At 39.7% G+C, this 97,130-nt stretch carries 85 protein-coding genes, 2 pseudogenes, 1 riboswitch and 1 other annotated feature; of the genes and pseudogenes, 74 read left to right on the top strand and 13 right to left on the bottom strand.

What is annotated here, in order from left to right:
- The first annotated feature begins 248 nt into the window (after nt 1-248).
- The 12 genes from A5849_RS00560 to A5849_RS00505 all read left to right on the top strand — a co-directional run bounded on the left by A5849_RS00560 (nt 249) and on the right by A5849_RS00505 (nt 14,344).
- Entirely contained in the window at nt 249-542 is a 294-nt protein-coding gene (locus tag A5849_RS00560) for a WXG100 family type VII secretion target (RefSeq protein ID WP_002310516.1), read from the top strand.
- A gap of 179 nt (nt 543-721) precedes the next feature.
- Nucleotides 722-4,120 carry a type VII secretion protein EsaA gene (esaA, locus tag A5849_RS00555; protein WP_086309882.1) on the top strand — a complete coding sequence of 1,133 codons (3,399 nt, stop codon included), beginning with the start codon at nt 722-724 and terminating at the stop codon, nt 4,118-4,120.
- Nucleotides 4,117-4,626 carry a hypothetical protein gene (locus A5849_RS00550; protein WP_086309881.1) on the top strand — a complete coding sequence of 170 codons (510 nt, stop codon included), beginning with the start codon at nt 4,117-4,119 and terminating at the stop codon, nt 4,624-4,626. Before esaA ends, A5849_RS00550 begins: the two co-directional genes overlap by 4 nt.
- 1 nt (nt 4,627) lies before the next feature.
- Nucleotides 4,628-4,906, top strand: coding sequence for an EsaB/YukD family protein (locus A5849_RS00545; RefSeq protein WP_086309880.1), 279 nt, complete (start codon nt 4,628-4,630; stop codon nt 4,904-4,906).
- Nucleotides 4,903-6,072, top strand: a complete 1,170-nt coding sequence (gene essB / locus A5849_RS00540) for a type VII secretion protein EssB (RefSeq protein ID WP_086309879.1) — start codon at nt 4,903-4,905, stop codon at nt 6,070-6,072. The genes A5849_RS00545 and essB overlap by 4 nt, the downstream gene beginning before the upstream one ends.
- Entirely contained in the window at nt 6,053-10,483 is a 4,431-nt protein-coding gene (gene essC / locus A5849_RS00535) for a type VII secretion protein EssC (RefSeq protein WP_174132334.1), read from the top strand. The genes essB and essC overlap by 20 nt, the downstream gene beginning before the upstream one ends.
- Entirely contained in the window at nt 10,483-10,905 is a 423-nt protein-coding gene (locus A5849_RS00530; RefSeq protein WP_002310506.1) for a DUF4176 domain-containing protein, read from the top strand. Before essC ends, A5849_RS00530 begins: the two co-directional genes overlap by 1 nt.
- A 3-nt stretch (nt 10,906-10,908) precedes the next feature.
- Complete coding sequence (locus tag A5849_RS00525; RefSeq protein WP_002310505.1) at nt 10,909-11,163, top strand: hypothetical protein; 255 nt, start codon at nt 10,909-10,911, stop codon at nt 11,161-11,163.
- Between the two features lie 12 nt (nt 11,164-11,175).
- Nucleotides 11,176-11,538, top strand: a complete 363-nt coding sequence (locus A5849_RS00520; RefSeq protein ID WP_002310504.1) for a hypothetical protein — start codon at nt 11,176-11,178, stop codon at nt 11,536-11,538.
- Nucleotides 11,529-13,118, top strand: a complete 1,590-nt coding sequence (locus tag A5849_RS00515; protein WP_065763745.1) for a T7SS effector LXG polymorphic toxin — start codon at nt 11,529-11,531, stop codon at nt 13,116-13,118. Before A5849_RS00520 ends, A5849_RS00515 begins: the two co-directional genes overlap by 10 nt.
- Nucleotides 13,119-13,122: 4 nt before the next feature.
- Nucleotides 13,123-14,019, top strand: a complete 897-nt coding sequence (locus A5849_RS00510) for a hypothetical protein (protein WP_002345645.1) — start codon at nt 13,123-13,125, stop codon at nt 14,017-14,019.
- Nucleotides 14,012-14,344 (top strand): DUF4176 domain-containing protein, encoded by a 333-nt coding sequence (locus A5849_RS00505; protein WP_002345646.1) that lies wholly within the window; start codon nt 14,012-14,014, stop codon nt 14,342-14,344. The genes A5849_RS00510 and A5849_RS00505 overlap by 8 nt, the downstream gene beginning before the upstream one ends.
- Before the next feature lie 295 nt (nt 14,345-14,639).
- Here A5849_RS00505 and A5849_RS00500 read toward each other — a convergent pair whose 3' ends face one another.
- Entirely contained in the window at nt 14,640-15,800 is a 1,161-nt protein-coding gene (locus A5849_RS00500) for an ROK family transcriptional regulator (RefSeq protein WP_002310498.1), read from the bottom strand.
- Between the two features lie 221 nt (nt 15,801-16,021).
- Between A5849_RS00500 and xylA the strand changes: the two genes are divergently transcribed.
- From xylA to xylB, 6 genes are all read left to right on the top strand, one after another.
- Nucleotides 16,022-17,329: a xylose isomerase gene (gene xylA, locus A5849_RS00495; protein ID WP_002347834.1), complete on the top strand. Its 1,308-nt coding sequence runs from the start codon at nt 16,022-16,024 to the stop codon at nt 17,327-17,329.
- Nucleotides 17,330-17,342: 13 nt separating this feature from the next.
- Entirely contained in the window at nt 17,343-18,953 is a 1,611-nt protein-coding gene (locus tag A5849_RS00490) for a glycoside hydrolase family 43 protein (RefSeq protein ID WP_086309878.1), read from the top strand.
- Nucleotides 18,950-20,248: an ABC transporter substrate-binding protein gene (locus tag A5849_RS00485; protein WP_002320454.1), complete on the top strand. Its 1,299-nt coding sequence runs from the start codon at nt 18,950-18,952 to the stop codon at nt 20,246-20,248. The genes A5849_RS00490 and A5849_RS00485 overlap by 4 nt, the downstream gene beginning before the upstream one ends.
- A gap of 40 nt (nt 20,249-20,288) precedes the next feature.
- Complete coding sequence (locus A5849_RS00480) at nt 20,289-21,203, top strand: carbohydrate ABC transporter permease (RefSeq protein WP_002335286.1); 915 nt, start codon at nt 20,289-20,291, stop codon at nt 21,201-21,203.
- Entirely contained in the window at nt 21,196-22,029 is an 834-nt protein-coding gene (locus A5849_RS00475) for a carbohydrate ABC transporter permease (protein WP_002320451.1), read from the top strand. The genes A5849_RS00480 and A5849_RS00475 overlap by 8 nt, the downstream gene beginning before the upstream one ends.
- 63 nt (nt 22,030-22,092) lie before the next feature.
- Nucleotides 22,093-23,574: a xylulokinase gene (xylB, locus tag A5849_RS00470; protein ID WP_086309877.1), complete on the top strand. Its 1,482-nt coding sequence runs from the start codon at nt 22,093-22,095 to the stop codon at nt 23,572-23,574.
- A 688-nt stretch (nt 23,575-24,262) separates the two neighbouring features.
- Here the strand turns inward: xylB and A5849_RS15080 are convergent.
- A pseudogene (locus A5849_RS15080) lies at nt 24,263-25,105 on the bottom strand (SWIM zinc finger domain-containing protein); the annotation flags it as partial.
- Between the two features lie 599 nt (nt 25,106-25,704).
- Between A5849_RS15080 and A5849_RS00450 the strand changes: the two are divergent.
- Nucleotides 25,705-26,564 (top strand): annotated as a pseudogene (locus tag A5849_RS00450) (GyrI-like domain-containing protein).
- Between the two features lie 98 nt (nt 26,565-26,662).
- Nucleotides 26,663-27,145: a GyrI-like domain-containing protein gene (locus A5849_RS00445; protein WP_086309875.1), complete on the top strand. Its 483-nt coding sequence runs from the start codon at nt 26,663-26,665 to the stop codon at nt 27,143-27,145.
- 261 nt (nt 27,146-27,406) lie between these two features.
- On the opposite strand, the gene A5849_RS00440 is transcribed toward A5849_RS00445, so the two are convergent.
- Nucleotides 27,407-27,874: an Rrf2 family transcriptional regulator gene (locus A5849_RS00440; protein WP_002314309.1), complete on the bottom strand. Its 468-nt coding sequence runs from the start codon at nt 27,872-27,874 to the stop codon at nt 27,407-27,409.
- 122 nt (nt 27,875-27,996) lie between these two features.
- Here A5849_RS00440 and A5849_RS00435 point away from each other — a divergent pair, with 122 nt between their 5' ends.
- Entirely contained in the window at nt 27,997-28,848 is an 852-nt protein-coding gene (locus tag A5849_RS00435; protein WP_002335293.1) for an SDR family oxidoreductase, read from the top strand.
- 213 nt (nt 28,849-29,061) lie between these two features.
- Here the strand turns inward: A5849_RS00435 and nagE are convergent, their stop codons facing one another.
- Both nagE and A5849_RS00420 read right to left on the bottom strand, forming a co-directional pair.
- Nucleotides 29,062-31,020 carry an N-acetylglucosamine-specific PTS transporter subunit IIBC gene (gene nagE, locus A5849_RS00425; RefSeq protein ID WP_002335294.1) on the bottom strand — a complete coding sequence of 653 codons (1,959 nt, stop codon included), beginning with the start codon at nt 31,018-31,020 and terminating at the stop codon, nt 29,062-29,064.
- Nucleotides 31,017-31,889, bottom strand: coding sequence for a PRD domain-containing protein (locus tag A5849_RS00420; protein WP_002310480.1), 873 nt, complete (start codon nt 31,887-31,889; stop codon nt 31,017-31,019). The genes nagE and A5849_RS00420 overlap by 4 nt, the downstream gene beginning before the upstream one ends.
- A gap of 353 nt (nt 31,890-32,242) precedes the next feature.
- On the opposite strand from A5849_RS00420, the gene A5849_RS00415 reads away from it, so the two are divergent.
- On the top strand, nt 32,243-33,511 hold the full coding sequence (locus tag A5849_RS00415; protein WP_002335295.1) for a glycoside hydrolase family 73 protein: 1,269 nt from the start codon (nt 32,243-32,245) through the stop codon (nt 33,509-33,511).
- A gap of 130 nt (nt 33,512-33,641) precedes the next feature.
- Here the strand turns inward: A5849_RS00415 and A5849_RS00410 are convergent, their stop codons facing one another.
- Nucleotides 33,642-36,770 (bottom strand): glucosaminidase domain-containing protein, encoded by a 3,129-nt coding sequence (locus A5849_RS00410; protein WP_002347844.1) that lies wholly within the window; start codon nt 36,768-36,770, stop codon nt 33,642-33,644.
- Between the two features lie 148 nt (nt 36,771-36,918).
- On the opposite strand from A5849_RS00410, the gene A5849_RS00405 reads away from it, so the two are divergent.
- The 4 genes from A5849_RS00405 to A5849_RS00390 all read left to right on the top strand — a co-directional run bounded on the left by A5849_RS00405 (nt 36,919) and on the right by A5849_RS00390 (nt 40,320).
- Nucleotides 36,919-37,383, top strand: a complete 465-nt coding sequence (locus tag A5849_RS00405; protein ID WP_002310476.1) for a MarR family winged helix-turn-helix transcriptional regulator — start codon at nt 36,919-36,921, stop codon at nt 37,381-37,383.
- Nucleotides 37,367-37,996 (top strand): nitroreductase family protein, encoded by a 630-nt coding sequence (locus A5849_RS00400; protein ID WP_002310475.1) that lies wholly within the window; start codon nt 37,367-37,369, stop codon nt 37,994-37,996. The genes A5849_RS00405 and A5849_RS00400 overlap by 17 nt, the downstream gene beginning before the upstream one ends.
- A gap of 352 nt (nt 37,997-38,348) precedes the next feature.
- A complete protein-coding gene (msr(C), locus tag A5849_RS00395; RefSeq protein ID WP_002314314.1) occupies nt 38,349-39,827 on the top strand; it encodes an ABC-F type ribosomal protection protein Msr(C) in 1,479 nt (492 codons plus the stop codon).
- A 46-nt stretch (nt 39,828-39,873) separates the two neighbouring features.
- The gene (locus A5849_RS00390) at nt 39,874-40,320 is read left to right on the top strand and encodes a DUF2798 domain-containing protein (RefSeq protein ID WP_002310470.1); all 447 of its coding nucleotides are present in this window, start codon (nt 39,874-39,876) and stop codon (nt 40,318-40,320) included.
- A 200-nt stretch (nt 40,321-40,520) separates the two neighbouring features.
- Here A5849_RS00390 and A5849_RS00385 read toward each other — a convergent pair whose 3' ends face one another.
- Nucleotides 40,521-41,036 carry a PadR family transcriptional regulator gene (locus A5849_RS00385; RefSeq protein WP_002310468.1) on the bottom strand — a complete coding sequence of 172 codons (516 nt, stop codon included), beginning with the start codon at nt 41,034-41,036 and terminating at the stop codon, nt 40,521-40,523.
- 116 nt (nt 41,037-41,152) lie between these two features.
- On the opposite strand from A5849_RS00385, the gene A5849_RS00380 reads away from it, so the two are divergent.
- On the top strand, nt 41,153-42,355 hold the full coding sequence (locus A5849_RS00380; protein ID WP_002320448.1) for an MFS transporter: 1,203 nt from the start codon (nt 41,153-41,155) through the stop codon (nt 42,353-42,355).
- A gap of 250 nt (nt 42,356-42,605) precedes the next feature.
- A complete protein-coding gene (locus A5849_RS00370; protein ID WP_002310464.1) occupies nt 42,606-42,932 on the top strand; it encodes a hypothetical protein in 327 nt (108 codons plus the stop codon).
- A gap of 116 nt (nt 42,933-43,048) precedes the next feature.
- Here A5849_RS00370 and A5849_RS00365 read toward each other — a convergent pair whose 3' ends face one another.
- From A5849_RS00365 to proB, 3 genes are all read right to left on the bottom strand, one after another.
- Nucleotides 43,049-43,393, bottom strand: coding sequence for a hypothetical protein (locus A5849_RS00365; protein WP_002310463.1), 345 nt, complete (start codon nt 43,391-43,393; stop codon nt 43,049-43,051).
- Nucleotides 43,394-43,468: 75 nt separating this feature from the next.
- The gene (locus A5849_RS00360) at nt 43,469-44,716 is read right to left on the bottom strand and encodes a glutamate-5-semialdehyde dehydrogenase (RefSeq protein ID WP_002310461.1); all 1,248 of its coding nucleotides are present in this window, start codon (nt 44,714-44,716) and stop codon (nt 43,469-43,471) included.
- A complete protein-coding gene (gene proB / locus A5849_RS00355) occupies nt 44,713-45,519 on the bottom strand; it encodes a glutamate 5-kinase (protein ID WP_002344833.1) in 807 nt (268 codons plus the stop codon). Before proB ends, A5849_RS00360 begins: the two co-directional genes overlap by 4 nt.
- A 229-nt stretch (nt 45,520-45,748) precedes the next feature.
- Between proB and A5849_RS00350 the strand changes: the two genes are divergently transcribed.
- The 12 genes from A5849_RS00350 to A5849_RS00295 all read left to right on the top strand — a co-directional run bounded on the left by A5849_RS00350 (nt 45,749) and on the right by A5849_RS00295 (nt 56,128).
- Nucleotides 45,749-46,276, top strand: coding sequence for a dUTP diphosphatase (locus A5849_RS00350; protein WP_002310457.1), 528 nt, complete (start codon nt 45,749-45,751; stop codon nt 46,274-46,276).
- 62 nt (nt 46,277-46,338) lie between these two features.
- Nucleotides 46,339-47,709 carry a DNA repair protein RadA gene (radA, locus tag A5849_RS00345; RefSeq protein WP_002310456.1) on the top strand — a complete coding sequence of 457 codons (1,371 nt, stop codon included), beginning with the start codon at nt 46,339-46,341 and terminating at the stop codon, nt 47,707-47,709.
- Nucleotides 47,710-47,742: 33 nt separating this feature from the next.
- Nucleotides 47,743-48,900, top strand: a complete 1,158-nt coding sequence (locus tag A5849_RS00340; RefSeq protein ID WP_002287448.1) for a PIN/TRAM domain-containing protein — start codon at nt 47,743-47,745, stop codon at nt 48,898-48,900.
- A 169-nt stretch (nt 48,901-49,069) separates the two neighbouring features.
- Nucleotides 49,070-50,530: a glutamate--tRNA ligase gene (gene gltX / locus A5849_RS00335; protein ID WP_002293095.1), complete on the top strand. Its 1,461-nt coding sequence runs from the start codon at nt 49,070-49,072 to the stop codon at nt 50,528-50,530.
- Nucleotides 50,527-50,767: a binding site (T-box leader), on the top strand. It overlaps the preceding gene by 4 nt.
- Nucleotides 50,768-50,849: 82 nt before the next feature.
- Nucleotides 50,850-51,386 carry a serine O-acetyltransferase EpsC gene (gene epsC / locus A5849_RS00330; protein ID WP_002293094.1) on the top strand — a complete coding sequence of 179 codons (537 nt, stop codon included), beginning with the start codon at nt 50,850-50,852 and terminating at the stop codon, nt 51,384-51,386.
- Nucleotides 51,383-52,795, top strand: a complete 1,413-nt coding sequence (cysS, locus tag A5849_RS00325) for a cysteine--tRNA ligase (protein ID WP_002310455.1) — start codon at nt 51,383-51,385, stop codon at nt 52,793-52,795. The genes epsC and cysS overlap by 4 nt, the downstream gene beginning before the upstream one ends.
- Nucleotides 52,792-53,187: a Mini-ribonuclease 3 gene (locus tag A5849_RS00320; RefSeq protein ID WP_002316867.1), complete on the top strand. Its 396-nt coding sequence runs from the start codon at nt 52,792-52,794 to the stop codon at nt 53,185-53,187. The genes cysS and A5849_RS00320 overlap by 4 nt, the downstream gene beginning before the upstream one ends.
- Nucleotides 53,180-54,040, top strand: a complete 861-nt coding sequence (rlmB, locus tag A5849_RS00315) for a 23S rRNA (guanosine(2251)-2'-O)-methyltransferase RlmB (protein ID WP_086309874.1) — start codon at nt 53,180-53,182, stop codon at nt 54,038-54,040. Before A5849_RS00320 ends, rlmB begins: the two co-directional genes overlap by 8 nt.
- A 3-nt stretch (nt 54,041-54,043) precedes the next feature.
- Nucleotides 54,044-54,574 (top strand): NYN domain-containing protein, encoded by a 531-nt coding sequence (locus tag A5849_RS00310; RefSeq protein WP_002293089.1) that lies wholly within the window; start codon nt 54,044-54,046, stop codon nt 54,572-54,574.
- 76 nt (nt 54,575-54,650) lie between these two features.
- On the top strand, nt 54,651-55,229 hold the full coding sequence (locus A5849_RS00305) for a sigma-70 family RNA polymerase sigma factor (RefSeq protein ID WP_002310450.1): 579 nt from the start codon (nt 54,651-54,653) through the stop codon (nt 55,227-55,229).
- Nucleotides 55,230-55,343: 114 nt separating this feature from the next.
- Nucleotides 55,344-55,589: a Veg family protein gene (locus tag A5849_RS00300; RefSeq protein WP_002287434.1), complete on the top strand. Its 246-nt coding sequence runs from the start codon at nt 55,344-55,346 to the stop codon at nt 55,587-55,589.
- 92 nt (nt 55,590-55,681) lie between these two features.
- Complete coding sequence (locus tag A5849_RS00295; protein WP_002310449.1) at nt 55,682-56,128, top strand: GNAT family N-acetyltransferase; 447 nt, start codon at nt 55,682-55,684, stop codon at nt 56,126-56,128.
- Between the two features lie 57 nt (nt 56,129-56,185).
- On the opposite strand, the gene mscL is transcribed toward A5849_RS00295, so the two are convergent.
- Nucleotides 56,186-56,647 carry a large conductance mechanosensitive channel protein MscL gene (gene mscL / locus A5849_RS00290; protein WP_002310448.1) on the bottom strand — a complete coding sequence of 154 codons (462 nt, stop codon included), beginning with the start codon at nt 56,645-56,647 and terminating at the stop codon, nt 56,186-56,188.
- 252 nt (nt 56,648-56,899) lie between these two features.
- Here mscL and yfmF point away from each other — a divergent pair, with 252 nt between their 5' ends.
- The 7 genes from yfmF (at nt 56,900) to rny (ending at nt 66,066) form a co-directional block, all read left to right on the top strand.
- Nucleotides 56,900-58,168, top strand: a complete 1,269-nt coding sequence (yfmF, locus tag A5849_RS00285) for an EF-P 5-aminopentanol modification-associated protein YfmF (protein ID WP_002310447.1) — start codon at nt 56,900-56,902, stop codon at nt 58,166-58,168.
- A complete protein-coding gene (gene yfmH / locus A5849_RS00280) occupies nt 58,161-59,447 on the top strand; it encodes an EF-P 5-aminopentanol modification-associated protein YfmH (protein WP_002320446.1) in 1,287 nt (428 codons plus the stop codon). The genes yfmF and yfmH overlap by 8 nt, the downstream gene beginning before the upstream one ends.
- A 367-nt stretch (nt 59,448-59,814) precedes the next feature.
- Complete coding sequence (locus A5849_RS00275) at nt 59,815-60,738, top strand: RodZ domain-containing protein (RefSeq protein ID WP_002310444.1); 924 nt, start codon at nt 59,815-59,817, stop codon at nt 60,736-60,738.
- A 207-nt stretch (nt 60,739-60,945) separates the two neighbouring features.
- Nucleotides 60,946-61,524 (top strand): CDP-diacylglycerol--glycerol-3-phosphate 3-phosphatidyltransferase, encoded by a 579-nt coding sequence (pgsA, locus tag A5849_RS00270; RefSeq protein WP_002310442.1) that lies wholly within the window; start codon nt 60,946-60,948, stop codon nt 61,522-61,524.
- Between the two features lie 170 nt (nt 61,525-61,694).
- Entirely contained in the window at nt 61,695-62,936 is a 1,242-nt protein-coding gene (locus tag A5849_RS00265) for a competence/damage-inducible protein A (protein ID WP_002310441.1), read from the top strand.
- 108 nt (nt 62,937-63,044) lie between these two features.
- On the top strand, nt 63,045-64,091 hold the full coding sequence (gene recA, locus A5849_RS00260) for a recombinase RecA (RefSeq protein ID WP_002310440.1): 1,047 nt from the start codon (nt 63,045-63,047) through the stop codon (nt 64,089-64,091).
- A 418-nt stretch (nt 64,092-64,509) separates the two neighbouring features.
- Entirely contained in the window at nt 64,510-66,066 is a 1,557-nt protein-coding gene (rny, locus tag A5849_RS00255) for a ribonuclease Y (RefSeq protein WP_002287336.1), read from the top strand.
- A 78-nt stretch (nt 66,067-66,144) separates the two neighbouring features.
- Here rny and proC read toward each other — a convergent pair whose 3' ends face one another.
- A complete protein-coding gene (gene proC, locus A5849_RS00250; RefSeq protein WP_002310439.1) occupies nt 66,145-66,951 on the bottom strand; it encodes a pyrroline-5-carboxylate reductase in 807 nt (268 codons plus the stop codon).
- A gap of 140 nt (nt 66,952-67,091) precedes the next feature.
- On the opposite strand from proC, the gene mprF reads away from it, so the two are divergent.
- The 9 genes from mprF (at nt 67,092) to thiT (ending at nt 78,022) form a co-directional block, all read left to right on the top strand.
- Nucleotides 67,092-69,665 (top strand): bifunctional lysylphosphatidylglycerol flippase/synthetase MprF, encoded by a 2,574-nt coding sequence (gene mprF, locus A5849_RS00245; RefSeq protein ID WP_002310438.1) that lies wholly within the window; start codon nt 67,092-67,094, stop codon nt 69,663-69,665.
- Nucleotides 69,666-69,818: 153 nt separating this feature from the next.
- Nucleotides 69,819-70,670: a 4-(cytidine 5'-diphospho)-2-C-methyl-D-erythritol kinase gene (gene ispE / locus A5849_RS00240; protein WP_002307715.1), complete on the top strand. Its 852-nt coding sequence runs from the start codon at nt 69,819-69,821 to the stop codon at nt 70,668-70,670.
- Between the two features lie 244 nt (nt 70,671-70,914).
- On the top strand, nt 70,915-71,853 hold the full coding sequence (locus A5849_RS00235; RefSeq protein WP_002335300.1) for a metal ABC transporter substrate-binding protein: 939 nt from the start codon (nt 70,915-70,917) through the stop codon (nt 71,851-71,853).
- Between the two features lie 22 nt (nt 71,854-71,875).
- Complete coding sequence (locus A5849_RS00230; protein ID WP_002287343.1) at nt 71,876-72,556, top strand: metal ABC transporter ATP-binding protein; 681 nt, start codon at nt 71,876-71,878, stop codon at nt 72,554-72,556.
- Complete coding sequence (locus A5849_RS00225) at nt 72,529-73,353, top strand: metal ABC transporter permease (RefSeq protein ID WP_002287344.1); 825 nt, start codon at nt 72,529-72,531, stop codon at nt 73,351-73,353. The genes A5849_RS00230 and A5849_RS00225 overlap by 28 nt, the downstream gene beginning before the upstream one ends.
- Nucleotides 73,354-73,519: 166 nt before the next feature.
- On the top strand, nt 73,520-74,338 hold the full coding sequence (purR, locus tag A5849_RS00220; protein WP_002287345.1) for a pur operon repressor: 819 nt from the start codon (nt 73,520-73,522) through the stop codon (nt 74,336-74,338).
- Between the two features lie 502 nt (nt 74,339-74,840).
- On the top strand, nt 74,841-76,214 hold the full coding sequence (glmU, locus tag A5849_RS00215; RefSeq protein WP_002298200.1) for a bifunctional UDP-N-acetylglucosamine diphosphorylase/glucosamine-1-phosphate N-acetyltransferase GlmU: 1,374 nt from the start codon (nt 74,841-74,843) through the stop codon (nt 76,212-76,214).
- 93 nt (nt 76,215-76,307) lie between these two features.
- Nucleotides 76,308-77,279 (top strand): ribose-phosphate diphosphokinase, encoded by a 972-nt coding sequence (locus A5849_RS00210; RefSeq protein ID WP_002287347.1) that lies wholly within the window; start codon nt 76,308-76,310, stop codon nt 77,277-77,279.
- Between the two features lie 5 nt (nt 77,280-77,284).
- Nucleotides 77,285-77,387: riboswitch (TPP riboswitch) on the top strand.
- Nucleotides 77,388-77,452: 65 nt separating this feature from the next.
- Entirely contained in the window at nt 77,453-78,022 is a 570-nt protein-coding gene (gene thiT / locus A5849_RS00205; protein WP_002293068.1) for an energy-coupled thiamine transporter ThiT, read from the top strand.
- 80 nt (nt 78,023-78,102) lie between these two features.
- On the opposite strand, the gene A5849_RS00200 is transcribed toward thiT, so the two are convergent.
- Entirely contained in the window at nt 78,103-78,876 is a 774-nt protein-coding gene (locus A5849_RS00200) for a hypothetical protein (RefSeq protein ID WP_002293067.1), read from the bottom strand.
- A 256-nt stretch (nt 78,877-79,132) separates the two neighbouring features.
- On the opposite strand from A5849_RS00200, the gene A5849_RS00195 reads away from it, so the two are divergent.
- The 18 genes from A5849_RS00195 to A5849_RS00110 form a co-directional block, all read left to right on the top strand.
- Complete coding sequence (locus tag A5849_RS00195; protein ID WP_002345656.1) at nt 79,133-80,833, top strand: patatin-like phospholipase family protein; 1,701 nt, start codon at nt 79,133-79,135, stop codon at nt 80,831-80,833.
- Nucleotides 80,803-81,021 carry a YdbC family protein gene (locus tag A5849_RS00190; protein ID WP_002293064.1) on the top strand — a complete coding sequence of 73 codons (219 nt, stop codon included), beginning with the start codon at nt 80,803-80,805 and terminating at the stop codon, nt 81,019-81,021. Before A5849_RS00195 ends, A5849_RS00190 begins: the two co-directional genes overlap by 31 nt.
- A gap of 19 nt (nt 81,022-81,040) precedes the next feature.
- Nucleotides 81,041-81,931, top strand: a complete 891-nt coding sequence (locus A5849_RS00185; protein ID WP_002293063.1) for a YicC/YloC family endoribonuclease — start codon at nt 81,041-81,043, stop codon at nt 81,929-81,931.
- 17 nt (nt 81,932-81,948) lie between these two features.
- On the top strand, nt 81,949-82,233 hold the full coding sequence (locus A5849_RS00180; protein ID WP_002287356.1) for a hypothetical protein: 285 nt from the start codon (nt 81,949-81,951) through the stop codon (nt 82,231-82,233).
- A 486-nt stretch (nt 82,234-82,719) separates the two neighbouring features.
- Entirely contained in the window at nt 82,720-83,334 is a 615-nt protein-coding gene (gmk, locus tag A5849_RS00175) for a guanylate kinase (protein WP_002293062.1), read from the top strand.
- Between the two features lie 4 nt (nt 83,335-83,338).
- Nucleotides 83,339-83,644, top strand: a complete 306-nt coding sequence (rpoZ, locus tag A5849_RS00170) for a DNA-directed RNA polymerase subunit omega (RefSeq protein ID WP_002287365.1) — start codon at nt 83,339-83,341, stop codon at nt 83,642-83,644.
- A gap of 252 nt (nt 83,645-83,896) precedes the next feature.
- On the top strand, nt 83,897-86,305 hold the full coding sequence (priA, locus tag A5849_RS00165; RefSeq protein ID WP_002310430.1) for a primosomal protein N': 2,409 nt from the start codon (nt 83,897-83,899) through the stop codon (nt 86,303-86,305).
- Nucleotides 86,306-86,319: 14 nt separating this feature from the next.
- Nucleotides 86,320-86,811, top strand: a complete 492-nt coding sequence (gene def / locus A5849_RS00160; protein ID WP_002310429.1) for a peptide deformylase — start codon at nt 86,320-86,322, stop codon at nt 86,809-86,811.
- Nucleotides 86,804-87,742 (top strand): methionyl-tRNA formyltransferase, encoded by a 939-nt coding sequence (gene fmt, locus A5849_RS00155; protein WP_002344841.1) that lies wholly within the window; start codon nt 86,804-86,806, stop codon nt 87,740-87,742. The genes def and fmt overlap by 8 nt, the downstream gene beginning before the upstream one ends.
- Nucleotides 87,742-89,100, top strand: coding sequence for a 16S rRNA (cytosine(967)-C(5))-methyltransferase RsmB (rsmB, locus tag A5849_RS00150; protein WP_002314334.1), 1,359 nt, complete (start codon nt 87,742-87,744; stop codon nt 89,098-89,100). The genes fmt and rsmB overlap by 1 nt, the downstream gene beginning before the upstream one ends.
- A 12-nt stretch (nt 89,101-89,112) precedes the next feature.
- Nucleotides 89,113-89,853 carry a Stp1/IreP family PP2C-type Ser/Thr phosphatase gene (locus A5849_RS00145; protein WP_002310425.1) on the top strand — a complete coding sequence of 247 codons (741 nt, stop codon included), beginning with the start codon at nt 89,113-89,115 and terminating at the stop codon, nt 89,851-89,853.
- Complete coding sequence (pknB, locus tag A5849_RS00140) at nt 89,850-91,919, top strand: Stk1 family PASTA domain-containing Ser/Thr kinase (protein WP_002310423.1); 2,070 nt, start codon at nt 89,850-89,852, stop codon at nt 91,917-91,919. The genes A5849_RS00145 and pknB overlap by 4 nt, the downstream gene beginning before the upstream one ends.
- A 283-nt stretch (nt 91,920-92,202) precedes the next feature.
- The gene (gene rsgA / locus A5849_RS00135; RefSeq protein ID WP_002310421.1) at nt 92,203-93,102 is read left to right on the top strand and encodes a ribosome small subunit-dependent GTPase A; all 900 of its coding nucleotides are present in this window, start codon (nt 92,203-92,205) and stop codon (nt 93,100-93,102) included.
- A gap of 12 nt (nt 93,103-93,114) precedes the next feature.
- Complete coding sequence (gene rpe, locus A5849_RS00130; RefSeq protein WP_002310420.1) at nt 93,115-93,765, top strand: ribulose-phosphate 3-epimerase; 651 nt, start codon at nt 93,115-93,117, stop codon at nt 93,763-93,765.
- Nucleotides 93,766-94,404 carry a thiamine diphosphokinase gene (locus A5849_RS00125; RefSeq protein WP_002335302.1) on the top strand — a complete coding sequence of 213 codons (639 nt, stop codon included), beginning with the start codon at nt 93,766-93,768 and terminating at the stop codon, nt 94,402-94,404.
- A gap of 155 nt (nt 94,405-94,559) precedes the next feature.
- Entirely contained in the window at nt 94,560-95,414 is an 855-nt protein-coding gene (gene mreC / locus A5849_RS00120; protein ID WP_002316855.1) for a rod shape-determining protein MreC, read from the top strand.
- Between the two features lie 3 nt (nt 95,415-95,417).
- The gene (mreD, locus tag A5849_RS00115; RefSeq protein WP_002310417.1) at nt 95,418-95,927 is read left to right on the top strand and encodes a rod shape-determining protein MreD; all 510 of its coding nucleotides are present in this window, start codon (nt 95,418-95,420) and stop codon (nt 95,925-95,927) included.
- A gap of 254 nt (nt 95,928-96,181) precedes the next feature.
- Nucleotides 96,182-97,130 (top strand): coiled-coil domain-containing protein (locus A5849_RS00110; protein ID WP_373404762.1); only part of this gene is annotated, 949 nt, incomplete at its 3' end.

The following is a 97,130-nucleotide window of genomic DNA, read 5'->3' as shown; positions in this document are numbered from 1 at the left end:
ATTATTTCAAAGTGATTTGTAATAAATTTAAAAAGGTCATACTTAGAAAAATATGTGTGATTAGAAATGACTTGTATAGTTATTTTTCTTGGATTTTTGACCAGTCAAAAAAGGAGGGAGAAAGAGGTAAAATAACACATCGTATACGACACATGATGTGCGTGAATGCTACATTTTGACCACATAGACAAAAAATAGTTTATGATGTACGCGTAACAAAAAATAACTTTTTATTAGGAGGAACAAACATGGCAGGAGCAATTGCAGTCACACCCGAACAGCTTAAATCACAGGCAAAGGTCTACCAACAGGCAGCATCTCAAATCCAAGATGCGATCAGAAAGGTCAATTCCATGAACCAACAAATCGCTCAACAATGGAAAGGGCAAGCCTTCCAAGCATATTTAGAGCAATACAATCAGCTGGAAGGAAATGTCAAACAGATGGAGCAGTTATTGGAAAGCATCAATCAACAGTTGAACAAGTATGCTGACACTGTGGCAGAGCGGGATCGTCAAGACGCTGGCTCATTTGGATTTTAAGCAAATGGAAGAGGCAGTGAGAACCCTCATCGCCTCTTCCTTTCAATAGGGGCTTGTTCAACACAGGTATTAGGACCAATTTTTGTACAAATTTTTCAATAAGTTTTCACAAAAATTTGCCCTATTACTTGAAGCAAAAAAGTTTCGTCATTCATTGGGAAGGAGTGGACGTTTTTGATATGAAAATAAATTTAAAAAGAAAGGTTTCTTTATTCCTGACAATCATTGCCAGTCTATGTCTATTGCTTTTCTTCATCTATCTAGGTTTCAAAGATGAGAACGTCACGATCAGTACAACTGATCCTACAGGGAAAATGCAATATGCACTAGTCAACGAAGATAAAGGAGCAGTATTTGAAGGCAAAAATTATTCATTAGGTTCGGATTTTGTGACATTGATCAATAAAGACAGTAAAAATCGCTGGGAAACCACCACTCGAAACATCGCTACAGCTGGTGTAGAAAGCGGGCAATTTGATGCGCAAATCATCATTCCCCAAGATTTTTCTGAAAAATTGCTATCGCTGCAAAGTATCAATCCGGAAAAAGCATTGATCGAATATCAAGTTCGAGATGGACAAAATGAAATCACGAATCAAATGATTCAAGACAATGTCAACATGATCTTAACGGACTTCAATCAGCGGATTATCCAAATGTATTTTTCCAGTATCGTCGGGAATTTATTTGAAGCACAGCAAAACGTGAATCAAATCTCCGGAACACAAGTAAACTATCAGACGAATTTGGAATCATCTATTTACAGTCCATTCAAAGAAATCCCAGGCAATTATACGAATGTGCTGGAAACAGCCAGTATTTTAGACACAGACAATCAGTCTTTTAGTGCCCAGCAGCAAGCCTTTGTCCAGTCGGTCAAAGAGTTGCTAGACAGAAACAACCAAGGATTAGAAGGAGGCAGCCAATCGATTGAAACAGTCAAAGAATCGGTCGAGGGCTACACGAAGCAGGCAAATGAAAAACTGAAAGAATCGATCAGACAATTCAATGATCAAGTAGCGATGCAAAAAAAGCAGCTCAACGAACAATGGGAAACAGATACGGCAGACTATAAAAAGCAGCATGATCAATTGAATGAAACAATCTTGTCCCAGTTGGGTGATTTTTATACCAACAATGAACAAGAAAGCACAGGTGTGTACGCCGGTTTTTTATCAGAATCGGTTCTTTTCCAAGTGACACAAATAAAAAGAATCACGGAACTTCAGGCAGAAATCGCTGAGCTACAAGCCCAGACAGAACAGTTGACCCAGTTGAAAAGCCAGATTGCAGCGACTTATTACAATGATCCTGCAGCTACTCCTGATACAGCAACCACCGAGCAAGTGAAAACAGCTATCCTCCAACTGATTTCCGATTTGGGAGGGAACACACCCAAATTGAACGCTGAGTATCAAGGAACACTAGAGACCTCATTGGCTCAGATCCCAGACAAGAGCTTGGAACAGTTAGTGGACGAATTAGCAAAACAGCAAGTGATCACACCTGATCAAGCTTCCCTTTACTTGGATGAACTGGCAATCGTCCGAAAATACGCCCATGATTTGAACAAGCCATTGGGAAAAGAGGTCCATTTCACGTATTTAGATCCTAGACAAGGACATCCTGAAATGATCACCATTCCGCAGCAAACAGTCACGCTTTCCATGGACCCGACAAAAGAGAATACTTATTCGATCCAATTACCAGCTGATTCGCAAGAACAAGTCAGTGTGATGCTAGATGATCCCAAGCTGCAAGAAATCGAACAGTTAGTGAATGATGAACTGCATCCTTATCGCTATCAAACTACGATCATCGACCATTCAGATCATCAATTTACATTCGCAGCACCTGAAAAAATCGAAGAAACGGAAGAAAGTACGCAAGATTCAACAGATGACCTGCAAGAAAAAGAATTGCCGAAACAGGTGACATTCACGGTCAACCTGCCGATCATCTGGCATTTGAACTCAATAGAACAAGCGACATCTTATAATGAACTTCACTATTCATGGTGCAGGAACGAAACGGTCCAAAGCGATCATCACTATGCCGTCTATCTCCCGGTGGATCAGCCGCTGATCGATGATGTGCCTAAAATTCTGACACATTTACAAGCACTGGATACTGCTGCGCAGCAAATCGCGACTCTTTTCGGTAATCCGAACCAGTCGTTATCAGTCCAGTCTTATGCTGCCATGATCCGTGCGTCAGAAAATCAAGGGAAAACAGTTCTGGAATTAGCTAAAGACCAATCGATTTATCGTCGGTATGACAATATTACGAATGCTGAGAAACAAACGGTCATTACCGATAAATTATATGAAGAATACAAGAAATCAGGAGACAGGATCTACAAGGACACCGAGACTCAGATCAATCGACTGCAAGCGGTCATTGGGCATGAAACAGATCAGAATAAAGAAGAAGTCAGCCCTACGCTTTACGGCACATTGAATCTGATGACCATCCCAGAAAAACTGCTACAGGAAGCAGATAAATTGAATCAATGGTTCACAGATGCCAACCGGCAAATCAAGGATTCATACAATGCATGGGGCGAAACAGCAAAAATCGAAGCCACATCAGTGATCAATGAAGAAAATCCGCATCCTGAAGAAAACGAGACGAAACAAATTGCTAACCAAACAGAGTCTTTAGTCCAAACGATGCAGGAACTGATGCGATCATCCAAAGAAACGGCTGCTAGCACCGAGAAATCTGCTGCAGAAGTCAAAGATATCGCGCCGGTAATCGAAGAATTAAAAACAACGACAGCTGATGTTCAGTCAAATGCGACAACGATCCTCACCAATCTGGATCAATCGATTCAACAATCGAAGCAAATAACGAAAGAAAACGAAGAATATGCAAAGACCTTTGAAAAAGTGTTGTCCAACACGAAAAACGGCGGAGCAGACAATACACAAGTTTTTCATTTTTTGTCACGGCCGATCCAAGGAAAAGGCATATTCGGACAAACAAGACAAATCTCATTAGTTCCTTATTACGCAACATTAACTGGCGCGATTCTGCTTATGGTCGCAGGGCTTTCATTACTAGGATTTATGAAAAAACGTAAAGTGACAGAAGCCAATCTGCTGGTTCAGCCGACAAGGATATGGCTGAACGTTCCTAATGTCTTCCTTCTTTCGTTTGTGACGATCTTACTTGCCGGTTTTTATGCTGGTGCTACCAGTGCAAGTGCTGGCACAGCGAATCGCTTGTTGTGGTTCAGCTATGCCTTTTTGACCTTTGCCAGCATGCAGCTGCTTGTCACAGGCTGTTTACGGCAATTCAAGAAACTTACCTTATATGGTTACGGCAGCGTTCTAGGATTGTATTTCATACTCACACCATTATTAGGAGTGACGGTCAAAATAGGTTCATTCACCGAGTTTCTCTATCGGCTGTCACCGCTCCAAAATATCCAAAATGGTTTTACAGTCCTGCTGAATGGCGGACGTATCAGTTGGATCAGTTATCTTGTGATCGTCATTCTTCTTGTTTTAGGACTGTTTCTGAATCTCATTGTTCTTCCTGAAGAACAAGATAGAAAAGAGCGTGAATCATGAATAAAAAAAGGAAAATCTGTTGGATCATCGGTATTTTGAGTGTTCTTTTTCCTATTAGCTTCGACGGAACACGTGTGCATGCTGAACAAGGGTCTCTTATAATCAACAATCAGGTAATCTATGAGGATCAGCAAACGGAAGCAGGCGGAAACGAGGTCTCATTTGCCATCAACGACTTGTTTTTGGCGGAGAAAGAAGCGAAAGATCAGCAATTGAAAGCAAAACAAAAAGAACTGGTCTCAACTGCACAGAAAAAAATATTTTTTGAGGAAACGACTGAGCCAGAAGCTCTTGACCAAAAAGTAATGCCTTATCTCTTCAAAGAAGGAGACACTGTTGCTTCAGTCCAAAGTACTTCTTCTTCGACTATGCAGCAAAGGAAAGTAAATCAGCTGGTTACCTTTAGCGGTTATGTTCTTGGCGGAAGCCTATGCATAGGAATCGGTCTATTTTTAGGGAAACAATTAGCTTATCACAAAAATAAAAAGAGCAGGAGTGGCGTGTAGCATGGAAAAAGGTACAACAATCAGTATCAGTCTGCATACAGCTGATCGGATCATCGATCTGAAAGTCCCAAGCCAAGTCACTGTGGCACGACTGAAAACAATTTTACAAGAGTCGTTTCCAATCATTCATATCCGACTTCCCGAAAATTTTGAATTGGCTCTTTTGAATAAACGCATCCATTTGAGAAATGAGGCCATCTTAGCTGATTATTCTTTAGGCAATGGCGATCAGTTACAAGTGATCGAAAGACAAAAAAACAGAGAGGAAAACCCACTGTGAGAGAAATACAGAATATCGACCAAACCATTGGATTTATGAACGAGACTAACGCTATAGAGGTGACTCTGCAGGCCAATCAGCATAGATTGGACAAACTGACACAGTATCAGCACTTTTTAGCACCTGGTGTCCGAATGCTGTCAGGAGAGATTACAGAAGCAACAGAAGAAAAGCTGGTTATTCGCTATAAAAAAGAATCGGATACCTTGCCGCTTGAGCAAGTCGTCAAAAAGGAAGAGCTCTTCCACCGTTTGCTGTTGGCACAAAAAATCCATTTCTTAACGGATTTTCTACACCGTCCAGCTCAGCCTTTCCTCCATCCTGCTAATCTATTCGTTCGTGGAGAAGAACTAGTTATCGGGCACCGAGGATTTATGGAAACAATCGTCCCTTATATCAATGAAGAAGATGATTTTATCAAGCAATATCGGGCATTGGTCCTTTATATCCTGCATCCTAGATTAAACTATGAACTGCTGATTGAAGGCAGCGGTACGCTGAAAGATGCCTTTACAAAAAAAATAAACGAAGCAGATACGATCGAAATCATCGATCAGTTGCTGGCAACGGAGATTCTGAAGCAAAAGCAAAAGCGAGCCAAAGAAACACAAGTGGTCAGTAAAAGAAATCATCAGATTTTTAAGTGGAGCAGCTTGGTATTGGGGGTATCGACAATCGGATTTGCTGTTGCGACAGGGATCTATGCTCTGGATAAACTCCCGGCACAAGAGCGTATCAGTTCCGCTGAGACACAATATATCGCCAATGATTATGCTGGTGTTTTGAATACGTTGAAAGAAGACGAACCTGAAAAACTGCCCACTGGTGCTAAATATGTTGCCGCAGTCAGTGCCGTACAACTGGACAATTTGTCCAATGAACAAAAGGCAGCTATTTTAAATAACTTGTCCCTGAAATCGAGCGACAACACATTGCTTTACTGGATCTATGCCGGAAAAGGGAACTTCGATAAGGCACTGGATGTCGCTAAGAATCTTGGTGACAATCAATATATCTTACACGCCTATACCAAGTTATACGATGCAACAAAGACCAACAACAAGATGAAAGGTGAGAAAAAACAAGAATTGCTCACAAAGTATGAAGAAGAGATCAATAAATACATGAAGTTGTTAGGAGGAGAAGATGGAAATGAAGCCAACTGATCGGTTCGTCCCATTAAGTGATCAAATCCGGACATCTGTAAAGATCCTCTTTGATATTTTTTATTTTGGTGAAACGTTCGTCCATGAACAACTCACCGAGAAACAGCGTCAAGTCGTACTTAACGGTCAAAGCTTCACTTATGAAGACCAGAAGTTATTGTGTGACGGAAAACCAATCAAGTCAGATGAACACTTGCTGATTTTAAGACATGAAGAGCTGGAAACTGTTTTTACGAATAAACCCAAAAAAGATTTTCTGATCTCCGGAGCGAAAAAATCGGCAGTTTTTTTAGAAACAGATGCATTGATCTCAATTCCTATCGATCCTAAAACCAAAGAATATCAGCTGAAGATCTATCCGAGTAAGGAACGTGTTTACTACAACGATCAGCTTATACAAGAAGGTACATTTTCCTTTGGCGTAGGAGATCGGTTGATGGTCGATCGTTTAGTGATCGAAGTTCGGGAAAAGCAGCTGCGTTTCACCAGTCTGGGCACAAATTATCAGCTGGATCCATGGAAACTAGTAGAAGAAACATTTCTTCCCGAATATCCGGATGATTTCCCATTTTTTAGAAGAAGCCCGCGTATCCATTTGAAAGAACCAGCGAATGAAATCGAGATCCTTGCACCGAAACCAAAAGAAACAGAAGGCAGGAATGACTTATTGAAAACAATCGTGCCACCACTTGGTATGGTCGTTTTAAGCGGTGCCACAAGTTTTCTTAGCGGAGGAAACCCGATCATGATGCTGAGCATGGGTGGTGCGAGTCTATTGACAGCTGGTTTTTCAGTTTCCAGTTATCTGACCAATAAAAAAGAAACGAAACGAACAAACGAGGAACGGGAAACCACCTACCGCCAGTATATGCTTCAAAAAAAATCAGAACTGAACAAGCTGCAGCAAAAACAAAAAGAAGCGTTAGCGTATATGAATCCTTCTATAGATGATTTGGCTGTGATGGCTAAAGAATATCATGCGCGGATCTATGAGCGTATGAGCCGCAATGAAGATTTTTTGAATATTCGAGTGGGCACAGGAGAAATTATCTCCAGTTTCAAGACGAACTACCAGCCAGCAGAAGAAGATGATTTGAGCAAAGAAGCAGAAGAACAGCTCGTCTGGCCTTATAAACAGTTGGACGAAGCGCCAATCGTCGTTCCGCTAAAGGATCAGACGCTAGGATTAGCAGGACCATCTGCTGTACTGCGAACCGCCGTCCAAACCATCCTTTTCCAATTATCGGTTCTTCATTCGTACCGAGATGTCGAATTCATCACATTGGTTCCGGAAGCGGATTATCAAAAGGAGTGGAGTGCCTGGCGCTGGCTACCCCATACGAAGATCCGACATTTGAATCTTCGGGGAATCGTCCATCACGCACAGTCACGGGACATGGTCCTGAATTCCTTTTATCAAATGCTGACAAAGCGACGCCAGCAAGTCAAAGAAGCCGGAAATGAAACAGTTGTTTTTCAGCCGCATTACATTTTTTCGATCCTTGATGAAAGCTGGCTTTCAGGTCATGGATTGAATGAATTTCTGGCTGAAGACATGAGTCCGTACGGTGTGACAGTCATTTGGGGAAAAGAAGCCTTGAACATGCTACCGGAGACAACGACAACGCTCATCGAATATCAAAGTAGTGAATCTGCTACCCTGATCAATCAAAACAGCGAATACATCAATCAGACCTTCTTGCCAAACCATCTGCCAACTAGCTATCCACTGGAGCAAGCCATCCAGCGTTTAGCGAACTTGCAGCACGTGGAAGTGGAGAAGAATGCGGTGCCGGAAAGTCTTAGTTTATTAGATCAATACGAAGTGAAAAAAATAGAAGAACTTTCTATTCGGACTCGCTGGTTGAAAGCTGAACCAAACAAATCAATTCGTTCTTTGATTGGCTGGAGAGGAAAATCGGAGTATGTCTATTGGGATCTGCATGAGCGGGTTCATGGTCCACATGCACTCGTTGGAGGAACGACTGGTTCAGGAAAATCGGAGTTTTTGACCACCTATTTGCTAGGTTTGGCGATTAATTTTTCTCCAGAAGATATCGGAATGTTGATTATTGATTGGAAAGGTGGAGGAATTGCAAATACATTAGAAAAATTACCTCATTTCATGGGGGCAATTACTAATCTAGATGGTGCAGGGACGGCTCGTGCATTGGCAAGTATCAAAGCAGAACTGAACAAAAGACAAAGAGAGTTTGCTAAATATGGAGTAAACAATATCAATGGATACATGAGTTTATATAAACAACGTCTAAACCCTAATCCAGCTATCACTTATCCTAGTAAACCATTACCACATTTGATTTTAGTTTCAGATGAATTTGCTGAATTAAAAGCAAATGTTCCTGAATTCTTAGAAGAATTGACCTCAGTAGCACGAATCGGCCGATCGCTAGGAGTCCATTTGATTCTAGCCACACAAAAGCCATCTGGTGTGGTAAATGATCAGATTGAAGCAAATAGTACAAGTAAAATCACACTTAAAATGGCTAGTGTCCAAGATTCGAATGAATTACTAAAAACCCCAGATGCTGCTCAAATCATAAATCCTGGTCGTGGTTATCTTAAAGTTGGCGAAAATGAAGTATATGAATTATTCCAAAGCGGTTATGCCGGTGTTTCATATGATCCAGACAAAATAATCGAAGAGAATGTGGACGAACGGATTTTTATGATCAATGATTTAGGGCAATCAGAGGTGCTCTATGATCCTGGTGAGGAAGTGATTCAAGGAAAAGATACTAGCGAATTACCAACGCAACTAGAGGCAGTGATTGACAAGATCGATCAAATTTTTCAACAGTCGGATTATATCCTCCCCGAGAAGCCTTGGTTACCCAATCTGGAAGACCAGATCGTGACGCCGTCTGTGAAAGAAACGAAAGAAAGAAAAATGGATATCCCGCTTGGAGTAGTAGACATACCGTCCAGACAAACGCAAGAAATCTATAACTATGATTTGGTAAAAGCTAGCCACACTGCTATATTTGCAAGTCCGGGGTACGGAAAATCAACAATATTACAAACGATTACGATGAATCTTTCACGTCAGAACACGCCGGAACAGATTCACTTTCATTTATTGGACTTTGGGAATAATGGTCTATTGCCATTAAAAAATTTGCCTCACACAGCAGACATTGTCACTTTGGAGGAAGACGAAAAGCTGCAAAAAATGTTGGATAGGATTTCTCTTGTATTAATAGAAAGAAAACAGTTATTCAAAGAATGCGGCGTAGCAAATCTTGAACAATATGAAACAAAAAGGCAAATAACATTACCAATCGTTGTTACAGTTCTTGATAGCTATGATGGTCTAAGCACGGATGATACGCGTAAGGAAAAAATCGATGGACTACTCCTACAGCTGCTTCGTGATGGTGCGAGTTTAGGATGCTATCTTATTTTTACTGCCAATCGAGTAGGTAGCATTCGTACGAATATGCTGAGTAATATTTCTACCAAAATAGCTCTATATTTGAATGATGAAACGGAAACCACCAGCTTAGTAGGTCGTGCAAGCCTTGTTCCTCAATCAATTAATGGGCGTGGCCAAGTTGTACTCGATGAACCCGCAGCTATCCAAATTTATTTACCAGTGGCAGGAGAAAATAATGCAGCAATTCTTGAACATTTAGAAAAAGAAGTATCTTCGATGGAACAAGCATGGAATGGCGTAAGACCAGAAAAAATTCCGATGGTTCCAAGTGAATTGACGTATGAAACATTTAATGGATTTGTACCGAAAAAAGAAAGAGATGCGTTTTATTTAGGATTGAATAAGTTATCATCAATACCTGAGTCTTTCCATTTATTTCAAGGAAAAACATTGGGGATTTTCACAGAATCCAATAGACAATTCCAACTATTGACTCCTTGGTTTATCCAACAAGTCACAGGGTTTCAATCAGAAGCAGATATTGTCATCATTGATGTTTCAGGTACTTTAGAGAAAATAGCTGACAAGGTAGCAGTTTACATTGATCGAACACAAATCAGTCATCAAAATGTCGAATTGAAAGAAGCGATAGACGCTATGTTAGAAAGTAACGTGAAGAAGCGCTTGGTGGTTGTGAATGGGTTAGTGAATTTTACAGATAAATTATCTTTGGACGCTGAAGAAGTTGCGCAGGTATTAGCCATCGGGAAAGAGCAGTTACAAGTAATCGTTTTTGATAATTTAACAAAAATCGATGCAACTTATGGTAGTTTTGTCACCTTACTCAAAGAAAATATATCTCAAATACTTTTTGGAGGTATTTTGCAAAAGCAGTCTTTTGTGGGAAACATCCCGTATAACCAACAAAATTTACCTGTACCAATAAATGTTTTACATCGTTTAGAAGAAGATAGTTTAGCACAAATTGTGATTCCAACGGAGGTAAAAGATTGATGGAACAATTAAGTACAGCATTTTTACCATTAGGGAGTATGGTACGTTTAGACAACGAAGAAATATACGGAACAAGGCTTTATCTAGTTGTGGCACGAGCTATTGCTAAAAATGAACAGGGAAAGATCATCTCAAGATACAAAGTAGCACCACATCCTTTTGGAGATATACCCAGTGAGGAGATCTTTTCTATTGAATTTGGAGATATTTTAGACGTTGTTTTTGAAGGGTATTCAAATGAAACAGATTCTCAGTTTTTAGAAGAGTTGATTAGGCGAATGACTAACGCAATGGCAAATCAAGCTTCTTCTGTAGAGAAGATGACTCCAGAACCTCAAAAAGCAGAAGAAATCCAAGATGAGTATGAAGATGAGAAGCTAAAAGAAGATCCATTCTACAAATTTAGAAAGCAAGAGGGATAGTTTATGGTAAAAATCGCTTCAAACCAAGGAGCAGCTCAAGCAGCAGCTTCGGGGATAAATAAAGTATCTGTTAGCAGTGGGTACCAATGCACATTAGAAAAAAGTAATCTTTCTGGAATGAAAAAAGGAGCGCAAGTGAGCAACCAGATGCTAACGAATTTATCGAAACTTGTCGACTGTATCAATATACAAGCAAATAAATTTCCGAAATTAGCAGCTGCTATTGCATCACGAGATAGCCAGACAAAATTTAAATAAGAGGTTATTAATATGGAACAAACAAATAATTCTAAGTTAAGAACCGAATATAATCAAAAAATTATAGAAACAGAACAACAAATAGACGTATTGACCCATACAAAAAGACAATTACAAGATTTATCTGAGTTGCTAGAAGGTGACTTAGTGCGAGACTTGCGTAACTTACAAAACTTGAATCAAGAACTAGTTAGCGGTGGCAATAGAGAAGCTAGCTGGTTTCAAGAAGATTTGACTGATAGGCAAAGGAAATTGAAACAATATTTACAACAAAAGAATCAAGAGTTCAACCAAGAATGCTTTAATATGATAGAACAGTTAAACGAAGAACGAATACAATTTCAAGAGGAAAGGAATAAGCTTCCATGGGATTAATCTACTCCAGCAAAGACGCTTCAACTTTAAAAAGTTCGCTGTCTGCCAACCTATCCATCGCTCGAACGACTATCAGGCAACTGAATGTAGGAAGCCAACAACTGATCGCTGCCATTGATGGTCATACCTTGTCCGGAGCTGCCTACAATGCAGGAAAAGGGCTGTTTTCAGACTTGATTCTGCCAACCATCAAACGTGTGTCTAGTGCCATCGTCACGATCCAACAAGAGCTGAACCAATTTTCAGCAGCCAACAGTTTCATTGCTAGTGAAGGCTATTTGGATGAAGAGAATCTGAAACAACAATTGACCATCTTACAACGTTCGAAAGCTTCACTGGAAAACGCAGCTCACACAGCAGGAGCCTTGGCCAATATCCCGCTCCCGACAATTGCGGAAATGTTAAGAAACCAGCAACAAGATTTCTTGAGAAGAGCCGAAAGCTATCAGCGAGATATCGTACGGATACAAAAGAAATTGAACCAGTTAAAAGAATTCGATGCAAAAACGAAGCATTTGTTTACAAGCAGCTTAGAAGAATTTGAACTTGCGATGCAAGCGGTATTGGTGTTGAACAACACCACAGTCAATCGTGATGGTTCGTATGTATTGCCGAAAGGGTTTGATAGAAGTTGGTTTGAGCAAATAAAACCAAATGCAAAAGAACAGATCGATGCATACAGCAGTAATACTTTCCTGGAATTATATCAGCAAGTAGAAGAACTAATGAATCCATTGAAAAGTGGAAAAACAGAAAATATGAAACGATTAGATCAATTATTAGCACTATATCCAAAGGCATTGGTAGATAAGTTAATGAAAAATGACGAATTTTGGATGCTTGCGGATAAGTTGCCTTCGAAAGCACAAACCAAGTTAATCAATGGATTAGCTAAATATGAATCATTTGGACAAGCTATAACCCAAGGAAAATGGATTCCTAAAATAGACACCCTTGGTAAAGGGTATCAATGGTTCAACAAAATGACGAATCCTATAAAAACTTATGTCAATGAAAGTTTGAAAAATTCTCAATTTATACAAGGAGCCAAAAATTGGGGAGTGGCGAAAGGATTAGGTTCAGCAGCCCAAATAGCGACCTATGCACAACTAGGGGTGACATTTGTCTCGAGTGGTGTCAATGAATATGGAAAAACAGGTAGTATCGGCAAAGGAGTGATTGGCGGGGCGATTGACACAGTGAAAAGTATCGGACCGCTGGAAGGGATGACGATAGGAGCCCAGATAGGTGGAGTTATTGGTAGCGCTATACCTATTCCTTTAGTAGGTACAGTTTCAGGTGCTGTAGGAGGCGCTATAGTAGGTGGAGTTATAGGAGGTTCCAATAAACTTGTCCAATTTTTTAAACCAGATTTATATGGCAATATAAAAGATGGGGCTTATAAGTTATATGATGAAACAACGGAAACTATAGGGAATATATCAAAAAAAATAGGAAAAGCTGTTGGACAAAACACTGATACGGTAAAAAATGTATATGAAAATGTGCAACAGACAGGTAAAGCAATTGGAAAGGCGCTATCTTTGGTAGAAATACTAAAGATTAATTTTGAATGGTAAAAATATGAAAAAATTATTTGCTGTATCATTTGAACAAAGTTTGAATTTATTAGATGATCCTTTTGTTACTTTTATGAATAAAGATGTCAATAGATTACCTGATCCTCAAGGCGGAAGAAAGATATTTGCTAGAGGGATAGGTACTCTACTCATTTTATTTTTAGTAGGAATTAATTTTTTAATCGCATTTATATCTACAAAAGGTAGCGAAGGAGAATTAGGGGAGAGTACAGTCCCAAAGCCAGATATTAATTTTTTACCAATAGAACTATTCTATGTATTATTTCTTCTATGGATTATTTTAGTAATAATTTTTAGAGATAAAGGAGAATATTATCTTTCAAGAATAAAAGGACAGTTTAATATAAACTTATATATAGTTTGGCTACTGTTAGAAGTGAACTTGTTATTCATAACATTCTTCTTAAAACCATTGACGTTAATAGGCATGAGCTTGTTAATAAGTATATTAGTATTAGTAGGTTATATAGTATTTAGGACTAAAAAAAGATCATTAGAAAATGTGCTATACGAAACAGAAAAAGAGAAAGATAAAATAGATAAATTGGTAGAAAAAGTATTAAAACTAGTGATGAAATATGGCTGGCTAGTTGTAATTATAGTTGCGCTATGGAAGCTGATTTTCCCAAGCAGTAATGAAGTTCGAACAGATCTTGTAGGATTTATAGGTATTTTAGGAATGTGGCTAGCGATGGATATTGCAGTGATTATCGTAGAAGCTTATTTATTCTTTCCCTATCTTTTACACGGTTATTACAAATATAAATATCCTGAAGAATATCGTGAATGGGAAGGCAAAACACAATTGGAATGGTACGGAGAGAAGTATTTTAATAAGCATATAAAAGGTACAGAAAAAGAGGAGAAAATAAATGACTGAAAAACAAGAATTATTACCATTAGGAAGTATCGTGTTATTGGAAGAAGGATTACAGAAATTAGTAGTAGTAGGGCGAGGTGTGGTATACACAGATCAAGTGACTGGAAAAGATACCTTTGCAGATTATATGGCTGCCTTATATCCAACGGGCTTGAATCCAGAAACGACTATTTTCTTTAATCATGAAAACATCGATAAAGTAATATTCAAAGGATATTCGGATGAAGAAGAGGAACGATTTTTAGAGATATACCAAGAATGGAAAAACGACCTTGATTCTTCTGCAAAAAAAGAAAGCCAAGCGACTGAAACATTTGGTTTCTAATTGTTTTGCAAAATGTTTTAAAGAAAACAGTACTGCAATTCTTTCTAAAAAGAGGAAGGTTTCCTCTTTTTAGAAGTACATAGTAGGACTTCAAACATTAGAACAAATTACTAGCTGTTCAAATGAAAAACAATTATACCGCGAGAACATCCATTATGATCATTTGGTACGTAAAATAATGCCATTCGATGAGGAATTAGGAGATAGCTAATTGGTTAATAGAAAAATAATATTCAATCAAAAAAAGGTCAGTACTTATTAAAGCAAGACTGCCCTTTTTTTGATTATAGAAAAGTTATTTTTCTTTTCCCAACTTCAACTTCCGTATATTCAAGAAGTGCTGAGCAGTGACTGCCAAGGCACCGTATAAAATCGCATTGCCTTTCAAACGGGTGTTGCGTACCAAAATGTCTTTCGTAAACTGGCTTGTCAAGTTCGCATGGATTTGTTCGATCATTTGCGGATTTTTTTCGTAAAGCTTACTATTGATGACGATCACATCTGGGTCATACATCATGATGATATTATTGATCCCAATGCTTAACAGGGCAGCATTTTTTTTGAGTAGAGCTGTGGCATCTGTGTCTCCCTTTTTGACATAATCAGTCAAGATATCTGAGTTGACATAGTCTAACCCTTTTAACCGGGCAAATTCTTCATAAACAGCTTTGCTGGAAGCATATTGTTCCAAGCATCCTGAATTCCCACAAGGACAAGGTCGACCATCAGGGTATAAAATCGAGTGACCAAGTTCCCCAGCCTTTCCATGTTTGCCGACTTGCAATTTCCCAGATGCTACAATCCCGCAACCAATACCACTGTGTATACTAATACTTACAAGGTTTTGATAATGGGAAGAGAAGGTATATTCTCCCAAAGCCGCCAAGTTTGCTTCGTTATGTAGGTAAATAGGAAAGTCATAATGATCAGCTAATTCTTTTTGTAAATCGATTTTGTGCAGATCATAATAGGGCGTAAAAATTGGGTGGTCTTCGAAAACTACGCCGTGTATACCAATCGTCATCCCGACAATTCCATGTGGCGTTTCTGGCAAGTCTCTTATCAATTGATGGATTGACTCTTGAATGTGATCAAACACGTTTGTGGCATCAATCGAGATCCGACGCTTAGAGATCGAAGATAGGACAGTGCCGTCAATATAAGAAAGCATTCCTTCTAAATAATTATAGCCAATATCAAAAGAAAGAGCTGTGGCAGATTGGGGATTGAAAGTCAACATGATCGGCTTTCTTCCTCCTGCAGTGGAGGCATCTCCGACACGGGTTTCAACAATCAGCTGATCATCTAGAAGTTTTTTAGTGATGTCTGACACAGATGCTTTGTTCAACCCTGTTGCAGCGGCTAATTCTGCGCGAAATACTTCTTTTTTTTCAATAATCGTTTTTAAAAGTGTTGCTTGGTTCAATTCGCGAATCGTGTATTTACTTGAGATCATAGAAGTTCCTTTCTTGGTCCTCTGCTAGTAAAACCAACGTTATATGTTAAAGTATAGCGTGTCTTATTCCATTCGACAATGAAACATTTGTTATAAAATTAGAATCAATTAAATGACAAATGAATTTTTTGAAAGCGCTTGACAAAGATAAAGAAAGTCGCTTATGATGCAATTGTAAATTAGTTTAGTGTACTAATCAACTAAAAACAAGGAGGAACAAGATGAGTTATTTTCCGATGATCAAAGAAGTAAAGTATGAAGGGCCAAGAACAGAAAATCCATTTGCTTATCGACATTATGAGCCTGAACAAGAAATCTTGGGGAAACCAATGAAAGAACATTTACGATTTGCAGCTGCTTACTGGCACACGATGACGCAAGACGGATCTGATCCATTCGGCAACCCTGTGAATATTCGCTCTTGGGAAGGCGAAAATCCATTAGAAACAGCGAAGAACCGAGTAGAAGCATTTTTTGAACTTCTTGAAAAATTGCATATCGAATATTTCTGTTTCCATGATGTAGACATTGCTCCAGCTGGGGATTCTTTAGAAGAATTTTTCCAAAACATAGATACCATCACAGATTTGATCAAAGAAAAAATGGAACAGACTGGGATCAAGTTGCTTTGGAATACCGCCAATTTATTTTCTCATCCGCGTTTTGTCCATGGAGCAGCTTCGTCAAGCAACGCAGAAGTTTTTGCCTACGCTGCAGCTCAAGTAAAGAAAGGATTAGATGTCAGTAAAAAGCTAAATGGAAAGAACTACGTCTTCTGGGGCGGACGAGAAGGTTATGAGTCTTTGCTGAACACGGATATGAGATTCGAACAGGACAATATTGCGCGGTTATTCAAAATGGCGGTGGCATATGGTGAAAAAATCGAACATAAACCGCAATTTTTGATCGAACCTAAGCCCAAAGAACCTTCGAAACATCAATATGACTTTGACGCTGCTACGACAATGGCATTTATCCAGAAATATGATTTATCAGGAGACTTCAAACTCAATCTTGAAGCAAATCATGCGACTTTGGCAGGCCACACCTTTGAACATGAATTGACTGTTGCCCGATGCTATGATGCTTTGGGATCAGTCGATGCCAATCAAGGAGATCTTCTTCTAGGGTGGGATACAGATGAATTTCCAACCAATATTTATGACACGACGCTAGCCATGTACGAAATTTTGAAAAATGGCGGGATCGCACCAGGAGGAATCAACTTCGATTCGAAAGTACGACGTTCTTCCTTTGAGATGGAAGATCTATTACTTGCGCATATTGCTGGAATGGATACCTTTGCACGAGGGTTGAAAGCTGCCGCCCGATTGATAGAAGAGGAGTTTTTCGAAACAATCAAAGAAAAACGTTATGCAAGCTATAAATCAGGTGTGGGAGAACGGATCGTCATGGATCAGGAAGATCTTGAAACACTGACGGAGTATGCTTTAGCACATGACCAAATAAAGAATGAATCAAGTCACTTAGAATGGATCAAGTCGCGTTTGAACGATTACCTAGTATAGAAAGGAATTCTTTATGATAAATAACCCGATTTTAACTGGATTCCATCCAGATCCTAGTGTTTGTCGTGTTGGGAAAGATTATTATATCGCTGTTTCTACTTTTGAATGGTTCCCAGGTGTCATGATCTATCATTCAAAGGATTTAAAACATTGGCACTTGGTAAGTACGCCTGTCAACCGAACAAGTCAGCTGAATATGTTAGGGAACCCGGATTCTGGAGGTGTCTGGGCTCCTGCTTTGAGTTATCACGATGGGAAATTCTGGCTGATCTATTCCGATGTCAAGGAATTGAGTGGTAGTTGGAAAGACGTGAACAATTATTTGATTACATGTGATACCATCGACGGAAAATGGACAGATCCAATCTATTTGAATAGCTCAGGATTCGATCCTTCCTTGTTCCATGAGGAAGATGGGAAAAAGTACTTGGTCAATATGGTTTGGGATTATCGTCCTACTCGTCATTCTTTTTATGGAATCGCCCTTCAAGAATATTCACCCGAAGAAAGAAAATTGATTGGTCCATCAAAGATCATCTTTAAAGGGACGAATCGAAAATTGACAGAAGCACCTCATCTTTATAAAATCAACGGCTATTACTATTTGCTGACTGCAGAAGGTGGCACGAAGTATGAACATGCGGCAACCATTGCCCGATCAAAGAAAATCGAGGGTCCGTACGAGATCCATCCAGAGAATCCGTTGATTACTTCTTGGTCATCTCCCGAACTGCCTTTGCAAAAAGCAGGTCATGGGTCGTTCGTTCAGACACATACAGATGAATGGTATTTTGTCCATTTGACAGCTAGACCACTAAAATACAAAGAAACACCGCTTTTAGAAAACAGAGGGTATTGCCCCTTAGGAAGGGAAACTGCGATCCAAAAAATAGAGTGGAAAGGGGGATGGCCGTATATAACTGGAGGGAATTTTCCAAAAAATACAGTGGAAAGCCCGTCCATACCAGAACAGATGTGGGAAAAAACTCCTATCAAAGAATCATTCGATCAAGAACAGCTCCCTCTGCATTTTCAAACATTAAGGATTCCCTTTACTGAAGAAATCGGTAGTTTGACTGAGCGAAAAGGTTATTTGAGACTGTTTGGTCGAGAATCATTCCATTCGCTGTTCACCAAATCTTTAGTTGCTAGACGATGGCAGCATTTTTCATTTGAAGCCGTGACGAAAGTAGAATGTTCACCTGAGAATTTTATGCAACTAGCAGGAATGACGAATTATTACAATACTAAGAACTGGTCAAGCATCCATCTTACACATGATGAAGAGAAGGGACGGGTCATCGCTCTTTTAGATTGTGACAACGGACAATTATGTGAACCAGTCGGAATTATCCCCACACCCGATAATGTAAGCGCTGTATATTTAAAAACTATTGTTTCTTATGAGACATATCATTATTCTTATTCATTCGACGGGAAAGTATGGATAGACGTTGGTCATACTTTTGATAGCTTAAAACTTTCCGATGATTATACTGCTGAAACCCAAGAAGGATTTTTCACGGGAGCATTTGTCGGTATGTTTGCCATCGATACTTCCGGCACAAGACTGGCTGCAGATTTTGATTTCTTTTCGTATGAAGAAAAAGGAGGGAAGCCATGAAACAATGGAAGAAGCTGAGTGTCGCTCTATTAGGAGTCAGTCTGATAGGCGTACTAACTGCTTGTGGAACGGGATCTGAACGTTCTTCAGAAGACAATTTAGAATTGACTGTGTGGACGTTCACAGACGAACTTTCGACGATGATCAATGAGTATTATTTGCCAGCTCATGAATCTTTGGATTACGAGATAAAGATCGTAGAGATTCCTTCTGATCAGTTTGAGACAAAATTAGATCCAGTGTTAGGAACAAGAAATGCACCTGATGTCATTGCCTTAGAATCTGCGTTCGTAAAAAAATATGTCGAATCAGGATTGATGGCTGATCTAGGAGAATACGGTCTGGAAGAAGCAGCAAGTGATACCTACTTATATGTCAAGGATGTCGGAACTAGCAGAGAAGGGACTTTACATGCTTTAGCTTGGCAAGCAGCGCCTGGCGGATTTTATTATCGTGCTTCTCTAGCAGAATCACTTTTAGGGATTACAGATGCAGACCAGATGCAAGAGCAAATAGCTGATTACGAGAAATTTTATGAAGTGGCAAAAGAAGTCAAAGAAAACAGTGGTGGGACTGTCCAGATGATCTCCAGTGTCCAAGACTTAGCAAAACCATTTTTTGGTATGCGGGAATCAGGATGGGTGGAAGATGAAAAGCTAATCATCGATGATAAACTTCATGAATTAATGGATATTTCACGGCGATTTGTTGAAGAAGATTTGACGAAAGATACAGAAGGTCAATCAGAAGCATGGTTTGCTGGAATGAATGGCGAGACAGACTTTGGATATAGTCTGCCTACATGGGGATTACATTATTGGTTGAAACAAAATGCTACTTCTGCAGACGGCTCTAGAACAACAGAAGGGGATTGGCGGATGATCCAAGGACCTTCTTCTTGGTTTTGGGGTGGTACATGGATCGGTGCCACGGACACCTCAGAAATGAAAGAAGAAGCGGCAGCGCTGATCCAATATCTAACTACTGATCCAGAATTTTTGGAACAATGGGCAAAAGATACGGGAGACTTCGTATCGAATGAACGGGTAGTAGAAGCAATCAAATCGTCTTACCAAGAAGACTTTCTGGGCGGGCAAAACCATTATGATGAGTTTTCTGAAATGGTCCAATCAATCAATGCAAAAATTCTGACTGAATATGATCAAACAATCGAAACGTTGTTTATCGACCATTGCTTGACACCTTATTCTAAAGGAGAGACGGACAAAGAATCGGCTATCCAAAATTTCAAAGATGCCGTAGCAAATGCTTATCCTGATTTAGAAATCGATTAGTTGGGACAGTTGTCTAAAAGGTACAAGAAAGGAGATTCGAGTGAAAAAAGCTAGATTTGAGCGCTACAATCGTTATGGTTTATTATTCATTGCCCCATTTTTCTTAGCATTTCTAGTATTTCAGCTTTATCCAATCTTCTATACTATTTTTTTAAGCTTCACAGATTTGAAAGGATGGAATACAGAAGCCTCGATCGTCGGTTTCGAAAACTATGTCAATCTTTTGAACAATGCATTGTTCCTTCAATCAATCAGAAACACGTTGATTCTTTGGGGTGTGAATTTTGTCCCTCAGATTACGTTGGCGCTCCTTTTGGCTGCTTGGTTTACAAATCTCAAATTGAAGTTGAAAGGGACTGGTTTCTTTAAAATCATTTTCTATTTGCCAAACATTATTACAGCAGCGTCTGTAGCCGTTCTATTTTTTGCGTTGTTCAGCTTTCCGATGGGGCCGATGAATTTGGTCCTGACTCATTTAGGCGTGTTGGAGCGACCGTTTGATTTTTTCCGAAGTGTGGCAAGTACACGCTTGATTGTCTCTTTTATTCAGTTTTGGATGTGGTATGGACAGACAACGATCGTGCTTGTTTCAGGGATATTAAGTATCGATCAGTCGCTTTTCGAATCTGCTATGGTTGATGGTGCAAGTGATGCTCAGATTTTTCGAAAGATTACGTTGCCGTTATTGAAACCTATCATGCTGTATACTTTAGTGACGTCATTGATTGGGGGTCTGCAGATGTTCGATATCCCGTTTTTATTGACTAACGGAAATCCTGACAATAGTGTCAATACGATTACAATGTTCATCTACAAACAAGCGTTTACTGGTAGTCGGAATTTTCAGATTGCTGCGACAGCCTCTGTCATTTTGTTAGGGATGTCGATTCTTTTGAGTACATTGCTTTTCCGGTTTTTCCAAGAAAAGAGCAAAGTGAGGGGAAGAAATGGATAAACACTATCGGTTGCAACGTCTGCTGATTTATGGATTCATGTTGTTACTGACGTTTTTGAGTATTTTTCCCTTTTGGGTCGTTCTGATGAATTCCACACGTTCAGCAGAGCAAATACAACAAGGGCTATCCTTACTTCCGGGAACACAGTTAGCAGCGAATTGGCATGTTTTGAGGAATAAAGGATTCGATGTGTTCAACGGATTCCAAAATAGTTTGGTGATCTCAGCTGGTGCTACGTTATTGAATGTTTATTTCTCTGCCTTGACTGCGTACGGATTGATTGCTTATCGCTTCAAAGGAAAAAGGCTTGCTTTTGCCGTTATTCTTGGATTGATCATGATTCCTCAGCAGATCAGTATGATTGGTTTTTATCAATTTATGAATCGGTTGGATTTGCTGAATAGCTATATTCCATTGATCTTTCCAGCGATTGCATCGCCTACGACTGTCTTCTTTTTGAAACAATATCTGGAGACTGTCTATCATTCCGATTTGGCAGATTCAGCGCGTTTAGATGGTGCAGGAGAGCTGAAGATTTTCCATAAAGTGATGCTTCCTTTGATGAAACCGGGATTAGCGACGATGGCTATATTTTCATTCGTGACTACTTGGAACAATTTTTTGATGCCACTGATCTTGATCAACGATACTGACAAATTTACCTTGCCGATGTTGATCCAGCTGTTAAAAACCGATGTCTATCGTACAGAATTCGGCAGTATGTATCTAGGGATTTCTCTCAGTATCGCACCGCTTCTGCTGATTTATCTGTTTTTATCGAAGTACATTATAGGTGGCGTGACTGCAGGTGGGATCAAAGAATAGGAAAAACAGACATTGTCAGCAGTCGCTTTTGATATTTATAATAAAAACAAGGCAGGTGGTTAAATGTATATTTTAGGTATTGATCTAGGAACTAGTTCATTGAAGGGATTAGTAATGGATAGGAATGGGACGATCCAGGGTGCGGCGAGCGAAGACTATCCGTTGCTACAACCAGAAGCTGGATTTAGTGAACAAGATCCTAAAGACTGGATCCAAGCTTGTGGTCAAGTGATCGAAGAATTAGCTGAAAAAGTGCCAGATTTTACTCAAAAATTAGAAGGAATCAGTTTTTCTGGTCAAATGCACAGTTTAGTCGTACTAGATGAAGCAAACCAACCGTTAAGAAATGCGATTTTATGGAATGATGTGCGTACAACCAAAGAGTGTGAAGAAATAATGGAAAACTTTGGTGATCGATTACTTGAGATTACCAATAATCGCGCATTAGAAGGTTTTACGTTGCCTAAAATGCTATGGCTTCAAGAAAATGAGCCGGAATTATGGTCAAATATTCGTCATGTTTTATTGCCGAAAGATTACCTTGGATTTTGGCTGACAGGAAACCAGCAGATGGATTATTCAGATGCTGCAGGTACGTTATTACTTGATATGGAAAGAAAAACATGGTCTGAGGAGCTCTTACAGACTTTCCATATCTCTCCTAAAATACTGCCTCCGCTTGTATCTTCTACTACTTGCATTGGATCGGTACGCAAAGAACTAGCAGAACAATTTGGTTTTCACAAAGAAGTAAAGGTATTTGCTGGCGGAGCAGACAATGCATGTGCTGCTTTAGGTGCTGGGATCATCCAAGATGGCGCAGCTATGGTCAGTATTGGAACCTCAGGAGTATTTTTGTCTTATGAGAAAAATAACCAAAAGTCTTATGAAGGCAAACTCCATTTATTCCATCATGCAATAAATGATGCTTATTATTCTATGGGAGTGACATTAGCTGCGGGACACAGTCTCAATTGGTTCAAAAAGACTTTTGCCAAAGGACTTTCTTTTGACGAACTGCTGCAAGGAATCGAAAAGATCGAGCCAGGTTCAATTGGATTATTGTTCACACCCTATCTCTCAGGAGAACGAACACCGTACGCCGATAGTCAGATACGGGGGAGTTTCATTGGTATGGATACTCGACATACACTTAGCCATTTTACCCGAGCGGTGTTGGAAGGAATCACCTTTTCATTGAAAGATTCGCAACAGTTGATGGAAGAACTAGCGAGTCGCAGATTTACACGTATTGTTTCGGTGGGAGGAGGCGCAAAAAATCTTGCATGGCTACAAATCCAAGCAGATATTTTTGATGCAACGGTCTATTGTTTAAGTGTGGAGGAAGGACCTGCATTAGGCGCAACAATGATTGCTGCACTAGGATTAGGGTGGTTCGATACACCTGAAAGCTGTTGTCAGACTTTTATCCAATATACAGATGCAGTGGAACCTCTCTCACAAAATGTAGAAAAGTATCGTAAAATCTATCAACAATACCGAAAAATCTATCCAGCAACGAAGGAAATCTGTCATAACTTATAATTTATAAAACAGAAGGGCTGTGACAAAAGTTTTGTCACAGTCTCTTCTTCTTTCTTGAATCTGACCACTTCTGTCACAACCTCTTCCATCTTCTTTATTTCAACCTTGGTTCGATTCTTTTCATCTCAGCAATCAATGCTTTTCTGCGCGGATATTTTTCTCGAAGTTCTTTGGTCAACAATTTAGCTGTCACAAGTCCGTTTGGCAAGCTAGCCATTTTTTCTATTTGGTTGCCAAGTTTTTGGTATTCCAATTTTGTCGCAAAATTAGCTACGTTTTGACGTAATTCAAATTCATATTTTTGTAATAACTGTTTAGGACAATAGTTTTTCAAGATATCAAAGTACCGATCGACCATGATCAATCTGTCTGTACTTTTTACATAATCCCACAATAAATCATAACAATCTTCTGCTGCATAAAAACGATCCACATTTTTATGATATTTAAGAGCTGAAAACAGTTCATTACGTATGATCGGCCATGTTTCAGGTGGACATGCGTTTTTTAGTTTTTCCAATGTAGGGAAGTGGACACTGTCAGATGCTAATAAACGTTTTTTCAAATTTTCTATTTTACTTGTATCATCCGTATTTTTTAAAGTAGAGCCAGTTGTTTTTCTGATGGATTTAGACTGCTTGTCCGCGTGTGTTTGTTCTTTTTTGTGGGGCTCGCCTTTTTTTACAGATTCTTTTCGTTTTTTGGCTATTTTTTTCTTTTGGCTAGAAAACTCTTTTTCCTGAAATTCTTCTTTCAGGATTTTTATGGAGTAGTTTTTTGAATAAGAGGCGTCAGTATGATCGACTTGGCAGATGAACCAAGAGAACATTTGCCTTTTTTCTGCACGGGGTACTTCTGCTAATAATTCTTTCCATAAATAATAACAGTCCTCTATCAGAAGAAGTGATCGTTCGTCCGCAGGCTCCAAATAGCATGTTTCAAGAGTAGCAATCACTTCATTGATCAATTCGAATGCGGGAAGATAGGCATTTTGCTGTATAAGCGACTCAACAGCTTCTTGGATGAACTTTCGCATCTCCATGATGAACTTCGCTGTTTTCCTGTTTTTATTTTTTCCGATAGGATGATCGTATTTGTGGGCGATCGTTGCTAATTTATCTGTGTAGTTTATTGCATGGAGCGGGATTTTCTCTTTGAAGCGTTCGATAAATTGCGGATGTTCTATAAGAATCTCTGTTAAAAGTTCCCGTACAAGAGAGGAACTAGCGGAAGAAACAAGGGAAGAGAGTTCGGAAAGCGAGTAGTTGGATTTTTTTATGGGTTGTTCTTCGTAAGCGAATAAGACAGCGGCCATGTGCTTGCAGTTTTTTCCTTCTATGGCATATAAACAATCGCAAGTCATATTCATCTTTTCATCCCATGTGATCACTACCTTATAATCTTCCGTGCCAGAAACTGTTGCAGTCAAGTGTTTGCTCGTATAGTTCAAATGACTGACAAACCCGTGCAGATGATAGCTATACCCGCGTTCCAAAATGTTTTCAGGAAAAAGCTCAAGCCAATTATTCATATAGTTCTCCTTTCATGAAACACTTGTTTATATTTAGTATAAAGAATCGTCAAAGAAAAAAGTAGCTGATTTTACTATATCTGTGAAGCAACTTTTTCTCGAATTGTCAAAAATTAATTCTGCGTTCCTTTTCTTAGATAATGGGAGAAAAAGTAAAAAAATAGCGTATTTTAAAAATGGAACTTTTTGTTTTTTTATTTATCTGGCAAAAATGAAGGAATTTTGTTGGAAATAAATAATTGTTCCAATTGATAAAAGAGGTATGATGTAACGCAAAGAAAGATTCAAGCAGCGTTCGTATCAACAGTCCGAATCGCCACTTGCTTTGTACAGTAGATAGTAAGCGGTTTAACGAAGGGGATAAAAGATATTTTTCCTGCTTTGTTAACTTAGAATGTGTCTTCCCCAAAATTCATTTTTTCTAAAGGTAAAACATAAGTAGGCAGATACTACCAATTATCCGTTACAAAACGCTGCTTGAGATTTTTCTTTAAATCCATACAAATTTTTCTATACCCGACTAAATTGGTTCCTGATTCATCAAGTAATTGACTTTCTTTGATAATATGATAAAAATGCAAGCAAGGAGGAAGATAAACATGCTTAAAGATCTGAACCAATTGATTGATTACATCGAAGAACATTTGACAGAAAGTCTTACCTATAAAAAAATAGCCGAAAATACAGGAATCTCTGAATATCAGTTAAAGCGCATCTTTACGTTTATTGCAGGGATGTCTCTGATGGACTATATCAAAAACCGTAGATTGGCTTTGGCTAATCGCGATCTTCTAGGTGGGGAAAAAGTAACAGAAACGGCGTTTAGATATGGATATGAAACAGTCGAGGGTTTTTCAAGAGCTTTTCGTGATTGGTCAGGTTATCTGCCTTCAGAAATCAGCAGATATGGCATACAAAAATCTTTTCCACGCTTGACATTTTTTATTGATGTCAGAGGAGGAAAATCGATGGAATTTCGTATCGAAAAGAAAGAACAGTTTTATGTGGTAGGTGTGGCGAAAAAAGTCCCTGTCCAATTTAAAGGAGTCAATCAAGAAATACAAAAGTTAGTGCAGACGATTACGGAGACTCAAAGGGAAGAGATGCACAAGTTAGGAGATTTATACATCAAGTAATCAACGTTTCTTATGGATTTGATGGAGACCGCTTGGAAGAAAAGGGTAGTTTAATGCACATGATCGGCTTTGCTACAACAAAAGAAAATCCGTACGCCGATTTAGAAATGCTTGCTATAGAAGAACATACTTGGGCCATTTTTCCTAATAAAGGACCATTTCCTCAAACTTTACAAGACACTTGGGGGAAAATCTATGCAGAATGGCTTCCTTCTTCAGATTATGAGTTAGTTGAAGCTCCCGAGATCTCTTTTACAAAATGGGGAGAGGACTTCAGTCATGTTTACAGCGAGATTTGGATTGCAGTGAAAGCAAAAAAATAGTTAAAAAATGAAAGTATCCCTACAAGAAGAGCGTAATCGTGTCATTTCTCTTTAATTTTATGTAAGATGAACTTAACATAATAGAAAGGGTGGGAGAAATGGCAAAGTATAAGATTGAAGAAAAACCAGAGTTTGCAGTGACAGGTATTGGTGTGGAATTGAAAAGTAGCAATACAGATTTTGTCGGTTTGGCAGCAGAGAAGCAAGCCTTTGAGCAAAAAGTCATCAGTGACGGAACAATAGACACCTTGAAAAAAGCTGATGAAAATCATTATTTCTTTACAGTCAACGAACCCTATGACGGGAAAATGATGTACTATGTCGGTGTTCAAACGAGCCAAGATGTTCCTAACACTACGAGAATCATCCCATTTCCAAAAGGAACCTATCTCGTTGTAAGCGATTCATCTGAGTCGCCTGAAGAACTAAGGAATGATTTGACGAATACGGCCTTTGGACATGTTTTAAGAGAAGTAGAAGATTACGCCTATGTTGGGGGACCGAATGCTGTCGTCGAAATGGGTGTTGCCGATGGGAAATACATTGGAGAAATCTGGATACCGGTAGTCAACAAACCATGATAATATAGAGGTCGTGAAAGTAGCGTTTTGACCTGAGCATTAGAGAGGAAAAATGGAAAATAGCTTTCCATATTTTGTATTTTTCAGAACTAATGCCGAGGGTCAGCTACTTGAACACCGTTTATCAAGACGTCATGACTTCAGCGCTTTGACCTGAGCATTAGAGAGGAAAAGAGGCATGACAAGGCTTTTGTCCCCAAGAGAATAAAAGAATTTATGTAGACGATTCTGATCAGAAAAATGCAGGCCCAATAGAGAGAATTATAAAAATCTCTCTACGAGGCCTGTGTTTTCTGGTCTTTTTTCTTTTTCCAAAACGGCTATTTTATGTATCAGACTATCAAGTGTGATCTTAGCCATTTCTTCTTCTGCTTTTTTCTGCAGCCGAGCGTAGCTTTCTTCTAAAGCTTCTTGGATATTTGCACCAACGACGCAATTTGGGTTTGTTTTTGGATCGACTTGGATAAGCTGTGTATTACCTTCAATGCTACGATAGACATCTAATAAAGAAATCTGATCTGGTCTTTTGGCAAGGGAAGGTTGCGGTTTTCCGGTTTTTGTAAGGATCAAGCCGGATTTTTTGAGCTGACTCATGATTTTACGTACATTTGCTGCATTTGTTTCGATACTACTGGCAATCATCTCACTAGAAAGCAATCGGGTATCTTGAAACATTTCAATATAGGCAAGTACATGGATTGCATCACTAAATTGCAGAGAATACTTCATCAATTGTCATCCTTTCATTTTTTTTGCTTGACTTATCTTACCACACTCTTTATGATAAAGGTGTAATTTATAAATGTACAGCTATAAATCTTAACAAATAAAAAGAATAAGGAGTGGGAAATATGCATTATTTAGTAACAGGAGCAACTGGAGGTTTTGGTGGTTATGCGCTGGAATTCTTAAAAAAGATGGTTCCACAAAATGAAATTTATGCACTAGTACGTAGTGAAGAAAAAGGAGAAGCACTAAAAGAAGCTGGATTTAATATACGTATTGGTGATTATGGTGATTTAGATTCACTGAAAGAAGCATTGGAAGGAATAGATCGATTGCTTTTTGTTTCTGGCGTTCCAGGAAATCGCCAAGCCGAACATGAGAATGTAGTGAAAGCAGCACAAGCAGCTGGGGTATCTTATATCGCTTATACAAGTTTTGCAGATGCCGATCACTCAATCAGTGTATTAGCGCCAGATCACCAATTCACTGAAAAAACGATTAAGGATTCAGGTATTCCCCATACATTTTTACGGAACAATTGGTATGTAGAGAATGAATTACCTATCATTGGGCAAGCTTTAAAAACTGGTCAATTCGTTTATGCTGCAGGAAATGGAAAAACAGGTTGGGCATTGAAACGTGAATATGCAGAAGCCGCAGCAAAAGTACTAGTAGAGAATGACTCCCCAGAAATCTTAGAATTATCCGGCCATCTAACTGACTATGAAGAATTAGCCAAGGCATTAGCGCGTGCGACAGGTAAAGAGTTAGAAATTATTGAAGCAAGTGATGCAGCGTTTGTCGAAAATCTAAAAGAAGCCGGATTCCCTCAAGAAGCAGCTGACATGTTTTTAGCGATCCAACATGATATCAAAAAGGGTCAGTTAGCTGTTTCTTCTGATGATTTAGAAAAAGTTTTGGAAAAACCATTAGTCTCTCTTGAAGCAGCATTGAAAGAAATATTGGATCAGGAATAATGGATGATAAAAGAGGTTGTAAAAAAGCTGTTCTGCATCAAGCAATAAGAAGAGTCAAATAAAAAATAGTTCTTCATATGTTTCGTTTGGCTGGACTTATTACCGCGAAGTTGGTAGAAGAACGCCGTTTTTATTCGGAAAAAGCAGCTGAGACAAGATTTTTGTCTCAGCTGCTTTTGTTTATCGATAAAAAAGTCTGGGGAAGACGATGGATCAGGCTTTGTTGGAAACAGAGCCGATTTTATCATTTGCTTTTACATCACGTGCGGGTTTAATTTCTAGGTTTTGGACTTTGTCGCCATTTGTGAATACAACGACCATATCCGTGTTTTTGCCTGCAGATTGAATAGCAGCAAGATCAACTAAAGCAATCAATTGACCTCTTGCAACTTTTTGACCTTCTTCTACATATAAAGTGAATGGTTCGCCTTTTAAGTCAACGGTGTTGATCCCCATATGAAGTAAGACTTCGATACCAGAATCAGTTTGGATACCAACGGCATGTTTCGTTGGGAAAATGTTTGTGATCGTACCAGCGATTGGAGAGAAGATTTCTCCATTTTCTGGTAATACAGCATAGCCGTCACCCATCATTTTTTCTGCGAATACATCATCTGAAACTTCAGTGATTGGAATCAGTTTCCCATTTGCGATAGCGTAAATATCTTGTTCGATCGTTCCACCGGCAAATGTTTCTGTTTTAACCACGGTGTTTGTTTGTGCAGGTCTTGCTGCAGCACCACCATGTAGTTTTGCCATCTCATCTGCGACGAATTGTACTTCTGTTCCTACAATAACTTGTGCGTTTTTCCCATCAATGATTTTCATTCCAGGTACGCCAGTGGCTTTGATTTTGTTTTGATCGATCAGGCCTGTATCTTTGACTTGCAAACGAAGACGTGTAGTACAGTTGTCGATTGAAGTTACATTGTCAGCTCCGCCTAATGCAGCGTAGATTTTGTTTGCTTGTGCAGCATATTTATTGTCTGAATCAGTCGTTGCAGTATCGTCATCTGAAAGATCTGCTTCCTCGCGGCCAGGAGTCATCAGATGGAATTTTTTGATAGCAAAGTTAAAGCCAAAGTAGTAGATCACTGCTGTTACTAACCCTTGGACGATCAACATCAAAGGCTGATTCGCAATCGGATTTTTCAAAGATAGGAAGTAATCGACAAATCCGGCACTAAAGGCAAATCCTGCTGTCCAATGGAAGAATGCACTCACTGCTAAAGAAATCCCAGTGAAAATTGCATGCAAGACATATAATGGCCAAGCAACGAACATAAATGAGAATTCAAGTGGTTCTGTTACACCAGTAAAGAATGAAGCAAAAGCTGCTGCTAACATCAATGAAGCTGTTTTTGCTTTGTTTTCTGGACGGGCATTTCTGTAAATAGCATATGCTCCTGCTGGAAGCCCGAACATCATGATTGGGAAAAATCCAGCTTGATACATTCCTGTTACTCCTTTTGTTCCTTCAGAAGCCAAGAATTTACCGATATCATTGATTCCAGCTACGTCAAACCAGAACACGGAGTTCATTGCTTGATGCAATCCTGTAGGGATCAGTAAACGGTTGAAGAAGCCATAAAGACCTGCACCAACCCAACCTAAACTCAAAATGAATTTAGCAAAAGAAACTAAAGCAGAGTAAACCGGAGGCCATACGAGCAGTAGCACTGCACTGATCAGCAGCATGACGAAGGCAGCCAAGATTGGCACTAAACGCTTGCCGCTAAAGAAAGATAAAGCCATCGGTAATTTTGCTTCGTGGAAACGATTATAAAGAGCTGCCGCAATCAATCCGGCAATAATACCAATAAATACGTTACTGATCTGAGCAAAAGATGGATCAACTGATTCTGGTTTGATATTCAATAAAGTAGCTACTGAATCAGTTTTTAAAACATTTACTGGAACTTCAAATGCAACCAAACCTGCCAAGGCAGCAGCACCTGATTTGTCCACTGACATCCCTAGTGCTAACCCAACGGCAAACAGCAAAGGTAATTGACCTAAAACTGCGTTACCGCCAGCTTGTAAAAAATGAGCGACAATGTCGTTACTATAAGATGCCCACCAGTTTCCGATCCCTACTAGTAAAGCAGCAGCAGGTAAGACCGCAACTGGGAGTTGAAGGGAACGTCCCATTCGTTGTAGATATGCTTTCAATTTTTTTCCTCCTCATGATTGTTAACATTTGTTTGTACGATTGCGCTTCTTAAACGCTCGATATGGATGGCCAAGTAACCCAGTTCTTCTTTCGTGATCGCGAGCTGGTATTCTTTGGTCAGCAACACACGGATTTTTTTAGAAATCTTATAGCTTTCTGGGTATTTTCGTTTGACCATTTCTACGATTTCCGTATCTAAGACAGCATATTGTTGCGCATGGGTTCGTTGTAGAAGCAGTCGTAAATGATTCACCAGTCTTGAATAATTCAGTGAAAATGGTTCTGAATGGATATCTGTTTCCAATTCTGATTCCACTAAATGGATGATATCAGATACAATCGTCACTTCACGGATACTGCGATGGTTATTATTTCGACCGCTTCGTCCGCTGTGGATGTGGATTGCGATATATCCTGCTTCGTCATAAGTGTATGGAATCCCAAGCTCTTTTGTCAGATATTCTACTGCCCATTGAGCAATACTGAATTCATCACTGTAAAGCACTTCGATTTCTCTCAAAAGCTTGTTGCGGATGACGATACCGTTATTGATGTTCTCCGCAGAAAAAGCAATGTGGTCGGTCAAAGCGATCAACACATGTTCATTCAGTTTCTCCATCAAGACAGTTTCCGCATGATCGATGATTGTTTCTGCTGCAAACAAAAAGCGTTCATCGATCTGATTGAGTAGATTTTGCAATTTGATTTGTCCTTCTGGCTCCATGACGAATATCCGTTCAATATCACGATCAAAGATCAAATCATTTCTTTTTCTGTCAAATCCAATTCCTTTTCCAATAGCTACTTTTTCCTGCCCACCGTCATCTACCAATACTGCATTTTGATTAAAGATCTTTTTGATTTTCATGCGCGCACCCTTTTTGAAGATTTGGTTTTCATGTTTGCTAGACCAGTTGATTGCGGCCAAACAAAAATAGACACGAAAAACCTCCTAGGGAAACCATGTTCCTCAGAGATTTTTCATGCCTAGTATGATCTAGTCACATGAAACGAATTATTGTTAACGTAATCATTTTATATAGACAGTTATGTTTTGTCAATTCTTTTTTTATAATTATAGTAATTTAATGGAATATATGAGGAACATTGAGAGCGCAAAATAAAGAAACGTATGTTATTTAATTATGAGCATTGACTTACTTTTACTTTTTTATTTACACTGTTATTTAGGAAAAGTTTCATATTTAAAGGAGAAAAAGAATGAAAGCAAGAAATTTATTATTTAGCGTTATTCTTTTAGGAAATCTAGCAGTTGCCAACACAACCGTGCTAGCTGAAGAAACGACAGGAACAGTCACAGCTCAGACAACGGGTTCTTCAGAAATAGGAATTGAAAACGATACAGAAAGTACGTTGCAGTCAGCTACTGTCTCCGAAAATACGGTTTCAACTGAAGAATCAACAACAGGGACAACAGAACAACCGCAAACGGAAGAAAGCACATCAGCAGAAGCTCAGAAAAATCCAGAGAATGCGGAAGAAATCACGAATCAATTGACAGATGGACAAACATTGACACATACCCATCAAGCAGATTTGTCTGAATTCGAAAACTATACTGGCTACGCTTTTTCTGCCCGCTCATCTGCTAATTCTCAACAAGCATTCATTGATAGTATTGCGTCCACTGCACAAAGCTTGGCAAGTGCCAATGACTTATACGCATCAGTCATGATTGCACAAGCAATCGTTGAAAGCGGCTGGGGGAACAGTGCCTTGGCTTCTGCTCCTAATTACAATCTATTTGGAATCAAAGGAAGCTATAATGGCCAATCTGTTACGATGCCTACTTCGGAATATGTAAATGGACAATGGATCACGGTAAATGCTGCTTTTAGAAAATATCCTTCGTACAAAGAATCATTACAAGATAATGTGACGGTATTGAAGACGACTTCTTTCCAGCCGGGCGTGTATTACTATTCTGGTGCATGGAAAAGCAATACGAACTCTTACAAGGATGCTACAGCTTGGTTGACCGGTCGTTATGCCACTGCGCCTAATTATGGTGCTACACTAAACAATGTAATCGAGACTTACAATCTGACGCAGTATGATACAGCACCAACTTCAACTTCTCCAATGTATCGTTTATATAATCGTCATACAGGAGAGCATTTGTATACATTGAATGCCGGCGAAAAAAATTATCTGCCAACTGTAGGCTGGGAATATGAAGGAATTGCTTGGCAAGTACCAAACAGTGGACAGCCTGTCTACCGTTTATACAATCCTTACAGCGGAGACCATCATTACACAATGGCGCAATCTGAGATCAACTCTTTAACAAAAATCGGTTGGCGCTATGAAGGTCTAAGTTTTTATTCTGGTGGTTCCAAGCCAATCTATCGACTATTCAATCCAAATGAAAAAACTGGTACCCATCACTATACCTTAAGTGCGAAAGAAAGAGATTGGCTAACGCCAATGGGCTGGAGATATGAAGGAATAGGATTTTATGGTTATTAAAAAGAGGTTGTGACAGAAGTGGTCAGCTTCAAGAAATTTCGGCTTATTCTTGAAGAAGGTACTTCTGGACCATCGTTTACTCAAAAAAGGTTGTGACAAGAATGTTGTCACAACCTTTTTTTATGCCCGTTCAATCAAATTGATCCAGCTTCCAATATTCGATCAGATTATTCAATTTTTGACCGTAATCAGGATCTGTCGCGTATGTTCCTGTTAATGCACGGGTAGCATCTCTATAAGAACGTGCATTGACTTTCCATGTCCCCGCATATCGGTTTGGATCCCAAGAAACACCATATCTTAATTTTAAGGCATTATCTAAGAAGGATTGGTCAGTGGACTGATAGACCCGAAATTTTGAATTGACAGGGACAACGACACCATTGATCACTTCGTTAGATATATGCCAGATATAGCCATACTTTCCTTCATCTTCGCCGTCTTTGAATTTCATCCCAAAGAAGTTATTCGCGTGCTGAGCTAGATAGCTTGTGCCATATCCTGTTTCTAGGATTGCTTGAGCCAACATGACAGAAGTATACAAGCCATGAGCAGGCGCGATACGATTCGCACTTTGGCTGACGGAATTGATGAATCTTCCCTGAGGTGTCTGATCGTTCACTTGTCCTAGAATCGTCAGTTGGTTTGGCTGATAGCCGCTTGGCCGCCGGTCGTTTTCAACAATGGTTAGCTGGATACCTTCAACAGGCAAATTCATTCTGACAGAGCCTGCTTTTTGTCCATTTGATGCCCAGCCTAACCAGCCTCTGGAACGAACAAAGGCACGATAATAAATATCATAGTTTTCAGCAAGTTCTCCTGTCAACTGAAAGGAAAAGGCTTGAAGAGAGCGATTTTGTCCAGTCGTTCCTGAGATTGCTCCATTGGCTACAGTTCTGGTCCAACCGCTGTCAGCTAGGTGTGAATCATATTGGATACCGCCAGTATACCTTGATGTTCCTAAATTTGCGCGAATCGCTTCAAATTGTCTTCCTTGATTTGCGTAGCTGATCGAGTTGTTCAGGCTCGTTTGGCTTACCCAGCCAATATTCGATACATGTCCTTGCAACGTGATTCTAGGTGGAGCTATACGAAAGGCGCGAGTAGTTGCACCAGGTGCGGCTCCACCTTTCCTTACTAATACAATTTGAATCGCTTCTGCACGGTAAGCATAGCCTTGTGTACCAGCTGATTCACCGTTCTTTGCCCAGTTCATCCAGCCGAATTCTTGTGCATGTACACGATAATAAACGTCATATCGGGTGCTGATTGTGCCAGTCAGATTGATGCGGATCGCCTCAATAGGCAGATTTTGTCCAGTCGTACCAGAAATCGTGCCATTTTGTGCCCAGTTGGTTTCCCAACCTTTGTTAGCGATATGGGATTGATAAGTGATACCGCCACCAATTGTATTTTCAGATAAACGCAGTTGCATTGCTTGAAGACTTAACCGTTGGCCAGTCGTACCAGCTTGATTAGCAGCATCTGTCTGGCCTAACCAACCTCTGTTAGTTACGTGAGTATTCGCCAATACGGATGGTTCCTTTTCGATATAAGAAATACCGTTGGTAGCAGGGCCGGAACTGTTTTTGTCCAATAATTGGATTTCAATTGCTTCGATTTGATGACCGTATCCAAGTGTTCCGGAAGGATTTCCGTTCATTGTCCAAGGAAGCCAGCCAAAATTTCGTACATGGACTCTATAATAAACATTGTAAGTTGCTGCTAATTGTCCAGTTAATCGAATATTGATTCCTTCAATCTGTTTGACTTGTCCAGTCGTTCCAGAAATAGCGCCGTTAGCTACCCAATTTTGCCATCCTGAACCTTGGACATAAGAGGTGTATTCAATAGCACCAGAGAGGGAGGATGAAAGATGGATACGAAAAGCTTCTACTTGTAAAGATTGACCTGTTGTTCCTGAAAGTTGACCGCTAGAAACATTTGGCAGCCAACCACGATTTTTGACATGTGTACTATAAGTAATAGATGGACGTGCAGTACGCAAGGTAGATTCATCTGTCTGTGGCACTTTGTTTTGCGGCTGGAAAGAAGAATCAGTTGTTTCTTTTGAATCAGATGCTGTACTTTCAGCTGTTCCTATCTGTTCATTTGAGGAATCAGTCTCTGCTGATACTGAACCCTCTGGTTGGAATTCTTTCTGTGGGACAAAAACGATTGAAGAATCCTTTGCTGTCAGCACATAAAACACTTGATTGCTGATTTGGACTGCTCTTTGTACGTGATAACTTTCTGAATGTGAAATGGTTTCCTCTGATTGTTCTAGCCAAGCTTGATCAAGGGACAGAGAGGCAACAGTTGATTCAGAAAGCTGACCTTGTGATGCTTCAACTGGAACTGTTTTTGGCTCATGAGCAGTTACAGAGTTCGCTGCTACCCATCCTTCATAGTTTGCTGTTTGGATATGTACCCAAGTCGTTTGATCAGATAACGCTACTTTATCTGTGATGAGGGCTGGTCCAGATATTTTTTGATGTTCTTCTTGGCGATAGAAGGTAGGATAAATATCTGTTTCATTCAGAGTCGTATAGGTTTCTGTCATACTTATATGTGTTTGAATGATAGGATCAGCTGAAACTTCCGAGTAATACGCACGTACGGAAGAAAGAAAATGCTCCTTGTCTAGAGTGATCGAATCGTCAAACATCAAGAAATCAGCTGATTTTTCCAAGGGTAAAGAATAGGTTTTGATTTTTTTTGCTACATAATAGGCCAGATAATTGGTGACTTGTTCTGTTGGCTCTGTTGGTATGACTAGTTGGATCGTTCCTTTATCCACACATTGTCCATCGGGTAGCTGGACATCAGTAGAGACAATCTCATACACACCTTGCGCATCAATGTAGCTATGAGTAGATTGCTGCTGAATGAACGATTCCTTTGTTTGTTTTGAAGCTGAAAGGTGGATTTTATCAGGTTTCATTTGTTCAAATCTACCATTTGCTCCTTGCAAAGAGGGATTTCCAGAGATTTTCGGCGGTGTGAAATTTTCTACTGCAGAAGAGCTGTCTTCTAGATTTTGATAGGAATTCTCTCCAAATAGGCTTGATTGGGATGGTGCGCTTTCATCTTCTGATAGGGCAGATGTTTCTGTTGTTTGAACATTTGACAAAACGGTATCAGCAAATACGAGACTATTAGGTAACAATGTCGCATTCACTAAGAGAAATACTGCGGCTAATCTTCTTTTTCTCATATCATTGTCCTCTCTTTCTTTTTTATTGTTCTTTCTTTTCATTCTACAAGAGATTTCTTTTATTTACACTCATTTCTATTGAAAGCCTTTGTTTTTTAATTTCACAGCTGATTCTTTGACTTTTTTCTTTTTTTATTCTATTATTGACAAGTCAATCGTTGACTAGTCAATTATTGGAGAGGAGGAAATTATGTCTTTAGAAGAGATTAGCCACCTTTTATATCAAATCAAATTAGCCGATCAAAAAATCGTCCAGATCTTTGAGGAAAATATCGGTATAAGTCTTACTAGATACGAGATCATGATGAGACTGAAAGAAGAAAATCCATTGCTGCAAAGCAGTTTGCAAGAAAAGTTGCAGATTGATCAAGGAGCAGTTACTCGTCATCTGAAGGTTTTAGAAGCAAACGGGTATGTTTCGCGTCAGAGAAATCCTCAGAACAACCGGGAAGTTTACGTAGCACTGACAGAAAAAGCCCAGCAGAAAATCGAGCATTGTGAAATGGACCATAAAGATACAGGTTCCGTGCTGTCCCCAGCTTTCAGCGATGTAGAGATGAAACAATTCCTAACACTTTTAGATAAATTGAATACCCAACTTTGCAATATAACAACAGAAACGAAAGAGGTTAATAATAATGGAACAAAAAAATGATTTTTCAACAATTATGACTGGTAGAAGATCCGTTCGCGTATATGATGAAACATACAAAATCCCACACGAAGAAATGCTGGAAATGATCAAAGAAGCGACGACTGCTCCTTCTTCTGTCAATATGCAACCATGGCGCTTTGTAGTCGCAGAAAGCGAGGAAGCAAAAGAAATCTTGCGTCCTTTGATCCGTTTCAATACGAGACAAAATGATACTTCTTCTGCAATGGTCATGATTTTTGGCGATATGCAATGTTATGAATATGGCGAAGAAATCTATAACCAAGCTTACGAATCAGGGAAGATGCCAAAAGAAGTCAGAGATCAACAATTAGCTGCGATCATTCCTTATTACAAGAGTTTTTCAAGAGAAGAAATGAACGATGTAGTCAAAGTCGATTCTAGCTTAGCGGCTATGCAATTCATGTTAGTTGCACGTGATCATGGCTATGAAACAAATCCAATTGGTGGCTTCGAAGCAGATCAGTTGGCAGAGGCATTTGGTTTGGATAAAGACCGCTATGTTCCAGTTATTATTTTATCAATAGGAAAAGCGGTAGAAGAAGGTTACGAGTCTGTACGTTTAGCACCAGAAAAGATCACTACGTTCAAATAAAAGGTTTTCAGTTACTGTTCAGTAGCTATTGCTTTTTTTGAATCGTGTGTGGTAACCTAATAAAAAAGGAGGTCGGAAAAATGACTGCATCGATGAAATTACGTTTTGAACTTTTGAATAACAACTAAATAAATTCAAAAGACATGTATAAACAACAATTTCATGGGTGGAGTATGTCCATTTTTTCGAACGACAGTAGAATAGGTGAAAGCTATGACAGATTTGATGATTTAGTCATAGTTATTTCGTTCAGAGTAGGAAAAGATGTTATGCAGTTTTTTTGCAAACAGATTTTTCTGCTCTTTTTTAGTATCGATATTGTTGTTTTACATGAAATAGGAGTGTAAAACATATGGAAAATTTAGCAGTAAATATAACAAACCTGCAAGTTCGTTTTGGTAACCAGTTAGAATTATCTATTGATTCTCTTCGTGTCTATCAGCAAGATCGGATAGGAATCATAGGGGAAAATGGAGTCGGTAAAACAACGTTGCTGAAACTGATAGTCGGTGAACTTATCCCCAATCAAGGGAAAATCCAAACAGAGATCACTTTCAACTATCTGCCTCAATTAACCTATCTTGCTGAGGCAAAGGACCTAAATTTGGAATTAGCCAGTCATTTCCAGTTGAAACTGGAAGAAACTTCGGAACGGAAATGGAGTGGAGGGGAAGAACGAAAGATCGAGTTGATACGTCTTCTTTCTTCTTATGAACAAGGGATGCTTCTAGACGAGCCGACAACCCATCTAGATAGAAAAAGTATGGATCGACTAATTGAAGAGCTTCGTTATTATTATGGCACGCTGATTTTTGTTAGTCATGACCGCTATTTTCTAGATGAGTTGGCAACGAAAGTCTGGGAAGTAAAAGACGGAGAAATCCGAGAGTTTCCGGAGAATTATAGTGCCTATCTCACTCAAAGGGAATTGGAGAAAAAGACTCAGCTACGAGAAGCAGAGTCGATCATGAAAGAGAAAAAACGATTGGAAAAATCGATCCAAGAAAAGAAAAAACAAGCGGAAAAGTTAGAAAAAGTGTCCAGTAAAAAGAAAAAGCAACAAATCAGACCGGATCGGTTGTCTTCCTCTAAACAAAAAGACAGTGTACAAAAAGCCATCCAAAAGAATACGAAAACATTAGAGAGAAGACTCCAAAAAATAGGAGAAACAACCAAACCGCAACAGATGAAACAAATCCGTTTTCCAGTACCAAAATCTCTTGAACTCCACAATCGTTATCCAATCATGGGACAAAATATCCAATTGGAAAGAAGCGGAAGAACATTACTGATAAATAGCGATTTTCAATTTTCTTTAGGTAAAAAAATCGCGATTGTCGGCGAAAATGGATCAGGTAAGACAACTTTATTGGAACATATCCGCAAACAAGGAGAAGGAATCCTTCTCTCTCCGAAAGTAAGCTTTCAAGTATATCAGCAAAAGGATTATCAAATGACATCTGAAGAATCCGTCATTCGTTTTGTCATGAGACAAACAGAGTTTTCGGAATCACTTGTCCGCAGTTTGTTGAATCATTTAGGGTTTGCTCAGGAAACTCTGACGAAACCGTTGTGTACGTTAAGTGGGGGAGAAGCGACTCGTTTGACGATTGCTTTGCTTTTTACTAAGCCAAGTAATGTGTTGCTGTTAGATGAACCGACTAATTTCATTGATGTGGCAACGATCGAAGCTTTAGAGCAGCTGATGCAAGTATATCCGGGAACGATTTTGTTTACTTCACATGATTCCTACTTTGTCGAGCGTACGGCTGATGAAGTTTATGAAATAAAAGGGCAGAAAATAAAAAAAGTACTTACGAGAAATTTTTAAATGTGCTACGATGATTTTCGTGACAAATTTAAAGGAGTGGTACAGATTGCCTACAAATAAAAAAGAAGGAATAATTTTTACAACAATGATGTGTTTTTTGATGGTCTTGGGAATGAGCGCGTATAATTTATGGTTGCATCAAGATCTTCATTTATCAAGTTTATTGATTGGTCTAGTGCCTGGATTCGTGGTGGCTTTCATTTTGGATGTCTTCATCATCGGTGTGCTGGCGAAAAAAATTGCCTTTAAACTACCAGTAAATCCAGAAAGCAAGATCCAAATGATCTTAACTATTTCTTGCTTGATGGTTTTAGGAATGGTCACATGTATGTCTTTGTTTGGTGTGATCATGGAACAAGGAATACCTGATCAATTATTCTCTGCTTATATGAATGCTTGGAAAATGAATGTGATTGCCGCTTTACCGTTGCAGTTGATTATCGTTGGCCCACTTTCAAGAAGTGTGTTGAAAGCCATTCAAAGCAATGAATAATGGAACACTGTTTATTTGAAAAAAAGGTTGTGACCTGCTTTTTGTCACAGTTCCTTCAATGCAGTTCTAGAAAGAAAAATGATCCGAACGATAGGTTTTTGCCTGTCTTTCGGATCGTTTTTCTTTTTCAGCTGTATCGTTCTTTTAGTGAAGATGATTCGTTGCTTAATAGATAAATCTAGAAAGGTTCTGTTTATCCATTACTCAAAAAACGGCTGCATTTGTTCTCTTACTTGCTGACACCATTGGAGTTCCTGCTGACAAAGCATGATTCGACGCTGGATCACAACATAACGTCCAAATTCTTGTCTCTTGTCTAGCGAGAGGTCATTCAATTTTTTTTGATTTTTTTGCATGATTTTGTTCAGTTGTTGTTCTCTAGTGAATAGCAGTCCAGTAGCTGTTGTTTTGTCGAGTGTCGAAAAAGCATAGATTTTTGCTAAAAATTCATCTTTTTGCGTAGGAGCTGGGGTCTCCTCTTTGATCCATTCCTCTACAAGGGCACGTCCTTCATCAGTCAAGTGGTAGATCTTTTTTTGAGAATGCTCGTCTTTGTCCAAAACGGTCACATAACCCTGTTGGTCTAACTTAGCAAGCGTCGTATAGATTTGACTGTGATGAGCTTCCCAAAAAATCGTGATCAGCTGCTTCAATTCATACCCAGAACGCGGTTTGGATAAAAGCACGCATAATAATATATAGGCTAAAGTATTCATAAAAATCCTACCTCTCGTCTTATTTTCTTTATTATATCACAGTAAAGTTTCCATGTTTTACATGTGCATATTGACATGTAAAATAAATCATGTATGATGCTAATAGAGAGAAAGGGATGGAAATATTGGAGAATCAAATAGATATACAAGAACAAACAAATGAAGAAACAAAGGGGAAAAGTTCGGCGCTAGTTGTAGCAGCTACCTGTATGATCGCTTTTATGGGAGTGGGCCTGGTAGACCCGATTTTAAAAACGATTGCTGCACAGTTAAACGCTACGCCAGCTGAAACGACCCTGTTATTTACTAGTTACATGCTAGTCACTGGTGTGGTGATGCTATTTACAGGTTTCTTATCTAGTCGGATTGGCTTGAAAAAAACATTGATGACCGGATTGTTTATCATCGTTGTATTCGCTGGTCTTGGTGGATTATCTGGCAATATCGGTATGTTGATTGGGTTACGTGCTGGCTGGGGTGTCGGGAATGCTTTATTTGTCTCTACTGCTCTAGCAACGATCGTCAGTATTTTAGTCGGTAACACAGAAAAAGCAATCATGATGTATGAAGCAGCACTTGGCTGCGGAATGGCAGTTGGTCCTCTAGTCGGTGGAGTCTTGGGCAGTGGTTCATGGCGTTATCCATTTTTTGGGGTAGCATTTTTGATGTTTTGCGGTTTTATAGCCCTAGCGGTACTTTTACCTGAAACTGAGAAACCAAAGAGAAAAGTAGGCCTTTGGGAAGGTGTCAAAGCGTTAAGCAATCATAAACTTCGTTCAGTTGGACTGATCGCATTGTTATATAATTTCGGATTCTTTACTTTACTTGCATATGCGCCATTTTTATTGATTGGCTATTCTGAATTAGAAGTCGGTTTTGTATTTTTTGGCTGGGGTGTGCTTCTGGCTATTGCTTCGATTTTCGTTGCACCGGCTCTTGAGCGGAAGTTTACGACTTATCGGACGATTTTAGCTGCATTTGTCTTATTCATTATTTGTTTGCTGTTATTAGGAGCTGGTACTTCTATGCCAGTCCTTGTACCGATCAGTATTGTGTTAGCAGGATTTTTCCAAGGGATCATTAATACATTGTTGACGACGATTGCTATGGAAATACCCGGTCTGCAACGAAACGTTGCTTCTTCCAGCTATAGTTTTGTCCGCTTTTTCGGTGGAGCTTTAGCACCATTTATTGCAGGTGTGATCGGCGAACATATTGGTGAAAGCTATGCGTTTTATTTTGCAGGTGCCATTGTTCTTATCAGTGTATGTTGTATCATTTATCACCGTAATTATTTTGCTACAAATGAAGAAAAATAAGAAACTAAAGGTTGTGAAAAAGCTGTCCTGCCTCAAATCATAAGAACAGCCAAACAAAAACAGCTCCTCCTATTTTTCGTTTGGTTGGACTTATTACCGCAGATGCAATCTTTTGAACACCGTTTATTTGGAAAAAGGGAATGTGACAAAAATCGTGTCACATTCCTTTTTTTTCTCAAAATAATGTAACTGGAAAATTTTTAGTAGGTAAGCTAAAATTCATTTAAGAAAAAGAATGGGGGGATAATAGATGCTGGAAGAATATTTTCAGGAAGTCGGGTTGACACTCGTTGAATTACCCATTGAATTTTTAGATGATCGGTTGATTTATCGTGGCTATATCAAAGAATTGCCAATGATCAACGCGGAAGGTGAAACTAGAAAAGCGATGCAGCAAAAAATAGCTGGTATATATCAGATGTATCGGGAACAGCTATTGGCAGAATCAGCGGAAGAAGAAAAAGAAAAAACGATGGACTTGTCCATGGATGAGCTGCTTCGTTATTATGATGGCGAAACATTTGACGGATTTTCGCTTCTTAACGAAGAGGAAACAGATTTACCAGGCAGCTGGTAGGAGAACACCGTTTATATGGGAAAAGGGGCTTTGACAAAATCTTTGTCAAAGCCCCTAAAAAGTTCGGCAGTTTTTTGCCGGTGTTCAAGGCACCCTACTTATCATACGGACATTTTTTAGCGGAAAGTCCGATTCAAGTGGTTTTTATTCAGCTGATATTTATAAGATAAGTGAAAGATCCCAGCAATCAGCAACGTAATCGTATAGGCAATTGAATGATCGAAAAAAGAATAGTAATTGACTCCAGCTAACAGGCATAATGCAACCATGTAGCTGATGTGTAAGCGAGCAACCAAACCTTTTGGACCAATTTTGTCAAAATACTGCGCCCATTTTTCCCGTTGACCCCCTATGCTTCGTTTTTTGAACTGAAAAAAAAGGGATAAAATACCGACTCCTAGAAAAGCAGCGATATTCAGAGAAATAAGGTAAATAAAAAAAATCATTAAAATTTCAAACATATTGACACCTTTCTAATTGGATAGAACCTTTACAGTAAAAAGGCAAAAGGCGGGAATAATGTTTCACACGAAACATTATTCGCGGATTTGTCCATCGCCATAAATGATATATTTTGTGGAAGTCAATTCATTTAACCCCATTGGACCACGGGCATGCAACTTTTGAGTAGAGATACCGATCTCTGCACCAAAACCAAATACCGATCCGTCTGTAAAACGAGTGGAGGCATTGACATAGACAGCCGCCGCGTCCACTTCATTCAAGAAACGCTGACTAGCCGAATAGCTATCTGTCACGATTGTTTCTGAATGCTTGGTGTTATGTCGGTTGATATGCGCAATTGCTTCGCTTAAAGAATCGACTACTTTGACGGCAAGGATATAATCCAGATATTCAGTATCCCAATCTGCCTCTTCTGCTAAAGCAGCTGTCTCTAGATATTCTAACGCACGAGCATCCGCACGTAAAGAGACGCCGTGTTCTACCAGTTCTTTTTCAATGGCCGGTAAGAAAAAGGGGGCGATCTCAGAATGGATCAGTAATGTTTCTGCCGCGTTGCAGACAGAAGGACGGGAAGCTTTTGCATTGACAATGATTTTCACTGCCATAGACAACTGTGCTTCTTTATCGATGTATACGTGATTATTTCCTGTACCTGTTTCAATGATAGGTACCGTTGCCTGTTCTTTGACTCGTTGAATCAATTTTGCTCCGCCTCGAGGAATCAGCACATCTAAGTATTCTGTCAATCGCATCAACTGTTCTGCAGTTTCATGAGAAGTATCATCAACAAACTGGATGGCATAAGGAGATTCGCCAGCACTAAGCAGTACTTGCTGCAATAGTTGGACCAGTAATTGATTCGAGAAGAATGCTTCTTTGCCACCGCGAAGGATAACGGCATTTCCTGATTTGAACGCTAGACTGGCTGCATCAGTCGTGACATTTGGACGAGATTCGTAAATGATACCGATCACGCCGAGGGGCACGCGCTTTTTGCCGATTCTCAATCCGTCGGTGTTCGTCCACATCTCATCTACTTTTCCAATAGGATCGTCTAACGAAGCAATCTTTTCGATCTCTGCAACCATGGCATTGATTCGCTCAGGTGTCAGTTGTAAGCGGTCTTGCATCGTTTCACTGATATTGTTTTCGACTGCTTTTTCTAAGTCCTTATGATTTGCTTCGATGATTGCCTGTTGATTCTTTTTGATGGTTTTCGCCATCTGAACAAGTAGCTCATTTTTACGGTTTGTAGGCATAAGTGCTAGTTGTTGCGCACTATCTTTTGCCTGTTGCCCTAATTGCATCAAATCAGTCATTTCAAGTCCTCCTTAAATAAAGTACCTACTTCTTTTCCTGCAAGAATATCAAAAATGATTGCCGGATTTTTCCCATTTGCTAGAATCATTGCACTGTTTGCTTCAAATATCCTAGAAGCTGCTTTTAATTTACTTTGCATACCGCCTGTTCCAAAGGTGCTACCTGCACCACCTGCTTGTGCCAGAATCTTTTCATCGATTTTATCGATATAGCGATACATCTGAGCCTCGGGATTTGTAGCCGGATTATCTGAATAAAAACCGTCGATATCAGAAAGAACGATCAAAAGGTCTGCCGCGACAAGTTTTGCCATGATTGCTGACAGCTGATCATTATCACCAAATTTGGTCAGATGATCTAATTCATCTACTGCGACAGTATCGTTTTCGTTCACAATAGGAATCGTATCCATGATCAAAAGCTGTTCCAATGTATTCCTCACATTTTTACGACTTTCAGGGTAATCTACCACATCTCTTGTCACGAGGATTTGTGCTGTCTGCTGATTATATACACTGAATCTTTGATTATAGATATTCATCAATTCGGCTTGGCCAACAGCCGCCGCCGCTTGCTGTTCAGGGATCAAAGTCGGACGTTCTGACAAATGTAATTTATGCATACCGACGCCTACAGCCCCTGATGAGACTAGGATCACTTCCTTTCCACGATTTCTAAGATCGGAAAGGACAAAAGCTAACTGATCGATCGCTGCAAGATTGATGTTTCCATTGGGATAGATCAATGTACTTGTTCCTACTTTGACAATAATTCGTTTTGCATTTTTTATTTCTTTACGCATGTGACACCTCAATCAAATATCCACTCATTAATTTCGTTCTATTCTACTTGTTTTGACGAGTAAAGTCATGTAAAAAATAGTTTTTTTGTACAACTTGCAGTTGTTCGGTAAAAGAACGCGTTAATGGTTGACTTTAGGATAGCAGAATTTCTTGAAGAATTTGTAAAGAGAGTCTTTTATAGCCTCGAATATGTTAGAATAGGAGTAGTTTATTTAGGGAGGAAAACCGGTGAGAAAAAGAGGATTTGAAGTTATTTCTAAATATAAAGAGCAAAATATCAATCTACCGCAGCGCGCTACACATCATGCTGCTGGCTATGATTTTGAAGCAGCAGAAGAGGTCGTGATTCCAAGTATCTGGAAAGCAGGCTGGAAAAAAGGATTGGAAACAATCGCAGATGCATTGAAAAAAGACGTATCAGAAAATGAAAAACAGTTAAAACCGATCCTTGTGCCTACTGGGGTCAAAGCCTACATGGGAGAAGATGAATTTTTGCAGCTTGCTAACCGTTCAAGCAATCCGTTGAAGCGGTTTTTAGTGTTGACGAACGGCGTAGGTGTGATTGACAGTGATTATTACAATAATGAGGCAAATGAAGGACATATCATGTTCCAATTCACCAACTTTGGTTTCAAGGATGTAGTGATCAAGAAAGGTGAGCGTATCGGTCAAGGGATCTTCTTGCCATTTTTAAAAGCAGATCAAGATCAAACGACTGCTCAACGTCAAGGCGGATTTGGTTCTTCCAGTAAATAAAACGATAAAGAAATTTAAGCTTGATTTAATGTCTCATGGTTAGAATAAGAGGAGGCGGTACAATGGCAAAAAAATCAAAAGTACAATTTGTTTGCCAAAATTGCGGGTATGTGTCGCCTAAGTTCTTGGGACGCTGCCCAAATTGCGGAAAATGGAATACGATGGTCGAAGAAATCGAACAAGATACAACAGACCGCAGAACGCGGACAAGTTTGACAGGAGAAAAAGCGAAACCAACAAAAATCGCAGACGTCGTCCCTAAAAAAGAACCTCGGGTCAAAACGAAATTAGAAGAACTGAACCGTGTGCTAGGTGGAGGCGTGGTTCCGGGATCCATGGTCTTGATTGGTGGAGATCCAGGTATTGGTAAATCTACTTTGCTGTTACAAGTTTCTCAACAATTAGCAGCCATAGGCGGGAAAGTCTTGTATGTATCCGGCGAAGAAAGCGCAGAACAGATAAAATTACGCGCGGAGCGCCTCGGAAGTATCAACACAGAATTTTATCTATACGCTGAAACAGATATGAATGAAATCAGTCGTGCCATCGAACATATCTCCCCTGATTATGTTATTATTGATTCCATCCAAACGATGACGCAGCCAGACATCACAAGTGTGGCAGGAAGCGTCAGCCAAGTAAGAGAAACCACTGCAGAATTACTCAAAATCGCTAAAACGAATGGAATTGCCATTTTTATCGTCGGTCATGTTACGAAAGAAGGTTCGATCGCCGGTCCAAGAATGTTAGAGCATATGGTGGATACAGTGTTATATTTTGAAGGTGAACAACATCATAGTTTCCGAATTTTACGAGCGGTAAAAAACCGATTTGGCTCAACGAACGAGATTGGGATTTTTGAAATGCATGAGCATGGATTGGAAGAAGTCGCTAACCCTTCACAGATTTTCTTGGAGGAACGCCTAGACGGTGCGACTGGCTCTGCTATCGTTGTAGCAATGGAAGGAACACGCCCAATTTTGGTAGAGATCCAAGCATTAGTCACACCTACTATGTTCGGAAATGCTAAGCGAACAACAACAGGTCTTGATTTCAATCGTGTATCTCTAATCATGGCAGTGCTGGAAAAAAGAGCTGGACTACTTCTTCAGAATCAAGATGCTTACTTAAAAGCTGCAGGTGGGGTAAAATTAAATGAACCAGCGATTGATTTAGCTATCGCTGTCAGTATTGCTTCAAGCTACAAAGAAAAAGGAACACAGCCGACGGAATGTTTCATCGGTGAAATCGGACTGACTGGAGAAATCAGACGTGTCAGTCATATTGAACAACGGGTCAAAGAAGTCCAAAAACTCGGCTTCACAAAAGTTTACCTGCCTAAAAACAACTTAGGCAACTGGGAAGCGCCAAAAGGAATCGAGATCGTTGGAGTAGCAACTTTGGCTGAAACGTTGAAGCGTGTGTTCCACTAAATAATAAATGATTGTCGAAACGGAGGAAAAACGATGCAAAAACGTGTCATTACGTTGCTGATGATCATTGTCGGCGCAAGCTTGGGTATTTCATTTTTACCCTCAGCTTGGCAGGCAATCGGTCAACAGTCAAATGGGTGGCTGAATAATACATTTACCAACAGTTTGTTAGGCGCACTTATTTTCTTTTTATTATCTTTGCTGTTGGCCAAACATATCTCAGCTATTATCAAACAAGTAGAACAAAAACTAAGCGAGGTCAGCTTGACTTATCTTCTCTTCGGTGCGATCGGTGCGATCATCGGATTGACTTTAGGCGTTGTGATCTCAACCCCTCTTTACAATATGGAAATTCCATTCGTCAATAGTGTATTGCCGATTTTACTGATGATCATCTTAGGTTATTTGGGATTGAGAATGGGAACGACACGAATCGAAGAATGGAAGAAAGTCTTTGGTTCACGAAGCAAAAAAATCGAGCAAGAAACAGCTAGCCAAGTGGAGAGCCAACTGTTAGAACGAAAATCAGGAGAAAATTTCCATAAATATAAAATCTTGGATACAAGTGTGATTATTGATGGTCGGATTTATGATATTACAAAGACTGGATTTTTAGAAGGAACCTTGATGATCCCTAATTTTGTTCTTTACGAACTACAATACATCGCGGACTCAGGGGATAGTTTGAAACGTGTGCGTGGTCGTCGCGGATTAGATATCCTAAATGCTTTGCAAAAAGAAGAAGGTATATCTGTCGAAATGTACGATGGAGACTTTGAAGATATCAGCGAAGTAGACAGCAAGTTGATCAAATTAGCCAAGCTTTTAGACGGTGTCATCGTAACCAATGACTATAACTTGAATAAAGTCTCTGAATTCCAAAATGTACCTGTTCTTAATATCAATGCGTTGGCAAATGCCGTGAAACCAGTCGTCATTCCTGGCGAAACGATGAATGTTCTAGTAGTAAAAGCCGGAACAGAACGCCAACAAGGGGTAGCCTATCTTGATGATGGCACGATGGTTGTCGTAGAAGATGGACAGCATTACATGAATGAACGTATCGAAGTTGTTGTGACAAGCGCTCTTCAAACAGCTGCTGGACGCATGATCTTTGCTAAACCTGCCCATGCAGGACGAGGGATCGACAATAAAAAAGAGACAGAGAAAAAGACAAAACAATCAAAATAAAAAAGAAATTCAGCCAACTGGTAAGGAAATTCAACCAGTTGGCTTTACTATTTACCTTAGAAAAGGTAAAATTTGTGCTGAGTGGCTTTAAATAAATGATATTTGAGAAGCCGTAACTGACGGAATTTTTACTGTTAGTCAAAGTCTAGTTTGAAAGAAGAGGAAGAAAATGACGAAAGTACGCGTACGCTATGCACCAAGTCCAACTGGGCACCTGCATATTGGAAATGCAAGAACTGCATTGTTCAATTATTTGTTTGCCCGCCACAATGATGGAGACTTTATTATTCGTATTGAGGATACTGACCAAAAACGTAATATCGAAGATGGCGAAAAAAGCCAGTTGGAAAACCTTGCTTGGTTGGGAATGGATTGGGATGAATCTCCTGAAAATCCTGGAGAATACGGCCCTTACCGTCAATCTGAACGTAAAGAAATCTATCAACCGCTGATTGATCAGCTGCTTGCTAGCAATCGAGCATACAAATGCTATTGCACAGAAGAAGAATTAGAAGCAGAACGGGAAGCACAACGCGCAAGAGGAGAAATGCCTCATTACGCAGGAACATGTGCGAACTTGACACCTGAAGAACAAGCAGAAAAAGAAGCACAAGGTCTAGAATCTGTTGTACGTTTCCGTGTGCCTCGCAATACAGAATACGCATTTACAGATATGGTAAAAGGCGCTATTTCGTTCGAATCCGATAATATCGGCGGCGACTTTGTCATCCAAAAACGCGATGGTATGCCAACCTATAACTTTGCTGTTGCGGTCGATGACCATTTGATGAAAATCACTCACGTTTTACGTGGAGATGACCATATTGCCAATACACCAAAACAACTGATGATCTATGAAGCATTTGGCTGGACGCCACCAACATTCGGACATATGACGTTGATCATCAACAGTGAAACAGGCAAAAAACTAAGCAAACGTGACGAATCAATCTTACAATTTATCGAACAATATCGCGAATTAGGTTATCTACCAGATGCAATGTTCAACTTTATTGCATTATTGGGCTGGTCACCTGTGGGCGAAGACGAAATCTTCGAACACCAAGAATTGATCAAAATGTTCGATCCAAAACGCCTAAGTAAATCACCCGCAGCTTTCGATGCGAAAAAACTGCAATGGGTAAACAACCATTACATCAAAGCAATGGATCTAGATGCATTTACTGACATGTGTCTGCCTTATCTAATCGCTGACGGACGTGTAGCAGAAAACCCAGATGAAAAGACAATTGAATGGGTGAAGAAGATCGTTAGCCTGTATCAACCTCAAATGAGCTATGCTGCAGAAATCGTTGACCTGTCTACGCTATTTTTCAATGAACATCCTGTATTGAATGAAGCAGCAAAAGAAGTACTTGCTGGTGAAACAGTTCCTACTGTTCTCCACGCATTTAAAGCACAGCTAGAACAAATGGAAGTAGTAGATGCTCCAACTGTAAAAGCTGCCATCAAAGCTGTTCAAAAAGAAACTGGCGTAAAAGGGAAAAATCTTTTCATGCCGATCCGTGTAGCTGTATCAGGACAAATGCATGGCCCAGAATTGCCTGAAACGATCGAATTGCTTGGTCGTGAGAAATCATTAGCACATTTAAATCAAGTACTGAACTAAACACGATGAACAGAAAAAAGTAAGCAGCTGATCATTACAAGAGAGATGCCGGGTGGTGCAAGGCGTCAATGAATAGTTGCCGAAATGCCTCTGGGAGTGGTCTTGGCGAAAACACAGAAAACAGGAAAAACTGTTTTACAGGAAACGAAGTAGCCAAGAACGTATAACAGGCGTTAGCTGTCAGAGATAATCGTTGATTATGAAGAAAAGTGGAACCACGCGGAAAGCGTCTTTTGATAAGGAAACTTATTTAAAAGGCGCTTCTTTTCTTTATAAGCTGTTTTCCTACATAAAATACTTACGAAAGGAGTGGAAAGTCATGAGTTGGTTTGCCCGAGCGATTGATGCAGCAAAGAGAAACGATCCGGCTGCACGTTCGACAGCGGAGATCGTTTTGACCTATCCTGGTTTTCATGCCTTGTTTTGGCATCGTTTCTCTCATTTTTTATATCAGCATCGGCTCTTTTTATTGGCGAAGATCAATGCTCAATTTTGGCGTTTCCTGACAGGTGTTGAAATCCATCCAGGAGCAACGATTGGAACAGGTGTGTTCATCGACCATGGAATGGGGATCGTCATTGGCGAAACCGCAGAAATCGAGGATGATGTGATTTTGTTCCATGGCGTAACATTAGGCGGTACGGGAAAAGAAACAGGTAAAAGACACCCAACGGTCAAACAAGGAGCCATGCTCTCTGCGAATGCGCAGATATTAGGACCGGTAACGATCGGAAAAAACGCAAAAATCGGCGCAGGTGCCGTTGTGTTGAAAGATGTTCCAGACGACGCTACAGCAGTAGGAGTACCAGCAAAAGTCGTTCGAATCAAAGGAGAAAAAGTGAGGAGATCAGAATGATAAAAATCTACAATACATTGACCAGAAAAAAAGAAGAATTCATCCCTATACAAAAGGGACATGTCGGTATGTATGTCTGCGGACCGACTGTGTATAATTATATCCATATTGGAAATGCTCGTAGCACCATTGCTTTCGATACGATTCGACGCTATTTTGAATATCGAGGCTATAAAGTCGATTTCGTATCGAATTTCACGGATGTAGACGATAAAATCATCCGTACAGCAAACGAATTAGGCATCACAGCACCAGAAGTCGCTGATCGTTTCATCCGAGCATTTGAAGAAGATACGAAAGCGTTGAATGTCGAGCCTGCTACACTTCATCCAAGAGTCATGGACCATATGCCAGATATTTTAGCATTTATTCAAGTGTTGGTTGAAAAAGGCTATGCTTATGAATCTTCAGGTGATGTGTATTACCGTACCCGTAAATTTGAAAACTATGGGAAATTAAGTGACCAATCCATCGATGAATTGGAAGTCGGCGCAAGTCAGCGTACTGGTGAAGAACAGCAGCAAAAAGAAGACCCATTAGATTTCGCTTTGTGGAAACAAGCAAAACCAGGCGAGATTTCTTGGGATTCACCATGGGGCAAAGGGCGTCCCGGTTGGCACATCGAATGTTCCGTCATGGCGACAAAACATTTAGGCGAAACAATCGATATCCATGGTGGTGGGCAAGATTTGGAATTTCCTCATCACGAAAATGAAATCGCACAAAGTGAAGCGAAAACAGGGAAAAAATTCGCTAATTACTGGATGCACAATGGCTATGTAACGATTGGCGAAGACGATGAAAAAATGAGTAAATCTCTAGGGAATTTCATCACTGTACATGAAATGATCCAAAACGTTGATCCACAAGTCTTGCGTTTCTTCATGGCGACCACACAATACCGTCGTCCGATCCGTTACAGTGAAACGACGATGAAAGAAGCAGCCACCAATTTACAACGACTGAAGAATACGTTTGACAATTTGAAATTCCGCCAAGAAACTGCCTCAGAGAATTTGGCAGATGATGCGGATAAAATCACTTTGTTAGAAAATTTGGAACAGCGATTCATCGAAGAAATGGATGATGATTTTAATGCAGCAAATGGGATCACAGTGGTCTATGAGCTTGCTAAATGGCTGAACACTTATCTAGACCAAGCGGAAGTTTCTGCCGCTGTCTTGGCACAGGGAGAAGCTTTATTCTCGCAATGGCTTTCGATCTTCGGTATTTTATTTACAGCAGAAGAATTATTGGATGAAGAGATTGAACAATTGATCGAAGAACGAAATCAAGCAAGAAGCAATCGTGATTTTGCCCGAAGCGACGAAATCCGTGATTTGTTGAAAGAAAAAGGGATCTTATTAGAAGATACACCCCAAGGAACCCGATGGAGAAGAGAAGCATGAGAGATTACACACAATTGAACGGTTTAGCCCTGGCTTACGTGGGAGATGCGATTTACGAAATCTATGTTCGTGACCACCTGATCAATCAAGGAGAAACAAAACCCAATAAGTTGCATCGTGCGGCAACGAATTATGTTTCTGCAAATGCACAAGCTTTTTTGATTCAGCAAATGCTGGAGGAACATCTCTTGACAGAAGAAGAAGAGCTTTATTATCGCAGAGGAAGAAATGCCAAAAGCCATACGAGTGCAAAAAATGCTGATGTTACGACTTACCGGGTCGCAACAGGATTCGAAGCACTGATGGGCTATCTGCATTTGACAAAACAAACCGAGCGGATGGAAGAATTGATCCGCTGGTGTATTCAGAAAGTTGGTGAAAAAAATGGGTAAAGAAAGAACAAACAAACATCAATCGAAACGTGGATTTGAAGACAAAAAACAAAATAGATATCCAAATAAAAAGCGAACTGGACGAAATCAGTCAGTTTCTGATCAAAACGAAGAAGCATTAGAAGATAATTTCGTCTTTGGACACCACGCCGCAGTAGAAGCGCTACAACAAGGGCGAGGGAATAAACTCTTTCTTCAAGAAGATTCACGAGGAGAAAAAGTAGAAGAACTGAAAGAAATCGCACGTGAGCAAGCTGTACCGGTCAAATGGGTCCCTAAACAAAAGTTAGAAACTTTGAGCGATCATGGCGTGCATCAAGGAGTCGTTCTTGCGATTACACCTTATGAATATTTATCCCTTGACCAACTGATTGAACGAACAAAAGAGAAAAAAGAAGCCCCCTTCTTTTTGATTTTGGATAGCATCGAAGATCCACACAATTTTGGGTCGATTTTACGGACAGCAGACGCAAGTGGCGTCGATGGTGTGATCATACCAAAACACCGAGCAGTTGGAATCACGCCTATCGTAACAAAGACTTCCACTGGTGCAGTGGAATATGTGCCTGTTGCACGTGTGACGAATTTGGTACAAGCTGTGCAACAGCTCAAAGAGACAGGATTTTGGGTATTTGGCACAGATATGACCGGCACAAACTTCCAAAAATGGAATGCCAAAGGATCCATTGCTTTAGTCATTGGTAATGAAGGCAAAGGAATGAGTCCAGGATTGAAAAAAGAAATGGATGAATTACTGACGATTCCAATGACTGGGCACGTCCAAAGTTTAAATGCCAGTGTTGCCGCTGGATTGCTGATGTATCAGGCTTTTTCCCAACGTCAGGGGGAGTAGGTCATGAAAAAACAGCTGTTGATTGTAGATGGCTACAACATGATCGGTTCGTGGCCGGAACTGGTCCAGCTTAAAAAGCAGGACAAAATGGCAGATGCAAGAGAAGCTCTTTTGCATCGTTTATCAAATTATGCGAAATATGAAGGACTGGAAGTCATCGTTGTCTTCGATGCTCAATTAGTACCAGGCATCCAGCAAAATTATAGGAAATATCAGTTGGATGTTGTTTTTACGAAAGAAGATGAAACGGCTGACAGTTATATCGAAAGAATCGCTGGGCAGCTGAATGATCGTTTGACACAAGTAACAGTGGCGACAAGCGATCTAGCAGAACAGTGGATGATTTTTTCTCAGGGGGCGTTGCGGACTTCTGCTTATGAATTATATAAAACGATTAAAAAAACGGAAAAAACAATAGCCCAAGAAAATAAAGATATGCATTTTGTTGATTTCCGACGTAATTCTCCGTGGAATGAAGAGCAGTTAAAAAAATTGTCCCAAAAATTGGACGATTTAATGAGAAAAAATAAATAACATATCGTTCTAATCAGTTCGATGAATCATTGATGATAAGATTCCTCCATAAACGAATTTATGGAGGAATTATTTTATGTCTGAGGAGTTATTGCGCGCTGCACGTAATGGTGACGAAGAAGCATTTGCTGCCCTGTATCAAAAATATTTTCCACTCTTACTACGTTTGAAAAACACTTATTATTTAAGAAATTATGTTACTGAGGATTGGGAACAAGAAGCGAGGATCGCTTTATATCAGGCATTGAGAACTTACGAAAAAAGCAAAGGAGTTAGCTTTGGAAGTTATTATAAAAGTATTATAAGCAATCAAATTTATTCTTTATTGAGAAAACAGAACGCGCTGAAGCGCCGCGACCAAAAAGATGAAGTCTCGATCGACCAAAAAATAGAGACAGAAGGACCAGATTTTTTAGCAGAGATTACCTTGCAGGAACCTTTAGCGATTCAGCATCTTTTGTTAAAAGAAGCAATCGAAAATTGCGAGATCCGATTTTCAAAAAAAGAAGCACAAATTTTTCATTATTACATGCAAGGGGTTGATTTTGCGGAGATGGCTGAATGGTTGTCAATGGATCACAAGCAAGTGATGAGTGCATATGGAAGGGTAAAACTCAAAATAAAAAAACACTTGAAATTTTATAATGAGGAATAATTTAGAAAAATCTTAATGAGCTTCTTATTTATTTTTATTGCATTTCTTTTTTTTTTATGGTAAACTTGAAAATTTTAAAAATATGTGGTATAGTTGGCAGTAGAGGTGAACTGTATGCCAACAACTTTAGCTTCAATCAAGAAAGATTTAGAAGGTCGTATCGGCAGCCCAATCATGTTGGTTGCTCAGACAGGAAGAAAGCGTCAAACAGAACGCCGCGGCGTTTTAACAGAAACCTATCCTTCAGTATTCGTTGTTGACTTGGATCCTGAAGAAAATTCTTTTGAACGAGTATCTTACAGCTATTCAGATGTACTTACTCGAACAGTTGAGATCGAATTTTTAACTGAAGCAGTTTAAAAAGCAAACGAGCCTGAGATTCGTAAGGTTCGTTTGCTTTTTTGTGTATGAATCGGTATGCTAATAATAAAAAATTAGGAGGCGTTTACTTAGTGGAATATCAGGTAAAGAAATTTGAAGAATTGTCGACAGCAGAGTTTTATGCAATCGTCAAAGAACGGATTGCAGTCTTTGTTGTGGAGCAACAGTGCCCTTATCAAGAAGTTGATGATATCGATGGACAAGCTTGGCATACGTATTTCCAAGATACTGATGGGAAGATCCTTGCCTACACGCGGGTATATGAAGAAGTAGACAGCATCCATTTTGGTCGCGTTCTTGTTCATCAAAATAACCGTAAAGACGGCTTAGGAAGAAAGATTGTCCAAGAAACGATCAACATGATCCAGAAAAAATTTCCAGAAAAACCAATTGTGATCGGTGCACAAGAATATCTACAGGCCTTTTATGAGTCTTTTGGATTCAAGGCAACCTCAGATGTGTATTTGGAAGATGATATTCCGCATATCGACATGAAAAAAGAACAGGTAACAAGTTAAGAATCTAAAAAAAGAAAGCCGACACTGAAAATCGGCTTTCTTTTTTTAGATTCTTCATTATTTAGAAGTATCTGAAAGATTTGTTTGCTCTACCGGATGCGTATTGTCTTCTGCCACTTGTTTGGCAAGAAGATCGCGTATGTCACTAAGATAATCTTCTGCAGTAGGTGCTTCTTCCACTTCTTCTTCTGCTTCTTTGGCGCGTAAATTCTTCGCACGGTTTGCCGCTTTGACAACTAAGAATAAGACAAAACCAGTAATCAGGAATGTAATGATAGCACTAATAACGTTACCAAACGCAAATGTGACACCTTTTGTCGGCGACCAGTCAAGAATTGAAAGTGCTCCTTCTAAATCAGAAGTTCCTGTGATCATAGCGACAATCCAACCAATTAGCGGAGTGATTAATCCTTGCACCACTTGGTTTACGATACTTGTAAACGCACTCCCGATAACAACACCGACAGCAAGATCCAAGACATCTCCACGCATGATGAACTCTCTGAATTCTTTTATCATGAATGACCCTCCCTTCTTTTGTATGTCTTTAGTATATCGAAAAATAAAAAATAAAAAAACGATATACGCTTTTAGCTGTCTGTCCCTTTTGATAAAAAACTTCTATGCTATACTATAAAGTGTAACATCATTTAGAAAAATCGGCGAATTGTCTGAACTTATATATATTTCAAGCAGATGCATAAGTAAAAAAGGCTGATTGTCCTACTAAAAGAGTAAGGGGCAATCATCTATGAAAAGGAGCATATAAATATGGTGTATCAATTGGCAGAAGGCGTGAATCTTCATGTCTTACCAACAAAACAATACAAAACGATTCGGATTTTTATCCGTTTTACGGCACGTCTGCAACAAGAAGTCATTACAAAACGTTCACTACTCAGCAGTATGTTGGAAACAAATAGTTTGAATTATCCGGATCAGACAAAGTTAAGTGCGAAACTTGCTGAGCTTTATGGTGCAAGCTTCGGACTATCAGTAAGAAAAAAAGGGAACTTGCATTGGCTAAACGCAGGAATCAGCTTTGTGAACGGCGAATATGTCAATGATCCTAACCTTTTCTCTCAAGCGGTGGATTTTTTAAAAGAGGTTTTATTTTATCCAAATATCAAAAATCAACAGTTTGATCAGTTGACGTTTGACTTGGAAAAGAACAATCTGCGTCTCTATTTGGAAAGTTTGAAGGAAGATAAACAAACTTTTGCTTCCTATGCACTGCAAGAACTTTATTTTGAAAACAGCCCGGAACAAAAAATCCCAAGTTTAGGCGTAGTGGAAGAACTAGACAAAATCACTGCTCGCTCACTAGCGGCTTACTATCAAGAAATGATGGCGAACGATCAAATTGACATTTTTGTTGTCGGCGATGTTGATCCGGACAAAGCAGCCGAAGCTGTTGGGCAATTACCATTTGAGCCGCGTGAAACAGCTCATCCAGAATTGTTTTATACTCAGCCTCAAGTGAATATCGTCAAGGAACGACAAGTCCGTGAGCCAATTGTTCAAGCAAAGCTGAATCTAGCTTATCAGACAAATGTGTATTATGATGAGCCAGAACGTTTTGCGCTAATGGTCTTCAACGGTTTATTTGGCGGGTTTCCTCACTCCAAACTGTTCATGAATGTGAGAGAGAAAGAAAGTCTAGCTTATTATGCCTCTAGCAGCGTGGATACATTCCGAGGGTTCATGAGTGTCCAGACTGGTATCGACGAAAAAAACCGAAATCAAGTACTTCGCCTGATTCACGAGCAATTAGAAAGTTTGCGAAACGGTGAAATAACAGATTTGGAACTAGCTCAGACAAAAGCGATGCTAAGAAACCAATACCTGCTTTCTCTAGACTCTCCGCAAGCGGCAATCGAAGCTTCTTTTTTGGACAGCTGGCTGCCGGAAACAAAATTATCTGATGAAGAATGGTTGAAACGTATGGAGAGTGTAACGATCAAAGAGATACAACAAGTAGCTGAGCAAATCGAATTGCAAGCAATCTTCTTTTTAGCAGGAGGAAATGCAAATGAATAAAACAGAATATGAGCAAATCAATGAAACGCTTTATCATGAAGTACTGCCAAACGGTTTGACCGTGTATTTGTTACCTAAAAACGACTATCACAAGACATATGGTTTGTTCAGTACGAATTATGGTTCGATCGATAACGAATTTATTCCTTATGGTGAAAAAGAAAAAGTGAAAGTCCCAGATGGCATCGCTCATTTCTTAGAACACAAGCTGTTTGAAAAAGAAGACGGTGATGTCTTTCAATTATTTGGACAGCAAGGTGCTTCCGCTAATGCTTTCACGAGTTTCACGAAAACTAGTTACCTGTTCTCTACGACTGATCAGGTAGAAAAGAATCTGACGACCCTGATCGACTTTGTACAAGCACCTTACTTTACAGAAGAAACTGTAAACAAGGAGAAAGGAATCATTGGTCAGGAAATCCAAATGTATGAAGACGACCCTAACTGGCGGATGTTTTTTGGTATCCTAAATAACTTGTATCCTACACACCCGTTGCATATCGATATTGCGGGCACGGTTGAAAGTATCGACAAAATCACAGCTCAAGATTTGTATACGTGCTATCGGACGTTTTATCAGCCAAGCAATATGGTTTTATTTGTAGTTGGTAAGATGGAGCCTGAGAAATTGATGAAACTTATTCGGGAAAACCAAGAAGAAAAAAATTTCCCGCCAAAGCAAGAAATTGTACGTTATTTCCCAGAAAACACAAAAGAAATCATCAAACAAAGTGCATTGGAAGCAGCCATTACACGAAATAAATTTGTACTTGGTATTAAAGGATTAGACACATTGCCGCAAGAAGGAACAGAACTACTACGTTATAAAACAGCTATTAATCTGTTGTTCCAAATGATTTTAGGTAATACTTCTCGAAACTATTTAGCTATGTACAATCAAGGAATTATCGATGACAGCTTTGGTTTTGAATTCAGCTTGGATCGTGAATTTCACTTTGCGGACTTCAGCGGAGATACGGATGAACCAGAGAAAGCAGCAGAAAAAATCAAAGAAATCATTCTTGGATTCGCTGATGATCCTGAAGTGTCAGAAATGAATCTCGATTTGCTGAAGAAGAAAATGCTTGGACAGTATTTCCAATCATTGAATTCAATCGAATATATTGCTAATCAATTTACGCAAAGTTTATTTGGTGATCGAACATTATTTGATCTTCCTGAAATCATCGATTCGATCCAAATGAAAGACGTACTGGTAGCTGGAGAAGCATTTATAAGTGAAGAGGCCTTCAGTGAGTTTTATATGAGACCAAAATAAACCAGTGTTTTATGGAGAAAAGTCTTAAATTTCGTTTTAGACTTGTAGCAAGAACCTCCTCCAAAACCAGCTTTTATGGTATTCTTAGATGTGTTGGAAATATTAATGAGAAAATAAAACAAATCATGCTCTCTTTTAATCAACTTATATTAAAATAAAATTAAACGAAGTAATCAAAGAGGTTGTGACAGAAGTGGTCAGCTTCAAGAAATAAGAAGGAATTGACGAAAATTGCTTCTCAAATTTTTGTGAAATTTCGGCTTATTGCCGAAGAAGCTACTTCTGGAACGCCGTTTATACGGAAAAAGGAGCTGTGACACGACTTTTGTCACAGCTCCAAACATAACGTCTTTCGTTGCAACAGCAGATGCTTCGGAGAATCAAACAGACTGGAGAAGATGAACGAGTGGCTTTTGAAACCATCGGAGAAAAATTACGGCAAGCACGCCTGAATAAAAAGATATCTTTAGATGAATTACAGCAGATTACAAAAATTCAAAAACGTTATTTGGAAGCAATCGACAATGATGATTTTGATCAATTGCCTGGTAAGTTTTACGTACGGGCGTTTATTAGGCAATACGCTGAAGCTGTAGGAGAAGATGGAGACCATTTAGTCGATGTTTTTGATGGAAAAAGCAAATTGACAGGATCGGTCCCTGAACGTCCGCAGCCTGAAACAGTAAGTACTTCCAGAAAAGCAATACATCAAGAAGAATCGCATCCAAGTCGTTTTTGGACAAGTCTTCCTGTCATTTTATTAGGATTGGTCGCTTTGGCAATCGTCGTTGTCGTAGGCTATATGACTTGGCAAGATCGTCAAGCTGATCCAATAATCGGCGATACAGCTTCTTCGCTCAAAGTAGAAGGATCAGTTGAGGAGTCCTCTTCCTCAGAGCAAAGCACGCAGACCCAAGAGTCTTCTACAGTAGAGTCAACAACAGAATCAAGTGAAGAAAAGAAAATGGCAATAGCTGCAGGAGAGGATTCCGGCAGTGCCATCGCAGTAAATATTACAGATGCTACCAAGCCTGTCACTCTTGAGTTTACCGCTGTTAATCGTGTGTGGATCGGTGTACTAGTAGACAATGCTTATGTTTATCAAGGAACACTGGCAGCAAATGAAACACAAAGTACCGTGTTACCGGAAACAGCGGCCAATGCGACCATTACGATCGGTGCAGCAAGCAATGCGACGATCAAAGCGAATGGAGAATCCGTACCAGTTAATCCAGGGGAAAACAATCAGAGTCCTAAAAATGTGAACCTGACTCTCCAATACGCAGAGTGATCGTACAAATGAGTTTATTCATCTATTTACTTGTGGCATAAAAAAGAAGGATCGTGACAAATCTGTGTCGCGGTCCTTCTTCATTATTTTCAAAAGATCAGTTTCAATAAAAATGCTCCGTTGAATAAATTCGTTTGGAAAAGTAAATAATATCGGTGGAAACTTCGCGGATAGTCACGTAGAATAGGGAAGAAAGGAGTCGATAATGTGAATTTACCAAATAAATTAACTGTACTTAGAATTTGTATGATCCCGATTTTCATTTTGGTTGTAGGATTACCGTTAGATTGGGGACAACTTAACGTAGGGGACACCACACTGGCTGTCACGCAGCTAGTAGGCGCAGTTATTTTTGCATTAGCCAGCATCACAGACTGGTTAGACGGAAAAATTGCCCGTGCACGAGGTCTTGTCACTAACTTTGGCAAATTTGCGGACCCACTGGCAGATAAAATGCTAGTTATGACCGCTTTTATCATGTTGGTTGACCAAGGAAAGGCCCCAGGTTGGGTAGTCGCGATTATTGTCTGCCGCGAATTAGCCGTCACAGGCTTACGTTTACTACTTGTCGAACATGGAGAAGTCATGGCTGCTGCTTGGCCGGGAAAAGTCAAGACGGCTACACAAATGGTTGCTATTATCTTGCTGTTTATCAATAATATCCCATTCAATCTGATTAGTATTCCAGTAGACCAAATCATGCTCTATGCTTGTCTGATTTTTACTATCTATTCAGGTGCGGATTACTTCATCAAAAATAGCGGCGTGTTCAAAGGATCAATGTAGGTCTTGTTTTGTGGATGATCAGATTCGTCGGTTCTTGATAAAGTGAAAATAATTTGATCATATAATGAAAAAAGAACTGGGGAGAGGCTGGTCCATGGATCAGCCTTGCCCTCTTTTTAAATAAAAAAATATATAAGTACAGCGTATACTATATAAGGGAGCGGGAAGTAATGAAAGCAGAAATAATAGCTGTCGGAACAGAACTTTTACTAGGACAAGTCGTGAATACGAATGCCACTTTCTTGTCAGAACAGCTAGCTGATCTAGGTATCGAAGTTTATTATCAGACCGTCGTAGGAGATAATCAGCAGCGTTTAGAAGAGTTGATTGCTCTAGCTGAAACAAGAAGTGAACTCATACTCTTATGTGGCGGATTAGGGCCGACAGAAGATGATCTGACAAAAGAAGCAACTGCGGCTCACCTCGGTAAGTCTCTCATACAAAATACGGAAGGATACAAAAAATTATTGGCATATTTTGAAACAACCCATCGAAAAATGACCAAAAACAATCTGCAACAGTCTCAAATCATCGAAGGTGGGGTTCCTCTACCAAATCGTACAGGGCTTGCTTTAGGGACTTTTTATCAAACAGATACACATGCATATATCCTTCTTCCCGGTCCGCCTAATGAGTTGAAACCAATGTTTGTGGAACAAGTACGTCCTTTACTAGAGGAACGTTTTCCTTCTGAAGAAAAACTGATTTCTAAAGTTTTGCGCTTTTATGGGATTGGTGAATCGCGACTGGTCACTGAACTAAAAGATCTAATCGAGACACAGATTAATCCAACGATCGCTCCTTATGCCAAACCAAATGAAGTGACATTGCGTCTAACAGTAAAAACAAAGGATGTTCAGGCAGGAAATCAAGCTCTTTTAGCATTGGAAGAAAAGATTCAAGAACGAGTAGGAGAATATTTTTATGGATATGGCGATGATAATTCGTTAGCAAAAGTCGTAGTGGAACTGCTGAAAGAAAACAAGCAGACTGTAACAGCGGCGGAAAGCTTGACAGCCGGTGCCTTCCAAGCCGCATTGGGCGATATTGCTGGTGTATCTGAAGTATTTCCAGGCGGCTTTGTTACCTACTCGCTCCAAACAAAAGCTGGTTTTCTGGAGATTGATCCGGAGCTATTAGCAGAATATGGAACAGTCAGCAAAGAATGTGTGGAGCAGATGGCCATTCAAGCACGTGAGATAGCAAGAACAGATTACAGTGTAGCTTTCACCGGAGTGGCTGGACCGGACACATTAGAAGGTCACCCTGCAGGAACAGTATGGATCGCTATTTCATCTAAAGATGGCGTGGTTTCAGAAAAATATCATTTTGCCAGAGACCGTGCGGCTATCAGATATAATACGGTTATGCAAGGATTTGATCTTTTGAGAAAACAGCTTTTAAGAAAATGATAAATGCGAATATTTGTTCGGTTTTTTCTTGCTTTTTATTACTAAAAACGATATGATAAGGATAATGAAATGTTGCTCTGATTTGTAAATATAAGGAGGATTATCGTATTGGCAGATGATCGTAAAGCAGCCTTAGATGCTGCACTGAAAAAAATTGAAAAGAGCTATGGTAAAGGCTCTATTATGAAATTGGGCGAAAAAATCGACCAACAAATCTCTACAATTCCAAGTGGCTCTCTTGCGTTAGATGTCGCTTTAGGTGTCGGCGGTTATCCCCGTGGACGTATTATCGAAGTATACGGACCTGAAAGTTCAGGTAAAACAACAGTGGCGCTACACGCTATTGCAGAAGTACAAAAAAATGGCGGAACGGCCGCTTTCATTGATGCTGAGCATGCGTTAGATCCGCAATATGCACAAAAATTAGGTGTGAATATCGATGAACTACTTCTTTCACAGCCTGATACAGGAGAACAAGGTCTGGAGATCGCTGATGCTTTAGTATCAAGTGGAGCTGTAGACATCGTAGTAGTCGATTCAGTTGCCGCTTTAGTTCCACGAGCAGAAATCGACGGCGAAATGGGTGACTCACATGTCGGGTTACAAGCACGTTTGATGTCTCAAGCATTGCGTAAACTCTCTGGTTCGATCAACAAAACAAAAACAATCGCTATTTTCATCAACCAAATCCGTGAAAAAGTAGGCGTAATGTTTGGGAATCCAGAAATCACTCCTGGAGGACGCGCATTGAAATTCTACGCAACGATCCGTTTAGAAGTACGTCGTGCAGAACAATTGAAACAAGGTACAGATATTGTTGGTAACCGTACAAAGATCAAAGTCGTAAAAAACAAAGTAGCACCTCCTTTCAAAATCGCTGAAGTAGATGTCATGTATGGTTTAGGGATCTCACAAGAAGGAGAACTTCTAGATATGGCAGTAGAAAAAGACATCGTTGATAAAAGCGGTGCTTGGTATTCTTATAAAGAAGATCGGATTGGTCAAGGACGGGAAAATGCTAAAATCTATATGGCTAATCATCCTGAAATGATGGCAGAAGTTTCTGCTCTAGTTAGAGCAGCTTATGGCATTGGTGAAGAAGTGGCTGTCCCAGAAGATACAAAAGGACAAGAAGAATTGCCTTTAGAAGAATAAAAATCATGATAAACAAAAACGGCTGGTCTGAAGAGTAGATACTCTCCTTGATCTGCCGTTTTTTTATTGAATAAAGAACAAAGAAATCTTGAGTTATTTAATCATACGAGTAGCTACATAAAATAAAAAATATCTATTCGACTACAAAAAGTAATTTAGTGAAAAAGTTTCTCAACTTAAAGGTTTACTTATATGAAACTAGTGTCATTTATTCTAAAAACCACCGTTTAATGAATGAACGGAAAGCCGTTTCTTTGTTTATTTAAAGTTGACACTACGGGGTACAAACATTAGAATAAAGTTGTGCATGTTTTTTGTACACATATATGCGAAGATGCATATTGACAAGTTTAGAATAATTTATCATAGAAGCTGTATAGATGATAAAAATGAAAAAGATAGTATGGAGGTGGATTTTATGGTATTCAACATTCTCCTCGCTATCATCGGTTTAATTGTCGGTCTTGGTTTAGGGTTTATGGTCGCAAAGTCACGTCACGAGAAAGAAATAGCTGGTGCACAATCATCAGCTGCTGGGATCATCGATAGTGCAAAGAAAGAAGCAGAAACTCTAAAAAAAGAAGCATTGTTAGAAGCTAAGGAAGAAAATCAGAAATACCGTTCTGAAGTTGAAAGTGAGCTGAGAGAAAGTAAGTTAGAATTAAAATCTCAAGAGAATCGTTTGATTCAACGCGAACAAACGCTGAATCGTAAAGATGACTCGTTAGAAAAACGCGAGAACTCACTTGAAAGTAAAGAAGAAGCACTTAGTTCAAAACAGCAATTAATTGAAGAGCGAGAAAAAGACGTTGAAAAAATGATTGAAGATCAACAAAAAGAACTAGAAAAAATTGCTGGTTTATCAAAAGAGGACGCACGAGATGTCATCATGAAATCGACTGAAGAAGAGCTGAATCATGAGTTAACTCTAATGGTAAAAGAATCTGAACAGCGTGCCAAAGAAGAAGCAGATCGCAAAGCGAAAAACTTATTATCATTAGCGATTCAACGCTGCGCAGCAGATCAAGTTTCAGAAACGACTGTTTCAGTCGTTACCCTTCCGAATGATGAAATGAAAGGTCGTATCATTGGACGAGAAGGTCGTAATATTCGAACGCTTGAGACGCTGACTGGTATCGATTTGATCATCGATGACACACCTGAAGCAGTTGTTCTTTCCGGATTTGATCCAATCCGAAGAGAAATCGCACGAATGACCTTGGAAAAACTGATACAAGATGGACGAATCCATCCAGCACGAATCGAAGAAATGGTCGAGAAATCTCGTAAAGAAATGGATGAACGTATTCGTGAATATGGGGAAGAAGCAGCATTTGAAGTCGGTGCCCATACACTTCATCCAGATCTAATCAAGATCATCGGACGTCTGAGATTCAGAACTAGTTACGGACAAAACGTCTTGAAGCATTCGGTCGAAGTTGCAAAATTAGCTGGTATCTTAGCAGCAGAACTTGGCGAAGATATCCAATTAGCAAAACGTGCCGGGTTGCTTCATGATATTGGAAAAGCACTTGACCATGAGATTGAAGGATCTCACGTTGAGATCGGTGCGGAATTAGCTGCCAAGTACAAAGAAAACCCAGTAGTAATCAACGCAATCGCTTCTCACCATGGCGATGTGGAAGCGACTTCTGTTATCTCTGTCCTTGTAGCTGCAGCAGACGCGCTTTCAGCAGCAAGACCTGGTGCGCGAAGTGAATCATTGGAAAACTACATCCGTCGTTTAAGAAGTCTGGAAAATATTTCGAACAGCTTCGCCGGTGTAGAATCAAGTTACGCAGTTCAAGCTGGACGCGAAGTTCGGGTAATGGTCAAACCAGAAGAAATCTCGGATCTGGACGCTGTTCGTTTAGTACGCGATATCCGTAAACGAATCGAAGAAGAGTTGGATTATCCTGGACATATCAAAGTAATCGTTATTCGGGAAACTCGCGCAACTGATTATGCTAAATAAGAGTAAACACAAAAGAAGAGTCGCGGCAAAAGCCGCAGCTCTTCTTTTTTTGTAAGGTACGAAAAAACATTGCTATTATTATTTTTTATTCAACATCTCAAGATCTTTCTCGATCGTCGTATTGATTCCTTTGATGATTGCTGGGATGAATCCTGCTTCTTCTAGGGCAACTACACCGGCAACGGTCGTACCACCAGGAGAAGAAACTTGGTCTACAAGTTCCCATGGATTTTTATCACTTGAAAGGAATTTTTGACAAGAACCCATGATTGCTTTTGCAGCAATTTCAGTGGCCGTCTGTTTGGACAAACCATTTAATACACCAGTCCGTCCCATCGCATCGATCAGCATATAAATGAATGCGGGCGAGCTGCCAGCAAGGCCGATGAATGTACTGAAATCTGCTTCTGCTAAGGGATAGACGCTACCAATTGCTTCAAAAATTATCGTGGCTTGTTGAAGCTGTTCCTCCGTGGCAGCTTCATTTTTGCAAATCGCAGAAACGCCTGCTCCTACGCTGACATTGACATTCGGCATCACACGTACGATGGAGGCCTGAGGATCTTCAAGCGCTGTTTCTAAATCTGTTAATGATTTTCCTGAAGCAATAGAAATGAATAAGACCTTCTGGCTGTATTCTTTTAGTTCTTTCAATACTTTTTCAATGATTTTTGGTTTCACGGCTAAAAGAACGATATCTGATTTTGATGCAACTTCTTGGTTGCTTTTGCACGCATGGACGCCAGTTTCAGCAGCGAATGTTTGTGCATTTTCAAAATGACCACTGGAAACGAACACTTCTTCTTTCGAGACTGTTCCTGTTTTCAATAAACCATCAATAATAGCTTGTGCCATATTCCCTGTACCGATAAATCCTACTTTCATGTTATCCTCTCCTTTAGCATTAGGATATCTTTCTTTTTCTATGATCGCAAGCAAAGAACAGGTCTAAAGTGGAAAAATTAAAATAAATAAGATAACATTGGGGTATAACACAAAAGTATACAAGTTAGGAATGGGAAAATGTGAAAAATAAACGATACTTGATGCTGCAATGGATAAAGGAACATAGTCTGATTTTAAAATTGATTTTTTTCGGCTCCGTGTTAGTCTTTGTGGCAAATCAAGTCGCAAATATTGCTAATGGCATGAGTTGGCAAGATATTTGGCAAAGGATGGGACAACAAAGCCACATGACGATTCTGCTCATGATTCTGGCTGGACTGCTGGGTGTCACTCCGATGTTGTTGTATGATTGGGTGACGATCAGAGTCTTAGAAAAACAAGGAAAACCAAAAATGGAAAGAAAAGAGTTCCTTCTTGCTGCGTGGGTAACAAACACGATCAACAATCTCGCCGGTTTTGGTGGTGTGGTAGGAGCCAGTCTTCGGGCTAGTTTTTATGGAAAGCAGACAAATAGGAAAATGGTGTTAGTGACTGTTTCAAAAGTCGCGCTATTTATGCTGACTGGTTTGTCTGTATGGTCGTTTCTTACATTTATTGATGTCTTTTTTATTCAGTCAGAAAGTATTTTTCGGAGCTATTGGATCTGGCTTTTCGGCGGTAGTTTTTTAGCGCCAGTCATTTTCTTTTTTGCTTATCTAAAGAGAAAGTCCTTGTTCTCTGAGTTTTATCCAAAAGGCTTGTTTGGTCTGCTACTGGCATCTTTTGGACAATGGACAGGGGCACTTGCGGTATTTCTGACTATCGGCAAGTTGATGAGAATAGATATTTCCATGTTTTCGATCTATCCTATGTTCATGATTGCGACGCTGATAGGAATGTTGACAATGGTCCCAGGTGGAATGGGGACTTTTGATGTTTTGATGATTTTAGGAATGAGTCAATTGTCTGTTCGGCAAGACGTAGCAGTAGTTTGGTTGTTATATTATCGGTTGTTTTATTATGTCCTGCCTTTTTTGACGGGACTTCTATTGTTCATCACACATACAGGAGTCAAAATCAATCGATTTTTAGATAATATACCGCGATTATTTTTCCAAAAGGTTGCGCATATCGTGCTCGTAAGTGCTGTATATTTTGCAGGAATCATGATGGTACTCCTGTCAACGATCACTAATCTGTCTGCAATTAGTCGGCTGTTTCAGGTGTTATTGCCGTTCTCGTTCAACTTTTTAGACCAGACATTGAACCTATTAGTGGGCTTTTTATTGCTCGGTCTTGCTCGAGCGCTTTCAGTAAAAGTCAAAAAGGCATTTCTGCCTACGATTGCTTTACTAGCTTTTGGTATTTTAAATACAATCACACGTACACTATCTTGGCAATTGTTATTGGTATATGTCTTGATTCTATTAGCTGTGTGGTTATCCAGAAAAGAATTTTATCGAACAAAATTCGTTTATTCTTGGGGAGCTATACTATTTGATGCTAGCTTGTTCGGTTTCTTGTTTATTGTTTACGCAATTGCAGGTTATCATAGTGGACGCTTTTTAGTTGGACGGATAACAGGTAACCATTTTATTTTGTTTCCTTCAGATGATGTGTGGTTCTCAGGGCTCATTGGTTTGGGCATCTCATTGCTAGCTTTAGTGGCGCTTTATCAATACTTAGCAGAAGATACTACGACGCTTGGCAGTGAGTACGAAAAAGAACGTTTTGACCGTTTATTGGAAACATATGGAGGCACAGCTACAAGCCATCAGCTTCGCTTGCCAGGATACAGTTATTTTTATTACCAAAAAGACGACCATGACCAAGTCGTTTTTGGCTATCAAATCAAAGGGAATAAATGCTTTGTTTTAGGAGATCCAATTGGTAATCCCAAAATGATGCAGGCAGCAACGAATCAGTTCATGAAACGAGCAGATTGTTTAGGTTATCAGCTTGCTTTTTATAAGATATCAGAAAGCTACGTAGTGATGCTTCACGAATTGGGCTTTCATTTCACGAAAGTAGGTGAAGCAGGAATTGTTGATCTAGCGACAGAAGACTTGTCTCGGCTGAGTCAGCAACTTGAATATCAACGTTTGATGAAAGAAGGATACCATTTCACTTGGTATGACCAACTACCAGAAGAATTACATCAAGCTGTAAATGAAGTTTCACAAAAATGGCTTCACGGTGCACGAGAAAAATACTTTTCTGTGGGACGATTCGATGAATCCTATGTATTGTCTAGTGGCGTCGGTATTGTCCGTAAAGAGCAAAAAGTCGTGGGCTTCATCACCGCTCAACCGATGACGAAGGAGCAAGCGGGGTATGATTTACTGCGAATCTTGCCTGAAGAGCCTGAAGAATTAGCGGATTATCTATTAGCTAATTTGTTCATTGTATACGAGAAAATGGGCTATCTGGAAGCAAATCTAGGATTAGCCCCTTTAGCAAATGTTGGAGAAACAGATTTTTCTTTCTTTCAAGAAAAAGTCATGCATATCGTATATAATTATGGTAATTTTTTCTATTCCTTCCAGTCTGCTTATGAAAAGAAATTAAAATATGTCGATCATTGGGAAGGTCGCTACTTTGCATATCGGAAAGGAAGTAATTTCGGATTTGCTACCATGCAGCTGCTCAGTCTGATAGGGAAAGAAAAAGGAAATGTGCCGAGTTTGGCAGAAGAAGTGCTCACAGAATTATAAGAATCACTAGAGTTTATTTGGATTATGAAGAGAAAATTCTATGAAAGCTGTTGAAACGATGACAAAATCAACCACTAGGCAGACATAAGCTATACTTTTATTTTTCCCTATGATAGAATACTTGCGACTTAGACTTTTCGAATGGGTGAGAGGATGGAATTGATTGAAAAAGCGCCAGCCAAGATAAATTTAGGACTGGATGTATTATATAGACGGCAAGATGGGTATCATGAGTTGGAAATGGTGATGTCGAGCGTAGACTTGGCAGATCATCTATTTTTTGAAGAAATAACAGAAGACAAAATCATTGTAGAAACAAATAAAGCATTTTTACCGGTAGATGAACGGAACAATGTTTATCAAGCTGCTTTATTGTTAAAAAATAAATACAATATCAAAACCGGTGTCAAGATCTTTGTTAAGAAGAATATTCCAGTAGCAGCTGGATTAGGCGGAGGAAGTACAGACTGTGCAGCTGCTCTAAGAGGGATCAACCAATTATGGAATTTGGGCTGTTCGTTAGAAGAACTGGCAGAAATCGGTTTGGAAGTCGGTACAGATGTTCCTTATTGTGTCTACGGAAGTACGGCATTTGTCGGTGGCAAAGGGGAAGAAATCCAAGTATTACCTTCTATGCCACAGTGCTGGGTTGTGTTGGTCAAACCAAGAATGAGTGTCTCTACACGTACAGTGTTTAGAGAAGTAGATACGCAAGCCATCCAACATCAAGACATCCACGGACTTGTTGAAGCCATCCGAGAGCAAGATTATCAGCAGATGATCAAAAAAATGGGAAATAGTTTAGAAGATATAACGGGAAAGCGGCATCCAGTCATCCATCAAATCAAAGAGCGTATGATCAAGTACGGAGCAGATGCTGCATTAATGAGTGGAAGTGGACCAACCGTTTTTGCCTTGTGTCAACATTATTCAAGAGCGCAGAGAGTATATAATGGGTTAAAAGGTTTTTGTGAGGAAGTTTATTTAGTACGAACCCTGCAATAAAACATAAAAAGTAAAATAGGTGATGAAAAACTGAGGAATCCTAAAGTGGTATTCTTCAGTTTTTTATTGTAGTGAAATGACTAGATATGAGCAGCAACTCATCCATTTTACGATTTAATCAAGAATATACATGTTTAAATCAGAAATTGATGGATTTCTATTGACTGTGTTTTTTTATTTTGATACATTAGTTCTCGTTAATAAATCGTAAAATTCCGATTTGTTCATTGAAAGGAGCATATAAATGAAAAAATATCTTTTGACAGCTACGGTAATGATAGGTGCTTTACTGTTTGCAGCATGTGGAAATATGAACAAGGAAGCAGACAAAAAAGAGGATTTGACGATCGTTACGACTTTTTATCCGATGTATGATTTTACAAAAGAAATCGTAGGGGATGAAGGAAACGTGAAACTTTTGATCCCTGCTGGAACGGAGCCGCATGATTTCGAACCAAGTGCAAAAGAAAGAGCAGAAATTTCCGATGCAGATGTTTTCGTGTATAATAGTTCAGACATGGAATTTTTCGTGGATTCATTAAAGGATTCAGTGGATAGCAAACAGACCTTGATGATCGAAGCAGCTAAAGGAATCGACCGTTTAGAATCGCAAGAAGCAGACGAACATGAAGAATCAGAAGAAGGGCATGGTCATTCACATGAATACGATCCACATGTTTGGCTCGATCCGGTATTAGCTATAAAAGAAGTCAGAACGATTGCTGAAGAATTAGGCGAAAAATATCCAGATAAAAAGGAAACTTTTACGAAGAATGCCGATGCTTATATCAAAAAGCTTGAAGCACTGGATCAAAAATACTCCGATGGGCTAAAAGATGCAACAAACCGCACATTTGTCACTCAGCATGCTGCTTTTGCTTATTTAGCGAATCAATACGACTTAAAACAAGTAGCGATTTCGGGCGTTTCACCAGATCAGGAACCCATACCAAGCCGCTTAGCTGAACTAAAAGAATTTGTGAAGAAAAACAACATCAAAGTGATTTATTTTGAAGAAAATGCCTCTTCGAAGGTAGCTGAGACATTGTCGAATGAAACAGGAGTGAAGCTAGAAGTGTTGAATCCTTTAGAAAGCTTGACTAATGAACAAATCAAAGCAGGCGAAAATTATATTTCTGTCATGGAAAAAAATCTGAAAGCTTTAAAAGAAAGTATCAATTAAGTTTTAGAATGGAGGTTGTAAGGTGCGTTATATCGAAATATCTGATTTGACCTTTTACTATGATGATGAACCTGTACTAGAAGATGTCTCTTATCATGTAGATGCGGGTGAATTTGTCATTTTAACTGGAGAAAATGGAGCAGCCAAGTCAACCTTGGTGAAAGCATCGTTAGGATTACTGAAACCTTCAAAAGGAATGATAAAGATTGCTGAGAAAAATCAAGAAGGAAAAAAATTAAGTATCGGTTATATTCCTCAACAAGTTGCATCTTTCAATGCAGGTTTTCCTAGTACGGTGATCGAATTAGTCCGTTCAGGAAGATATCCAAGAGGCCGCTGGTTCAAGCGTCTCTCTGAAAAAGATCATCAACATGTACAGCGTGCTTTAGAAGCTGTAGGGATGTGGGATATGCGAAATCGGCGAATAGGTGAATTGTCTGGCGGACAAAAGCAGCGAATCAGTTTAGCGCGTATTTTTGCTACTGACCCTGACTTATTTGTTCTTGATGAACCAACAACAGGTATGGATGAAGAATCCAGAAATGAATTTTATCGTCTTCTCCGACATAGTGCGCATGTCCATGGGAAATCAGTTCTAATGATCACCCATGATCATGAAGATATCAAACAGTATGCGGACAGACAGATCCGACTGGTGAGAAAGGAGGATTCTCAATGGCGTTGCTTTCATATGAATTCATGAGAAGAGCGTTTCTTGCCGCTATCTTCATTGCCGGAATCGCCCCGATGCTAGGTGTGTTTTTAGTGATCAGAAGACAATCGCTGATGGCTGATACGCTTTCTCATGTCTCTTTAGCAGGGGTAGCGTTAGGATTCTTTTTGAACCTTAATCCTACACTTACGACCATGCTAGTCGTTGTATTAGCAGCTGTGATATTGGAGTATCTGCGAACGATCTACCGAACCTATTCAGAAATCTCCATTGCCATTTTAATGGCTGGTGGTTTGGCGCTAGCGTTAGTATTGATGAATTTGAGCGGAGGGAATTCAGCAACAAGTATCCAATCCTATCTGTTTGGTTCGATCGTGACCATTACATGGGAGCAAGTCATCTTTTTAGGAATCTTATTCGTTGCCATCGGTATATTGTTCTTTTTATTCAAACGGCCGATGTATGTTCTGACTTTTGATGAAGATACCGCCCACGTGGATGGGCTACCCGTTCATTTGATGTCGATGATGTTCAATGTGATTACTGGTGTGGCTATTGCTGTGATGATCCCGATTGCCGGTGCACTTTTGATATCCGCAATCATGGTTCTTCCCGCAGCAATCGGTATGCGATTAGGCAAAAGCTTCAATGTCGTGATTGCTATCAGTGTTTGTGTAGGATTTCTAGGGATGCTGTCAGGACTAACTAGCTCGTTTTATCTAGATACACCTCCAGGAGCAACAATCACATTAGTCTTTATTGCTTTGTTCCTGATTGTAAATATCATCAAACGAATATTGGTTGCCTTCAGAAGAAAAAATAACTAAATTATAAAGAAAAGAAGCCTTATAAAAACGAAAAATTTTTTATAGGCTTCTTTTTATTTTAATAAATACCGAACTATTTTCTTATTTTTTCATAAAATGCTCGAATTTTTGAAGAAAAACTTATATAATGTAAAACGATAAAATTTCTTAAAAGGAGTTGGAATAGGTGAAAGTACGTCGCAGTGAACGTCTAGTTGACATGACACAGTATTTATTGAATCACCCGCATGAATTGATTTCCTTAACAAGCTTTGCCGAACGTTATGAATCTGCTAAATCTTCTATCAGTGAAGATTTGGGAATCATCAAGAAAACATTTAAAGAACGAGGGTATGGAACCTTGGAAACAATCCCAGGTGCTGCAGGTGGTGTATTGTTCATCCCTGAAATTTCATATGAAGAGGCGAAAAAATATATTGAATCTCTAGCAGAACGTCTATCAGAACAAGACCGTCTGCTTCCAGGAGGATATGTTTATCTCTCTGATTTGTTAGGAGAACCTGAACTGCTGCGTCAAGTTGGAAGAATCATTGCTTCTAAATACCTTGGTGAAAAAATCGATGCTGTAATGACTGTAGCCACAAAAGGCGTACCTATTGCCCAAGCTGTGTCCTATTATCTGAATGCGCCATTCGTTATTGTACGCCGGGACTCAAAAATAACAGAAGGATCAACAGTAAGTGTCAACTATGTGTCTGGATCTTCTGAAAGAATTGAAAAGATGGAACTGTCTAAGAGAAGTTTGAAACGTGGTTCACGTGTCCTTGTAGTGGATGATTTCATGAAAGGCGGCGGAACAGTCAACGGAATGAAGAGCTTGATTGAAGAATTCGAATCAGAACTTGTTGGCATCACTGTATTTGCCGAATCAAAATTCAACGGTCATCGCGCCATCGATGATTATACGTCACTGCTTTATGTCAAAGATGTAGATACTCAAACGAAAAATATTACGGTTGTGCCGGGAAATTATTTTTCAGAATAAGAGGTTGTGAAAAAGCCGCTTAGTTTCGAGTAGTAAGAAAAATTTTGTGAAAAGGGCTTTCCACATTTTTTCATAAATTTGGCTTAATACCGAGAAACTGGCTTTTGAACACCGTTTATCTAGAGGTTGTGAAATCAGCGTCCTGTCCTGAGTATTAGCTCAATAAACGGAAAAATTGCTCCTCATATTTTGCCGTTTATTGAGCTAATACCGAAGGTCAGCTGATTGAAAACCGTTTAATGAAGAGGTTGTAAGCCTACCGTTTAACTCTAAGTCACAAGAAACGATTTCAAAAAACAGCTTTTCATGTTTTATGAGTAGTGTGACTTGTGACCGAGGAGTTGGCAGGAGAGCACTGGTTACCAAATAGATAGGCCCGTTATGGTCTATCTATTTTTTTATCCAGAAAACGCTGGGATAAAAGAAAATCACTTGTTTTGTTGAAAAAATGGGTATACTGGGATAAACTGAAATCAGCAAACTATATTTAGGAGTGACGCAGTTGGACGCACGTTATGCAATTATTTTGGCGGCAGGGAAAGGTACCCGCATGAAGTCAAAATTATATAAAGTTTTACATCCCGTTTCTGGTAAACCTATGGTAGAACATATCATTAATCGGGTCAGTGAAACGAAACCAGATGAAGTGATTACGATCGTTGGACACGGAGCAGAACAAGTTAAAGCACAACTAGGAGAACGCAGTAAATATGCGTTACAAGCAGAACAATTGGGAACAGGACATGCTGTTTTGCAAGCCGCTTCTTTCTTGGAAGGAAAAAAAGGAACGACGTTAGTTATCAGTGGCGATACACCGTTATTGACTACTGAAACGCTGAACAATCTTTTTGAATATCACCAAGGAAAAAATGCAAGTGCGACAATCTTGACGGCACAAGCAGAAAACCCAACAGGATATGGTCGGATCATTCGTGATCATATTGGGATCGTAGAAAAAATCGTGGAACAAAAAGACGCAACACCAGAAGAAGCACTTGTACAAGAAATCAATACAGGAACATACTGTTTTGACAACGAAGCTTTGTTCGATGCGTTAAGCAAAGTCGGAACAAACAATGCTCAAGGTGAATACTATCTGACCGATATCATCGAAATCTTAAAAGAAGAAGGCAATACAGTTGCTGCTTATCAAACAGATGATTTCGAAGAATCAATGGGAGTCAATGATCGAATCGCGTTAGCTAAAGCAAATGAGATCATGAGAAAGCGGATCAACCAGATGCATATGGTCAATGGCGTAAGCTTTGTCGATTCAGCAACGACATACATCGATGCAGGCGTAGAGATTGGTCCAGACACATTGATCGAAGCAGGTGTACAAATCCAAGGCAATACAGTCATCGGTTCTGATTGTGTCATCGGGGCACATTCAAAAATCGTAGACAGTAGGATTGAGGATCACGTCGTCATTGAAAACTCAGTCATTGAAAGCAGCCATGTCAAGAAACATGCAGATGTGGGACCTTATGCACATTTACGACCAAAAGCTGAAATTGGCGAAAACGTCCATATCGGAAACTTTGTGGAAGTGAAAAATGCTCAAATCGGCAAAGGAACGAAAGTCGGTCACTTGACTTATGTTGGTGATGCTACGTTGGGAGAAGAGATCAATGTCGGATGTGGTGTTGTCTTCGTCAACTATGATGGAAAGAACAAACATCATACGACTGTCGGTGACCACAGCTTTATTGGTTCTAGCACGAATATCATCGGACCTGTCGAGGTAGCTAAAAACAGTTCGATTGCTGCCGGGTCAACAATTACAGACAATATTCCAGAATATGCGTTGGCAATTGCGAGAGCAAGACAAGTCAATAAAGAAGGATATGCAAAAAAACTCCCTTATCTAAACTAAGACTTTTGCAAAATCACTTGATTTATTTAAAAAATATGACTACTATTTATTAGGTAGAATTCTAGAGTTGTGAAAAAGAAAGTGGAGGTCCCCATGTCAAAACATTACTTTGACCCAAGATTAAAAATTTTTGCGTTAAATTCCAATCGCCCATTAGCAGAGAAAATTGCAGCAGCAGTCGGTGTCGAGTTAGGAAAATCATCTGTTACTCAATTTAGTGATGGAGAAATTCAAGTAAACATTGAAGAAAGTATTCGTGGATCGCATGTCTATGTGATCCAATCAACGAGCAGCCCAGTCAATGATAACTTGATGGAGTTGCTGATTATGATTGATGCACTGAAACGAGCAAGTGCGAAAACAATCAACGTAGTCATGCCTTATTATGGTTATGCGCGTCAAGATCGTAAAGCACGTGCACGGGAACCAATCACAGCGAAATTAGTAGCAAACATGATCCAAAAAGCCGGTGCAACACGAATGCTGACTTTGGACCTTCATGCAGTCCAAATCCAAGGTTTCTTTGATATTCCAGTCGATCATTTGATGGGTGCACCACTTATTGCTAATTATTTCTTGGAAAAAGGAATCAAAGGTGATGATGTTGTCGTTGTTTCACCAGACCACGGTGGCGTTACACGAGCACGTAAATTAGCGGAATTCTTGAAATCTCCGATTGCGATCATCGACAAACGCCGTCCAAAAGCAAATGTTGCAGAAGTAATGAACATCATTGGACAAGTCAAAGGTAAAACTTGTGTACTGATCGACGATATGATCGATACAGCAGGTACGATCACGTTGGCTGCCAATGCTTTGAAAGAAGCTGGTGCAACAAGTGTGTATGCTTCATGTACCCATCCAGTATTATCTGGTCCTGCTTTACAAAGAATAGAAGATTCAGCTATCGAGCGACTAGTTGTCACAGACTCGATCTATCTTCCAGAAGATCGTAAAATCGATAAAATCGATGAAGTAAGTGTTGGCGGATTAATGGGAGATGCAATCAAACGTATCCATGAAAACAAACCAGTTAGTCCATTATTTGAAACAAAAAATAAATAATAAATAAACTCACAAAGGGGAGTCCAATTGGGCTGAGATTGAATCTATTTCTAAACCCTTCGTACCTGTTTCGGTTATGCGAGCGTAGGAATTGTGAAAAAACAGCTATTTGAAATTTTTCGAAAGCTGCTTCCTCCTTTGTGACTTTTTTATTCAAAGGAGGAAGTTTTTTTATGGGAAAAAATAGAGTTTGGGTAGAAGGAACGATTGTTGCAGCGTTAGCGATGGTGCTGTCATTGATACCAATCCAGATTGGCAGCAGTTTTTCTATTTCATTGGGGCAGATTCCGTTGACGCTTTTTGCATTAAGAAGAGGGACAAAGGCAGGTATGCTAGCAGGTTTCATTTGGGGGATCTTACACTTTCCGTTGGGACAAGTTTATTATTTAAGTGTCGTTCAAGTGTTGATTGAGTATCCGATTGCTTATACTTTTGCAGGTGCAGCAGGGCTCATGGCTTCAAATGTCCAAAAAAGCTATGCAGATGGAAATACGAAACAAATCAGAAAAAACATAGTGTTTGGTGCATTGATTGGCGCACTTTCCAGATATTTTTGGCATTTTATTGCGGGAGTTGTTTTCTGGGGAGCCTATGCACTATGGGGAATGAATCCTTGGCTCTTTTCTTTCGTAATGAATGGTGCTAGCGGGTTGAGCACAGCGATTGTGACGATGATCGTTTTATTAGGGATCCAACAAACGATTCCATCACTTTTTGTGCCAGATAAACGACAGAATCTTTAAATAAAAAGGAAACAAAAAACTTGAGACAGAATCATGTCCTAGTTTCTTGTTTCCTTTTTGTTTTTCGGCAAGAAATAGATTCACTTCAATGGCAGATAAGAAAGACCGGCATCTTCTACCAATTGCCAGCGCCGATCGTTGACAGAGTAGATTAAAGTAGCGACGACTTCTTCTTCCCGATACCGAGTACCTTTCAATTTCCAAATATAGTCCTCAATCACATAAATAGGAATACGGTATTCGTCATCGATCAAACCAACTTGATCAAAAGAAAAAATGATCCCTTCCTGCATTAAATTACGCATTTCTTTCAATAATTCCACACTGATTTTTTCAACAGGTGTTTCCTTTTTGAAAAAGGATTTTTTTACATTGATCTTATCTGACAGGATAGAACTTAATTTACTAGCAAAAATCCTGTAAAATTCATCTAAATAGCGATAATAAATTCGGTTCAATTGATCGTTCAGGTCGAAGTACACGAAATTATTTTGTAGCTTATAAAAAAATGGTGAGTGGAGATGTGTTTTCATATGGCCAAAATATAACAATTCTGAAATTTCTAAAGGTGTCAATTCTTTCAGCATCGTTAAATCAGTAAAGTCAATCCACTTCAATTCATCGAATCCACGCCTGTTTCGAGAAGAGGAAAAGAAACGCTGGATATTTTCTGTACCACGGATTACTTTCAGCCCTGTATGAGATTCGTATTCTCCAGCAGAAGCAGATGGATCGAGTAAGAGCAAGTTTTGAGGAAAATGCACGATACTGTTTGCAAAATCAGTAGCAGTCAGTCCTTTTGTTAAAACAGCATTACTTGTGGTATCAATATGTACATAAACTGACTCAGTCATCATGTTCCTCCTCTTATTTCCTCTTAATCTCTTTTATTTTACAACATTTGCATAAAAAAAGCTTGTTTCTTTTATTTTAAAATTCCATTACAAAATCACGTTTTCATTGAAAATACTCTCATTTTCAATTAATTTTTGTATTTTTTATTTAAAGGTGGTTTTATGAATTGTTTTCTTATGGAATATCCAAAGTCGAATACGATACTCATGACCTTTTTTCGACGTACTGGTATACTTGAAGAAAAAGGAGAAAGCGATGGAGATAAAAAAAGTTTACTTTTCACAGAAAATGTCGCTGTATTCGCGTATCAACCAAGCAAAACAACCTCTTCCGTTTTTTCAAAGCCATCAAGAAAGTAGAGAAGCATTTTGGCGTTCTGCAAAAAAGCAATGTGCCTTTGAAGCAGTATCAAAAAAATATACCATCTATTTTACTATTGATAAAAGTAGAGAAGATGTTATTTTTAACAACTTGCTGATCGAAGGCGAAACTTTTAAATGGCAAAAACTTTTTCAGCATATGGAAGCTTGTGCTCGTTTTTTTATTAAAGAAAACTGTTGTTTTTTATTTCAATCTCCTCTATCAGAAGAATGGTTGCGTATTTTTCATAAAAACGGCTATCAAGGAACCATGAAACTAAATAAAAAGCTGGTCTATCACACAGCACTTGTATTAGGAGGAGGGGGAGCACACGGTGCCTATCAGATTGGTGTATGGCAGGCGCTGAAGGAACATAACATCCGCTTTGAAATCATTACTGGGACCTCGGTAGGTGCGCTGAACGGCGCATTGATTTTACAAGGAGACATGGAAAAAGCTGTGGGTTTATGGAAAAAGCTATCAACAAGACAAGTGCTTGCGTTGCCAGAAATGGCTGCCGTTGAAGACTTGCGTGAACGTTTCTATCAAGAAAGACGCCAAATGACGAAAACGGCACTAGTTGAAGGTGGGGTTTCGTCTGCGCCATTGGAAAAGCTGGTCAAGGAAAATTTAGATTTGTCTTTGCTCAAATACAATTCCAAAATACGTTTATACACGGTGTCTACTAAATTGCCAGAACTAGCGGAAGTAGTGACTGCTATCCAACAGACAGAAACAGAAGAAATACCAGATTGGATACTTGCCTCTGCTTCATTTTATCCTGCTATGGCTTACCGAAAGATCGGAAAAAATAAATACGCAGACGGTGGATTTCGTAACAAAATCCCTATTGACATCGCGATTAACGAAGGCGCAACAGAGGCGTTTGTCGTGGATGTGCAAGGACCAGGGCCAGTGAAAAGAATCCGTGTGCCAGATACGTTTATCCATTGGAGATGTCAAACATTGTGGACGCTTGGCAGCTTTCTGCTTTTTGATAGCCAAAGAAACCAATTAAATTTACAATTAGGCTATCTGGAAATGAAAAAACGATTAGGCTGTTATTACGGGAATTGGTATACATTTGATTCTGTCAAACAAGCAGGAACATGCTGGCGTGGATTTTTATCTTACTTAATAAAAGAACTTCAGTTAGAGCTATCTTTTTTCAAAACCATAAAATTTTGGCAAAAACTGCGTAATATATATAAGAACAGGGTCGAACCAGAAACATGCGGACTGGCGATGCTGGAACTTTTAGCAAAAAAACATTTTTTATTGCCAAACAAAGTCTATGAGGTAGATTGGATGTTTCAAATGATCTGCCAACAAGATAGAAAAAGTATGCCAGACGATTTATTGGCACAAGTTGGTCAATTAAGTACAGAAGAATGGCGGAGGTATCGAAAATATCAGCAGAAAATACAAAATGAACGCACGAAAGCCGTTTATTTTGAAAAACTGCTGCAAGAAAAATGTAAGGATCGTTTGCAGCGTGAACTGCTTGAACAGCCAGTTGACACATTACTGATCCTATATTTATATTATCTCAAGGAGGAACAACCATGGCACAAGAATTTTCATATGAAATCGTAGAAGAAATCGCTGTTTTATCAGAAAACAACAAAGGATGGCGTAAAGAGCTGAACTTAGTCAGCTGGAATGGTCGTCCGCCGAAATTCGATCTTCGAGATTGGGCACCCGACCATGAAAAGATGGGGAAAGGGCTGACACTGACGAACGAAGAGTTTGAACAACTGCAAAAAGCAATAGAAAATATGTAATGAGGAAGGACCCTGTCGAATGAAAAGTATGACTGGTTTTGGCAAAGCCATCCGCGAAACAAAAGCATATCAGCTAGATATCGAAATAAAAAGTGTCAATCAGCGTTTTCTAGATGTCCAAATACGAAGTCCTAAAATCCTGAATTTTATTGAAAACGATTTTCGGCAGCTTATCAAACAGCAGTTAAGCCGCGGACGGATCGAGGTATTTGTGAATCTAGCTTATATTGGCAAAAACGAAAAGCAGATCGTCATCAATTGGGAATTGATTGATTCACTTATCACCCAATTGACAGACGGGATTCAACAACGATACGGGAGTCAAAATCAAGTGTCAATTCGTCGGCTGGCGGAACGCTTCGCGCTGGATGAAAACTTCGTAACGGTAGAAGAAAAACCGGAAGAGAGCATGGAAGAATTGGCACAGTTAGCTCTAGATACATTGAAAAGTGCACTTGATTCTATTGAAGCCAGTCGAGAAAAAGAAGGACAAGCCTTAGCTTCGGTGCTGAAAAAGAACACGGAAGAATTCAAACAAGTACTAAAAAAACTCAATAGTTTTGTAGACGTCTATGAACAGGAGTTTCAATTAAGGTATCAAAAAAAGCTGGAGGAATTTCTTGGAGCGAAAGTGGATGAGCAACGGTTGCTGACGGAGTTGGCTATCTTGCTGGAACGTGGAGATATCCACGAGGAACTGGATCGTTTGGCAATCCATGTCCAAAAACTAGATGAACTTATCGAGGCCCAATGTCCTGTAGGTCGGGAATTAGATTTTCTGATCCAGGAAATGAATCGGGAAATCAACACGATCGGTTCCAAATCAAACGCAATCGAAATTAAAAATCAAGTCGTCCAATCCAAGACGATCTTAGAAAAAATCAGAGAACAGGTCCAAAATATTGAATGACGAAAGAGGTTGAGACAATGAAATACTATGACGTAACGTTCCACGAATTAAGTGGAAAAACTGTTGTTAAACGGGATATCCCTTCTGAAAAAAACGGCTTTGACGTATGGAAAGATGCCTGTGCAGACTATAATGAGAACGAACTGTTTATTTTGATCAACGACGGTGCTTACGTGACGATGAATCGGAAATTTATTGTTCGAATCGACACAGAAGAGGTAGAAGATCCGACAGAAAAAGCACGTTCTCGAAAAGATGAGATCATGGGTGTAGTGAATACTTTGTCCAATATGGGCTTTTAGCAAGGATGCTGAACAAAGAAATACAATAAATAATCAGAATTGAATTTCTTCGCTTAGCTTATTTGCTCTAGGAATACATTTAAAGGTTGTGACAAAATTCGTGTCACAACCTTTTTTTATTTTGAATAAGTGATGTTCAAAAACCATTCTCTCGGTATGGAGCCAAATTTATGCAAAAATATGAGAAGCCATTTTTGTTTGGCTGTTCTTATTACTTGATGCAGGACAGCTTTTTCACGACCTCTCATACACGGCGTTCAAAAGCTTGCATCTACGGTAATAAGCCCAACCAAACGAAAAACATGAGAAGCTGTTTATGTTTGGTCGTTCTTATTACTTGATGCAGGACAGCTTTTTCACGACCTCTTGGTACAGGGTAGCTTTTTTACCAATTTCTAGCTATAATTAAAGATAACCTTGAAAGTTGCAGAAAAAAAGTGCAAAATAAACGATAAGTACAAAAAGACTAGTTGAAAGGACGTCGTCATGTCAGAGCGTGGATTATTAATCGTGTTGTCTGGTCCATCCGGTGTAGGAAAAGGCACAGTACGAAAAGCAATTTTTGAGAGTGAGGATAATGATTTTCAGTATTCAATCTCAATGACTACCCGTAAAATGCGTGAAGGGGAGGTCGAAGGCGTTGATTATTTCTTCCGAAGCAAAGAGGAGTTTGAATCAATGATCGAAGCTGGAGAGATGCTGGAATACGCAGAATATGTCGGGAATTATTATGGAACGCCTTTGTCATATGTCAACAAGACATTGGATGAAGGAAAAGATGTTTTCTTGGAGATTGAAGTCCAAGGAGCAAAACAAGTCAAAGAAAAAGTGCCCGATGGTGTATTCATTTTTTTGACTCCGCCAGATTTAGCGGAATTAAAATCACGAATCGTAGGCCGAGGAACAGATGCAGACGAAGTAATCGAAGAACGAATGAAAGTTGCAAAAGAAGAAATCGAAATGATGGCTCTTTACGACTATGCTGTTGTGAATGATGAAGTGCCGCTAGCAGTTGAACGAATCAAACACATTATTGCCAGTGAACATTTTCGAGTAGATCGCGTAATCGGTAAATATATTAAAATGTTAAAGGAGATGTAGTCTTATGATGTTAAAACCTTCAATTGACTCACTATTAGATCGTGTAAATTCAAAATATTCTCTAGTAATTTTAGCAAGCAAACGCGCACATGAGTTGGATGCAAGTGCACAACCTACACTAGATTCTTTTGATTCAGTAAAAAGCGTTGGTCAAGCTTTAGAAGAAATCGATGCAGGGAATGTAGTCAATGATCCTCATCCTGAATTAAAACGTGAACGTTTGAAGATGGAAGAAGAGGAACGTCAAGCTCAAAAAGAGCGTGAACAACACGAATTGGAATCACGTATCCGCGAAGAGCAAAAAATGTAATAAAGAAAAGTAGAGCGAACATCTAAAAAGAAAAGCAAACCCAGCTGTTTCCTTTTCAAACATTCGCCACTTATTGTCTGGTAGAAAAGGCTGTGTCTGAACTTTTTGACACAGTTCTTTTTTTTCTTATCTGCTGTTAATTTTTTGTTAGGATTTGGCAGAAAATAAGACAAATCCAGCGATCTCTAGTAAAATAGGCAAGGAACTTTTTGTCGCTTGATATGAAAAGACAAAAAAAGGAGGAAACGAACCATGACATTAACAGCTGAAGTCATTGTGGACGTACCTACTATGCAGACCGATCAGCCATTCACCTATCTGGTTCCCTCTGAAATGGAAACAGCTTTGCAAGTCGGGATGCGGGTAGAGGTCCCTTTTGGTAATGGCAATCGTCATGTCCAAGGATTTGTTATGGCTATCCAAAAATCAGAAGAATCAGCTAACCCATCGTTGAAGGCAGTGATCCGTTTGCTGGACCTTGCTCCGGTGGTCAATGAAGAATTACTTTCATTAGCTGATTACATGAAAAAAATCACTTATGCATTCAAAATCACTTGTCTACAAACGATGCTTCCGAGTGTGATGAAAGCAGAATATGATAAATTGATCTATCCTTTGGCAGATACACCAGAAATTCAGGCATTGTTTGGTCAACGGGAAGTGATTTCCTGGAAAGAAGCAGAAGAAGAAGGCAGCCTTTCTCAATTGATTCGTTGGCGCCAAGAGCAATTAGTAGATATCAAATACGAAGTCCATACACGAAATAAAGTAAAAACAATTCGTTTGGTCCGTTCCCTATTAACTGAAAAGCAAATCGAAGAAGAATGGGCAAAATTACGGCAAAATGCCAAGAAACAAAAAGAGCTTCTTTTGTGTTTATCTGAACTGAGCCAAGAAGAACCAATCGCTTATTTCAAAGATAAAGAAATCAGTACTGCTGTCTTGAATCAAGGAAAAGAAAAGGGCTGGCTGGAGTTTGTAGAATCAGAACGTTATCGCGACCCTTATCAAGACCGAGTATTTGACCAAACGACGGCATTGGAACTGAATACAGAACAAAAAAATGCTGTCGAACAAATCATCACAGCAGGTCAGCAACAAAAAGATCAGGTCTTTTTGCTAGAGGGAATCACCGGTAGTGGAAAAACAGAAGTATATCTTCAATCAATCGCTGATGTTTTGTCAGAAAATAAAACGGCTATAATGTTAGTGCCTGAAATCGCATTGACTCCGCAAATGGTCGAGCGATTCAAAGGACGCTTCGGTGAATCTGTTGCGGTCTTACATAGCGGACTTTCCCAAGGTGAAAAATATGATGAATGGCGCAAGATCGAGCGTGAAGAAGCACAAGTAGTAGTAGGCGCACGCTCTGCTATTTTTGCTCCGCTGAAAAATATAGGATTGATCATTATCGATGAAGAACATGAATCAAGTTATAAACAAGATGAGACGCCGCGTTATCATGCGAGAGATTTAGCTATTTGGCGCAGTAAGTACCATCATTGCCCAATAGTCCTTGGAAGTGCGACGCCCTCTTTGGAATCAAGAGCACGAGCTCAAAAAGGCGTTTATCAGTTATTGCAATTGAATCACCGAGCCAAAGTAGCTGCACAACTTCCAGCTATTGAGATCGTAGACATGCGTGAAGAGTTTCAGAATCATCGGACCTCTACTTTTTCTGCTAATTTGCAGGAAAAGATACAAGATCGGTTAGACAAAAAAGAACAAACTGTCCTACTGCTCAATCGTCGAGGATATTCGTCTTTTGTGATGTGCAGAGACTGCGGATTTGTTCTCCCATGCCCTAATTGCGATATCTCTCTTACCTTGCATATGGATACACGTTCGATGCGCTGTCATTATTGCGGACACGAAGAACCTATTCCTAATCGCTGTCCCAATTGTAGGGGCAACAAAATCCGTTACTATGGGACAGGCACCCAAAAAGTAGAAGAGGAACTCCGAGAACTTTATCCGCAAGCTAGGATTTTGCGTATGGATGTAGATACCACCCGAAGAAAAGGGGCACACGAACAGATTTTACAAAAATTCGGTGCAAAAGAAGCAGATATTTTATTAGGGACACAAATGATCGCTAAAGGCTTGGATTTTCCAGAAGTCACATTAGTTGGCGTGTTGAATGCCGATACCTCCCTGAATTTACCGGATTTTCGTTCTAGCGAGCATACATTCCAATTGCTGACCCAAGTTTCAGGACGAGCAGGACGAGCGGAAAAACCAGGCGAAGTCGTGATCCAAACGTTCAATCCTCAGCATTACGCCATAGAATTGGCTAAAAAACAAAACTATGAACAGTTTTATCAGCAGGAAATGCATGTACGGCATCGAGGAGGCTACCCTCCTTATTACTTTACTGTGAAAATAACTGCCAGCCATCCTGAAGAACAAGTGGCGGCAAAGAAAATCTTTCAGATTGCCAATCAACTAAAAGAAGTATTAAGTCCTCAAAGTTTGTTACTAGGACCAACACCCAGCATGATTTTGAGAGTGAAAAATCGATACTATTATCAACTGATCATCAAATATAAACATGAACCGAATCTGCCCCATGTTTTGGATGAAATCTTGAATGGAAGCCAGAAAGAACAGCGGCAAGGTCTTTTTGTGGCAATTGACAACGAACCATTAAACTTTATTTAAGAAAGGACCAACTTATGCGCTATCCTATATTGATCCACCCTAATGATAAATTAAAAATACCTGCTCAGCCAATCGACGTGATCACGGACGAAACGATTGCTTTGTTAGACAACTTATATGAGACGATGATTGCGAATGACGGAATAGGGATTGCTGCTCCTCAAGTAGGACAAAACAAAAGAATCGCTGTGATCGAAGTAGATGAAGGCGAAAAATTCGAACTGATAAACCCAGAAATCATTGAAGCAAAAGGTGAAAGCATGGACGTAGAAGGCTGTCTCAGTATCCCGCATGTCTATGGAACAGTCAAGCGAGCAGATGAAGTGACTGTACGCTATTATGACCGCGATGGAGAAGAGATAGAAGTGACAGCTTTCGGCTATTTAGCCCGTGCCTTCCAGCATGAAATCGATCACTTAGACGGTATTCTGTTCATTGAGAAAATGGTACAGCAGATCCCGGAAGAAGAACTTGAAGAATATATGGAGGAACATCTTGATGACTAAGTTAGTATTTATGGGCACACCTACTTTTTCTGTGCCAATTCTTGAAGGGCTGATAGAATCAGGCTACGAGATCCAGGCAGTAGTCACACAGCCCGACCGTCCAGTTGGGCGGAAACGAGTAATTACGCCGACACCGGTAAAAGAAGCTGCTCTAAAGCACGGTATCCGTGTGTTGCAACCAGAGAAAATCTCCGGTTCGCCAGAAATGGAAGAAATCATTGAATTGGCACCTGATTTGATCGTCACTGCGGCGTTTGGCCAGTTCTTGCCTGAAAAGTTATTGCAAGTGCCAAAATTAGGGGCAATCAATGTCCATGCTTCTTTACTTCCTAAATATCGGGGAGGTGCGCCTGTTCATTATGCCATCATGAATGGGGAGGAAGAAACTGGTGTAACGATCATGGAAATGATCAAAAAAATGGATGCAGGCGGAATCTATGCGCAAGAAAGCATGCCAATCACTAAACAAGATGATGTGGGGACGATGTTTGAAAAGCTCAGCCTTTTAGGAAGAAAGCTATTGTTAGAAACATTGCCTAATATTTTGAATGGACAAAAACCAGTCCCTCAAGACGAGTCAAAAGCCACTTTTTCGCCAAACATCACACGTGAACAAGAAGCGGTCGATTGGCATAAAACTGCAGAAGAAATCGACAACCAAGTACGCGGGATGCGTCCTTGGCCGATTGCATTCACGACCTATGAAGGTACACGCTGGAAATTATTATCGGTTGAAGTACTGGCAGAAAGTACAGACGAAGCACCAGGCACGATCATCCGAAAAGACAAAAAAAATCTATGGATTGCTTGCGGTAACCAGACCGTGTTAGCCATCAATGAATTACAGCCAGCTGGTAAAGGAAAACAAGCCGTACACGATTTTCTTAACGGAAGCGGTCAGCAAGTTCAGATTGGTCAGCAGGTGAAATAATGAAAAAAATCCCTAAAAAAATGAAAAAATCTGTACGATATATGGCATTACTGACATTAGAGCGAGTGAACAAGGGCGGCGCCTACTCGAATCTTTTGCTGAATGAGATGATCAAACAAAGCGAGCTAAATCAAAAAGACGTGGGTCTATTTACAGAATTGATCTACGGTACGATTAGCCATCAGCGACTATTGGAATTTTACGTTGCATCATTGATCGCTAAAGCAAAAAAAGTGGATGACTGGGTCAAGACGCTTCTGTATCTTTCTGTATATCAATTAGAATTTTTAGATAAAGTCCCTGCACATGCTATTTTAAACGAGGCGGTCGAAATCGCGAAAGTAAAAGGAAATCCTGGAACAGGAAAATTTGTAAATGGTGTTTTGAGGAATTATCAGCGTCAAGGAGCACCAGATCTGCAAGGCATTGCTGATCCTATCGAAAGACTTTCTGTCAAAATCAGCCTGCCTCTATGGATGACGAAACGGTTGGTGGATCAAATCGGTTACGAAGAAACTGAAAAGCTCGGTTTATCGCTATATCAGCCTAGCCATGCTAGTGCCCGAGTAGATACACGCCGACTTTCCAGAGATCAGGCCATCACTGTTTTGCAAGAAGAAGAGATCTCAGCTGAAAAAAGCCAAGTCAGTCCATACGGTATAGTAGCGAAAAAAGGGCATTTAGCTTCTAGCTCATTGTTCCACGATGGCGTCATGACGATCCAAGATGAAAGTTCGATGCTTGTAGCGCCGTCTATGCAAATCGAGCCTGAACATCATGTCTTAGATGCCTGTGCAGCACCCGGAGGTAAGACGACACATATTGCTTCTTTTTTGGATCCTTCATGCGGTGGGGAAGTGATTGCTTTAGATGTACATGAACACAAAGTCAAACTCATTGAAGAAAATGCAACACGTCTGGGTGTCTCTTCTGCTGTTTACGCTCAAAAGATGGATGCTAGAGAAGTCAGCAAGCAGTTTGAACCAGAGCAGTTCGATCGGATTTTAGTAGACGCGCCTTGTTCAGGTCTCGGGCTCCTTCGGCGAAAACCAGATATCCGTTATAAAAAACAGCCGGATGAATTAGCGAATTTACCAAAAATCCAATTGGAAATTTTAGAAAGCTGCGCACCAGCTTTAAAGTCTTCCGGTATTCTGACTTATAGTACTTGTACGATCTTAAAAGAAGAAAACCAAGACGTTGTTTCTGCTTTCTTGGAAAGACACCCTGATTTTGAGAGGATTGATGTTTTGACCAATCCTATGCTACAATCATCAATCGTAGAGAAAATGTTGACTTTGTATCCGCATCAGTTTTACACAGATGGATTTTTCATTTGTTGTTTGCGCAAAAAGTAATGAGGTGAAAAAATGCAGATTGAATATCAATCAGATGTAGGAAGACGACGTAACACCAATCAAGACTATGCCAGTGTATTTACTAGCCGTTCAGGTCTCAAGCTTGCTGTATTAGCAGATGGGATGGGTGGGCACCGTGCTGGAGACATTGCTAGTCAAATGGCGGTAACAAATCTAGGCGAAGCTTGGGAAGAACAAGAAGCTGCCGACGATGAAAAAATCGCCCAGTGGTTCATTCAATCGATTCAAGAGGAAAATATGCTGATTTATCAGCGAGGACAAGAACAGCCGGAATATAACGGTATGGGAACAACAATCGTAGCGGCAGCTCTGTCAGATGACTGGTTCACGATTGCGAATGTTGGCGACAGCAGAGCGTATTTGATTCGCGAAGATAAAATCATGCAATTGACAGAGGATCATTCTTTAGTTAACGAACTAGTCAAATCAGGGGAAATCAGCGAAGAAATGGCAGTGAACCATCCAAGAAAGAATATTTTAACACGTTCTGTCGGCATGCCAGGAACAGTCGAAGTAGATGTTTCTACTCATCTTTGGCAGCTAAAAGATCGCTTGCTGTTATGTTCAGATGGCTTGACGAATATGCTATCTGAAGAAGAAATAGGAACGATCATTAATCAAGAAGGCCCGTTATCCCATAAAGTAACTGAGCTGATTGATCGTGCCAATGAAGCAGGCGGAGCGGATAATATCACCGTTCTTCTTATCGAATATAAGGAGGACTGTGTATGATCGAGTTGGGAAAAAAATTAAATGGCCGTTATCAAATCACGGGGAATATCGGTAGTGGTGGGATGGCTAATGTATTTTTGGCGCACGATTTGATCTTGGATCGAGATGTAGCAGTCAAAGTCTTACGATTCGACTTTCAAAATGATCAAACCGCGATTCGACGATTTCAGCGAGAAGCTTTAGCAGCAACAGAACTCGTTCATCCAAATATTGTCAGTGTTTACGATGTTGGTGAAGAAGACAATATGCAGTATCTAGTGATGGAATACGTCAAAGGAATGGACTTGAAACGATATATCCAAACACATTATCCTGTTCCTTATGAAACAGCAGTAAATATTATGCAGCAGATTCTTTCTGCTATTTCTTTAGCTCATAACCATCAAATCATCCACCGAGATTTGAAACCCCAAAACGTATTGATCGATAACGAAGGTGTAGTAAAAATCACGGATTTCGGGATTGCTATTGCTTTATCTGAAACATCGATCACACAGACGAATACGATGTTGGGATCTGTTCATTACCTATCTCCTGAGCAAGCAAGAGGGAGTATGGCAACGAAGCAGTCAGATATTTATGCTTTAGGGATCATTCTTTATGAGATGCTGACAGGTAGCGTGCCGTTTGACGGCGAATCTGCTGTGACGATTGCTTTAAAACATTTCCAAGATGATCTTCCATCCATAAAGGCACTTGATCCAAATGTACCGCAAGCACTGGAAAATGTGATTTTACGGGCGACGGCTAAAGAACCTGCAGACCGTTACAAGTCAGCCGAAGAAATGTCTGATGATCTTTCTACAGTATTATCACCAGCTCGTGCAAACGAAGAAAAATGGCAACCTCATGCGATGGATAACGAAACAAAAGTTATCACACCGCTTGCAGCAGATACACCAATGCCGGATTCATTCAAATCTATGCCTCTGCCAAAAGACGAACCGAGAAACGAAACATTGCCGGTAGAGGAAGAAGATCTGCCTGACCCTAAAAAGAAAGGACAGAAAAAATGGTGGCTGATCCTGTTAGCTGTCCTCGCTGTTTTAGGAATCGGAACAGCTGTATTCTTTGCTTCTGGCGGACGAGGAGAAGTTGTTGTTCCTGATGTTTCTGATCTTTCTGAAGCTTCTGCCAGAGAAACACTCGCAAAAGCGAAATTAGAAGTAGCAACAAAAACAGAAGAAATTGCAGATGACAAAATCGAAGAAGGCAATGTGGTGAAGACAGACCCTGCAGCGGGAACCACAGTCAAGCAAAAACGCGAAGTCACTCTTTATATCAGCAGTGGCACGAAAAAAATCAAATTAGATGATTACAGTGGTAAAAGTTATGAAGATGCTGAAGCAAGTTTGAAAGAATTAGGATTTTCTGCTGATTTGATTCAAAAAGAAGAGGAATTCAGTTCAGAGGTAGAAAGCGGAATGATCATTTCGCAATCTCCATCAGAAGATACAGAAGTCGATCCTAAAACAGACACGATTACTTTCACAGTCAGCAAAGGACCAGAAACAGTGACTTTGAGTAGTCATGTAGGAGAAAACTACGAAACTGTCCGTAATTGGCTTGTTACACAAGGATTCAATATCAATAACATTAGTGCTACTTATGACTATAGCGACACTGTGCCATCGGGTTCGATCATTAGTCAGGATCCAGCCTCAGGTGAAGTTGTAGCAGAAGAAACTTACATCAGTTTTGTCGTAAGCCAAGGAACAGAACCTAAACTGAATGACATCTCCGGCTATACAAAAAGCGAAGCACAAAGTTATTTGGCTAGTATTGGTGCAGAATATATCGGTCATGAGACTTCTGAATATTCAAGTACGGTGGATAAGGACAAAGTAATCCGTACAGTGCCAGGGGCAGGTACGACGATTACCAAAGGAATGGTTGTAAACGTGATTTACTCTAAAGGATCAGACCCAGTGTCTTCTAGTTCTGAGAAAGATTCTTCAGACAGTTCTAGCAGCTCAAGTAGCTCTAGCAGTACGAGTAGCTCTTCCAAAGAAGAATCTTCCAGCACTGCAAGTTCATCAGATAGTACCTCAGAAAGCTCAAAGTAAGTTTTTAATAAAATAGAACAAAGAGGTTGTGACAGAAGTGATCAGCTTCAAGAAATAAGAAGGAATTTACGAAAATTGATTCTCAAATTTTTGTGAAATTTCGGCTTATTTTTCGAAGAAGCTACTTCTGGAACACCGTTTACTCGGAAAAAGGGACTGTGTCACAGTTCCTTTTTTGTGTTTTCTATCCCTTTTGATTAGTTTTCAAGCCTTTTACTTTGAGAAGTTTGCGTGGAACGACACCTACTTTCCTTTTCATATGGTAAAATAAACAAAAACGGAGGTGGCACTTATCAAAGGACAAATCAGAAAAGCAATCAGCGGTTTTTACTATGTATACGCAGACGGAGAGACCTATCAAACAAGAGGAAGAGGGAATTTCCGGAATCGGAAAATCACGCCGCTTGTCGGAGATCAGGTAATCTTTGAGAGTGAAAATCAAACAGACGGCTATCTTCTGGAAATTTTGCCGAGAAAAAATCAATTAGTTCGCCCGCCAGTCACAAATGTTGATCTTGGAATCATTGTCACAAGTATCGTGGAACCTGCATTTTCTTATAATCTGCTTGACCGCTTTCTAGTTACCTTGGAATATGAATCAATCGAACCGCTCATTTTTTTGACGAAGACCGACTTGTCAGACGACCCGAAAAAAATCGAAGAAATCAAACAAACCTATACTAAGATAGGCTACCCAGTGATTGTACCCAATCATGCGGGTGACACGACAGAACTGATTCGTTACTTTCCAGAACGGCTATCGGTCTTCATGGGACAGTCTGGAGCAGGAAAATCAACACTACTGAATCAAATATCTCCAGAACTGAATTTAGCAACAGGAGAGATTTCTGATGCACTTGGAAGAGGGCGGCATACAACACGGCATGTGGAGCTACTCCCTATCTATGATGGATTAGTAGCAGACACACCAGGATTCAGCTCGATTGACTTTTTGACTATCGAAGCAGGAGAATTGCCAAGACAATTTCCGGAATTTGTGGAAGCTTCTGCCCATTGCAAATTTAGAGAGTGCATGCATGCCAAAGAACCTGGCTGTGAAGTGAAACAAAGAGTAGAAACAGGTGATATCGCACAGACACGTTACGTTAATTATTTGCAATTCTTACAAGAAATCGAGAAAAGAAAACCCATGTATACGAAAAAAGAAGGTAAACGAAAATAGGAGGAACCAAGAATGAAAATAGCACCATCCATTTTGAGCGCAGATTTTGCCAATTTACAAAGAGATATTGAGTTAGTAGAAAAAGGAGGCGCAGATTACATCCACGTAGATGTCATGGATGGCCAATTTGTCCCAAATATCACGTTAGGGCCAAATATTGTTCAGGCAATCCGACCTGTCACTAAATTACCGCTAGACGTTCATCTGATGATCGTTGATCCGGAAAATTACATTCCAGCATTTGCGAAAGCTGGAGCAGATATCATTACTGTCCATGTAGAAGCAACTCCTCATATCCATCGGGCACTCCAAATGACAAAAAGCTTAGGTGTCAAAGCTGGAGTAGTTATTAATCCAGGGACACCAGTCTCCATGATCAAACATGTTTTGCCTTTGGCTGATCAAGTGCTAGTCATGACTGTCAATCCGGGGTTTGGCGGACAAAGCTTTATTGAAGAAACGGTAGAAAAAATCGCAGAACTCGCTGATCTACGTAAAGAGAACAATTGGTCTTATGCAATCGAAGTAGATGGAGGAATCGTTCCAGAAACAGCAAAAGTCTGTAAAGATGCAGGGGCGGATGTCTTTGTTGCAGGATCATATATCTATGGAGCCGAAAATCCAGTCGGACAAATCGAACGGTTAAAAGAGGCATTAGATTAAATGAAAATTTTATTAGCTGCTGGAGGTAATCCGGAAAACTGGCCGCAGCCTCTACTGACCAAATACGATGCCTATGTCGGAATAGATCGTGGTGCGCTGTATCTGCTTCAAGCAGGCTACCCAGTAGATCTGGCAGTAGGTGATTTTGATTCATTGTCGAACGAAGAGCAGGAGGAAGTATTTGCAAAAGCCAAAGAGTATGCCCGTTCACCCGCAGAAAAAGACGATACAGATACACAATTGGGGATCTTAAAGACATTTGAACGTTATCCGCAAGCTGAAGTCACTTTGATCGGCGCCACAGGCGGAAGATTGGATCATCTTTTAGCCAATCTCTGGTTAGGTCTGGAACCTCGCTTCAAACCGTTTGCCCATCAGCTTATTATTAGAGATCGTCAAAATTATTTGGCTTATTATTTGCCTGGAAAGCATATAGTAAGACAGGTTCCAAGTATGAAGTATCTAGCTTATTGCTGTTTGACGCCCGTCTCGGATCTTACATTGAAAGGCAGTAAGTATGTATTGGAAAATAAAGCAGTTGAATACCCGACATCTTATGCAAGTAACGAGTTTCTTTCAGATACCGCTGAATTTTCTTTTTCAGATGGTATGATTGCAGTTATTCAAAGCAAAGACTGACCAATGAACAAAAGGAAAAATTTTGTCTTTCAGGCTAAAAATGACAGAATCTATTATTTACTAAAAAAAAGCTTAAGAGGAGCAACTTGCCTTTTGTTTCCCGGCATTTAGTGATAAAATTGAACACAAGAGTCTAATTAATTCGAGGTGTCTTTGTGAAGAAGTTCAATCCTAATAAAAATATTATTATTACCTTGGTTATTGTTATCATCGTGGTGACGATACTAAGTGTGACCGCTGCACAGCGAGCGAATGAAGGAAAGCCTAATTTCTTCCAATCCATCGTTAATGACAGTGTTGCAATGGTTGATAAAACAATTTCTGCCCCAGTACGGTGGGTGAGAAACGGAGTAGATTCTGTCCATAGTCTTTTTTCAACTTATGCCGAAAATGAGCGGCTAAAAGAAAAAATCGATAGTTATGATGACGTTGCACAGCAAAACAAGAATTACGAGAGAGAAATCGAATCTTTGAAAAAAGAACTTGATTTGAACCAAACGCTGACGAGTTACGAAAAAGTAACGGCAAATGTCATTACTCGTTCACCAGATAGTTGGCAGGACATGCTGATCGTAGACAAGGGTTCTAAAGACGGTATCGAAGCAAATATGGCAGTCATGTCGCAAAAAGGATTGATTGGCCGAGTGATCGAAGTCAATACAGCTTCGTCTAAAATCGAATTACTGTCATCCTCTAACGAAAGCTCCAATCATTTTCCAGTACGGGTATCTTCGGCTAATGGCGAAGCATTCGGTTTGCTTAAAAACTATGATGAAAAACTCCATGCATTAGTGGTGACCCAATTGACTGGTGATACGGATATCAAAGAAGGGGATGTTGTTCAGACATCCGGTCTTGGAGGAAATTCTCCAGCTAACTTGCCGATCGGTACGGTTATCAAAACGAAACCAGACAGTTATGGTCTGGATCGGGAAGTGTATGTGAAACCTTATGCAGAAATGTATGATGTGTCAGTTGTGACGATTGTCCAACGGCTAGCGGAGGATTAGTCCATGTTGAAAAAAGAAACAATGAAGTACTATCTGCCAATCGTTCTTTTCTTTTTGATGTTGCTAGATGGCCATTTAACAAGAATGCTAGGAGAGTGGTCGAAAGGCAGCTATATGTCAAATGCCCACTTTCTGATCTTGGCATTGTTATGTTGTAGTATGGCATTTGAAAAACGCTATTTGCTAATCACCACGATTGTTCTCGGTGCAGTCTATGATGCTTACTATATCGGTGTTATCGGTATCTATGCAGTAGCTCTCCCTTTAATCGTATGGTTGATGTACGTAATGAAAGATGTCATCCACGTCAACATCTTTACTGAATTTTTCAGTATGATTATCTTTGTCACGGGTTATGAACTGTTTACGATGGTGGTCCAATTGATTTTTAAACTAGCAGTAGTAAATAACACGTATTTTATTACAAGGTTCTTAGGGCCTACACTACTGTTGAACATGATTATTTTTGTATTATTCATTTTTCCATTTAAGAAATTATTCAGTGATGAATAATTTCTTTTTTTGTTTTTCGTCTGAAAGTAAAAAAGAATTATTGTTATCTTAAAAAAAGCCCGTCTTAGCATGCCTTTTTCATGATTATTTTCTGAAACGAACAGTTTTGTCATTTTTAGAGGTTGTTTTGAAACATTTTTGTAACATAACTATTATATCGCTGACATACTGCTATGGTACAATTTTTATATCGTTAAGAAAGACTTAAATATATTTAGATATTTATTAAATTAAGCCAGTCGGAGGAATGAAGAGTGAAAAAGAGTTTAATATCAGCAGTAATGGTATGTTCAATGACCTTGACTGCCGTAGCATCACCGATCGCTGCCGCGGCGGACGATTTTGATTCTCAGATACAACAACAAGATCAAAAGATTGCAGACTTGAAAAACCAACAAGCAGATGCACAATCACAAATCGATGCCCTAGAAAGCCAAGTTTCTGAAATCAACACACAAGCACAAGATCTATTAGCAAAACAAGACACATTGCGTCAAGAATCTGCACAATTAGTAAAAGATATTGCAGATTTACAAGAACGTATTGAAAAACGTGAAGATACAATCCAAAAACAAGCACGTGAAGCACAAGTAAGCAATACAAGCTCAAACTATATTGATGCTGTATTGAATGCTGATTCATTAGCAGATGCTATCGGACGCGTTCAAGCAATGACAACGATGGTAAAAGCAAACAACGACTTGATGGAACAACAAAAACAAGATAAAAAAGCTGTAGAAGACAAAAAAGCTGAAAACGATGCTAAACTAAAAGAATTAGCTGAAAACCAAGCTGCTTTGGAATCTCAAAAGGGCGATCTTTTATCTAAACAAGCTGATTTGAACGTACTGAAAACTTCATTAGCTGCTGAACAAGCAACTGCTGAAGACAAGAAAGCTGACTTGAACCGCCAAAAAGCAGAAGCTGAAGCAGAACAAGCACGCATTCGTGAACAACAACGTCTAGCAGAACAAGCACGTCAACAAGCAGCACAAGAAAAAGCTGAAAAAGAAGCACGCGAACAAGCAGAAGCTGAAGCACAAGCTACTCAAGCTTCATCAACTGCACAAAGCTCAGCATCAGAAGAATCATCAGCTGCTCAATCTTCAACGACTGAAGAATCATCATCAGCTGCTCAATCTTCAACAACAGAAGAATCAACAACAGCGCCTGAATCTTCAACAACAGAAGAATCAACAACAG

It is taken from the genome of Enterococcus sp. 10F3_DIV0382, from assembly GCF_002140245.1.
GTDB classification, from domain to species: Bacteria; Bacillota; Bacilli; order Lactobacillales; family Enterococcaceae; genus Enterococcus_B; species Enterococcus_B lactis.
Note: the sequence above shows the minus strand (reverse complement) of the source record. Positions and strands in the feature narration are given on the sequence as shown.

Excerpts from the sequence above, each read along its gene's own strand:
- A5849_RS00560 (WP_002310516.1), top strand. The coding sequence starts at position 249 with ATGGCAGGAGCAATTGCAGTCACACCCGAACAGCTTAAATCACAGGCA.
- esaA (WP_086309882.1), top strand. The coding sequence starts at position 722 with ATGAAAATAAATTTAAAAAGAAAGGTTTCTTTATTCCTGACAATCATT.
- A5849_RS00550 (WP_086309881.1), top strand. The coding sequence starts at position 4,117 with ATGAATAAAAAAAGGAAAATCTGTTGGATCATCGGTATTTTGAGTGTT.
- A5849_RS00545 (WP_086309880.1), top strand. The coding sequence starts at position 4,628 with ATGGAAAAAGGTACAACAATCAGTATCAGTCTGCATACAGCTGATCGG.
- essC (WP_174132334.1), top strand. The coding sequence starts at position 6,053 with ATGGAAATGAAGCCAACTGATCGGTTCGTCCCATTAAGTGATCAAATC.
- A5849_RS00530 (WP_002310506.1), top strand. The coding sequence starts at position 10,483 with ATGGAACAATTAAGTACAGCATTTTTACCATTAGGGAGTATGGTACGT.
- A5849_RS00525 (WP_002310505.1), top strand. The coding sequence starts at position 10,909 with ATGGTAAAAATCGCTTCAAACCAAGGAGCAGCTCAAGCAGCAGCTTCG.
- A5849_RS00520 (WP_002310504.1), top strand. The coding sequence starts at position 11,176 with ATGGAACAAACAAATAATTCTAAGTTAAGAACCGAATATAATCAAAAA.
- A5849_RS00515 (WP_065763745.1), top strand. The coding sequence starts at position 11,529 with ATGGGATTAATCTACTCCAGCAAAGACGCTTCAACTTTAAAAAGTTCG.
- A5849_RS00510 (WP_002345645.1), top strand. The coding sequence starts at position 13,123 with ATGAAAAAATTATTTGCTGTATCATTTGAACAAAGTTTGAATTTATTA.
- A5849_RS00505 (WP_002345646.1), top strand. The coding sequence starts at position 14,012 with ATGACTGAAAAACAAGAATTATTACCATTAGGAAGTATCGTGTTATTG.
- A5849_RS00500 (WP_002310498.1), bottom strand. The coding sequence starts at position 15,800 with ATGATCTCAAGTAAATACACGATTCGCGAATTGAACCAAGCAACACTT.
- xylA (WP_002347834.1), top strand. The coding sequence starts at position 16,022 with ATGAGTTATTTTCCGATGATCAAAGAAGTAAAGTATGAAGGGCCAAGA.
- A5849_RS00490 (WP_086309878.1), top strand. The coding sequence starts at position 17,343 with ATGATAAATAACCCGATTTTAACTGGATTCCATCCAGATCCTAGTGTT.
- A5849_RS00485 (WP_002320454.1), top strand. The coding sequence starts at position 18,950 with ATGAAACAATGGAAGAAGCTGAGTGTCGCTCTATTAGGAGTCAGTCTG.
- A5849_RS00475 (WP_002320451.1), top strand. The coding sequence starts at position 21,196 with ATGGATAAACACTATCGGTTGCAACGTCTGCTGATTTATGGATTCATG.
- xylB (WP_086309877.1), top strand. The coding sequence starts at position 22,093 with ATGTATATTTTAGGTATTGATCTAGGAACTAGTTCATTGAAGGGATTA.
- A5849_RS00445 (WP_086309875.1), top strand. The coding sequence starts at position 26,663 with ATGGCAAAGTATAAGATTGAAGAAAAACCAGAGTTTGCAGTGACAGGT.
- A5849_RS00440 (WP_002314309.1), bottom strand. The coding sequence starts at position 27,874 with ATGAAGTATTCTCTGCAATTTAGTGATGCAATCCATGTACTTGCCTAT.
- A5849_RS00435 (WP_002335293.1), top strand. The coding sequence starts at position 27,997 with ATGCATTATTTAGTAACAGGAGCAACTGGAGGTTTTGGTGGTTATGCG.
- A5849_RS00420 (WP_002310480.1), bottom strand. The coding sequence starts at position 31,889 with ATGAAAATCAAAAAGATCTTTAATCAAAATGCAGTATTGGTAGATGAC.
- A5849_RS00415 (WP_002335295.1), top strand. The coding sequence starts at position 32,243 with ATGAAAGCAAGAAATTTATTATTTAGCGTTATTCTTTTAGGAAATCTA.
- A5849_RS00410 (WP_002347844.1), bottom strand. The coding sequence starts at position 36,770 with ATGAAAAGAAAGAACAATAAAAAAGAAAGAGAGGACAATGATATGAGA.
- A5849_RS00405 (WP_002310476.1), top strand. The coding sequence starts at position 36,919 with ATGTCTTTAGAAGAGATTAGCCACCTTTTATATCAAATCAAATTAGCC.
- A5849_RS00400 (WP_002310475.1), top strand. The coding sequence starts at position 37,367 with ATGGAACAAAAAAATGATTTTTCAACAATTATGACTGGTAGAAGATCC.
- A5849_RS00385 (WP_002310468.1), bottom strand. The coding sequence starts at position 41,036 with ATGAATACTTTAGCCTATATATTATTATGCGTGCTTTTATCCAAACCG.
- A5849_RS00380 (WP_002320448.1), top strand. The coding sequence starts at position 41,153 with ATGGAAATATTGGAGAATCAAATAGATATACAAGAACAAACAAATGAA.
- A5849_RS00370 (WP_002310464.1), top strand. The coding sequence starts at position 42,606 with ATGCTGGAAGAATATTTTCAGGAAGTCGGGTTGACACTCGTTGAATTA.
- A5849_RS00365 (WP_002310463.1), bottom strand. The coding sequence starts at position 43,393 with ATGTTTGAAATTTTAATGATTTTTTTTATTTACCTTATTTCTCTGAAT.
- A5849_RS00360 (WP_002310461.1), bottom strand. The coding sequence starts at position 44,716 with ATGACTGATTTGATGCAATTAGGGCAACAGGCAAAAGATAGTGCGCAA.
- proB (WP_002344833.1), bottom strand. The coding sequence starts at position 45,519 with ATGCGTAAAGAAATAAAAAATGCAAAACGAATTATTGTCAAAGTAGGA.
- radA (WP_002310456.1), top strand. The coding sequence starts at position 46,339 with ATGGCAAAAAAATCAAAAGTACAATTTGTTTGCCAAAATTGCGGGTAT.
- A5849_RS00340 (WP_002287448.1), top strand. The coding sequence starts at position 47,743 with ATGCAAAAACGTGTCATTACGTTGCTGATGATCATTGTCGGCGCAAGC.
- gltX (WP_002293095.1), top strand. The coding sequence starts at position 49,070 with ATGACGAAAGTACGCGTACGCTATGCACCAAGTCCAACTGGGCACCTG.
- epsC (WP_002293094.1), top strand. The coding sequence starts at position 50,850 with ATGAGTTGGTTTGCCCGAGCGATTGATGCAGCAAAGAGAAACGATCCG.
- cysS (WP_002310455.1), top strand. The coding sequence starts at position 51,383 with ATGATAAAAATCTACAATACATTGACCAGAAAAAAAGAAGAATTCATC.
- A5849_RS00320 (WP_002316867.1), top strand. The coding sequence starts at position 52,792 with ATGAGAGATTACACACAATTGAACGGTTTAGCCCTGGCTTACGTGGGA.
- rlmB (WP_086309874.1), top strand. The coding sequence starts at position 53,180 with ATGGGTAAAGAAAGAACAAACAAACATCAATCGAAACGTGGATTTGAA.
- A5849_RS00310 (WP_002293089.1), top strand. The coding sequence starts at position 54,044 with ATGAAAAAACAGCTGTTGATTGTAGATGGCTACAACATGATCGGTTCG.
- A5849_RS00305 (WP_002310450.1), top strand. The coding sequence starts at position 54,651 with ATGTCTGAGGAGTTATTGCGCGCTGCACGTAATGGTGACGAAGAAGCA.
- A5849_RS00300 (WP_002287434.1), top strand. The coding sequence starts at position 55,344 with ATGCCAACAACTTTAGCTTCAATCAAGAAAGATTTAGAAGGTCGTATC.
- mscL (WP_002310448.1), bottom strand. The coding sequence starts at position 56,647 with ATGATAAAAGAATTCAGAGAGTTCATCATGCGTGGAGATGTCTTGGAT.
- yfmF (WP_002310447.1), top strand. The coding sequence starts at position 56,900 with ATGGTGTATCAATTGGCAGAAGGCGTGAATCTTCATGTCTTACCAACA.
- yfmH (WP_002320446.1), top strand. The coding sequence starts at position 58,161 with ATGAATAAAACAGAATATGAGCAAATCAATGAAACGCTTTATCATGAA.
- A5849_RS00275 (WP_002310444.1), top strand. The coding sequence starts at position 59,815 with ATGCTTCGGAGAATCAAACAGACTGGAGAAGATGAACGAGTGGCTTTT.
- A5849_RS00265 (WP_002310441.1), top strand. The coding sequence starts at position 61,695 with ATGAAAGCAGAAATAATAGCTGTCGGAACAGAACTTTTACTAGGACAA.
- rny (WP_002287336.1), top strand. The coding sequence starts at position 64,510 with ATGGTATTCAACATTCTCCTCGCTATCATCGGTTTAATTGTCGGTCTT.
- proC (WP_002310439.1), bottom strand. The coding sequence starts at position 66,951 with ATGAAAGTAGGATTTATCGGTACAGGGAATATGGCACAAGCTATTATT.
- ispE (WP_002307715.1), top strand. The coding sequence starts at position 69,819 with ATGGAATTGATTGAAAAAGCGCCAGCCAAGATAAATTTAGGACTGGAT.
- A5849_RS00235 (WP_002335300.1), top strand. The coding sequence starts at position 70,915 with ATGAAAAAATATCTTTTGACAGCTACGGTAATGATAGGTGCTTTACTG.
- A5849_RS00225 (WP_002287344.1), top strand. The coding sequence starts at position 72,529 with ATGGCGTTGCTTTCATATGAATTCATGAGAAGAGCGTTTCTTGCCGCT.
- A5849_RS00210 (WP_002287347.1), top strand. The coding sequence starts at position 76,308 with ATGTCAAAACATTACTTTGACCCAAGATTAAAAATTTTTGCGTTAAAT.
- thiT (WP_002293068.1), top strand. The coding sequence starts at position 77,453 with ATGGGAAAAAATAGAGTTTGGGTAGAAGGAACGATTGTTGCAGCGTTA.
- A5849_RS00200 (WP_002293067.1), bottom strand. The coding sequence starts at position 78,876 with ATGACTGAGTCAGTTTATGTACATATTGATACCACAAGTAATGCTGTT.
- A5849_RS00195 (WP_002345656.1), top strand. The coding sequence starts at position 79,133 with ATGGAGATAAAAAAAGTTTACTTTTCACAGAAAATGTCGCTGTATTCG.
- A5849_RS00190 (WP_002293064.1), top strand. The coding sequence starts at position 80,803 with ATGGCACAAGAATTTTCATATGAAATCGTAGAAGAAATCGCTGTTTTA.
- A5849_RS00185 (WP_002293063.1), top strand. The coding sequence starts at position 81,041 with ATGAAAAGTATGACTGGTTTTGGCAAAGCCATCCGCGAAACAAAAGCA.
- A5849_RS00180 (WP_002287356.1), top strand. The coding sequence starts at position 81,949 with ATGAAATACTATGACGTAACGTTCCACGAATTAAGTGGAAAAACTGTT.
- gmk (WP_002293062.1), top strand. The coding sequence starts at position 82,720 with ATGTCAGAGCGTGGATTATTAATCGTGTTGTCTGGTCCATCCGGTGTA.
- rpoZ (WP_002287365.1), top strand. The coding sequence starts at position 83,339 with ATGATGTTAAAACCTTCAATTGACTCACTATTAGATCGTGTAAATTCA.
- priA (WP_002310430.1), top strand. The coding sequence starts at position 83,897 with ATGACATTAACAGCTGAAGTCATTGTGGACGTACCTACTATGCAGACC.
- def (WP_002310429.1), top strand. The coding sequence starts at position 86,320 with ATGCGCTATCCTATATTGATCCACCCTAATGATAAATTAAAAATACCT.
- fmt (WP_002344841.1), top strand. The coding sequence starts at position 86,804 with ATGACTAAGTTAGTATTTATGGGCACACCTACTTTTTCTGTGCCAATT.
- rsmB (WP_002314334.1), top strand. The coding sequence starts at position 87,742 with ATGAAAAAAATCCCTAAAAAAATGAAAAAATCTGTACGATATATGGCA.
- A5849_RS00145 (WP_002310425.1), top strand. The coding sequence starts at position 89,113 with ATGCAGATTGAATATCAATCAGATGTAGGAAGACGACGTAACACCAAT.
- pknB (WP_002310423.1), top strand. The coding sequence starts at position 89,850 with ATGATCGAGTTGGGAAAAAAATTAAATGGCCGTTATCAAATCACGGGG.
- rpe (WP_002310420.1), top strand. The coding sequence starts at position 93,115 with ATGAAAATAGCACCATCCATTTTGAGCGCAGATTTTGCCAATTTACAA.
- A5849_RS00125 (WP_002335302.1), top strand. The coding sequence starts at position 93,766 with ATGAAAATTTTATTAGCTGCTGGAGGTAATCCGGAAAACTGGCCGCAG.
- mreD (WP_002310417.1), top strand. The coding sequence starts at position 95,418 with ATGTTGAAAAAAGAAACAATGAAGTACTATCTGCCAATCGTTCTTTTC.